The sequence below is a fragment of the Sphingobacterium sp. SYP-B4668 genome (assembly GCF_027627455.1).
GTDB lineage: Bacteria > Bacteroidota > Bacteroidia > Sphingobacteriales > Sphingobacteriaceae > Sphingobacterium.
In genome coordinates, this window is the sequence record NZ_CP115483.1 from 2,306,859 (window position 1) to 2,422,201 (window position 115,343).

At 40.8% G+C, this 115,343-nt stretch carries 97 protein-coding genes (2 of these 97 cut by a window edge); 51 read left to right on the forward strand and 46 right to left on the reverse strand.

Features of this window, described 5'->3' with window-relative positions; translation table 11 throughout:
- The 9 genes from OQ289_RS09750 to OQ289_RS09790 all read left to right on the forward strand — a co-directional run.
- Positions 1-1,487, forward strand: partial view of a GH92 family glycosyl hydrolase gene (locus OQ289_RS09750; RefSeq protein WP_270090542.1) — the 3' portion only. 865 nt of this gene lie to the left of the window's left edge; 1,487 of the gene's 2,352 nt are visible here — the last part of the coding sequence; its start codon lies off the left edge, out of view; the stop codon is at positions 1,485-1,487.
- 4 nt (positions 1,488-1,491) lie between these two features.
- Positions 1,492-4,563, forward strand: coding sequence for a galactose-binding domain-containing protein (locus tag OQ289_RS09755; RefSeq protein ID WP_270090543.1), 3,072 nt, complete (start codon positions 1,492-1,494; stop codon positions 4,561-4,563).
- An 11-nt stretch (positions 4,564-4,574) separates the two neighbouring features.
- Entirely contained in the window at positions 4,575-6,881 is a 2,307-nt protein-coding gene (locus OQ289_RS09760) for a GH92 family glycosyl hydrolase (protein ID WP_270090544.1), read from the forward strand.
- A 139-nt stretch (positions 6,882-7,020) separates the two neighbouring features.
- Positions 7,021-8,823: a RagB/SusD family nutrient uptake outer membrane protein gene (locus OQ289_RS09765; protein WP_270090545.1), complete on the forward strand. Its 1,803-nt coding sequence runs from the start codon at positions 7,021-7,023 to the stop codon at positions 8,821-8,823.
- Positions 8,824-8,834: 11 nt separating this feature from the next.
- A complete protein-coding gene (locus OQ289_RS09770) occupies positions 8,835-9,278 on the forward strand; it encodes a DUF5004 domain-containing protein (RefSeq protein ID WP_270090546.1) in 444 nt (147 codons plus the stop codon).
- A 5-nt stretch (positions 9,279-9,283) separates the two neighbouring features.
- Positions 9,284-10,276, forward strand: coding sequence for a DUF4961 domain-containing protein (locus OQ289_RS09775; protein WP_270090547.1), 993 nt, complete (start codon positions 9,284-9,286; stop codon positions 10,274-10,276).
- 45 nt (positions 10,277-10,321) lie between these two features.
- Positions 10,322-13,432 carry a SusC/RagA family TonB-linked outer membrane protein gene (locus OQ289_RS09780; protein WP_270090871.1) on the forward strand — a complete coding sequence of 1,037 codons (3,111 nt, stop codon included), beginning with the start codon at positions 10,322-10,324 and terminating at the stop codon, positions 13,430-13,432.
- A gap of 18 nt (positions 13,433-13,450) precedes the next feature.
- Entirely contained in the window at positions 13,451-15,130 is a 1,680-nt protein-coding gene (locus OQ289_RS09785; protein WP_270090548.1) for a RagB/SusD family nutrient uptake outer membrane protein, read from the forward strand.
- Positions 15,131-15,160: 30 nt separating this feature from the next.
- Positions 15,161-18,208, forward strand: a complete 3,048-nt coding sequence (locus OQ289_RS09790) for a SusC/RagA family TonB-linked outer membrane protein (RefSeq protein ID WP_270090549.1) — start codon at positions 15,161-15,163, stop codon at positions 18,206-18,208.
- A 467-nt stretch (positions 18,209-18,675) separates the two neighbouring features.
- On the opposite strand, the gene OQ289_RS09795 is transcribed toward OQ289_RS09790, so the two are convergent.
- The 4 genes from OQ289_RS09795 to OQ289_RS09810 all read right to left on the reverse strand — a co-directional run bounded on the left by OQ289_RS09795 (position 18,676) and on the right by OQ289_RS09810 (position 21,085).
- Positions 18,676-19,818: a glutathionylspermidine synthase family protein gene (locus OQ289_RS09795; RefSeq protein ID WP_270090550.1), complete on the reverse strand. Its 1,143-nt coding sequence runs from the start codon at positions 19,816-19,818 to the stop codon at positions 18,676-18,678.
- Positions 19,818-20,183, reverse strand: a complete 366-nt coding sequence (locus OQ289_RS09800; protein ID WP_033564637.1) for a hypothetical protein — start codon at positions 20,181-20,183, stop codon at positions 19,818-19,820. The genes OQ289_RS09795 and OQ289_RS09800 overlap by 1 nt, the downstream gene beginning before the upstream one ends.
- Positions 20,183-20,479 carry a hypothetical protein gene (locus OQ289_RS09805; RefSeq protein WP_270090551.1) on the reverse strand — a complete coding sequence of 99 codons (297 nt, stop codon included), beginning with the start codon at positions 20,477-20,479 and terminating at the stop codon, positions 20,183-20,185. The genes OQ289_RS09800 and OQ289_RS09805 overlap by 1 nt, the downstream gene beginning before the upstream one ends.
- A gap of 123 nt (positions 20,480-20,602) precedes the next feature.
- Positions 20,603-21,085 carry an anthrone oxygenase family protein gene (locus OQ289_RS09810; protein ID WP_270090552.1) on the reverse strand — a complete coding sequence of 161 codons (483 nt, stop codon included), beginning with the start codon at positions 21,083-21,085 and terminating at the stop codon, positions 20,603-20,605.
- Between the two features lie 172 nt (positions 21,086-21,257).
- Between OQ289_RS09810 and OQ289_RS09815 the strand changes: the two genes are divergently transcribed.
- From OQ289_RS09815 to OQ289_RS09830, 4 genes are all read left to right on the forward strand, one after another.
- Positions 21,258-24,251: a two-component regulator propeller domain-containing protein gene (locus OQ289_RS09815; RefSeq protein WP_270090553.1), complete on the forward strand. Its 2,994-nt coding sequence runs from the start codon at positions 21,258-21,260 to the stop codon at positions 24,249-24,251.
- Between the two features lie 58 nt (positions 24,252-24,309).
- Entirely contained in the window at positions 24,310-24,930 is a 621-nt protein-coding gene (locus OQ289_RS09820) for a response regulator transcription factor (protein ID WP_270090554.1), read from the forward strand.
- A gap of 61 nt (positions 24,931-24,991) precedes the next feature.
- Positions 24,992-30,622, forward strand: a complete 5,631-nt coding sequence (locus OQ289_RS09825) for a BspA family leucine-rich repeat surface protein (protein ID WP_270090555.1) — start codon at positions 24,992-24,994, stop codon at positions 30,620-30,622.
- A gap of 30 nt (positions 30,623-30,652) precedes the next feature.
- A complete protein-coding gene (locus OQ289_RS09830; RefSeq protein ID WP_270090556.1) occupies positions 30,653-31,585 on the forward strand; it encodes a PorP/SprF family type IX secretion system membrane protein in 933 nt (310 codons plus the stop codon).
- An 86-nt stretch (positions 31,586-31,671) separates the two neighbouring features.
- Here OQ289_RS09830 and OQ289_RS09835 read toward each other — a convergent pair whose 3' ends face one another.
- The 3 genes from OQ289_RS09835 to OQ289_RS09845 all read right to left on the reverse strand — a co-directional run bounded on the left by OQ289_RS09835 (position 31,672) and on the right by OQ289_RS09845 (position 33,285).
- On the reverse strand, positions 31,672-32,304 hold the full coding sequence (locus tag OQ289_RS09835; protein WP_270090557.1) for an NAD(P)H-dependent oxidoreductase: 633 nt from the start codon (positions 32,302-32,304) through the stop codon (positions 31,672-31,674).
- 55 nt (positions 32,305-32,359) lie between these two features.
- Complete coding sequence (locus OQ289_RS09840) at positions 32,360-32,779, reverse strand: organic hydroperoxide resistance protein (protein ID WP_270090558.1); 420 nt, start codon at positions 32,777-32,779, stop codon at positions 32,360-32,362.
- 77 nt (positions 32,780-32,856) lie between these two features.
- On the reverse strand, positions 32,857-33,285 hold the full coding sequence (locus tag OQ289_RS09845; protein ID WP_270090559.1) for a MarR family winged helix-turn-helix transcriptional regulator: 429 nt from the start codon (positions 33,283-33,285) through the stop codon (positions 32,857-32,859).
- A 1,081-nt stretch (positions 33,286-34,366) separates the two neighbouring features.
- Here OQ289_RS09845 and OQ289_RS09850 point away from each other — a divergent pair.
- Both OQ289_RS09850 and OQ289_RS09855 read left to right on the forward strand, forming a co-directional pair.
- A complete protein-coding gene (locus tag OQ289_RS09850) occupies positions 34,367-35,392 on the forward strand; it encodes an acyltransferase family protein (protein ID WP_443020434.1) in 1,026 nt (341 codons plus the stop codon).
- A 72-nt stretch (positions 35,393-35,464) separates the two neighbouring features.
- Entirely contained in the window at positions 35,465-36,673 is a 1,209-nt protein-coding gene (locus OQ289_RS09855) for a M20 metallopeptidase family protein (protein WP_270090562.1), read from the forward strand.
- Positions 36,674-36,785: 112 nt separating this feature from the next.
- Here the strand turns inward: OQ289_RS09855 and OQ289_RS09860 are convergent, their stop codons facing one another.
- The 5 genes from OQ289_RS09860 to OQ289_RS09880 form a co-directional block, all read right to left on the reverse strand.
- Positions 36,786-37,346, reverse strand: coding sequence for a biliverdin-producing heme oxygenase (locus OQ289_RS09860; protein WP_270090563.1), 561 nt, complete (start codon positions 37,344-37,346; stop codon positions 36,786-36,788).
- 784 nt (positions 37,347-38,130) lie between these two features.
- Positions 38,131-39,432 (reverse strand): S41 family peptidase, encoded by a 1,302-nt coding sequence (locus OQ289_RS09865; RefSeq protein WP_270090564.1) that lies wholly within the window; start codon positions 39,430-39,432, stop codon positions 38,131-38,133.
- A gap of 251 nt (positions 39,433-39,683) precedes the next feature.
- On the reverse strand, positions 39,684-40,376 hold the full coding sequence (locus tag OQ289_RS09870; RefSeq protein ID WP_270090565.1) for a hypothetical protein: 693 nt from the start codon (positions 40,374-40,376) through the stop codon (positions 39,684-39,686).
- 39 nt (positions 40,377-40,415) lie between these two features.
- On the reverse strand, positions 40,416-41,168 hold the full coding sequence (locus OQ289_RS09875; protein ID WP_270090567.1) for an HmuY family protein: 753 nt from the start codon (positions 41,166-41,168) through the stop codon (positions 40,416-40,418).
- A 91-nt stretch (positions 41,169-41,259) separates the two neighbouring features.
- Entirely contained in the window at positions 41,260-43,644 is a 2,385-nt protein-coding gene (locus tag OQ289_RS09880; RefSeq protein ID WP_270090568.1) for a TonB-dependent receptor, read from the reverse strand.
- A gap of 445 nt (positions 43,645-44,089) precedes the next feature.
- On the opposite strand from OQ289_RS09880, the gene OQ289_RS09885 reads away from it, so the two are divergent.
- From OQ289_RS09885 to OQ289_RS09925, 9 genes are all read left to right on the forward strand, one after another.
- Positions 44,090-44,947, forward strand: a complete 858-nt coding sequence (locus tag OQ289_RS09885; protein WP_270090569.1) for a heme/hemin ABC transporter substrate-binding protein — start codon at positions 44,090-44,092, stop codon at positions 44,945-44,947.
- A gap of 8 nt (positions 44,948-44,955) precedes the next feature.
- The gene (locus tag OQ289_RS09890) at positions 44,956-45,981 is read left to right on the forward strand and encodes a FecCD family ABC transporter permease (RefSeq protein ID WP_270090570.1); all 1,026 of its coding nucleotides are present in this window, start codon (positions 44,956-44,958) and stop codon (positions 45,979-45,981) included.
- An 8-nt stretch (positions 45,982-45,989) separates the two neighbouring features.
- Positions 45,990-47,732, forward strand: a complete 1,743-nt coding sequence (locus tag OQ289_RS09895) for a heme ABC transporter ATP-binding protein (protein ID WP_270090571.1) — start codon at positions 45,990-45,992, stop codon at positions 47,730-47,732.
- Positions 47,729-48,022: a transcriptional repressor gene (locus OQ289_RS09900; RefSeq protein WP_033565774.1), complete on the forward strand. Its 294-nt coding sequence runs from the start codon at positions 47,729-47,731 to the stop codon at positions 48,020-48,022. The genes OQ289_RS09895 and OQ289_RS09900 overlap by 4 nt, the downstream gene beginning before the upstream one ends.
- 91 nt (positions 48,023-48,113) lie before the next feature.
- On the forward strand, positions 48,114-49,076 hold the full coding sequence (locus tag OQ289_RS09905) for a helix-turn-helix transcriptional regulator (RefSeq protein ID WP_270090572.1): 963 nt from the start codon (positions 48,114-48,116) through the stop codon (positions 49,074-49,076).
- Positions 49,077-49,232: 156 nt separating this feature from the next.
- Positions 49,233-49,790, forward strand: coding sequence for an RNA polymerase sigma factor (locus tag OQ289_RS09910; protein ID WP_270090573.1), 558 nt, complete (start codon positions 49,233-49,235; stop codon positions 49,788-49,790).
- Between the two features lie 4 nt (positions 49,791-49,794).
- Positions 49,795-50,157: a hypothetical protein gene (locus tag OQ289_RS09915; protein ID WP_270090574.1), complete on the forward strand. Its 363-nt coding sequence runs from the start codon at positions 49,795-49,797 to the stop codon at positions 50,155-50,157.
- Between the two features lie 178 nt (positions 50,158-50,335).
- Positions 50,336-50,626, forward strand: coding sequence for a hypothetical protein (locus tag OQ289_RS09920; protein ID WP_270090575.1), 291 nt, complete (start codon positions 50,336-50,338; stop codon positions 50,624-50,626).
- A gap of 17 nt (positions 50,627-50,643) precedes the next feature.
- Positions 50,644-51,117: an Hsp20/alpha crystallin family protein gene (locus tag OQ289_RS09925; RefSeq protein WP_270090576.1), complete on the forward strand. Its 474-nt coding sequence runs from the start codon at positions 50,644-50,646 to the stop codon at positions 51,115-51,117.
- Between the two features lie 97 nt (positions 51,118-51,214).
- Here the strand turns inward: OQ289_RS09925 and OQ289_RS09930 are convergent, their stop codons facing one another.
- The 6 genes from OQ289_RS09930 to OQ289_RS09955 all read right to left on the reverse strand — a co-directional run bounded on the left by OQ289_RS09930 (position 51,215) and on the right by OQ289_RS09955 (position 58,044).
- Positions 51,215-51,850, reverse strand: a complete 636-nt coding sequence (locus OQ289_RS09930; RefSeq protein WP_270090578.1) for a hypothetical protein — start codon at positions 51,848-51,850, stop codon at positions 51,215-51,217.
- A 110-nt stretch (positions 51,851-51,960) separates the two neighbouring features.
- Entirely contained in the window at positions 51,961-53,073 is a 1,113-nt protein-coding gene (lpxB, locus tag OQ289_RS09935) for a lipid-A-disaccharide synthase (protein ID WP_270090579.1), read from the reverse strand.
- A gap of 236 nt (positions 53,074-53,309) precedes the next feature.
- Positions 53,310-54,524: a porin gene (locus OQ289_RS09940; protein WP_270090580.1), complete on the reverse strand. Its 1,215-nt coding sequence runs from the start codon at positions 54,522-54,524 to the stop codon at positions 53,310-53,312.
- Between the two features lie 7 nt (positions 54,525-54,531).
- Positions 54,532-55,590: an agmatine deiminase family protein gene (locus tag OQ289_RS09945; RefSeq protein ID WP_270090581.1), complete on the reverse strand. Its 1,059-nt coding sequence runs from the start codon at positions 55,588-55,590 to the stop codon at positions 54,532-54,534.
- Between the two features lie 74 nt (positions 55,591-55,664).
- Positions 55,665-56,540: a carbon-nitrogen hydrolase gene (locus tag OQ289_RS09950; RefSeq protein ID WP_270090582.1), complete on the reverse strand. Its 876-nt coding sequence runs from the start codon at positions 56,538-56,540 to the stop codon at positions 55,665-55,667.
- A gap of 160 nt (positions 56,541-56,700) precedes the next feature.
- Positions 56,701-58,044 (reverse strand): Gfo/Idh/MocA family protein, encoded by a 1,344-nt coding sequence (locus OQ289_RS09955; protein ID WP_270090583.1) that lies wholly within the window; start codon positions 58,042-58,044, stop codon positions 56,701-56,703.
- 261 nt (positions 58,045-58,305) lie between these two features.
- On the opposite strand from OQ289_RS09955, the gene OQ289_RS09960 reads away from it, so the two are divergent.
- Positions 58,306-59,427 carry a phosphotransferase enzyme family protein gene (locus tag OQ289_RS09960; RefSeq protein WP_270090584.1) on the forward strand — a complete coding sequence of 374 codons (1,122 nt, stop codon included), beginning with the start codon at positions 58,306-58,308 and terminating at the stop codon, positions 59,425-59,427.
- Positions 59,428-59,635: 208 nt separating this feature from the next.
- The gene (locus tag OQ289_RS09965) at positions 59,636-60,286 is read left to right on the forward strand and encodes a carbohydrate-binding family 9-like protein (protein ID WP_270090585.1); all 651 of its coding nucleotides are present in this window, start codon (positions 59,636-59,638) and stop codon (positions 60,284-60,286) included.
- 9 nt (positions 60,287-60,295) lie between these two features.
- Here OQ289_RS09965 and OQ289_RS09970 read toward each other — a convergent pair whose 3' ends face one another.
- Positions 60,296-60,634, reverse strand: coding sequence for a DUF2853 family protein (locus tag OQ289_RS09970; protein ID WP_033565787.1), 339 nt, complete (start codon positions 60,632-60,634; stop codon positions 60,296-60,298).
- 214 nt (positions 60,635-60,848) lie between these two features.
- On the opposite strand from OQ289_RS09970, the gene OQ289_RS09975 reads away from it, so the two are divergent.
- From OQ289_RS09975 to OQ289_RS10000, 6 genes are all read left to right on the forward strand, one after another.
- Positions 60,849-61,097, forward strand: a complete 249-nt coding sequence (locus OQ289_RS09975) for a type B 50S ribosomal protein L31 (protein WP_002995694.1) — start codon at positions 60,849-60,851, stop codon at positions 61,095-61,097.
- 79 nt (positions 61,098-61,176) lie between these two features.
- The gene (locus OQ289_RS09980; RefSeq protein ID WP_270090586.1) at positions 61,177-62,388 is read left to right on the forward strand and encodes a putative sugar nucleotidyl transferase; all 1,212 of its coding nucleotides are present in this window, start codon (positions 61,177-61,179) and stop codon (positions 62,386-62,388) included.
- 13 nt (positions 62,389-62,401) lie between these two features.
- Positions 62,402-63,169, forward strand: a complete 768-nt coding sequence (gene tpiA / locus OQ289_RS09985) for a triose-phosphate isomerase (protein ID WP_270090587.1) — start codon at positions 62,402-62,404, stop codon at positions 63,167-63,169.
- Between the two features lie 8 nt (positions 63,170-63,177).
- A complete protein-coding gene (gene prmA, locus OQ289_RS09990; RefSeq protein WP_270090588.1) occupies positions 63,178-64,017 on the forward strand; it encodes a 50S ribosomal protein L11 methyltransferase in 840 nt (279 codons plus the stop codon).
- Between the two features lie 6 nt (positions 64,018-64,023).
- Positions 64,024-65,394 (forward strand): UDP-N-acetylmuramate--L-alanine ligase, encoded by a 1,371-nt coding sequence (locus tag OQ289_RS09995; RefSeq protein WP_270090589.1) that lies wholly within the window; start codon positions 64,024-64,026, stop codon positions 65,392-65,394.
- Between the two features lie 71 nt (positions 65,395-65,465).
- Positions 65,466-65,795, forward strand: coding sequence for a helix-turn-helix domain-containing protein (locus OQ289_RS10000; RefSeq protein ID WP_033565791.1), 330 nt, complete (start codon positions 65,466-65,468; stop codon positions 65,793-65,795).
- 106 nt (positions 65,796-65,901) lie between these two features.
- Here the strand turns inward: OQ289_RS10000 and OQ289_RS10005 are convergent, their stop codons facing one another.
- The 4 genes from OQ289_RS10005 to OQ289_RS10020 all read right to left on the reverse strand — a co-directional run bounded on the left by OQ289_RS10005 (position 65,902) and on the right by OQ289_RS10020 (position 69,244).
- The gene (locus tag OQ289_RS10005; protein WP_270090590.1) at positions 65,902-66,063 is read right to left on the reverse strand and encodes a hypothetical protein; all 162 of its coding nucleotides are present in this window, start codon (positions 66,061-66,063) and stop codon (positions 65,902-65,904) included.
- A gap of 179 nt (positions 66,064-66,242) precedes the next feature.
- Complete coding sequence (gene scpB / locus OQ289_RS10010; protein WP_270090591.1) at positions 66,243-66,803, reverse strand: SMC-Scp complex subunit ScpB; 561 nt, start codon at positions 66,801-66,803, stop codon at positions 66,243-66,245.
- Between the two features lie 12 nt (positions 66,804-66,815).
- The gene (locus OQ289_RS10015; protein WP_270090592.1) at positions 66,816-67,940 is read right to left on the reverse strand and encodes a CofH family radical SAM protein; all 1,125 of its coding nucleotides are present in this window, start codon (positions 67,938-67,940) and stop codon (positions 66,816-66,818) included.
- 119 nt (positions 67,941-68,059) lie between these two features.
- Positions 68,060-69,244: an MFS transporter gene (locus tag OQ289_RS10020; protein WP_270090593.1), complete on the reverse strand. Its 1,185-nt coding sequence runs from the start codon at positions 69,242-69,244 to the stop codon at positions 68,060-68,062.
- An 88-nt stretch (positions 69,245-69,332) separates the two neighbouring features.
- Between OQ289_RS10020 and OQ289_RS10025 the strand changes: the two genes are divergently transcribed.
- Entirely contained in the window at positions 69,333-70,298 is a 966-nt protein-coding gene (locus tag OQ289_RS10025; RefSeq protein WP_270090594.1) for a helix-turn-helix transcriptional regulator, read from the forward strand.
- A 55-nt stretch (positions 70,299-70,353) separates the two neighbouring features.
- Here the strand turns inward: OQ289_RS10025 and OQ289_RS10030 are convergent, their stop codons facing one another.
- The gene (locus tag OQ289_RS10030; protein ID WP_270090595.1) at positions 70,354-70,593 is read right to left on the reverse strand and encodes a hypothetical protein; all 240 of its coding nucleotides are present in this window, start codon (positions 70,591-70,593) and stop codon (positions 70,354-70,356) included.
- 69 nt (positions 70,594-70,662) lie between these two features.
- Here OQ289_RS10030 and dinB point away from each other — a divergent pair, with 69 nt between their 5' ends.
- Positions 70,663-71,757, forward strand: a complete 1,095-nt coding sequence (gene dinB / locus OQ289_RS10035; protein WP_270090596.1) for a DNA polymerase IV — start codon at positions 70,663-70,665, stop codon at positions 71,755-71,757.
- Between the two features lie 20 nt (positions 71,758-71,777).
- Here the strand turns inward: dinB and OQ289_RS10040 are convergent, their stop codons facing one another.
- Positions 71,778-72,347, reverse strand: a complete 570-nt coding sequence (locus OQ289_RS10040; protein WP_270090597.1) for a YqgE/AlgH family protein — start codon at positions 72,345-72,347, stop codon at positions 71,778-71,780.
- A gap of 235 nt (positions 72,348-72,582) precedes the next feature.
- On the opposite strand from OQ289_RS10040, the gene pdxH reads away from it, so the two are divergent.
- The 3 genes from pdxH to OQ289_RS10055 are packed head-to-tail and all read left to right on the forward strand — an operon-like array spanning position 72,583 to position 74,942.
- On the forward strand, positions 72,583-73,236 hold the full coding sequence (pdxH, locus tag OQ289_RS10045) for a pyridoxamine 5'-phosphate oxidase (protein ID WP_270090599.1): 654 nt from the start codon (positions 72,583-72,585) through the stop codon (positions 73,234-73,236).
- A gap of 2 nt (positions 73,237-73,238) precedes the next feature.
- Positions 73,239-73,733, forward strand: a complete 495-nt coding sequence (locus OQ289_RS10050; RefSeq protein WP_270090600.1) for an NADH-quinone oxidoreductase subunit C — start codon at positions 73,239-73,241, stop codon at positions 73,731-73,733.
- A gap of 12 nt (positions 73,734-73,745) precedes the next feature.
- Positions 73,746-74,942, forward strand: a complete 1,197-nt coding sequence (locus tag OQ289_RS10055) for an NADH-quinone oxidoreductase subunit D (protein WP_270090601.1) — start codon at positions 73,746-73,748, stop codon at positions 74,940-74,942.
- A 204-nt stretch (positions 74,943-75,146) separates the two neighbouring features.
- Here OQ289_RS10055 and OQ289_RS10060 read toward each other — a convergent pair whose 3' ends face one another.
- Positions 75,147-75,734 (reverse strand): outer membrane beta-barrel protein, encoded by a 588-nt coding sequence (locus tag OQ289_RS10060; protein ID WP_270090602.1) that lies wholly within the window; start codon positions 75,732-75,734, stop codon positions 75,147-75,149.
- Between the two features lie 530 nt (positions 75,735-76,264).
- Here OQ289_RS10060 and OQ289_RS10065 point away from each other — a divergent pair.
- Positions 76,265-77,623, forward strand: coding sequence for an alpha-L-fucosidase (locus OQ289_RS10065; RefSeq protein ID WP_270090603.1), 1,359 nt, complete (start codon positions 76,265-76,267; stop codon positions 77,621-77,623).
- Positions 77,624-77,660: 37 nt separating this feature from the next.
- Here OQ289_RS10065 and OQ289_RS10070 read toward each other — a convergent pair whose 3' ends face one another.
- From OQ289_RS10070 to OQ289_RS10100, 7 genes are all read right to left on the reverse strand, one after another.
- Positions 77,661-78,542 carry a pirin family protein gene (locus tag OQ289_RS10070; RefSeq protein WP_270090604.1) on the reverse strand — a complete coding sequence of 294 codons (882 nt, stop codon included), beginning with the start codon at positions 78,540-78,542 and terminating at the stop codon, positions 77,661-77,663.
- Between the two features lie 10 nt (positions 78,543-78,552).
- A complete protein-coding gene (locus OQ289_RS10075; RefSeq protein WP_270090605.1) occupies positions 78,553-78,864 on the reverse strand; it encodes a GNAT family N-acetyltransferase in 312 nt (103 codons plus the stop codon).
- Positions 78,865-78,932: 68 nt separating this feature from the next.
- Positions 78,933-79,808, reverse strand: a complete 876-nt coding sequence (locus OQ289_RS10080; protein WP_270090606.1) for a pirin family protein — start codon at positions 79,806-79,808, stop codon at positions 78,933-78,935.
- A 208-nt stretch (positions 79,809-80,016) separates the two neighbouring features.
- Positions 80,017-80,577: a GNAT family N-acetyltransferase gene (locus OQ289_RS10085; protein ID WP_270090607.1), complete on the reverse strand. Its 561-nt coding sequence runs from the start codon at positions 80,575-80,577 to the stop codon at positions 80,017-80,019.
- A 279-nt stretch (positions 80,578-80,856) separates the two neighbouring features.
- A complete protein-coding gene (locus OQ289_RS10090; protein WP_270090608.1) occupies positions 80,857-85,422 on the reverse strand; it encodes an efflux RND transporter permease subunit in 4,566 nt (1,521 codons plus the stop codon).
- Positions 85,423-85,432: 10 nt separating this feature from the next.
- Positions 85,433-86,569 (reverse strand): efflux RND transporter periplasmic adaptor subunit, encoded by a 1,137-nt coding sequence (locus OQ289_RS10095; RefSeq protein WP_270090609.1) that lies wholly within the window; start codon positions 86,567-86,569, stop codon positions 85,433-85,435.
- A gap of 218 nt (positions 86,570-86,787) precedes the next feature.
- Positions 86,788-87,156: a hypothetical protein gene (locus OQ289_RS10100; protein ID WP_033565808.1), complete on the reverse strand. Its 369-nt coding sequence runs from the start codon at positions 87,154-87,156 to the stop codon at positions 86,788-86,790.
- A 418-nt stretch (positions 87,157-87,574) separates the two neighbouring features.
- Here OQ289_RS10100 and OQ289_RS10105 point away from each other — a divergent pair, with 418 nt between their 5' ends.
- A complete protein-coding gene (locus OQ289_RS10105; RefSeq protein WP_270090610.1) occupies positions 87,575-87,907 on the forward strand; it encodes a DMT family transporter in 333 nt (110 codons plus the stop codon).
- Between the two features lie 14 nt (positions 87,908-87,921).
- Positions 87,922-88,485 carry a Crp/Fnr family transcriptional regulator gene (locus OQ289_RS10110; protein WP_270090612.1) on the forward strand — a complete coding sequence of 188 codons (564 nt, stop codon included), beginning with the start codon at positions 87,922-87,924 and terminating at the stop codon, positions 88,483-88,485.
- A gap of 66 nt (positions 88,486-88,551) precedes the next feature.
- On the opposite strand, the gene OQ289_RS10115 is transcribed toward OQ289_RS10110, so the two are convergent.
- From OQ289_RS10115 to OQ289_RS10130, 4 genes are all read right to left on the reverse strand, one after another.
- Positions 88,552-89,526, reverse strand: a complete 975-nt coding sequence (locus tag OQ289_RS10115) for a deoxyhypusine synthase family protein (RefSeq protein WP_270090613.1) — start codon at positions 89,524-89,526, stop codon at positions 88,552-88,554.
- Positions 89,527-89,560: 34 nt separating this feature from the next.
- Positions 89,561-89,890, reverse strand: coding sequence for a DMT family transporter (locus OQ289_RS10120; RefSeq protein ID WP_033565812.1), 330 nt, complete (start codon positions 89,888-89,890; stop codon positions 89,561-89,563).
- A 156-nt stretch (positions 89,891-90,046) separates the two neighbouring features.
- Positions 90,047-90,376 (reverse strand): DMT family transporter, encoded by a 330-nt coding sequence (locus tag OQ289_RS10125; protein ID WP_033565813.1) that lies wholly within the window; start codon positions 90,374-90,376, stop codon positions 90,047-90,049.
- A gap of 160 nt (positions 90,377-90,536) precedes the next feature.
- Positions 90,537-91,931, reverse strand: coding sequence for an NAD(P)-binding domain-containing protein (locus OQ289_RS10130; protein ID WP_270090615.1), 1,395 nt, complete (start codon positions 91,929-91,931; stop codon positions 90,537-90,539).
- Between the two features lie 540 nt (positions 91,932-92,471).
- Here OQ289_RS10130 and OQ289_RS10135 point away from each other — a divergent pair.
- Both OQ289_RS10135 and OQ289_RS10140 read left to right on the forward strand, forming a co-directional pair.
- Positions 92,472-94,694, forward strand: coding sequence for an NADP-dependent isocitrate dehydrogenase (locus OQ289_RS10135; RefSeq protein ID WP_270090616.1), 2,223 nt, complete (start codon positions 92,472-92,474; stop codon positions 94,692-94,694).
- A gap of 101 nt (positions 94,695-94,795) precedes the next feature.
- Positions 94,796-95,212, forward strand: coding sequence for an NUDIX hydrolase (locus OQ289_RS10140; RefSeq protein WP_270090617.1), 417 nt, complete (start codon positions 94,796-94,798; stop codon positions 95,210-95,212).
- 43 nt (positions 95,213-95,255) lie between these two features.
- Here OQ289_RS10140 and OQ289_RS10145 read toward each other — a convergent pair whose 3' ends face one another.
- Positions 95,256-96,668 (reverse strand): alkaline phosphatase, encoded by a 1,413-nt coding sequence (locus tag OQ289_RS10145; protein ID WP_270090618.1) that lies wholly within the window; start codon positions 96,666-96,668, stop codon positions 95,256-95,258.
- A gap of 441 nt (positions 96,669-97,109) precedes the next feature.
- On the opposite strand from OQ289_RS10145, the gene OQ289_RS10150 reads away from it, so the two are divergent.
- The gene (locus OQ289_RS10150) at positions 97,110-98,450 is read left to right on the forward strand and encodes an OmpA family protein (protein ID WP_270090619.1); all 1,341 of its coding nucleotides are present in this window, start codon (positions 97,110-97,112) and stop codon (positions 98,448-98,450) included.
- A gap of 61 nt (positions 98,451-98,511) precedes the next feature.
- On the opposite strand, the gene OQ289_RS10155 is transcribed toward OQ289_RS10150, so the two are convergent.
- Positions 98,512-99,567 (reverse strand): outer membrane beta-barrel protein, encoded by a 1,056-nt coding sequence (locus OQ289_RS10155; protein WP_270090620.1) that lies wholly within the window; start codon positions 99,565-99,567, stop codon positions 98,512-98,514.
- Positions 99,568-99,894: 327 nt separating this feature from the next.
- Here OQ289_RS10155 and OQ289_RS10160 point away from each other — a divergent pair, with 327 nt between their 5' ends.
- Together OQ289_RS10160 and OQ289_RS10165 are read left to right on the forward strand one after the other, a co-directional pair.
- Entirely contained in the window at positions 99,895-101,199 is a 1,305-nt protein-coding gene (locus tag OQ289_RS10160; protein WP_270090621.1) for an ammonium transporter, read from the forward strand.
- 167 nt (positions 101,200-101,366) lie between these two features.
- A complete protein-coding gene (locus tag OQ289_RS10165; protein WP_270090622.1) occupies positions 101,367-101,672 on the forward strand; it encodes a hypothetical protein in 306 nt (101 codons plus the stop codon).
- Here OQ289_RS10165 and OQ289_RS10170 read toward each other — a convergent pair.
- Positions 101,669-102,202 carry a lipocalin family protein gene (locus OQ289_RS10170; RefSeq protein WP_270090623.1) on the reverse strand — a complete coding sequence of 178 codons (534 nt, stop codon included), beginning with the start codon at positions 102,200-102,202 and terminating at the stop codon, positions 101,669-101,671. The genes OQ289_RS10165 and OQ289_RS10170 overlap by 4 nt on opposite strands.
- Positions 102,203-102,288: 86 nt before the next feature.
- On the opposite strand from OQ289_RS10170, the gene OQ289_RS10175 reads away from it, so the two are divergent.
- Together OQ289_RS10175 and OQ289_RS10180 are read left to right on the forward strand one after the other, a co-directional pair.
- Positions 102,289-102,750 (forward strand): DUF4268 domain-containing protein, encoded by a 462-nt coding sequence (locus OQ289_RS10175; RefSeq protein ID WP_270090624.1) that lies wholly within the window; start codon positions 102,289-102,291, stop codon positions 102,748-102,750.
- Positions 102,751-102,793: 43 nt separating this feature from the next.
- A complete protein-coding gene (locus OQ289_RS10180) occupies positions 102,794-103,582 on the forward strand; it encodes a S1/P1 nuclease (RefSeq protein ID WP_270090625.1) in 789 nt (262 codons plus the stop codon).
- Positions 103,583-103,627: 45 nt separating this feature from the next.
- Here the strand turns inward: OQ289_RS10180 and OQ289_RS10185 are convergent, their stop codons facing one another.
- Positions 103,628-105,601, reverse strand: coding sequence for a transglutaminase domain-containing protein (locus OQ289_RS10185; RefSeq protein ID WP_270090626.1), 1,974 nt, complete (start codon positions 105,599-105,601; stop codon positions 103,628-103,630).
- Positions 105,602-106,133: 532 nt separating this feature from the next.
- Between OQ289_RS10185 and OQ289_RS10190 the strand changes: the two genes are divergently transcribed.
- Positions 106,134-106,613 (forward strand): lipocalin family protein, encoded by a 480-nt coding sequence (locus OQ289_RS10190; RefSeq protein ID WP_270090627.1) that lies wholly within the window; start codon positions 106,134-106,136, stop codon positions 106,611-106,613.
- A gap of 64 nt (positions 106,614-106,677) precedes the next feature.
- On the opposite strand, the gene OQ289_RS10195 is transcribed toward OQ289_RS10190, so the two are convergent.
- Complete coding sequence (locus OQ289_RS10195; protein WP_270090628.1) at positions 106,678-107,055, reverse strand: hypothetical protein; 378 nt, start codon at positions 107,053-107,055, stop codon at positions 106,678-106,680.
- A gap of 385 nt (positions 107,056-107,440) precedes the next feature.
- On the opposite strand from OQ289_RS10195, the gene OQ289_RS10200 reads away from it, so the two are divergent.
- On the forward strand, positions 107,441-109,225 hold the full coding sequence (locus tag OQ289_RS10200; protein WP_270090629.1) for a DUF4091 domain-containing protein: 1,785 nt from the start codon (positions 107,441-107,443) through the stop codon (positions 109,223-109,225).
- Between the two features lie 104 nt (positions 109,226-109,329).
- On the opposite strand, the gene OQ289_RS10205 is transcribed toward OQ289_RS10200, so the two are convergent.
- Positions 109,330-110,292 carry a sugar phosphate isomerase/epimerase family protein gene (locus OQ289_RS10205; protein ID WP_270090630.1) on the reverse strand — a complete coding sequence of 321 codons (963 nt, stop codon included), beginning with the start codon at positions 110,290-110,292 and terminating at the stop codon, positions 109,330-109,332.
- Between the two features lie 361 nt (positions 110,293-110,653).
- On the opposite strand from OQ289_RS10205, the gene OQ289_RS10210 reads away from it, so the two are divergent.
- Positions 110,654-111,298 (forward strand): hypothetical protein, encoded by a 645-nt coding sequence (locus tag OQ289_RS10210; RefSeq protein WP_270090631.1) that lies wholly within the window; start codon positions 110,654-110,656, stop codon positions 111,296-111,298.
- Positions 111,299-111,461: 163 nt separating this feature from the next.
- On the opposite strand, the gene OQ289_RS10215 is transcribed toward OQ289_RS10210, so the two are convergent.
- The 3 genes from OQ289_RS10215 to OQ289_RS10225 are packed head-to-tail and all read right to left on the reverse strand — an operon-like array spanning position 111,462 to position 112,681.
- On the reverse strand, positions 111,462-111,809 hold the full coding sequence (locus tag OQ289_RS10215) for a hypothetical protein (RefSeq protein ID WP_270090632.1): 348 nt from the start codon (positions 111,807-111,809) through the stop codon (positions 111,462-111,464).
- Positions 111,799-112,350, reverse strand: a complete 552-nt coding sequence (locus OQ289_RS10220) for an RNA polymerase sigma factor (RefSeq protein WP_270090633.1) — start codon at positions 112,348-112,350, stop codon at positions 111,799-111,801. Before OQ289_RS10220 ends, OQ289_RS10215 begins: the two co-directional genes overlap by 11 nt.
- Complete coding sequence (locus OQ289_RS10225; RefSeq protein ID WP_270090634.1) at positions 112,343-112,681, reverse strand: hypothetical protein; 339 nt, start codon at positions 112,679-112,681, stop codon at positions 112,343-112,345. The genes OQ289_RS10220 and OQ289_RS10225 overlap by 8 nt, the downstream gene beginning before the upstream one ends.
- Positions 112,682-113,017: 336 nt before the next feature.
- Between OQ289_RS10225 and OQ289_RS10230 the strand changes: the two genes are divergently transcribed.
- Positions 113,018-115,343, forward strand: partial view of a hypothetical protein gene (locus OQ289_RS10230; RefSeq protein WP_270090635.1) — the 5' portion only. The gene runs 170 nt beyond the window's last position; only the first 2,326 of its 2,496 coding nucleotides appear in the window; the start codon lies at positions 113,018-113,020; its stop codon lies off the right edge, out of view.

A 115,343-nucleotide genomic window follows, 5' to 3' on the forward strand; every position in this document is an offset into this window, starting at 1 on the left:
ATTTAGGGTTTTTTTCGGAGTTCGAAACCAAGCAGGACGAAGTCGTCACCTTGCAAGTCGGAATCTCGTTTGTCGACATGGAGGGAGCTGAGCGAAATTTAAAAGCAGAAATAGATGGAAAGGACTTCGAACGTGTTCGTCAGGAGGCTCGTCAATCTTGGGACAAGGAGTTGGCGCGAATCGCTATCAAAGGAGGTACGGAAGAGCAAAAGACAATTTACTATACAGCTTTGTACCATACGATGATAGACCCTCGAACCTACACTGATGTAGATGGTCGCTATCGAGGTGGTGACTTGATGGTACATGGTAATGCGGGTTTTACAAAACGTACGATTTTCAGCGGATGGGATGTTTTCCGTAGTCAGTTTCCATTGCAGACTATTATCAACCCTAGGTTAGTGAGCGATCAACTCAACTCTCTTATCAGCATGGCGGATGAATCTGGGAAAGAATACTATGAACGATGGGAGCTTTTAAATGCCTATTCAGGTTGTATGATTGGTAACCCCGCATTGTCAGTGCTTACTGACGCTTATGTGAAAGGTATTCGAGATTATGATGTCGAGAAAGCCTACCTGTACGCTAAAAATACCTCTAAGTTGTTCGGGAATGATAAGTTGGGTTATACAGGTCCTCCTTTCAGTATTTCCAATACTTTGGAGTATGGATATACAGACTGGTGTATCGCCGTATTGGCAAAGCAGCTTGGTAAGGAAGACGAAGCTAATCTCTATGAGAGAAAAGGACAAGCCTATCGCCAAATTTTCGACACAGAAAAAGGATGGTTTCGTCCCCGGAAGGAGAACGGGTCTTGGGAAGCCTGGCCGCAAGAAGGTCGCATTAAAGAGTGGTATGGAACGATGGAATCAAATCCCTATCAACAAGGTTGGTTTGTGCCGCATGACATACCTGGTATGGTTGCCCTTATGGGGGGACGTGAAAAGGTTTTGGCTGATTTGACCGATTTTTTTGCCAAAACGCCCGAAAGCTTATTGTGGAATGATTATTATAATCATGCCAATGAACCGGTGCATTTGGTTCCCTTTCTTTTTAATCATTTAGGAGCACCCTGGATGACTCAAAAATGGACACGTCATATATGTGATAAAGCCTATAAGAATACCGTAGAAGGCATAGTGGGCAATGAGGATGTTGGACAGATGTCGGCCTGGTATGTCTTAAGTGCATCCGGGATTCATCCTTCTTGTCCAGGTAGTACGCGCTATGAGATTACCAGTCCTGTATTTGATGAGATTGCCTTCTCACTAGACAGAGATTATTTTTCAGGAAAACAGTTTATTATCAAAGCCCATCATAATTCAGCCACGAATATTTATATCGAGAAGGCCATGTTAAATGGTAAGCCTTATAACAAGTGTTATTTGGACTTTAACGATATAGCCACTGGAGGGAAGTTGGAATTATTCATGACAGATCAACCCAATAAAGAATGGGGACTTGAAGAAGTAAAAGACAATTTATAAACGGATGAGAAGAGTAACCATTTTATTGCTGTATTTTGTACTGGGGAGTTTTTTTGCCATGGGTCAGCTCAGACACATGTCTTTGAACAGCAGCAACTCTAATATAGTCTGGGAGGTAAAACCCCAAGCCGAAATTGCGTCTACTGGATACGAAATATCCCTTCCAAACTTTAAGCTGGATGGTGCAGTGAAAGGCGTGGTGCCAGGTGTCGTATTTACGGCCTATGTAGACGCAAAGTTGGTTCCTGATCCCAATTTTGCAGACAATATACATCGTGTAGACGAGCGCAATTTCAATCGTCCTTTTTGGTATCGAACTACCTTTCGTATTCCTGCCGATTACAAACCTGATCAACGTCTTTGGTTGCAGTTTGATAATACTAATCGATATGCTGATTTTTATTTAAATGGCGTGAAACTGTCAGGTACAGCTGGGTCAACTAAGGATGTTAGCGGCCACATGCTTCGTACGAAATATGACATTAGTCGACTAATAGTTGCTGGACAGGAGAACGCGATAGCTGTATTGATTACAGATGCCGACCAGAAAAAAACTCGTGATGCCAAGGATCCTTTTGGTGTTGTAGCCAGCCCCACCTATTTATCGGCTGCAAGCTGGGATTGGATGCCCTATGTACCAGGTCGATTGGCAGGCATCACAGGAAATGTCTCGCTAAATACCACGGGCGACATTACCTTGGAGGATCCGTGGGTCAGGTCAGAATTGGAATCCAATGAGATTGCTTATCTCTTCGTGTCTACCGAACTCAAAAACTCTAGCAGTACTGATAGGGAGGTCGAATTGTCGGGCGTCATTCAACCTGGTAATGTTCATTTCAGCAAAAAGGTAAAAGTAGCTGCTAATAGCAAAATAAAGGTATACCTGAGTAAAGAGGAAATTAAAGAATTTGTGCTTCGTAATCCTAAATTATGGTGGCCTAATGGATATGGCGAACCTAATCTATATAATTGCACATTGAGCTGTAGTTATGATGGACAACCGTCGGATCGTCGAGAGATTAGTTTTGGAATCCGTAAATACGAGTATCAGTATGTAACCAACAAAGCAGGGTGGCCTGTGTTGACCTTCTTCATTAATGGGCAAAAAATATTCTTAAAAGGTGGTAATTGGGGTATGAGCGAGTATTTACTTCGTTGCCATGGCGAAGAATATGAGACGAAGATTAAGCTACATAAGGATATGAACTACAACATGATCCGACTTTGGACAGGTACGGTAACGGATGATGAGTTTTATACCTATTGCGATCGTTACGGTATTATGGTCTGGGACGACTTTTGGCTCTATGTGGCCTATAATGATGTTGCGGACGAAGAGGATTTCAAAGCAAATGCACTAGACAAAGTCAAGCGGTTACGCAATCATCCGAGCATTGCCATTTGGTGTGGGGCGAATGAGACGCGACCTAAACCCGAATTGGATAATTACCTACGCTCAATCATTGCTTTGGAGGACCATAATGATCGTTTATATAAATCAAGTTCTAATCAAGATGGGCTCTCAGGAAGTGGGTGGTGGGGCAATCAGCCTCCAAAGCATCATTTTGAGAGTTCAGGTAGTAATTTAGCATGGAATGACCCTGCATATCCATATGGGTCTGATAGAGGATATGGGTTGCGTACTGAGATTGGAACTGCAACTTTTCCAAACTATGAAAGTGTAAGGGCTTTTATCCCAGCGGATAAGTTATGGCCATTGCCGACAGATCATCAATTGGAGACGGATGATGACAATGTTTGGAATAAGCATTATTTTGGGAAAGAGGCGTCTAATGCCAGTCCCATTCGATATAAACATGCTGTCAATACGCAATTTGGCCAGTCCGATAATTTAGAATCTTTTTGTGAGAAAGCCCAGTATCTGAACATTGAAGTAATGAAAGGTATGTATGAGGCGTGGAATGACAAAATGTGGGACGATGCTACCGGGATGTTGATTTGGATGAGTCAGTCAGCTTATCCTTCATTTGTATGGCAGACTTATGATTATTATTATGATGCGACAGGAGCGTATTGGGGAGCAAAGCAAGCTTGCGAACCTTTGCACATTCAGTGGAATGCTTCCAACAACAGTGTCAAAGGTATTAACAGCAGTTCTAAACCGTTAATTGGAGCTTATGCAACTGCTCGAGTGTACAATCTAGCGGGACAAGAGCTTCCGCTTTATGGCGCATCTGTAAAGCTGGACATCCCGGCAAGTGAAAGGAAGGAGGCTTTTCGACTAAATTTTAATCAGGGAAACCTAGCTTTCGGAAAAGCAGCCTACTCTTCATCGGCCCAAATGAATGGCAAAGCCGAATTCGTGACCGATGGAGCTAGTGCTAGTCGATGGGAAAGTAATCCTAACGATCAGGAGTGGATTTATGTTGATCTTGAAAAAAAGCAGATTTTACACACACTCCGTGTGAGGTGGGAACAAGCGCATGCAGCGACCTATTTGGTACAAGTCTCTAATGACGCTAAAAATTGGCGTACGATTGAACACGTTAAAAAATCAAAAGGCGGGGTAGAGGATATTTCCTTAAAAGGAGTGAAGGCCAGGTTCGTAAAGATAGTAGGGACAGAACGTGCGACTGAGTTTGGATTTTCCATTTTTGAATTGGAAGTATATGGCAAGCGACAAGCAGCAACGGGGCTCTCTCTCTTGCACTTTATAAAATTGCAGTTGAAAGACAGCCTAGGGACACTCATTTCAGAAAATTTCTACTGGCGTAACGGTGAACAGGATTTGGATTATACCGCGTTGAATGCTTTACCAGCAGCGAAATTATCTTTTGAAATCATCCCTGGAACAGAGGTCGGAGTTCCACAAGTACGGATTAAAAATCAAGGGAGAACGATATCGTTTGGAAATCGGTTACGATTAGAAAATAGCGCTACCCGAGAGCGGATTTTGCCGGTACTTTTTTCCGAAAACTATTTCAGTTTGATGCCAGGAGAGGAGAAAATAATCAATATAGCCGGAGTAGCTAGAGCCCAGTTGGTACAGGCGTCACTTTTATGGAAGCAATATGGCCATTCCGAACACGATGTCCTTCACCTTAAGAATCAATAGAAATATTCATCATGACAACTCAAATTATGTATCGAATTAAAACAAGCATTTTATCCTGTATCGTAGGTATTTTGTTACCGATAGGTCTTTGTCAAGGGCAGGAGGTCAATCTCGTGAAATACGTTAATACCCTGCAAGGAACGGATTCAGAATGGTCTCTTTCTTATGGCAATACATATCCAACGGTAGGTCTCCCTTTTGGGGTGCATTTTTTCTCCGCACAGACAGGAAAGAACGGGGATGGCTGGAAGTATCAATACAAGGCGAATACGATAAGGGGGTTTCAACAGGTACACCAATGTAGTCCTTGGATGGGCGACTATGCCGTTTTTTCCTTGATGCCTGCTCTCGGCGAGCTAAAAGTACAGGAAGATGCGCGGGCATTGCCTTTTTCACATCAAAATGAGATAGCCAAACCAAACTACTATTCAGTCAAATTTGATAATGGTGTGCAAGCAGAAGTAAGTCCTGTAGAACGCGGCGGGCATATGCGATTCAGCTTCCCGAAACGCGAAAAGGCATATCTGATACTGGATGGATTTTTGAAAGACAGCGAGGTAACGATTCTCCCCGACGAGCGTAAGATAATCGGCTACGTCAATAACGGTAGATTTGTCCCGGAGAATTTTAAGAATTATTTTGTGTTGGTATTTGATCAAGATTTTAAAGCTTATGGTACTTGGGAGAATATCAATAATACACAACACGGAAATCAGGTCCATGCACGAGGGAAAGGAGTGGGTGCCTATTTGGAATTCAAGCCTGGTACGAAGGTAGAAGTGAAGATTGCATCTTCTTACATCAATCAGGAACAAGCTGAACGCAATTTCCGTCAGGAGTTGGAAGGTAACGGTAATTTTGAGACTACAAAAAAGAAAGCTTTTGATATCTGGAACGCTCTGTTAAATAGGGTACTTGTAGAGGGTGGGACAGAAGCCGAGAAAGCAACTTTCTATTCTTGCCTGTTTCGCGCAAATTTGTTCTCCCGAAAATTTTATGAAGTAGATGCACAGGGAAATCCTTACTACTTCAGTCCGTATGATGGCAAGGTCCATCAAGGGTATATGTATACTGATAATGGTTTTTGGGATACCTTTAGAGCCCAGTTTCCGTTGAGCAATATCTTGCACCGGGAGTTGCAAGGGCGTTATATGGAATCTTTGCTCGCTGCACAGAAACAAGCGGGGTTCTTCCCGACTTGGTCCAACCCAGGAATGTCTGGTGTCATGATCGGCAACCATGCTATTTCGTTATTGACAGATGCTTGGGCTAAGGGTATCCATACGTTCGATCCAGATAGCGCCTTGAATGCCTACTACCACGAGACTACCAATAAAGGTTTTTGGGGAGGGTCGAACGGACGTCAGGGCTGGAAAGATTATTTTACCAAAGGATATATCCCTTACGCAGAAGATTTACATGAGAGTACGGCTAAAACTTTGGAGTATGCATATGACGATTTTTGTGCTTACCAATTAGCCCATATGACGGGAAATACATTCTATAAGAATATATACGCTCGACAGATGTATAACTATAAAAATGTATTCGATTCGAGTGTAAACTTTGTAAGAGGTCGCCTACCTAATGGCGATTGGATGCCTGATTTTGATCCAGTGGAGTGGGGTGGAGCTTTTACAGAAGCCAATGCTTGGCAGTATACCTGGTCGGTCATGCATGATATCAATGGATTGATAAACTTGATTGGGGGTGAAGAAAGGTTCAATGCCAAACTTGATTCATTCTTCACGATGGAACAGAGCATTAAATACGGGTCTTACAAGCAGGAAATCCATGAAATGCGGGAAATGTTATTGGCCAAAATGGGGCAGTATGCGCATGGAAATCAACCGACACAACACGTCTCTTACCTATACAATTTTAGTGGTCAACCTTGGAAATCTCAAAAGCAAGTGCGGATGGTAACCTCGCAACTGTATAATGCTACTGAGAGAGGATATCCTGGTGACGAAGACCAAGGGCAAATGTCATCTTGGTATGTACTCAGTGCTTTGGGAATTTACAGTGTTTGTCCAGGTACAGATCAGTATGTGATTGGCAGTCCTGTATTTGAAAAAGCAACCGTAACACTTGAAAATGGCAAACGCTTCGTCGTCTATGCCAAAAATAATAGTCCTAAGCATGTATACATACAGACTGCTCGGCTGAATGGTGTACCATATGACAAGAATTTTATTACCTATTCTGATATCCTGAATGGAGGTGTATTAGAACTTGAAATGGGAGAAAGACCCAATTATACCAGAGGCGTGGCTCTTGAAGCGAGACCTTTTTCTTTAAGTAAAATAACAGAGTAATGACGATAAGATATAGGTGTATAGATGACGGGTTATGGAATGCGATGGGGCTGCTTGTCCATCAACAAGGTGGGCCATAGAAAACGAGAGCGCATGGCCACAGTTAGCGGCCACTCGACGATGCAATTAACAATTTTAAATGTCAACATTCCAACTGAATCAAAAACGAACCATTTATAGTAAGCCGTTGGAATATCCAATTATAAATCAAATTATGAACAAGCGATTCTTTATTTATATAGCTTTTGCTATTCTGATTATTCTGTCTTGTAGTAAGCAAGGATTTCTGGATCAAACAAAGTCATCAGATTTGAATGAACAGGTTGTCTTTTCAGACAGTGCGTATACGATTAATTTTTTGTCCAGTATTTACAACGATATTGGATTTGTGACTTGGCCGAAGCGATTTGGAGGGGGAGGACTAGATGCGAGTACTGATGAAGCGGAAGGTGCAGGCCTGGGAAGCATCAATACATTTATACAATTCGCAACTGGTACGGTCAATTCCAATATGATTACCCGAGATGCTTGGTCTACGAGTTATACCAATATTCGACGGGCAAATATCATGTTGAAAAATTTGCCAAATGCGAAATTTGGAGATGATATAAAAGTGAGGGTAAAAGCCGAAAGTCGCTTTTTAAGAGCCTATTATTATTTCGTCTTATTGGAGCACTATGCCGGTATTCCGCTATTGGGAGACAGTGTATTTAACGCTAGTAGTACGATTCCTTCTAAACGTAATACGTTTCCCGAATGCGTGGAATATATCGTGCAGGAATGTGAAGCCGCTGCAGAAGATTTGCCTTGGATCCATAGTGGTGAGAATTATGGCCGCATTAACAAGGCCGCCTGTTATGGACTTAAGTCTCGCTTGTTGTTGTACGCGGCCAGCCCATTGTTTAACGGACAGGGGATGGCTAGCGATGGCCCTCTACAAGCTGTAGTGGCGTACCCAGATATGGATAAGAGTCGTTGGGAACGAGCGGAGCATGCTGCTGTCCAAGTGATGGAATCGGGCATATATACCTTACATCAAGGAAATAGTAACGAACCCGGTTACGGCTTTTATCAAGTGTTCCAATTACGTAAAAATTCAGAATATCTATTGGCTCGGATGCAAAATACCAATCGTGATTTAGAGGGCATTTGGAATCCGCCTACCTTTGGGGTGACCAATCCCGGGGCGTATCCTTATTTGGAGACAGTTAATGCTTTCGGAATGAAAAATGGCCTACCCATTGATGATCCTAGCTCGGGCTATGATCCCAATCAACCTTATAAAGACCGCGACCCTCGTTTCGCAAACAGCATTACGAGAGACCAGTCTTTGGTATTTCATCGGGATGGGCTTGCGAGACGTCCTGTCAATATCTACATTGACAAAACTAATCCAAGTAACGTAGTGTCGAGTCAAGATGCTATTTATAAAGGGACACCAACAGGCTACTACACCTATAAGATGGTGAACAGAGACGTAGGGGCCGACTGGTTCAATACCGTGACTCCCCGTTGTATGCCTATCATACGTTATGCGGAGATATTACTAAATTATGCCGAGGCCCGTAATGAACACTTGGCTGCGCCTGATCAAAAAGTATATGAGGCGGTAGAGAGTATCCGGTCAAGAGCTGGATTGTCTCCCTATGCATTATCCCCTGGGCTTTCTCAGCAGGAAATGCGTGAGATTATTCAAAATGAACGTCAAAAAGAGTTAGCCTTCGAGGGGCATCGTTTTTTTGATGTGCGACGCTGGAAAATTGCAGAAACGATGGAAAGTCGTCAAATGCATGGTACTGAACCCGTTCGTACTGCCGCCGGAACCAGCTATAATACGATAAACGTGCGTAAACGTGTGTTTGACAAGCGGATGTACCTGTGGCCAATTCCACAATCGGAGGTGGCCAAATCTATTGATTTAATACAAAATCCTGGTTATTAATAATACACAAGATGAAGATAAAGATATTAGCACCATTGGTGTTTGGAATCATGAGTTTATTGACCTTGTCATCCTGTGAAGATGAGATGGCCAAAGTTACAAATGAAGAGTCCATAAAAGACATTACCGGCAATTGGAAAGTCGTTCAGCTAATCCGTAATGGTGAAGACTTAAGTAAGCGGATGGAAGTCAAAGATTTCCAAATCAATTTTAATACTGATGGTACATATACACTGGCGGAGCAACTTCCCTTTGTCGTAGATGCTTCTGGGCGATATATGTTTAATGATCCGCAGTTCCCCTTTAGTTTGATTTTGAGGCCCGAAGGAGAGGAGAAAGAGGTAGCAGTCAAGTTTCAGTTCCCGGTCGTTGCAGGCAAACGACAGCTTAGTTTAAGCTTCAGTCTAGGATGTAGTAGCAACAGTTATCAATTTAATTTTGAACGCCAAAACTAATACACATGAAAAGTTCATTTCAAAAAATATATTATCTGTATCTATTCACAGGCGTCCTAGCGATTTTCTTGTTGGTGCAATGTGGACTCAAATCATTAACGGTAACTGTACCTACACGTGCCAATGTTGGCGAACGTGTGACCTTTACCATGCACAGTGGTGCCGAACCGCGTATTGCCGGTGATGGGAATAGCTATACAACACAACTATTGGCTGGTATAATGGTGCCCAAAAGCTGGAATGCACGTAAGAATGCCGTACTGACCTTCACTAGCCCCAAGGGCAATGGAAGCCTACGTATGATTGCAGATTCGGAGATTGAGCCAGTCTCAGGACTCAATTGGCATCAAGCTGCCAAGAAGATGTTTGGTATAGGTCCTAATTTGATTGATGACTTCGAATGGATCGTTTACAGGAGTGTACAATCATATACGTTTGTTAATAACGAAGATATAGATTTTGACGTCAAAGTCGACTGCCCAGTCGGAGAAGAGAATATGTTGGTGAGTCTTGGCTTTTATGTAGGGTCTTCTATCGAAAATCTGCGACTTGAAGATACAGATTATAAGAAGTATACATTTTCAGAGGCATTTGAAGTTACTGGTGGAGATGGAGACGTGATAGACTTTGTCAATCCGCAATTGGGAACTGTTCAGCCCGTCAAAAGTCTCGATAATGACATCATTACTCTGACCTTTGATGCCGGTGTAACTGCTACCGTGTTGGATGGGGAAAATGATATCTACCTGGAAGTTAGTGCATTTGATTCTCAGGACAAACTGATTGGTCAAATTAAGGAAAAAACAGCTACTACAAAGTTGAAGGCCATTGGTGGTAAGCGATATTTGCTAGATCTATGGCCGCGCGGATACTTTGGTCTAAAGAAAGGAACAAGTATTTCTCGTTTGACGTATTTCTACACGGATAAAACGGGGACAAAAGTTGTTGGATATGGAAACACTAACGAGCCGTTCAAATATACATTCCGTTGTGACTAACAGGATGTAAGATAGACCGAGTAAAAAAACCTAATTAACTTGAATATGTTGAATCATGCTATAAAAAAATATGCAATAAGTATGCTCCTCATGTGTGCAGGCGGTACTATTGCCCAAGCGAATACTTTTTCATCGATAGAGAATAAATCGACGTATTATACAGTGCAGAGAACGGGACCTATTCGGGTACTGGACGAGCACGGCAAACCTTTGGAAGGCGCCAATATCTATTCACAGCAACAATTGCTACTCGGCACAACAGATGAGGAGGGAAAGAGCGAGATTGCGTTTACGGATGCCGAAATGAAGATACTGATTTCTTATCCCGGGTATTATACCAAGACGATTAAGATAAATGGGGTTACGACAGTTTCGTTGACTCCTCATTATCTGGCACAGGACTCATTGGTAAATGTCCTATACGATAAGCGTCAAAAAAATAGCTTGTTGGGGTCGGTTGCTGTGGTTTATAACAGTCAACTGAAAGGCACCCCAACACCGTTGTACTTGAATGCTTTGACTGGTAGACTACCAGGATTTTATACTCAAGAGACGAATGGTTTTCGCACGCCCCGATCTACGGCTATTACTTCTTTAGATTTGGCAGGTTCGTTACCCACTAATGCAACTAAATATAGTTCGAGCATCAGTGACAATACAGAGGTAGCCTTTCATTTACGTGGACAGAATCCTGTCACTATCATTGATGGTGTACAGCGTGAAATTTATTCCATAGATCCTGAAAGCATTGAATCGATAACAGTTGCCAAAGACGCGTTGTCATCGCTCTTGTTGGGACAACGGAGCTCGCGAGGTGTGCTACAGATAACGACAAAAAAAGGAAGACCAGGACCTCCACGGATATCATTCACCGCTCAACACGGGCTACAAAATGCATTGAAGCAGCCCAAACCCTTGGAGGCTGGTCAATATGCTTACCTCTACAATGAAGCACTTTTGAATAGCGGTCGTCAACCTATCTATACTCAAGAAGACTTTGACGCTTTCCAAAACGGAACTTCACCATTGATCTACCCCAATGTGAATTGGTACGATGCAGTACTTCGGGATAATAATCCGATTAGTAGGTATAATCTGGGCGTAAATGGAGGGATTAAAAATGCTCGTTATGCCTTTTCACTTAGCTACTTAAGGCAAGATGGAATGTTTAAATCATCTGATGAGTTTGATTACGAGACCAATTTAAATCAGGGTAGGTATTTGATCAATAGTGCAATTGATGTGGATGTGAACAGTGATTTTACCATTGGTTTACAGCTTTTTGGACGTATTCAGGATGGGCGTCAGCCAGGTGCGGGAAGCCAAAATATACTCCAATCGCTATATAGTACTCCTAATAATGCCTATCCAATCTTTAACAACGATGGTTCTTATGGGGGATCGTCAGTATATCGAACCAATCTTTATCAACAAGTGACAGGATCTGGATATTTATTAGACAATACACGTGACCTGTTGGCTAATCTGGATTTACACTATAAGTTTGATAAATGGTTGCCCGGTTTGTATGCAAAAGGAAAGGTCAACGTATCGGCGACATCGTCAAGTTTTATCGACCGTAACCGCAAGCAACCTGTCTATGACGTCCGTTACAACGATCAAGGTGAGTTGGTATATGTGCGTTACGGTACTATAGCTGATCAACCGAATTCGTTTGCGAGTACGTCAACGGCTAACTTTTTCTATTTTCAAGCGGCATTGGGCTATGATAAGCAAATCGATGGGAACCATAAGGTCGGAGCTAAATTGTTTTTTGATCGGCAAAATGCGAATTATCAATTTGATTTACCGGCCACTTATACCAATATGGCGGCTACAGCTGATTATGTTTATAAACAGAAATATTTCGCAGAGTTGGCAATCAACTATTCTGGCTTTAACCGTTTTCAACCGGGACGTCGATATGGTTTATTTTATGCTGTAGGACTTGGTTGGGATGTTGCACGAGAAGATTTTCTTCGAGATCAGTCCGACTGGTTAGACCAATTGAAATTTCGTGCTGTGTATGGTCGTACAGGTAATACCAATGAGGGGGCGCTGGGTTATTATAGCTGGCGAGCCTCATATGGACAGGATGGTAACAACGGATACAATTTTGGTTCAGAATATTCATACGTGAATAGTATTGCTGAAAAAGGATTGGCAAATATTGATGCAACTTGGGAGAAAGGTGATAAATTCAACCTTGGACTAGATGCATCTTTTTGGAAGTCTAAGGTTACGCTATCTGCTGAATACTTTCGGGATAACTATTTTGATTTGCTACAACAGCGCGGATCGACCATTGATTTGATAGGTATTGGTTATCCGAATGAGAATATCGGAAAAAATTTATATGTAGGTCAGGAGTTAAGTGTTAGCTATCAAAATCGATTGGAGAGCTTCAACTATTTCATCACTGCCAATGCCTCCCGTATGAAGACGGAGGTACGATATATGAACGAGGTTTTCCAAAAGTACGAATGGAATCGTCGTACGGGTATGCCAGTGGGGCAGACTTTTGGGTATCTAGCAAATGGTCTGATTCAAACTCAGGAAGAGGCGAATGCAGCCCCACGTTTAGATGGTGATGCGGTGCAGCCAGGTGATGTACGGTTGATTGATTTAAATGGTGATGGTCTCATCAATATTTACGATCAAACGGCTATTGGCAATATCGATCCAATCATATACTATGGGGCTACACTAGGTTTCAATTATTCAGGTTTCGATTTCAGCATACTCTTTCAAGGGGTAGCCAATCGAAGCTACCAACAGACGGACTATTCATTTGGTACTAGTGGCGACGGACAGGGGTACGATTTCCTTCTAGGACGTTGGACACCAGAGACCAGCACTACTGCGACTTATCCAAGACTTACAATAGGGCCTGACCCGACCAATACACCAAATTTCAACAATTCAAGTTATTGGACACGTTCGGGCGATTATCTACGCATTCGCAATGTAGATTTGGGTTATACCTTACCCGCCATCATTACCCGGAAGATTAATGTGTCTACTCTACGAATTTTTGCAAATGCCCAAAACCTATTTACAACTACTCCCTATAGCAGACTGGATCCAGAAATCAATGGAAACGGTGCATATCCAGCACAACGAACTATCAGCTTGGGTGTCAACATCAAATTATAGACCTTAGTCACTACAAATATGAATTATATAAATCTAACAGGGTTCGGCTTATTAATGATGATGTTTACCTTCTCTTGTAAGAGTGACCTCGAAACAGAACCTATCGAACTACAGACCTTGGATCAAGTATTTGATAAGCGTGACTCCGCAGGTGTCAATGCGAATCGCTTTCTGGCAGACTGTTATCGGTTTTTACCCAGTACAGGAAATCGAGTTGGCGGTGATTATTTGGATGCCGCTACCGACGATGCCGTATCCTCAAATCCGACCAATACCTCCGTGCAGCAACTTGCTACGGGATCCTATACTTCCGATAGTTACCAAGATAATCTATGGGCCACATGCTATCAAGGTATCCGACGTACAACCATATTTATAACCAATATTGATAATGTTCCACTTAAAGGACAATTGGACAATGGCACATCCTTTAATAAAGTATGGAAAGCTGAGGCCCGTTTCTTGAGGGCGATGTTCTATTTTGAACTGGTGAAGCGTTATGGAGGCGTTCCATTATTGGGAGATAAGGTGTATCAATTGAACGATGATATCGAGCTACCTCGTAATACTTTTGACGAATGTGTATCGTTTATCGTGCAAGAATGCGATGTTATTCGTGATAGTTTGCGCATAGATCCGATGAATCTTCAGTTTTTCGGAAGACCCACGAATGCAGCGGCTATGGCATTGAAATCGAGACTACTTTTGTATGCGGCTAGTCCATTGTTCAATGGCGGAAATATTGATGCAGGAAATGTCTTGACTGGATACACCGATTTTTCATCGAACCGTTGGCAAGCAGCTGAAAATGCTGCGAAAGCTATTATTGACTTGGGACTTTATAAATTGGAACCGAATTTTGCCGAAGTATTCACCACCCGTAATATGGAACGGATCTTCTCCAAGCAGGGAGACAATAATACGAGCGTAGAAAACAACAATGGACCAATAGGGTATTCTGCTGGTGTCAACAACGGTCGGACAAGTGCTACTCAAGAGTTGGTCGATGCTTTTGGCATGAGCAATGGACTGGATATTAGCGATCCTAGTTCCGGCTATGACGCGAATAATCCGTATACAGGTCGAGACCCGCGATTCTATGCAACGATTTTCTATAATGGTGCAATGTGGTTGAATCGTCCTGTCCAAACTTTTGAAGGTGGAGCTGATAAGCCCGGAGGTTCGGTTCAACAAACCAAAACTAGTTATTATGTCCGCAAGTTTATGGGCAATTTTGAAACTGCCACCAACTATAGCAATGTGAATCATGACTTCATCTTGTTTCGTTATGCAGAGACCCTATTGAATTATGCGGAGGCTCGTAATGAACGATTGGGCAGTCCAGATGCTAGTGTGTATCAAGCTGTAGAGGAAATACGCAAACGGGCAGGTTTGACTCCTTTCGAATTACCTACGAGTTTGAGTCAGCAGCAAATGCGTGTGGTTATCCAACAGGAACGACGAAAGGAAATGGCTTTCGAAGAACAACGTTTTTATGATGTGAGAAGGTGGAAAACTGCAGAAGTCGATTTTAACAAAGATCTGCATGCAGCAATCATTTATCAGACTGGCACTGGCACAATTCGCCAAACTGCGCCGATATTGAAAATGAAATTTGAGAAGAAAATGTATTTGGCACCGATACCATTTACCGAGGTTATTAAAAACCCTCAAATGGTACAGAATCCGGGCTGGTAATTCAATTAATTTCTATTAGTGAACATACGCATGAAAAAGGCTATATATCTACTACTATTTATATTTAGTATTCCACTCCTTAGCATGGCACAAGGCGTGGTCTCGGGATCGGTCAAGAATACTTCAGGTCCATTGGCAGGGGTGACCATTCTTGAAAAAGGAGTTAACAATCAAACCCAAACCGACCAAAATGGACGATTTACATTACAGCTCCGCGGGAGCAAAACCATTATATTCCGTAGTATAGGCTATACTACGCAAGAGCGACAGGTTATAGGTGGCGAAAACTTGGAGATTACGCTCCAATCTAATAGTCAAGATATCAATGAAGTGGTGGTTGTGGGCTTTGGTACGACTAAGAAACTGACGAGTACTGGAGCTGTAAGCTCAATAAAAGGGGCTGAAATAAGACAAGTGCCCACTTCCAGTGTTCAGAATGCACTTTCTGGAAGACTACCTGGCTTTGTAGCCGTACAACGCTCAGGCCAACCCGGACGTGATGCTTCGGATTTTTACATTCGCGGAGTAAGCTCCCTTAATCCGGATGGCAATCAGCCCCTCATTATCGTGGATGATATTGAGTACACCTACGAGCAATTATCACAGATTAATATGAATGAAATCGAAAGCATATCCATATTAAAAGATGCCTCCACTACGGCAGTGTTTGGAATCAAGGGTGCAAACGGGGTATTGGTGGTTAAAACCCGTCGTGGAGAATCGGGTAAGCCCAAGATCAATGTCCGTTTGGAGTCCGGAATGCAGAGTCCTGTCAGCAAACTTGATTTTCTCAATGCCTACGAGAGTGCATTGTTGTGGAATGAAGCCATTACCAATACAGTGGGTGATAATACCTATCAGCCGTTTAATTCTGAGTCTTTGGAGCATTTCCGGCTCAGGGATGATCCTTACGGCCATCCGGATATGAATTGGTATAAGGAGATTTTTAAACCGAGCAGCTTGCAATACAACAGTAATGTGGATATCTCCGGTGGAAGCCAAAGCATCAAGTACTTCATTTCGGGTGGGGCCTTCTCGCAAGATGGCAACCTCTACAATTTTGAAAATGAAGGTGATAATGTCAATAACAACTATTACTATCGTCGATTTAATCTGCGGTCCAATCTAGATGTGCAGGCTACCAAGAGCTTAAAATTGCGAATGGATTTTAGGGCAAACTTCAACAATATCAATAATCCACGAGCTGGAAATATTGTAGGTGAGGTGTTCAATTTCAATAAAATACGTCCTTGGTCAGCTCCATTTCTAAATCCTAACGGTTCGTATGCTTATGCAAATGATACGCAAGAGCTTTTGCCCACTATCAATGCTCGGTTGGCTACCTCTGGTTATACCCTAAATCGTCGAAATGATATCAATATACTTTTTGGAGGTACGCAGGAGTTGGACGTATTGACGAAGGGACTTTCTCTTTCGACACGTATTGCTTATGCAAGTATTGAATCCAATGGCCGTGAACAAGGTCGGGATCAAATTCCGGTCTACAGGTATTTTCCCGAAACTGGAAATTATCAATTAAAAGGTGGCGCCCCCTACGTATTGGAAAACTATACCCTACGGGCATACCAAGGAGATTATAACAGTCGGGTAAATGTGCAAGCCAATTTGAACTATACCCGTGCATTTGGCAGTCACCGAGTCAACACCTTATTCCTGTATAATCGAGAGTCCTATAAGACAAAGGGGGATAAGATGACCAATTGGATTCCACAAAACTTTCAAGGTTTTACTTTCCGTACGGGGTATGATTATCAGGAGAAGTATCTAGTAGACGTTACGTTAGCTTATAACGGGTCAGATCGCTTTCAGGCTAGTAAACGCTATGGGGTGTTTCCCGCTATATCTGCAGGTTACAACCTCGCTAAAGAGAATTTTTTCAAAGATCGGTTTGATTTCGTGGATCTATTTAAGTTACGCACTTCCTATGGAATTGTGGGGTCGGATAAAGTTGCGGGCGATCGTTATCTCTATCAACAAGTCTACAACGAAGGAGGAGGATATTCTTTTGGAGAAACGCATCAGCCTTCGGGAACCATATTTGAAGGAAACCTTGGTAATAGTAATGTGACGTGGGAAAAGCAAAAATCATTCGACGTCGGCTTGGATATTAGTTTGTTGAATAATAAATTTTCGTTGGTCTTGGATTATTTCAATAATATCCGATATGATCAATTGGTGACTTCGCAATCGTTACCCATACTCATTGGTGTAGGAGTCTCGCCTACCAATATAGCACGCGTACGAAATCGAGGTGTGGAATTTGAGCTCAGTTACAATGACAATGTTGGCGATTTTAACTACAATGTCAAAGGTGTGTTGACCTATTTCAAAAACAAAATCTTGTTTCAAGACGAACCGATGCCCGCTTTCCCGTGGTTGCAGGTGACTGGACGTCAGGTTAATCAACCATTTGGCTATGTCTATGATGGATTTTATACGGCTGATAATTTAGAGCTCAGCCCTAAACCAGCGGGTGCATATGAGGTTCAACCAGGCGATCTTCGCTACAAGGATTTGAATGGAGATGGCATTATCGACGATTATGATCGAACAGCCATTGGTAAACCGAATATTCCAAATACTAGCTTTGGCTTGACATTAGGGGGGAGTTATAAAGGATTTAGCTTTAGTGCTCTATTGCAAGGGACCACAGGCTATAGCTTCAGTGTACAGGGAGCAGGTATTGAACCCTTCCAGAGCCAGTTTCAACCCATACATCAGGAGCGTTGGACCGCTGGGACTGCTGCTACAGCGAAGTTTCCCCGACTAACGACCAATCCGACAACAATCAACAGCCCCTCTTCCTATATGTCTGATTTTTGGTTGATAGACGCGACCTATTTGCGATTAAAATCAGTTGAATTAGGATACCAATTGCCAGAGCGTTGGTTACCTTTTAAGATGAATAACGCTCGGTTATACTTGAGTGCATACAATTTGTTCACGTGGACAAATTACTCACTCTATCAGCAGGATCCAGAAGTGACCTCTAATACCGCAGGGGATGCCTACCAAAATCAACGTGTGATTAACCTCGGTGTGTCAATAGGACTTTAATCGTTAAGTTAGTTTGTAAGTTGAGCGCTTAAAAACAGGATATCGTTTTTAGGCGCTTTTTATGAATTTGACCCAGACAATCAAGCACATCTCAGTTAACGCGTTTCTGGAAATAGCTCAAATATTTCGTGTTTTCAACTCTTGTTTGATATCCTTTATTCTCTTTAGGCTTATAATAACAGTTGGGGATAATGCAAATGGTATAGCTACTAATGCGGAGAAGGCCTTTGTTACGGATATATATGTTCCCACGGCTAGTAATACTATTAACAGTATAGTTAGCATTAGACTAATGGTTACCATCTTTTTTTTGTTGTCCAGTAACTCTTCATTAGTCATTTTGTCCACTGTCTTTTTATTGTTCATTTTTATTTTTTGAGGTTGGTGTCGTTTGATGAATATATAATATACACACGACAAGCAAAAATGTTTAAAAAGATGATTGCCAAATAATCCTCTAACTATTTCTAATGTCTGATTATGTGGGGGATAAATCGACTTTTGTCTGTGGTGATGGGCATGTCGGATTCTCGAAATGATATACCGCAAGACTCTTGACCAATCACCCAGCTACCTATAATAGAAAAACCAGTTTCTTCACGATGTAAGTTGGCAAGCTCTTGATAGATATGACCTTCGTATCCATATTCACCTTCGGTCGCATAGATCATCCGTTTGTCGTAATACATCTGCACATTTGCTCCTTCACGTGAAAGAAGGGGTTTTTTGACAAAATGCTGCAAATGATTAGGTTCGGTATAATAAGCAGCAAGCAAATGGGGATGATTTGGAAATAATTGCCATAGGATGGGTAGGATTGCTTTATTGGATAATAGCATTTTCCAAGAGGGCTCGATCCATTGGGCACGATGGATGTCGTTCACAATATGGTAGGCAAAGTCTTCCCGTACCATCCATTCCCAAGGATATAATTTGAATATTGATTGGATAGGCTCGCCTTCGAGATCGACAAAATGACTTCCCGTCCAGCCCATATCATCGATATAGATTAACTTGGTCTCTATATTGGCTTGAAGGGCAGTATCCCTCAGGTACTCAACATTGGTCAAATCTTCCAATGACTCTTTAACACATGCAAAATGCAAAATATTTCCCTTCAGATAAGGTTTCAATTGGGTCCAGCTATCAATCAATTGCTCGTGAATGCTGTTGAATTGATCTGTCAACTCTGGGAAATAATGTTTTTTCCAATACCACTGTACAATGCCTGTTTCGAAAAGAGAGGTGGGGGTGTCGGCATTGAATTCCAACATTTTCAATTGTCGGTCTATGGCGCTGTAAGCAAAATCAAAACGTCCATAAATGGAGGGTTCATCCTGCTCCCAAGCACGCTCAATATGAGAAATCATAAACGCAGGGATGCGAAAATGATGATACAGTTTATTCTTTATGATATATTCTACAGCGTCCAGACACATGCTCCAAAGTTCATTGGTTGCTTTGTATATAAAATCTGCCTCTTGACTACTTATCTCGTAGTAATAATCATCAATCCAATAAGGGATGTTATCCAATGTATGATAGCCGTAACCGATATTTGCTAATCGGGATTCCCAATGGGGGTCAATACGTAATTTCTTGATTTGCATTAGGAACCTACCGATGATCGAGATGAGGAAACTGCACTCTTACCAAAACCGCCACGTTGCGCCTTGAATGCAGCAGCTTTTGCAGCATTAGTACCTGCCACAGATTGGGGATGCAAGCTATTATTGGCGTATCCCATCATGCCGCCCATATGCCTGAAGGCCATGAACCAAAGGAGGGAAGATCCCATCCCGCCGCCAGTCTGTCCTTGGGAATAGTTGTTTGTTACTTCAGTATATTGGGCTGTAGAATCAGCGCGCATATATACACGCTGTTTATCTTCTGAGTTTTGACGAGGTTGAGCACAAGACGCCAATACGGAGGTAATCAGCACCAATTGTATGTTTTTTGCAGATGATTTTCTCATTATTGTACAGTTACATAGATTGGAACTTTGCTTAGGGTTTGGGTAGAATCTACCTGATTCCACGTATTAGGTGTCCTAGCAGTCACAAGGGTATCACTTTTAAAGGCAATCTGCTCCCCATTATACCAGATGTGTTGTGTAGTAATGTGAAGGACTGAATCCCCCTCTGTAAGCGTCTTTAATGTTACTTCACGAGCTGATTTTTTATCCAATTGCTCTAAAGATTGCTCTCGATTGTTGCAAGAGAGTAGTGACAATATGGAAATTGCTCCGCATATATAGTTTATTGTGTTCATATCCAATACAAATATGCCATTATTCCTTGTATTTTGAAAATGATTAGGATATGATTCGTGGCAATTTGGAGCGAGATTGTCAATGCTATGAAACGGTAGTTAGGATTGAAACCTTTGTCTATATCATTTTTTTATAATACAAGCGAGTAGGACTAAAGTGATCGTGCCAATGGAGGCTAACGTTCGTATATTATTCCAATAATTCCATCGGGCTTCAAAGACGGCTCTCATTTCTCTTATTTGAAGAGGAGTTGAGGCTTCAATTTGGAAATTCTCTAGTTGATTGTTGAGCGGCACATTAACGGCTACAGTGACGCCGAAAACACCTATAATGTAAAGTACACTGGCAAAAAGTAAAAATAGGAATGATGGGGACTCAATATGTTGTACAGCAGCCAGTGGAAGTAGAACGATAGTTCCTAAGAAGCAAATAAAGAATAATGAATTCTGGACTTCCTTATTGATACTTTGCATTGCCTTTAGAAAAACCGAATCGGATAATTTTCCAAGGCCTATACTAACGGAAATGGAATAAGAGTAGAAGAAGCCAGCCATTAGTGCCGTTGTGATAGCGGTTAGCAATAGGGTGATATTTACGAACGTCATGACTTAGGATTTTAGATTTGTTGGACTACAAATATAGGAAGTGTGTTGGCATTTATTAAAGGGATTATTATTCATTATCTTAAAAATTATAGAGTAGTTTCTCAAAAAACTATATATTAAGGGCTGTAAGTCTGCTAATATTTCTTACTTTTAGTCCCACATCTGCCAGTTAATGAGAAGAATACTGTTTGTTATGAGCTTGCTTTGTTTGGGATGGAATGCCGCTTCGCAGGAAAGTGGGTTTGTATTTCGAGATTTCAAGTTACCTCAAAGTTTTAGGAATAAAATTGTCACCAATGTCGAGAAGGACAAGGCAGGTCTGCTTTGGTTAGCCACTAACAGCGGTCTATACCGTTACGATGGAAACGAAGCCATCTTTTTTGATGGTAAAAGTCAACCAGCACTCAACAACAGCAAAATCACATCCATCTTCTCGGATACAAAGAACAACATGTGGCTGGGGACGGAGAGTGGACTCATACGATTCGACCTCCATAAGTGGATGACCACAGAGGTAAAGACGGCTTATTCCAAAGAAGCTCCGTCTAGGCAACCTCATTTTGAAAGTATCGGAGAGGGAAGGAACGGAACTATTTATGCAGGGACATTGGATGGTAGACTTTTTCGTGTGGAGAAAGATAGTCTGCAGGTACTCTTAGATATCAATCACGAATTTCCCAATCAATACAATTTGCCTTCTGTCGCTGCAGTGTCCGAACCTTATCCCAATGAATTGTGGTTGCGGACTGAAATGGGAAAGATGATCCGTATTCGTATAAGGGGAGGGCAATATATGCCGCCTGAATATTTTGGATTGCCCGAATTCCATCGTGCTAATATTCGTGAAGTATACTTTCATCGTTCGGGGAAATGTATTTTGAATATTACAGGACATGGTATTTATATATTCGACACGCGTAAAGGTAGTTTCCATAAAATTCCGGAATTGGCTAACAATGGTGTTGGGCAACGGGGAATCGTATTCTTAGCACCCTATATGGAAAATGAAATACTAATCTTTACCAATCAGCCTGATATAGGGAAGGAGCAGTTATTTGTTTATAACTTTCAAACGAATAGTACCCGTCATCAGTTGGTGACCTATCCGGAATATTTGCGAAGCAATCACATCGAATGGTTTAAAAATCCGGGGAATACGCTTTTTATGTCGCTTAATAACAGGATACTTGAACTTGCTCCGGCTAAAAATATGTTCAAATCTATCCTGACTGATGCTGTAGCTATTAATAGTATTCGTAGTATCTACAAGCATAAAACCGGTACACTGTACGTTGGCTCGTATAAAGATCGTTTCATTAGTATCGACGAAAGTACAGGTAAGAAAGAGTCTATTTCCAATCACTTTGTTTATAAGATATTGCCTTGGGGACCTGACAGTCTCCTTCTAGGTACAGAAGGGGATGGGATGCTATGGTATGATATTAGAAGCAAGAAAATTTCACCGATTAGACTTGATTCGGATAACGTGAATAATCGTGAGCCAGGTAGTTATATTACCGCTTTGGTAAGAAAGAGTGAAACAGAGGTGTGGGTCGGGACATATAGTGGTCTATTTTTGGTTGACTTGAAAAAAAAGACGCATCAACCAATCGAACAAAATGTATTAGGACAGCTCAAGATAACGAGCTTGGCACACAATGAAGATCAACTATGGATTGGCACTCCACTTGGATTGACTGTGTGGAACAGTGGGCAGAATAAGATAGTCATAAATAAAGAGAAAAATCCGGTTTATTGCGTTATACCGGTGGGCGATACATTTTGGATAGGTACCCATGGAGCTGGGATCAGAATATTGAATAAAAACGGTCAAGTACTCCAAACCTTAGACAATGCGAATGGGCTGGCCGATGACATTGTCTATAGTATACTGACCAGTGATAAGAAGGCAGTGGCAGCTACGCACAATGGGCTTAGTGTTATTGATCGGAAGACCCTGCAAATCCATAATTATTCGCGCTTGGATCAATTGCCTGCAGACGAATTTAACCAAGCCGCTGCATTTCATGAAGGAGATAGTTTTTATTTAGGTACGATCAATGGAATTTTAAAGTTTAGGACGAATGACACCATCTTGCCCCTTTCCACTTCTGCCTCTACGAACATAGCCCTACACATCACGAGTTTAACTACAGAACACGCTAATCATGGATTGCATCGAAATTATTCATTTCCATATCAAGCGAATCGAAGCTTAACGATTGAGGGAGGGACGCGATATTTTACCATTGGATTTGGAGTTGTAAGTGGGGCTACTGGTGAACTGAAATATTTTTATAAACTGGATAGTGCATTGGAGTGGGTTCCGCTGGGGAGTAGGCAGGAGATTACATTTGTAGAAATGCCTCCGGGAGAGTATAATTTACATCTTACGGCTCAATTGCCAGATGGTACTTGGACAGATACGAAGCTAACGGTTCCTCTTTTGGTCGTCCCGTTGTTCCATCAGACTGTTTGGTTTAAAGGATTGATGGTGTTGATGTTCTTATTCCTAATTTGGTGTGTTTTTAGGTATCGAGAATATATTATTCGGAAGGAAAAGAATCTGCGGGTCAGTATTGCCAGTGATTTACACGACGAAGTAGGAAGCTCGCTTACACGTATTTATTACCAAGCGGACAGCTTAAGTGCAAAGGCTATCCCATTATCAAATGGAAGCAAACAGCTTGAACAGATTGCTGAAACGAGCAGGGATGCACTATTGACGATGAGTGACATGGTTTGGTCTATTGACGCTCGCTTTGATACCGTCAAAGATTTGATTGACAGGATGAAGGACTATGTGTATAAATTACGAGAAGAATTGAATATTGCCTATCACTTTGAAGTGAAAGGTGAGTATACTTTGCTAACTGCATCTCAGATTGTACGGCAGAATCTTTTTCTTATTTTCAAAGAGGCCCTTACCAATGCAACTAAATATGGAGATGGAAAAGCAATAAGTATAGAAATTCAATTTGATGGAAATCCTTACCTTAAAATCCGTAATAGTTATGTGAACGGTCTACAACAAGTCGCCAAAAGACAAGGTGGACGAGGTCTTCATAATATGGAAACGCGTGCGATCAAGATGGGAGGAAGGCTCTGCATTGAGGAGGGAAATGGTATATTTTTATTAACAGTGGAGATTGCTCAACTTCGTTAATTTGGCACTCCCCAAAAGAGGGATGTAAATCTTGCCGTGCTTTTTTTACTTTTACAGTATGGTACGTATAGGGATAATAGAGGATGACGATCAAATTCGGGAAATGCTCGCTAACTACTTTAGTGAACAAACTGGTTTCAATTGTCTTCTGTCGGCACATTCAGTGGCATCATTCTTTGAACAGTGGAAATCGGATATTTACCTTGATGTGATATTGTCTGATATTGGTCTGCCTGGTGAGTCGGGTATTAAAGGTTTGGCCCGTATCAAACGTCAAGCTCCAAAATGTCAAGTTATCATGTTAACGGTATATGATGATGCCCAACGTGTATTCCAAGCACTATGTAATGGTGCTTCGGGATATCTTTTGAAACAAACACCTCTTCAGAAGTTGAAGGAGGCGGTGCTCTCTGTTTACGAAGGGGGGGCTCCCATGTCGCCCAGTATAGCGCGAATGGTTGTTGAATACTTCAATCCGAAAAATGCCACCGATTTAGAAGAAAAACTAACACCTCGCGAAGCCCAAATTGTAACGGCAATCGAAGCTGGATGTACCAATAAGGAAGTGGCCATACGACTCGATATTTCGTTGGAAACGGTCAAATATCATATTAAACATATCTATCAGAAATTGGAAGTCAACAATCGACATGCGTTGATTACACGGAAATATAAATAGACACTCCTCCCCCTAAATGGGGATACCATAGTACTATAAATTATGCTCAATTTGTAGTACTATGAAAAGTTTACAACCAATTGAATGTATATCTTCGGAAATTCCTTTTGAATTTATAAAGGCTGTACTCCGCATCTTGCTGTTGATTGCAATTATATTTGCTTCGTTGGGCAACCAAAGTCTGGCACAGCCATTTACCCCGGGAGCATTCGTGACGACTTGGAAAACAACCCAAGTCAGCGAGGAAATTAAGATACCAATCAACATTGTGGTTACTGGATATAATTACAGTGTGAATTGGGGGGATGGGGTTATATCCACCAATCATTCGGGAGATGCTACTCATATTTACACCACACCGGGGATTTATACGGTATCTATAACAGGAAATTTTCCAGCTATCTCATTTGGAAGCGTTGCCAGCGATAATATAAACGATGCCAAATTGTTAACGATAGAGCAATGGGGCACACAAGAGTGGCGAGGTATGAATGGTGGATTTGAAGGATGCATCAACTTGACCAAAGAGTCGGATTTGGATGCACCAATATTCTCGGCTCAATCTACCCTAAATGCGATGTTTAAGGATTGTACATTATTTAATTCGGATTTAAACGATTGGAATCTAACAAATGTACGTGAACTATCAAGGATGTTTGAAAATGCGATAAACTTCAACGGGAACATTTCGAGTTGGAACGTTGCGAATGTCATCGGTATGGAATATCTATTTAATGGTGCAGAGGTATTTAATGGTAATATAGTCACTTGGAATGTCTCCAAGGTGGAGCGAATGACCGACATGTTTCGTAGAGCTCGTTTATTCAATCAGAATATTGGCAGTTGGGATGTGTCGAAGGTAACTCAAATGGGGGCGATGTTCGCTGGTGCTGTTACATTTAACCAAGATATTAGTCGATGGAAAGTAGGGAGCGTCACTAATATGTATGCTATGTTTATGGACGCTTCATCCTTTAACCAAAATTTAGGATTATGGGATGTTTCCAAAGTGAGGAATATGGAAGAACTCTTCGCGAGTGCATCCGTATTTAATGGCGAGATTGGGAGTTGGGATGTTTCCAATGTGACGAGTATGAGGCGAATGTTCTATGAGGCATTTTCATTCAACCAAGCAATTGGAGGGTGGAACGTGGCAAATGTTACGACGATGGAAGCAATGTTTGAACGAGCAAATTCGTTTAATAAACCTATCGGTGGGTGGAATGTATCTAAAGTCGGGAAGATGGGATGGATGTTTCAGGAGTCGGCTCGATTTAATCAGGATATCAGCAAATGGGATGTGTCGAATGTGAAAGATATGTATGCTATGTTCGCTAAGAGCAAGGCGTTCAATCAAGACATTCAAATGTGGAACGTCGGAAATGTAGCGAATTTCTCCTGGATGTTTTCCCAAGCAGAATCTTTTGATAGGGCGCTTGGTTCATGGAACATAACCGGAGCTACAAATATGACTGGGATGTTATATGATTCTCATTTGTCTAAATCCAACTACGATGCAACCTTAATCGGTTGGGTATTGACGTCTGGGATAAAAAGAAGTGTTAGTCTAGGAGCTAATGGCTTGCAATATTGTACAGGTGCGGAGGCAAGGCAGAAGCTTATTGACGAGTACGGGTGGAATATTGTGGGAGATTCACCTGCCTGTCAATCGATGGTGATTTTTGTGAAAAAGCCAGACGGCAAAACATTGGTAATCCTTTCCGAAAGTAGTGATGCAATCCAACAAGTAAAACAAAAGGTTCAAGATAAGAGCGGTATTGAGGCTAACCAGCAAAAGCTAACGTTTAATGGGACAACGCTAGACGACGGACGAACATTGGGGGATTATACTATATTGAACGGAAGTACACTCAATTTAACGTTAAGGTCCAATACCGCGCCCTTGGCAGTCGATGACGCGATAGCCGTATTAGAGGATGTTCCTGCTGCAGGTAATGTCTTGACCAACGATACTGATATCGAGGGGCATGCCTTGACGGCATCATTGGTGACGGCACCTGTTAATGGTACAGTGGTGCTGAATGCCGACGGTAGCTTTACCTATACGCCCAATGCAAACTTTGTGGGTGCGGATAGTTTACTTTATCAGGTATGTGATAATGGGACGACCATGTTGTGCGATACGGCTACTGTACGTTTTACTGTTCAGGGTGTCAATGATGCTCCGATTGCAGTCGATGATGCGATAGCCGTATTAGAGGATGTTCCTGCTACAGGTAATGTCCTGACCAACGATACTGATATCGAGGGGCATGCCTTGACGGCGTCATTGGTGACGGCACCTGTTAAGGGTACAGTAGTGCTGAATGCCGACGGTAGCTTTACCTATACGCCCAATGCAAACTTTGTGGGTGCGGATAGTTTACTTTATCAGGTATGTGATAACGGGACGCCCATATTGTGCGATACGGCTACTGTGCGTTTTACTGTTCAGGGTGTCAATGACCCACCACTGCATACCGTTCCACCAGCACAATCAGTGTTTCGTAATAGCATATTAACTTTTAGCGACGCTAATCAGAACGCGATACTCATTTCGGATGCTGATCTAGGTGAAGAAGTTCTACGGGTAACATTGAAAGCTACAAGCGGACTTCTCACGTTGGGACAAACGACGGGTATAGTTTTTAGACAAGGGGGGAATGGTGAAACATCTAGTATCGAGTTTGACGGAAAACTTTCCAATGTTAACTTGGCTCTTAATGGATTGAAATTCCGACCAATTGGTAATTTAGCTCAAGGTAGTTTAACAATAGTATCCAACGATTTGGGAGCTACAGGAATGGGGGGAGCAAAAACAGTGACTAATACCCTTGATATTGACATTAGAGATTCGAACCCTGTAATCAAAAAGGTATCTGTAGTGAATGGAAATGGCAGCTACAAACTAGGTGATGAAATCGAGATTAATGTTGAATTTGATCAAGCAATAAATGTAAGTGAAGGTGTTCCTACCTTAACTTTAGAAACTGGCACAACTGATAGAAAGGCGTCATTTGTAGGTCGTTATCAAAGTACGATGACCTTTGTTTATGAGGTAGAGGAGGGCGACGAGACTTCGGATTTGGAATATTTGGATGTAGATGCAATGAGATTGGAAGGAGCTACGATTCAGTCTCCATTTGGAGAAAATGCGATTATTGTTTTGCCGGCACTCAATAGTGCTAATTCTATCGCCGGACCATACGATATCGTTATTGATGGGATCCGCCCTCTTGTTGTATCCGTAGAAGTACCCCAAAATGGCTACTATAAGACAGGCAACACATTGGATTTAAAGGTGAACTTCAGTGAAAATGTAAATGTCATAACCACTGGTGGAACTCCATATCTTCAGATTGCAGTTGGGGCACAAGTGGTCCACGCAGCCTACCTCGGTGGTTCGGGTTCGAATGTTTTGCAATTTCGGTATACGATACAAGATGGTGATGAGGATTTGGATGGGATTGCTATTAATAGTCAGCTGGTTCTGAACGGTGGAACGATACAGGATTTCGCTGGAAATGAAACTACGTTGTTTTTAACACAGATTGGCAATACAAATGGCGTGTTGGTTTATACTAAACACCCCACAGTTGCATTGTCAACGATATCTACTATTGTCAATGGGCCTTTTACAGTAGTGGCATCCTTTAGTGAAGCAGTAACAGGATTTTCTGTGTCTGATGTAAATGTAGTTGGTGTGACTGTGAGTAACTTATCTACAACGGACAATATTACTTATACATTTTTGCTTACACCTACCATAGAGGGTGATATACAGATATCCATCCCAGAAAACATGGCTGTTAATATCGCAGATAACGGGAATAGAATGTCTAATATGTTGACGGTGCAATACAATAAAAAGATTACCGGTATCACTCTTGAAGACAAGAGTTTTGTCTACGATGGCATTGCCAAATCCCTATCAATAGGTGGTACACTACCGAACGGCACTTCTGTGAGCTATGAAAACAACACGCGTACGGATGCAGGAAGCCAAACGGTCACGGCTACCGTTAGTGGAGCCAATTACGAAGATTTGGTATTGACAGCTGAACTGACCATCACCAAGGCCGATATTACCGGTATCACTCTTGAAGACAAGAGTTTTGTCTACGATGGCACTGCCAAATCCCTATCAATAGGTGGTACACTACCGAGCGGCACTTCTGTGAGCTATGAAAACAACACGCGTACGGATGCAGGAAGCCAGACGGTCACGGCCACCGTTAGTGGAGCCAATTACGAAGATTTGGCATTGACAGCTGAACTGACCATCACCAAGTCCGATATTACCGGTATCACTCTTGAAGACAAGAGTTTTGTCTACGATGGCATTGCCAAATCCCTATCAATAGATGGTACACTACCGAGCGGTACTTCTGTGAGCTATGGAAACAACACGCGTACGGATGCAGGAAGCCAAACGGTCACGGCTACCGTTAGTGGAGCCAATTACGAAGATTTGGTATTGACAGCTGAACTGACGATCACCAAGGCCGATATTACCGGTATCACTCTTGAAGACAAGAGTTTTGTCTACGATGGCACTGCCAAATCCCTATCAATAGGTGGTACACTGCCGAGCGGTACTTCTGTGAGCTATGAAAACAATTCGCGTACGGATGCAGGAAGCCAGACGGTCACGGCCACCGTTAGTGGAGCCAATTACGAAGATTTGGTATTGACAGCTGAGCTGACCATCACCAAGGCCGATATTACCGGTATTACCTTTGATAACAAGAGTTTTGTCTACGATGGCATTGCCAAATCCCTATCAATAGGTGGTACACTACCGAGCGGTACTTCTGTGAGCTATGAAAACAATGCGCGTACGGATGCAGGAAGCCAGACGGTCACGGCCACCGTTAGTGGAGCCAATTACGAAGATTTGGCATTGACAGCTGAACTGACCATCACCAAGGCCGGTATTACCGGTATTACCTTTGAAAACAAGAATTTTGTCTACGATGGCACTGCCAAATCCCTATCAATAGGTGGTACACTACCGAGCGGCACTTCTGTGAGCTATGAAAACAACACGCGTACGGATGCAGGAAGCCAAACGGTCAGGGCTACTGTTAGTGGAGCCAATTACGAAGATTTGGTATTGACAGCTGAATTAAAGATTAATAGGGCCCAACAGATCATCAGTTTTGCGGTAATTCAAGAAGTGTATCGCGATGAAGGAACGTTGATGCTCGATATCAGCAGCAATAGCCCGCTGCCTATAAAGATATACAGTGACAATATACTAGTGGCTGAGGTTACTGGCGATCGAGAGGTGACAATAAAAGGCGTAGGGCTAACGAAAATTGTCGCTGAACAGGAAGAAACCGCAAATTATTTGGCAGCTGAACCCGTGACACGTGAATTAAGAGTTCGTAATGACGACGGTGCACGTCTTCCGGTACGTGTCCATCCGGCACTTTCTCCTAATGGAGATGGTATAAACGACTACCTACGAATTGAAGGGATTGATGAATACCCTGAAAACAAGGTAACAATATTCGACGCCAATGGTATCTTGATAAGAGAGATAATGAGATACGACAATCAAAGCAATAATTTTGATGGGTTCAAAGAAAGCCGCGGAGTTCCGCCAGGCACCTATTTCTATGTTATGGAAGTTAAAATCGGAGAAAAATGGCATCATGACAAGGGATTTTTTGTTGTCAGATACTAGTGTGTAGGATTGTTTATAAAAAAATAAAAAATGAATCTAAGAAATAGCAAATCGATTTGTATATATAGGATGGTGGGTATGGCGGTGATTGCCTTACTACCACTTGTTACCCCACTAAAAGCACAACAGTACATTGATCCTGCATTGTCGGGTTCATTTGGAAAAATGCTTAACCCCAGTTTCAACGCATTGCTGCAGGGAGGGGAGGGAGATGCTGCATTGGTCTACCGTTATCAATGGGCGGGATTGGATGGCGCTCCTAAAAGTGTTTGGTTCAATGGTAATCTTGGAGTCGGACAACGGGGTATTTCGTTGGGAGTCAATGTTAAACAGTTTCGTATTGGGGTAGAACGCAGCACTGAGGCATCTGCAAATTTTACCAAAACACTCCAGATTTCCGAATCGGAATATGTTGGATTAGGTTTGAACCTCGGGTACACCCAACAACGAGGGGACTATAGTTCGCTAGATCCTGCCGATCCTGCCTTCCAGAATGTTCAATATGGGACGTTGCTCTATGGCTTGTCAGCATCTTTGGTACATCCAGAGCGATATTATGTAGGCATCTCGATGCCGAGGGCAGTATTTGGTTCCAATGAATCAGATTACGTACGTCAATTTGGTCGGGACAATACTTTTTATATCTCGGGGGGGGCGCTATTCGAGACAAAAAATGGATTCCATATCCGCCCAAACTTATTGGTAAGCTATCGCGAAGTCACTGGCGTGCAGTTTGATGGGTCGGCCATGTTTTTCTTTAGTCAAAAGATAGGAATCGGGGTTGGCTATCGACAAAGAGGGGATTTGATGGGGATGGCCGAATTCAACCTTGGAAAGCTCAGATTTGCTTATAGTTATCAGCAAAACCTTAAGAACAAAGACTTGAATAGGTACATTACCAATAGTACACATGAACTGGGGGTATCCGTCAAGTTTGGAAAGCGAACGTTCTCGATGCTGTAGTGCATTTATTGGCGTATCAACAGCACGACAAAAAATCTTCGAGTATCTAACTCGAAGATCTTTTGTCTGCTCAACAAGTGACAATCTTAGATATAAATGGCGAAATCTTCAATGGGATTTCTGACTTTTTTCATTGGGGCCAACCAATCTCTCTCCGCATCGCGGTAACCTACATACATTAGGGAAACACTCTTCAGACCTAATTTAGCTAAATTTAATATTTCATCCACTATTTGATTGTTAAAGCCCTCGGCAGGTGTACTGTCAATACGTAGTTCTGCAGCCTGCGCTAATGCTAAGCCCAGTCCTATATAAGATTGTTTTGCTGTATGTGTAAAGTGTTGGTCTTCGGTCTGTGAAGCGTAAAGCTGTTTGATCATGTCCGTGTAGCTATTGAAACGTCCCTCTGGGAGGCCACGCTCTTCAGTTGTACGCCCATAGATGGTATCGATGCGTTCGGGTGTATATTTGTCCCAAGCAGCGAATACTAAGAGATGTGAACAGTCACGCATGCATTCAGGATTTAATGCTCCAGGGATGAGTTTTTCACGGACTTCTTGACTTTCGACCACAATGACCCTAAAGGGTTGTAGTCCCGAAGAGGTAGGCGCTAAGCGCGCTGCCTCAACAATTTTGCCAATATTTTCTTGACTTACTTTTTTAGTGGGGTCGTATGCTTTAGTAGCGTGACGCCACTGCAAATTTTCGATTAATGCCATATTATGGATTTTTGAATAATGTGATTAAAAATATTTTATTGTTGTATACAATTGCTTAAGCATTGGCTACGGATAATTTGACATCCATATTGCCTCGTGTTGCATTGGAATATGGACAGATCTGATGAGCCCGTTCTACCAATTGTTGTGCTTCTAAAGAAATTCCTGGAATGATTACCGTCAATTCGGCGCTAAGTCCAAAGCTTCCATTCTCCAATTGGCCGATATTTACGTGAGCGGTCACACTGGTCACTCCTGTCTTTACCTTTGAAATGCTGATAGTTCTGTTTAACGCACTGTCAAAGCAAGCAGCATAACCGGCCGCAAATAATATTTCGGGATTGGGATAGTCATCATTGACACCTCCAAGAGCCTTCGGCATGCGCACCTGTAAGTCTAGGATACCATTATCGGATTTGACCTGTCCATTTCGACCCCCAGTAGCAGTTGCTACAGCTGTATATAAAGTTTTCATATTGAAATTGTTTAAATGATTGCCTATCTAAACCAGGCGAATATTTGTGAAATGCTATACCAAAGTACAGGTCATGTCTATTGTTTTTTTATGTTTAAGATTTTGTATGCAATGCTGCGCATTATCTCTACCTCTTCGAGTGTTATACCTAATTCATCAATTAATTTTTTAGGAACACATTGTGCTTTTTTTTTCAAATCATGCCCACCATTTGTTAATGAAACTTCCACTACTCGTTCATCTGCCAAGCTTCGTTGACGGGATAGAAGTTCTTTCTGCTCTAATCGCTTTAATAACGGTGTCAATGTCCCGCTGTCCAACAATAACTTTTGACCAATCTGGTTGACAGACTGTTTGTCCTTTTCCCAAAGTACCATCAATACTAAATATTGTGGGTAGGTCAATCCAAGTTCATCCAGATGCGGGCGGTAGCGTTGTATAACTTCTCTACTAAGTGCATATAGCGGAAAGCAAAGCTGTTTGTCCAGTGTCAATAGATCTTCCATTTTGATGTGTTTTACCATACAAAGGTATTGGTTTTTATCAATTAAATTGCACACAACTTAATTGATGTCTATTTATTTACAATTATATGGCATAGAAGGGGGAATCAACATTTCTCTTAGTGAACGTTTATTTTACTGCGGTTGTGCTTGCTGTATATTAAAAGGGGCAGATAGATTTAATGTAAAAGTATATCTCGGAAATTGAGTTTTTTCGTGCCGAAAACCAATTCTGAAAAAATCATGATTACGATTAGGATAGCGGTAACGTTCAGATGAAGGTTGATAAATAGTATTGGTCGCCTTACTTCGTATTAGAAATACATTGCCTTAATCTCCATGTTGGGTCTTCTCAAAAGGGAATAGGTTGCAAATAAAAGGACTTTTTGGAGATAATGATTGCTGTAAAGTGGTATTTTATCGATGAAAAGTGCTTTTTGGAGGTGCCAATCTGGTATAAGGATAATCGGTTGACTCGATTTTTCGACAGGTAGATCCAAACTGGAAAATGAAAATAGTCTACTCTATTGGGCAAAAAGAAAAGGTTTCCAAACGGGGAGGATGGAAACCTTTATAACCAATTATAAACCTAAATTATGATAGTACAAATATAGTGTATTTAAAACACTAAGTGCAAATTTATTTTCATTTTCTACTGTGGAATATCAGATTGTTTTTTAAAACCGTTGTTGTGCGAGAAGGCCGGCTGTAGGATGCCTTTATCTCAGAATTAAACCTAGTTGCCTACGATTGATATGGCATACGAAGTTTATAGGGCTTTCCTAATCAACGACAATTTCCACTTTATTGCGAGCGCCAAATCTGATACGTAGGTAACTTTAGATAACCGATTGCTTTTTTGAACCTTTAGAGTTTCTATAATTTTGTATATTAGCTTGCCTACAAGGTTTTTAGTTGGGATACTATTAACAGTAGGCATAGTTATCTATGTTGCTACCTAAATACGACCTATACTAATGCATATCACTGAATGAATAGCAAAACACTACCTGGAAGACTACTGTCTTTAGATATCCTTAGAGGCTTTGACCTTTTTTTATTGGTTTTTTTTCAACCAATATTTATGGCATTTTTTAGAAATGTCGATCATCCGGTGATAGATGCCATTCGTCATCAACTGAGTCACGAACAATGGGAGGGATTTCGTATTTGGGATTTGATTATGCCACTTTTCTTATTCATGACCGGCGTATCTATGCCTTTTGCCTTGAGTAAATATGTAGGTGAAAAGGAAAAAGGCAAGTGTTATTGGCGCATATTAAAGCGAGTGTTGATACTGTTTATCTTAGGAATGATTGTGCAGGGCAATCTTTTGGATTTAGATGTACGCTCTCTAAGGTTGTATAGCAACACTTTGCAGGCTATTGCCATTGGATATCTAATTAGTGCTGTTGTAATCATGAATTTGAGATGGAGATGGCAGATTTCGGCTGCAGTGATACTACTTGCCATATATGCTATTCCGATGTATATGTGGGGAGACTTTTCTCCCGAAGGCAATTTCGCAATGAAAGTGGACCGAACTATCTTGGGACGCTTTATGGATGGTGTTTCGTGGAATGATAGCGGTCAATGGACCTTTTCCCCTCACTATCACTACACGTGGATTTGGAGTAGCTTAACATTTGGTGTGACGGTATTAATGGGGGCCTTTGCAGGGGCAATAATGAGATTGCCCATCGCTAGATTACAACATGTACGATATATGTTGTTGGTTGGGGCGACTTGTGTTATAGTTGGGATATTATGGAGTTCGAGCATGCCTATCATTAAGCCGATATGGAGTGCCAGCATGACGCTTTTTTCAGGAGGTATATGCATGTTGTTGATGGGTATATCCTATTGGGTGATAGATTGTCGACAATTTACTTATGGCTTGAGTTGGTTACAGATTTATGGAATGAACTCCATAACAGCTTATGTCCTAGCTGAAGTGGTCAATTTTAGGAGTATACCTCAATCCTTATTTTTCGGATTGCAGCCCATGCTGGGTGATTATTACGACCCATGGATTACAACATGCAATTTTTTACTTGTTTTTTTAATACTTTGGTGGATGTTTAAGAATCGCATCTTTGTAAAGATTTAGTAGCTGGAAATCCAGCGTTTATCTTCTATACATACGTTAGCGCATGTCATTATCTTTTATTTGGTGTTTAAAATGGATAAATTAGAATTAAAGCAACACGTTTCCAGGTTGATTCCACAGGTAGTTCGGTATCGTAGACATTTACATCAGTATCCTGAATTGTCTTTTCAAGAATTCAATACCTCGTTGTATATAAAGCAACAGTTGACGGAAATGGGGCTTGCGTATGACGATGTTGCAAATACTGGAGTATTGGTTAGAATCGAGGGACAATTAGCCACTTCGGATCAGGTTGTAATTTTTAGGGCTGATATGGATGCATTGCCCATCCACGAAGAGAATGCAGTAGCCTATCACTCCCAAGAAGAAGGGATTATGCACGCTTGTGGGCATGATTTTCATACAGCGAATCTGTTGGGAGTGGCACAGATACTGAAATCCATACAGCATATGTTCGCTGGCACGTTTGTATTGGTCTTTCAGCCTGCAGAGGAAAAGATACCAGGCGGTGCTGTAGAGGTGCTCCGTTCGACCAAATTGGAGTTTTCAGGTAAGCAGGTGCTAGGAATGATTGGACTGCATGTATCCCCGCGATTGAAAGCTGGGGTAATCGGACTTTGCAAAGGCCGATTTATGGCATCAAGTGATGAATTTTATGTGCGTATCAAGGGGCGGGGCGGACATGGGGCAGAACCACATCTGACTATCGATCCGGTAATCATTGCGGCACAATTACTGACATCCTTACAGCATATTGTCAGCCGTGTAGCAAATCCCGCAGTCCCTTCTGTACTTTCCTTTGGGAAGATTATGGCAAATGGGGCTGCCAATGTCATACCGGCAGAAGTATATATGGAAGGCACATTCAGGACATTCGATGAGGAATGGCGTGAACGGGCTCTTCTACAAATTGAAAAAATGATACGAGAGATGCCCGTAACATTAGGTGCTCAGGTAGAGCTAGAAGTTAGAAAGGGCTATCCATTTCTCTTCAATAATGTCAAACTCGCGAACCAATTGGAGGCCTATTTTTTGGATTATGTTGGCGAGGAGTATTTTCAAACAGTTGAAAGTTGGATGGCGTCGGAAGATTTTGCTTATTATACACACAGATTTCCAGCTGTTTTCTATTTGATCGGTGTGGCCAATGCCGAGAAGCATAAATGTTCAGCATTACATACATCAACATTTGACGTAGATGAGGAAGCTTTTCATCACGCGATGGGAAGTATGCTTTATACTGGATTAAGTTTATTAAGTGACGCTGTAACGCCAAAATGAAAAACTATCGTTTGGATAGATGGGTGTAAAAGAAGGAGATTTTCCAGATTAATTATAAGTGAAAATCTCCTATGTGATATAGCGCGTTGGTGCTAGATGGCTACGGCATGAATTAGGACACCTGTTCAGTGCTAAATACATCTCCAAATCTAGAGAACGTTTCATTTGCAACATCGATGGCTCTGGCGTGAGTAGAAGAATCTTCGCCATGTTGGTTTAATACTGTGGTAAATGCATGCCACATTTCTCTAGTATTTGCTCCGTATCCAGAGAAAAAAGATGTACCCTCAGTAATACCATATTTATTAAGCATTTGTACGATATATGGCCCCCCCATTATCGAACCTTCCAATACGTAAAGTGCAGATAACGCTTCTAGTGTATTGTTGACAGTGGGAGCTACGGCTTCTGGCAAATTGTCAATTGATCCCCCCAGTGATAGGATATCTTGTTTGATATGACTAGAATTTCTACGTTCGGTATAATCAGGGAGTACTTCTGCTGTCATAAATGGCGCGATAGCTTGTTCTACAGTATGGAAGTAGATATAGAAATTTTTCAATACTTCAGCATAATCAGCATTGGAACGAATAGCTTTTAGTTGACGTACAACAGTACCTTCTAATTTTTGATGAGCGCTAGTGGTGTTCTCTTTGATATTTTGGCTTAACATGTCTTTATCTTTTTATTTATAACGATTCTATACAAAGGTTCGTATTTATTTGACAATTTGTATGCTTCTTTTCGCTTATTCATGTATGAATTTCGCTTTTTCGAAACTACTGAACTTATTTGGATATAGGAAAAAAACACTTAGCAGATATCTTTTTTTGTTTAAAATTTAAGTTGCTGATATGTCGAGTTTCGTTGATTAGCTCAAGTCTCTATAAATATTAAGGTGATCAATTTAAGTTCTTGATTTTGTTAAATCAATATTGTTTTAGAGATATGATTGACAATTACAAAAGACAAAACGGGTAGGTCAAGGTGTGTCAAAGAAGTCCTATACTTTATTTGTTTTATGTATCTGTGAATCAGTTTTGTTTTTTTTGACGAATCTTTGTTTTTTATCAGTCGTATTGAACTAATCAAGCCCCTTGTCCGTCTTCCAATTAGTGGGCGCTTTGTGAAGGTATACATTGTGCCGTGCCGATGTCCCTGTGGCAAGAGATATTTTTTTTTACCATGGGTCGAATAGATGTATAGTTAAAAGAGGATAATAGGTGTTTACCAGTTTTCTTCATCGTGAGGAAACTGATGTGAGTTGGATGACCTAGCTATCGGCAAGATTTTGCAAAAAAAAGAAATATGACTATCCATACCAATCCTTTGGCTAAGAAAAATAGAAAAGCACCCAGTCCAATTCTTTTGAACCATACTGTCATTTTGCTACTCGAGGGTCTATTCGGCTCAGTATTGTCTTTTGATTCCATCTTTTCCAATAGTTTGTACCTCTTTTACTCTTTTAATTTAAAATGTTGTTTAACGATAGGTACAAAATCGACATCCGTTTGGCGGGTATTAGCAAAGGACTCTGACTCTGCATGGACCTTGGCGGTAGTCTTTAGCGATAAGCCATTCGTTTGAGATGATTTACCCGAGATGTCATTCAGTGCTGTCGCAAGGTATAGCTCTCGGGGATCTCCCAATGGGTAGGATGACGTGCCGGTAACGTGGATATCAGGAGGGATACCGTCGAAATAGTCAGACCAACCATCAGCATTGCGAATTAGAAAACTGGCAAGATATACACTGTATTGATCGATATTGACAGCAAAGAAGCCAACCGGCTTGCCGTAAGTACGTTGGCCGATTAATGTTACGGGAAGATAAGGTTTGAAGCAACTTATTAATAATTCACTTGCAGAAGCTGTTCTACCTGTGACAATGAAGTAAACATTTTTAAGGGTTTCCAATTTTCCTTTTTTACTGAAATGGGTAATGTTGCCTTTTTCGCTAAAATCAGCATTTGCCATGGTGGCGAGTTGACCATTGTTTAGTGTTACCGTATTCCCCTCTGCGTCTAAAAAGAGCTGGTTCTTCAGGATATTGGCCTTGCCCGACCGTAATATAGGATTAAATTGTTCCGAAAACATGACTTTGCCATTAAGGGATGAAGGGGTAATTTGGTTGGCAATATATTCTGCTGTTTCGACATACCCGCCGCCATTGCTACGAAGGTCGATAATCAAGGTTTCGGTGCCAGCTTCGGCCAGCGCATCAAATGCTTCGTCGATATCAGTTTTCATACTATTCAACTCCTTGAAAGCGGCTATAGTCAGGTAGCCAACTTTCGTTTCATTAATTTCTGCTTTTGTTGACAGGTCGATAACTGAACCGCCAATATTGACAGCAGTAATAGAGGCTAGGGTGGAAGTTGTTCTGTCAGTAGTGCTGTTTTTCTTTTCTAGATAAGAGTATCGAGGTTGTTCGCCTGATATGGGTTTTTCGTAAGGAACTCCATTGGTATTGAGCTTATATTGTGTAATGTCAAAAAGCTCTTTTTTGAAAGCGGCTATATCAGAGGATATTGCTCCATATCGATTTCTTGGATTAAAAGTGCTGTAAGTTGGAAGTGCCTCCTGCCAATAATAGACTTCCTTTGCATACAAAAATATGGAGTCCAGTGTAAACTGTATTCGGGTGCCTGTCGTGGGGACTCCATCATCTAACCGTGGTTTCTCATCATCATCTTTTTTGCAGGCTGACATGCTGATGATAATCATAGCTACGAAGAGGCTACTATACAACTTATGCACCCGTGAAGATCTGAGTATAGAATATAACATGGTAAATCAATAAAGTATAGGGTATTATATAAATACGAAGTTAGTAAATTGTAATGTTTTCACCACTTCTAACCTTTTTTAATTTTTGTAAATCTTAGTTCCTTCTAGATGATGTAGATATAAAGTGAAGTGTATATGGTAGTTGCATAAGAATCGGTATTTAGCAGATGGATTCTGGATCTAAAGAGAGAGCCACAGAATTGCGGCTCTAAGGTGACATTTTATTTGAATTCTTGATAATCAATCGAGTAGAAGACGTAGTTGGTAGATTCCCGCTCTGCATTGGGCTTGCCGCCTGAATACGCACTGTTGACGCGAAATTTGAATAACACCTTTTCGTCTTTACTGAGGATAAATGTTCTATTTTCGGCTGCAACTACATGATGGATAGTGAAATCATAATTTGCCCAGCCAATACCCGAACCAAAAGAAACTCCAGCTTTTTCTATTGGAATTAGTTGGTCTGTTGGCTTGACCTCGCTAAAGGCTCTATCTATATATGACAGCTTATAACCATTTTTGATGTTCGGGATGAGGTCCATATTTCTCTGAGTGGCATTTAATACCAACTGGGCATCTGATTCAGCCATCCCGTCATTTTCCTTAAAATTGAAATAGAATAAGGCATTGGCCATTTCAATTGCTGTTCCAGTAGTATTGAGTTTGCCTTGTCTAAAATCTCTTATAGCATATACGTCGCCTTGACGACTTATAAGACCTTCTGTTCCTTTTGTACTGGAGGTTGAAATGAAGCGTTTAGTTTCGCCATCCTTCAGCATGACTTTTGCTTGGTACTCTTCTTCTTTTGGAGCGGAATCATCGTCTTTGCTACACGAAAATGCTGTTAACGAAAGGGTACAGAGCAAGAAGTAGGTTAAGGTCTTGTGTTTTTTAGTAAAAAAGTTTGTCTTCATGTGTTTTTGTTTAATTTATGGAGTTTTGAAGTTGAAAAACTATTGTGTAGACAGATTTTTGCCACCATCTTGTTGGACAAAATATCGAAAGGTATAATAAGGAGCAGGCCAATTAAGATTGGTCACGGCGGGTGGATTGCCTTTGTAGGCATTGATCAGTTGAAGTTTAGCATATTTGCCATCAGGTAGTCGAATGGCATAAGTCCTATCGGGCAATGCCTGCATAATATGTGTATTGAGACTATAGCGAAACCACCCGTTAGAGTTCTCTGATGATGCCCATCCTATTTTGCTGACCTCGCTGTTGTCGAAATCTGTATCTGAAGGAGCAATATTTATCCGTTCATAAGATTGCTTTAAAAGGACGACCGCAACATTGGTAGCGGCTCCGTCATAGCCAGGATTGAATCTGTCGCTAGCATTATTAACATAGACTTCCGAATTGTAAGGACCTGTAAAGGCAAGGTCCCAATCTTTGGATTTAAGCCACTGTAGTGAGTCTGCTTTTGTCTTGATCCATATCTGGCGCTTGTCTTTGAAACGATATAAAAAAGTATAGAAGTCTCTTTTATTCTTTCCATCCACACCTTCTCCCATAGAAGCTTCGATGTCGCCAGGAAGATCATATATAACCGTACTTTGGCCGTCTTCAAGTGAGGGGCGTGGGTCATCACTATTTTTGCTGCAAGACAGCATACTGAAGAGTATGATGACGCCCAAGATACCACAATTATTTCTTCGTAACCAGATGAGTAGGTTTAGTTCTTGTAAGATTATTTGTCTTGTTTTCATTTGCTTGAGTTTATTTTATAAATCCGTGATTGTTGCCGCATTAGAAGTAACTAAGTTCACGGATGCTCACGTATTAGTTGTGCTACTATTTTTAATCTTTCGTCCAGCGATAGCTGATGCCACCTAGAATAATTCGACCTGGCTGACCAAGCATATATCGGTTGCTGAAATTGAGTAAGTTGTCAGCCACTAAGCGAAGGGTTAGTTTTCTGTTCCATAGATTTTTTTCTATCGTGAGGTTCAGCAATATATGTTCAGGTACAAATGCATCATATTCGTCGATAAACTGGTTTGTCGAGGTCTCTTGAAATGGATATTTTCCCCGGATATTGGCCCGAAGATTAAAATTAAGTTGCCAAGGGCGGTATTCATAGAGAGCCTTTAGATTGAGCATATGACGCGATCGGTCTTCTATTCCCCAGTAATCTTTGGTCGTTGGGCGACGAGTTTCCCCAGTGATGGGATTTGTAATAGGGATATTATAGGGCCATTTGTCAGCGCGTATGCTATCCAGTACGCTTAAATCTTTTGCGATAAGGTATTGATATCCGACTGAGAGTTGGAGGTCTGTAGTCGCCTGATAAGTGGCCGATACCTCAAAACCTTTATTGACAGCTTTGGGTAGATTGCGGTAGCTGTATATCTGTTCAATGGTTGTCCCCTTCGCTACACTAATAGTACTGATTTGGTTATTAATCCGATGATAGAAAGCTGAAAGCTCGGTTTGCCATTTGGGGCTTGGCTTCCAAACCAAGCCGATATTATTTGATAGGCTTTTCTCGGCCTTCAAATTACCGGAAACCAAATTAACCATATAGGTGTTCTTGGAGCTGATTTCGCCACTAGCTTCCATCGCCTGGATGACATCGGCTATGCGGTCGCTTCCGACAACTAAGTAATTAGCTGTGGGGTTATAAAAAACTTGATAACGCATTTTGTAGTCGGGAGCCTTAAACCCAGCTCCAATGCCCCCCTTGGCCAGCAGTGTTGGACTGATTTGATACTGTAATCCAAAGCTTGGACTTAGTCGACTATCGTATACATTGGTATAGTCATAGCGTAGGCCGAATGTGGTCAGTACACGGTCCATAGGTTTCCATTCTGTCTGTAGATAAGCAAAAGCTGTATGTAGAGATCTCTTTTCGTCAAGTGATTGATCGTCCATTCTTTCTATGCTTCCACCTATACCTCCAGTGAACTTAAGTGCCTGTTGTGGACTATAAGCAAATTGCTGTTCTAGGCGGTGTACTTGCTGCCCAAACTCTTCCGCACCAGCCAATAAACCTTGTCGAAGCCACTGGGCTTGCATGACGGTATGAAACCTTGTCAAATAATAGCGCGTCATGCTCCTAAATCCCGATCCGAAGGTATGATCATAACTGCCCGATATATTGATGTCTTGATCTTTTTGACGGTCTTCAATGGTCATGTCATCCGACCATGCATTGATCATCTTAGAGTTACGAGCAGCATACCGTGCAGTAAAGCCTAAAGTGCCATTTTTGCTTGTCCGATACCGGGTACGACCTTGGAAGCTATAATTTTCATAGGGAGGGAAGGTTGTACTGTTTTCAGTCAAGAATTTGCTGTCCGTATTGAAACCGTCTGTTCGATAGTAATTTCCGGATAGTACTACTGAGCCTCGTTGGTTAGCAAAGGGCGTCTCTCCCTCTAGAGTCGCATCTAGGGTGTTCAACGTTCCATAAAGTAGAGAAGCATGCGCTTGAGGAGCAATGGCACCATGTCTGGTAATGATATTGATGGCACCACCCAAAGCGTCGCTACCATAAAGACATGAGGAAGCTCCTTTGATAATCTCTATACGTTCAATATTAGTGACGGAGATGCGCGAGAGATCAAAATTTCCACTGTTACGCCCCAACATGGGTTGACCATCAACCAGTACCATGACATAATTACTACTGAAACCCTGGATTTGGACACCTACAGCCCGAGAACCTCCCGCGATATCATTTACAACAGCCACCCCCGTCTGTTCTTTCATGACTTCATCTAGTCTTCTACTTCCCATCAATTCAATTTGGCGACGTGTGATAATTGTAACAGGCATTGCAGCTTGTTCGGCCTGCAAAAGATTATCCACGCTCGATTTGCGCTCATTGACCGCGACCTCTGATATAGCTGTCTCATTCGGTATTAGTACTTGTTTATAATAGAAGATATCTGCTTGTTCAATCTCCATACTGCTTTCTGTCGGATGGTAACCTATACAGCTGATTTGTACCTGATAGGTACCTTCATATAATCTCGAAAAGGTAAATCGACCTTTAGCATCTGTAACGGTGGTCTGCCGATCAGGTAGGAGTACCACCGTAGCTTGACTAATAGATTCTCCTACCTGATTGGTCACTATTCCACTAAAGCGATAGCGTTGCTGCCCTATAGCGTAATCCTGAAAGCAGAATAGCAATAATACATCAATCAGGAATGAGATGAACACTTGGGTATACTTCACTAAATTTATTTTTAATCATTCTAAATAATATGCAAATCAAGTAATTGTTGATGACATTATCTGTATGAAATCCGTCAATTCTTGTCTTTAAAGTGATATTTATGACTTGATAGTGATAATGGATTTAGCCATTAAGTTGTTGTGATATAGCTTCTTGTGTGATTTTGTTTTGCTTTTCTCTTTGTTTATTTTTTATGCAAATATTTTTATTTAGACTTATTATTGATTGTTTTGTATCAGATTGCCCTGATATATGAGGTGCGGGAGTTGGATAATTTATTTAAAAGCTGTCAGGATAATATATGGGTAGTATACAAAAATGCTAACCAAGAAAATGTTTTTTGTCAGCTTGAATAGCTTACATCTACACGATATAGTTGTAAGTAATAAAAAATGATTTGCCAGCTGGTGAGTCGTGTAACTATTATATTGAAATTGAATGGACATGGTGAATACTAAAAAATGGATATTGATTGTATTGGTATATACAATCTTGTGGATACCGGCAGGGGCGGTTGTTCCAAAGCGAGTGATTACATTGGGCAGCGCTTTGACTGAGACGGTGTATGCAATGGGTTACGGAGCTTTTATCGTTGCTACTGATGTGACCAGTGTGTCACCAGCAGAGGCTGCCAAATTGCCAAGGGTTAGTAAAAATAGATCTGTCTCCACCGAGGGGCTTCTTGCCTATCGTCCAGATTTAATATTGGCGCCGGCAGGCGACATATCGGCTGCTGTTGTCAGTCAGTTAAAATCAGCTGGAGTTCGCGTAGTTGAGGTGAGACAAGAATACTCTGAAAAAGGAGCAGTACAATATATCCAAACCGTAGCGCAGGCAATGAATGCGACGGAAAAAGGCAAATCATTGGTCGCAAAAGTCCAACAAGAGCTAAGTGCTGCAAAAACGGCTATCCAGAAAAGCTCGATCGGAAAAAAACCAAAGGTATTGTTTATTTATGCTAGGGGAACGGGGACGATGAGCGTTGCTGGTAAAGGAAGCAGTCTAGATGCTATTATTGAGCTTTCGGGGGCTCGTAATGCTGTACAAGAGTTTGCTGATTTCAAACCTTACACAACAGAGTCGCTGGTCAAAGCCAACCCCGATATTATCCTCATGTTTGATTTTGGGATAAGCAGTCTTGGAGGCAAGGATGCTATCTTGAAGATGCCTGGCGTACGAGCTACCTCCGCAGGTAAAAATAAGCGGATTATCCAGATGAATGGTCCACTTCTCATCAATTTTAGTACACGTCTTCCTGAGGCAATACTTCAATTGAACAAATCCATAAATGCTGTTTTATAAGAGACTATATGGATAAAAGAATGATTATCACTATGCTTGCTCTTGGACTATTGATTACCGTAGTCATCGCGTTGGGAGTTGGAGCATTCTCTATACCTGTACGGGATGTCTTGATCTTACTAGTTCAAAAAATAGGGCTTATGTCACATGCATCTATTGATGAGACATATAGTGAGGTCCTGTTTATCGTACGATTTCCCAGAGTATTGTTAGGGGTGTTGGTTGGAGCGGCATTAGGGATATCGGGCGCTGCTATTCAGGGCATATTCCGCAATCCCTTAGCAGAACCGGGACTGATTGGTATATCCGCGGGTGCCTCTTTATTTGCTGTATTAATTATTGCCTTTGAGGCGGTCGTATTTGTAGGTCTAAGCCAGTTGCTAGGATACTACCTACTGGCATTTGGTGCATTTGTAGGAGCGGGCCTTACCTCCTTATTGGTCTATCAACTGTCTAAGAAGAAAGGAAGACCTCGTGTGACGACGATGTTATTGGCAGGGATTGCCATTAATGCTTTCGCAGGAGCACTTACTGGATTGGTGACATATGTTGCTGATGAGCAGCAGTTGCGGACCATTACCTTTTGGATGTTGGGTAGCTTGGGTGGTGCAACTTGGGATAATGTTATAGCAGTTCTACCGTTCATCCTTATTCCTCTAGTGGCACTGCCTTGGTTTAGCAAACCGCTGAATGCATTTGCTTTAGGTGAGGCTCAAGCAGACTTATTGGGTATGCGTACAGACTTAGTTAAGAGGTGGGTTGTTATTTTATCTACTATGGCCGTTGGCGCATCAGTCGCGGTGTCAGGAATCATCGGATTTGTAGGTTTGTTGGTGCCACATACAGTAAGATTACTTGGAGGTGTAGAGCATCGCTATGTGCTGGTATCATCAGCGATTTTAGGTGCTTTGATGCTGACTTTGGCAGATATCATATCTCGGGTATTGGTAGCGCCTATTGAACTGCCGATAGGTGTGATTACTGCTTTATTGGGGACACCTGTGTTCCTTTATATTTTAATGACTGAAGAATAAGAACAGAAATGCTACGTGTCGAAAAACTAACCTATGAAGTAAAGGGTAGAACGTTACTCAAAGATATTTCCTTTCAATTGCGCAAAGGCGAAGTATTAGCACTTTTGGGGGCCAATGGTGCTGGAAAGTCGTCGTTGATGCGTCTATTATGTGGAGACAAGATTCCCTCCGAAGGTCAAATCAGTTTGATGGGTAAATCCCTCAAGCAATATGCGTCCATACAGCTAGCCAAAATGCGGGCTATGCTGGCACAGCATAATAATATGACAATGGCATTCAATGTAAGAGAAATTGTATTGATGGGACGTTATCCTCACTATAAATCAATCCCATCTGTCCATGATTTGGAGATTGTTGATGAGGTGATGGAGGTTTGCGGATTAGATGCTTTTGCGGAACGCTCTTACCTTAGTTTATCTGGAGGAGAACAGCAACGGGTGCAATTAGCACGGGTACTTGCGCAAATCTGGGACAATCCAGACAGTTTACTCTTATTGGATGAACCTGTATCGGCCCTCGATTTGAAATTTCAACAACAGGTATTGGCACTGGCCAAAGCACTCTCTCGCAAAGGATACATGGTGGTGGTGGTATTACACGATGTCAATCTTGCAGCAGTTTATGCCGATCGCATCCTCATGCTCAAAAACGGGCGTAAATGGTGTGAAGGTACACCTATTGAGGTGTTGGAAAGGAAGAACATCTATGCTGTATTTTCAGTGCAAGCCGATGTTGCTATTGATACGAAAACACTCCAACCTATTGTTCGCCTTGAGGAGTTGCATTTGAATGCCAGTGAGTTTAATACCAAGCTTCCTGTGATACCCATATCTCAAAATGCTATTCTGGAGAAATGGGTAAGTAGTTATAAGACAAATCCATATATTGATGTTGATAAAGTGATTGAGGAGGTTGGTTGCTCTGAATTGGAGTTGTTAAAACTTGCCTATCCTTTACAAGTGAGTCCATTGAAAGAAGACTTTGTTGGATTAATACGTGACGTGGTTGGTTTGGGAGCTGTACAGACTTTTTCGATTAGCCGAGTGGGCCAGATTGAATTTAGAGGCAGCTACACACCGCCTATATCCACGTCCAACGGGCTTGTTATAGACAATGGAGTATATCGTATGGAACTTAGAACCTCGCTCTGGAAAGTAGGCGTAGCTGTTAATAACGAATGGGGCAGTGGCTTCTATTTCTTCGATCGACAAGGAAGGTTGCTTCATAAGATTGTGCTTATAGAAGGGCAGAGTGATTCTACAATCTATCACAAGCTCCTTCAACAATATAAAGCCGTTGATGTGGGAATAGATTCTCTAAAAATCGAAGCAGCTGCTCCGATCTTGGATTTCGATCCACAAGTAAACTCTAATGTGGCAATCAACACTTGGAAGGGGGTGTTAGCACAATCGGTATCTATCAAAGCCCATACTCACTTTTTGATGAACACAGAGGAGGGATGCTACAGTTGCAGGGGATATATAACAGGTCTGGTGGATCAAGGAGGACGCTACCAAATTATGTATCCTGCTGCAACGGTCACGTTGGATAAAATCAATGGATTGACCTCAAGTGATACATGTACAGTTGCGCAAAATAACACCTTTAGTACCGAGTTGTTGAATAGTCGATATGCTGTGTCACTTGGCTTTAGTGTGGATAATAACTTATCTAATATTACTTTATATGATGGGGAAATGAATGATTGTAATGCAAGAAATATGAATAATCCAATTAAATCCAATATATGATGCGTACTTCTATTCCTGTTGTACATCAAGATGTACACGATTTGTTACAAGCTTATTGTATCGAACAACAATTACAGTATTCCAAGAAAAGACATGTGATTCTCGCTCGGATGTTACAACAACATGATTGGATTGACGCAATCGAATTATGGATTAGTCTGGAACGGGTGGCCAGTGTAAGTTGCATATACCAAACACTTCGGATTTTAGTTCAAGCTGGGATTGTTGACAAAAAAACTGACCGAGACCGTACTATGCGCTTCCGCTGTTCGACCAATCGAGACAATTAATAGATTGTTATTTAGAAAGAGTTTAAATAAGTGGCGGTTCTGTAAGGAAAATATGTATCTTTAGCTTAAATTATCATGATTATCCTGCTATATGTTGATCAAGAGTAAAATTGAAGAATTGGATGAATGGCTTTTCATAGAAGAGATTCCAGACCTTTATATTCCCGATAAGCCATTGATTGAGAAACGGATCGAGATTAGGCGAGATCCAATAACGATGACTAATTATCAGCTATCTACGAGTGGTTTATTCATTTTACATACGCAAATGCGGTTTCATCAACCGGTTCATATATACACAGAGGTTGAAGGTGAGGTAATCACAAGTCAGTTTATCTTTTACAAAGCCGCCGACAGTAAGATGCCTTTTGGCATGAGCCGTCATAATATCCGATATATTCCGACGGTCAAATCCAGTCACGAAGTTAAAACGGACGTGGAGTATAGCTACTTTATTGCAGTCATTTCCAAGGCTTATTATCTCAATCTAATCAAAAGAGATTCCCATCTACATCGTGATTTTGTCAAAAATATTGAGAAAGGAGTATATACGTCCTACGCCGAGCAGGACTTGGTAGCTACATATGAGATGCAGCATACTATACAAGAGCTCATCGAGTCGAAGAAATCTGGCGAAATACGTCGTTTACATACCGAGTCTAGAATTGTGGAATTATTGATGTACCAGTTTGAGCAATATAGCGAATTGGGTACACCGGCCACTGATGTCTTTAACGAGGAAGATATACAGCGATTGGAATTGGCAAGACAGATTTTGGAGCAACGTATTGCTAATCCACCTACACAAAAGGAATTGGCCTCGGAAGTCCTCATGAGTGAAAGTAAACTCCGTAAGGATTTCAAAGAATATTTCTCTGTGACTATCCATGACTATTTAACCCGGATACGTATGGAAAAAGCACGTATACTTCTACTGGCTAAGCAAATGACGGTTTACGAAGTTGCGCTACTTACTGGATTCGGTCATCAGAATAATTTCAGCAGTGCGTTTAAGAAATATTATGGAATATCCCCTGGAGAATTGAAATCATAGACACCCTCGTGGGCCTTTGTTGCCCGGTTAAACTCAAGCTTGATGTCGTGCGTTTGCAATATCATTTTTCATTTTACTACATTTATTCAAGAATGGTTAAAGTAAAAGTTGATTGTCTTCGTCTATTGTTGTATGGACTCTATTCATATCTTAAACATGTCTGATAAAACCCCGTCTTCTCTATCCGAAGTTGTTAAGGACTACGGCTCTCAATTGCTTCGTTTTATTAAGGGGAAGGTGAAAAAGGTGGAAGACGCCGAAGATATTTTGCAGGAGGTGTGGTACCAAACCAGTCGACTTTCCAATATTGATCAATTAGAGAATATCAGCGGATGGCTTTATGCCATTACGCGAAATAAAATAACCGATCTGTACCGAAAAAAAAAGACAGAAGCCATCGAAGATCAAACATATGAAGATGAGGATGGGCGCATACAGATTAAGGAAATCCTGCTATCTGATGACACAAACGATGCTGAGCTGAAAATGTTTAAGGAAGTGTTTTGGGAAGAGTTGATGCGTGCATTGGGCGAATTGCCAGAGAAACAAAGAAATACTTTTATATGGCACGAAATTGAGGAAATGACCTTGCAAGAGATTGCGAATCAGGAAGGGGAAAATATTAAAACTATTATTAGCCGCAAAGGCTATGCAGTAAAGCATCTTAGACAACGACTTCGGGTGTTGTATCAAGAAATAGAATATAAGAGATAGGATTATGAATAAGAGATTGAGTAGAAATAAGAAGAGAAAGATTCTCTTTATGGTACCTTGCGTGGTTGGACTTACTTTACTATTTGTTTGGGGGGTGCAGCTCTTATGGAATGGCTTGATCCCCGAAATAATAGGGTGGAAAGCGATTACATATTGGCAAGCATTCGGAATTTTGCTTTTGTCGAAAATCCTTTTTGGAGGATTTAGATTCAAGGGCAGGGGAGGTGGAAGGTGTGACAAGCAACAGTTCAGATCGAAATGGGAACACTTGACGGATGATGATAGATTAAAGTTCAGAGAAGAATGGAAGCGCAGGTTTTCATCGATGTGTAAAGACCGTGGAAAGAATGAAGAATCCCAAACATAAAGTTTGGGATTTTTTTATAAAAATAAATATTGATTAAAGTATTGGTCGGTGTAGGACGTCTTCTATCAAAAGGCCTTTGATATTCATACGAATAAACACGGAACCATTTACGCGAAATGGTTTCATCAACAAAAAAGCAAATCGATCTACTTATTGGTAGATCTTAAATAAAGACAAAATGATGAAAAATAAAATCAGATTTATAGTACCTAAGTTGATTGGAGCTACACTTATCGTTGGCCTACTATCCTTAGTGATTGGGCTTTTATTCAAGCTATTGGTTGTTGGCACGTTCCTCGCAAGCGCGGGATTCTTTATCGCTTCTAGAATGCGGAAAAAAAGACGTCCAAAGATGCTAAAGGAGTACAACAGTTCTATTGCACCTCAAGTAAGAGATTCTTCTTTTGGAATCAAACCCCAGAATATTGGCGTTCAATACTCTACTCTAGCCATTATCCCTATCCATTAATTTTCATACTAATAACTATGTTTAATACTAATAGCAATACCGCAGACTGTTACGAACAATACGGGAAATTGAAAAGTAAGTTTGCGCAAAAAATTGGAAGAATCAGAGACGAGTTCTGCAAAGATGAAGACGTATTAGAAGCGTATTCCTATCGTCATGACAATAGTCTACCACCCGTTAATATTTCAGAAAGCGAGTCGTTTTTTACATTGCAGTTGTTTGCTGCTGGGCTAAAGAAGGATCGTTTTAAGATTGAAGTGAAAGGTAAAATGTTGGTCATCAGATATCTTTTTGTCGAAAGTGAGCATGATCCTGAAATTTTGCATATATACCGTGAGTTCGTTCCAAAGGCCTTTCAGCGATCTTTCCAATTGGATGAACAGGTTTCTACAATAAACGTCGCCGCGAGTTATGAAGAAGGTGTGTTGACCGTGATTTTACCAAAAGATCCATTAATCAATGTGGCCGCTCAAGAGGTGCAGGTTGGTTAACTAGGGCAGCGTTGCCAATAAAATAAAGAAGCGGGAAATCATCCCGCTTCTTTTGTTTTTGACTGCTATCAATCAAATGTAATGCTTAACCGAAAAATTACTCTGTCGTAATAATTTCGAATGACCCTTCGTTTCCGGGGCTACCGGAGTAAATTTGTCCTTGAGGAAGCCCCCTTAGTCCTCCAGGGGAAATCTTGATGCGATCGTAGATGTTACGTAGGTCTGATGTCGCATTTACGGCTTTACCTCCTGCTTTCACATCCGCATACAAATATTGCTTCGCCTTTTTGTCTGTTTGTTGAGGCTTTATGCTATTCGGAGCTAGAGTTATCTTTACATGACCACCATTTCCATTCGGATTAGTTTTGGTGCCATTAAATGCATCATCACCCTTTGCAATAACATACAGAGAACCTAATTTTTGAAAATTGACCTGTATGTCAAAATTACTTCCATTGTTTTTACCATCTGTGCCCGAAATCGATGCTCGATTTCCAATCTCGGCATGACCGACTACCAATTTTACGTCTTTCTTTCCGTAAAACATTAGGGAAGCACGATCACCCATAATCAATGTGTCGATGTGCAGCACGATACTAGAATCTCTATTGTTGAAATTCTTCTTCGCCTTCTTGCCAATTTCCAATTTAGAAATGTGTTCTGTCTGCACTTGAGCCTGTACAGCAAAAACTACTGCTAAACTTGCCATTAAAGTTATGATATACTTTTTCATCGTTTATTGATTTAAATAACCTATCTTTTAATACTGATACTAAGACAATTCACAAAAGAAAAGGTTTAATAAATCATGCAGTTTTGAATATTATTTTTTACAGGAGTTTTTTAATCCGCTAAATAGCTGACAATTAGTTTGGCGGTTTTTTCGGAAGCACCTGGGGTGCCGAGCTTTTGAGACAGGACCTCATAATTCTCCAGAACACTGTTGCGATGCTCCTGATTATTGATCAGTAAGTCAAGTTCTTTTGCGATGGTATAATCATTGCAGTCGTCTTGTATGAGCTCAATGACGGATAGATAATTATTGATAAGGTTGACGAGCGAAATAAAACGTACCTTAATAACCCACCGTGCTATCATGATTGATAGCGCATTTGCCTTGTAGACCACCACTTGTGGCACCCGGAGTATTCCGGTCTCTAGAGTCGCTGTACCGCTCGTGACCACGGCAGCTTCGGCATTGTTAAGAAGGTCATAGGTCTGATTGAAAACAACCTTTATAGGAAGATCCTGAATATATTGTCGATAGTACGACTCATCAAAGTTTGGTGCTCCTGCAACTACAAATTGATGTGCAGGAAATAGGTAGTACAAAGCAATCATGTCAGGAAGTATACGTTCAATTTCCATCTGTCTGCTTCCTGGTAATAAGGCGATTATAGGTCGTTCATTGAGGAGGTTGTCTTTCTGGAAAGTTGGGTTGAATTGATATTGGGCAATAGCATCCAACAAAGGGTTACCCACATAATCAACTTTCATACGAAACTTTTTATAAAAGTCTACTTCAAATGGAAGGATGCAGAACATGTGGTCAACTACTTTTTTTATCTTATAGACCCGTCGTTGATTCCAAGCCCATACTTTCGGGGATATATAGTAGCATACTTTAATACCTTGTTTTTTTGCAAATTTCGCGATTTTGAGATTAAAGCCAGGAAAATCTATTAAGATGACCGCATCGGGCCTATATTGTTGAAGATCTTGTTTGACGGTTTTGAGGTTTTTTGCAATAGCTCCCAAGTTTTTTAATACCTCTACGAATCCCATAAAAGCCATCTGAGATGTATGGATCAATGGTTGCTGCGCAGAAGCTATTTGCATCTGATTACCACCAACGATTCTAAATTCGGCTTTTGTATCTTCCTTTTTTAAGGCATTGATCAGGTTCGCACCATGAAGGTCTCCTGAAGTTTCTCCAGCTATTATATAGTATTTCATTTAAAATCCACTTTCCAATATGTGTTTAAAGATACTCATTATTACAATTAAGATGCAAAAAGAAGGTGTTTTGCATACTTTTTTCACCATAATCGTATTCGTTAGGCAGCGGACGAGGCAGGTAAATTGCACAGCGTATAATAGATACTTGTGAAAATATTGACGGATGAACGGTTAGCACAAGAAAGGGCCACCCAAAGGTAGCCCTTATCAAATAAATATTTAAGAAATCTGAGTTAGATTCCGAGTTCCACTTGGAATGTAAATCCCCATTTGTTGTTGTCCATTGAATTATCATAGTGACCATCTTTAACTAGATAGTTCCCATTTAGTTGGAATTTTAGACGGTGTGCCTTCATGTATTTAGTAAGACCTGCTTCTAAAATTTCAGTTTTTTTCTCAAACTGACGAATATCTTTATGTGGCTCAACATAGGTGTAGCGTCCTGCAATTTCATATCCCTTGTTGAATAAATAGCTGATTTGTTGATTGATACCAAATCCTTTGTAAACATATACTTGCTCATCTTCCATGTTCTTGTTGAACGGGTCATTGACATTCCGCTGCATGTACTCCGCTTGGTAGGCAAATCCATTGTACTTGAATATTGCATCGGCAAATACAGTGCTTAGATCTTTTGCATTTTTAACAAACGCTCCAGTCTGACCACTTAATCTTGTCGTTTTACTATTATAACTGTAACCACCTCCTATAGATAGTTTAGGTGTTTCTTCTCTTTCCAAGTCCCCTTCAGAGTAATCACCTGCATTCGTAAATTCGCCTAAGGGCAGGAATTCTACACGGCCAGTATAAGCCAGGCCATTGTCTGTTGTATTGACAGCTCTTCCTTCTCCCGTTGAGATAGCTCCCTTTAGGTTGATTGGCATATCTCCAATCTTCTTAGATAGATTGGCTGAAAGTCCAAAATCTCGATCTACTGAAAAGTTAGCGTTGACAATAGAACGTTCTGCAAATTGGAGTTGGCCGGAAGAATTTACTCGCTGTCTGTTGCCTGGAAGTTTGTTCTGCCCGATACCGATATAAAAATCGTCACTGAAATTATAGAAGATAATCGCATCTCGGACAATATTAGGAATTCCTGAATCGTCAAAATCCTGATCGCCACGTGTAAAGGCCAGTTGAACTGAATAGCTGATCTTTGGTGTATAAATATACCCATCTATACGCATACGAAGACGTCTTACGCGCGCCTCCCATTCATCGTTTTGCTCACCATCTAAGGTGTTGGTATATTTTATCCTATTCTGCATCCTAAATCTAAAATTGGTATAGAATAGAGAGTCTTTACTCGTGAACTGTATACCTTTAAAATTGAGGATGGTTGCCCTATCATCACGCTCTTGTGCCTCTGTAAGTCCACACATTGCGAGCATGGAACATAAGATTCCTGTTTTTAATAGTGGGTTCTTGGTAATCTTTAAAAGTTGCATATGTGCCTTATATTGCGGGTTCCTGTTGACTTAAACAATGAAAGCTTCCTAGTCCCCAAATGATATCTACCGAGTCAATACCTACGACATTGCGTGTAGGAAAACATGTTTTCAATATATCCAATGCTATTTGGTCATTCACGTCTTTGAATGTAGGCATGACGACCACATCATTGCCAATATAGAAGTTGGCATATGACGCTGGCAGTCTAGTATCGTCATAGATGACAGGAGAGGGCATAGGTAGTTTGACTATATTCAGTGGTCTGCCATCTAATAATCTAAATGACTTTAGCGTTTCTAGATTCTCTTGAAGCAAATGATAGTTTTCATCCAATGGATTGGACTCAACCACAGTAACGACCGTATCTTCATTGACAAATCTGGTGATGTCATCAATATGACCATCCGTGTCGTCCCCCACAATACCATCACCCAACCAAAGCACCTGTTGCTGACCATAATATTCCAATAAGTACTGTTCGATCTGATCCTTTGTTAGATGCGGGTTACGATTTTTATTCAGAAGGCATGAGGTGGTGGTCAATATAGTGCCTGCGCCATTGAACTCTACCGAACCACCTTCCATAACAATAGGGGGAGTGAAGAGTTTAAGACCAAAGTTTTTGGCGATTCTCGTTGGAATTACATCATCAAGATCATATGGAGGATATTTGTCGCCCCAAGCATTGTAGCCCCAGTCAACGATTGCCTTTTCTCCTGATAGTGGATTCAACAAAAATGCGGGGCCATGGTCACGGCACCAGGCGTCATTCGTTGGATTTAAGAAAAACTCTACATTAGGTAGATTCGCGCTGACAGCATGTAGATACTGTATAGCGTTTGACTTCATCACTTCATCCGCCACATTGATTCGCACCTTTTGCGTTTCGGCGACTACTTTGACAAATTGGGCGTAGGGCATATATATTGTTTCCAATTTACCTGGCCACGATTCTTCTTTATGCGGCCAACTAAGCCACATTGCCTCTTGTTGTGCCCATTCTGCAGGAAAAGAAAATCCTAATGCTTTAGGCGTTGTTGATACGTCTATATCGGTATTCACTTGAATTGTTTTGTTTTTTAAGTAGATTAAGAAAATTCCATCCTCACTTAATGATGCATTTGTAGCTATATTAATTAATCCTCGTCTATAAACCTTTTTGTAATCGGTTGGTAAGAGTCGATTCTTCTGTCTCTTAAGAATGGCCAGTGTTTACGGAAGAAATCGGATTGCGTAAGATCGAGCTCTATGACCTCCACTTCTTCCTGGTCGTGCGAAGCTAGATATAGGAGCTTGCCTTGAGCATTCGTTGCAAAGCTGCCGCCCCAAAATTTCATAGCACCATCTTGTTCATATCCCACTCTATTTACGCTTACTACGGGCACCCCATTGGCGACAGCGTGGGAGCGTTGGATAGTCTGCCAAGCATTATACTGATCTGCATTGGTCTCGTCATCCTGGTCTGTAGCCCAACCAATAGCTGTCGGGTAGAACAAAATCTCAGCACCCATCAAGGCTGTAATGCGAGAGGCCTCAGGATACCATTGGTCCCAACAGATTAGGATGCCGATCTTTCCGAATTTGGTGTCAAAAGTCTTGTATCCTAGATCTCCCGGTGTAAAGTAAAACTTTTCATAAAATGCAGGGTCGTCTGGAATATGCATTTTACGGTATTTGCCCAAATAACTACCATCAGCATCCAGTACTGCGGTGGTATTATGGTACAATCCCTGCGCTCGTTTTTCAAATAGGGAGGCAATGATCACTACGCCCAATTCTTTCGCCAATGCAGATAGTGCGTCTGTAGAAGGACCTGGAACAGCCTCCGCTAAATCAAAATTGTCATAGTCTTCTACATCACAAAAGTACAATGATGTAAAAAGTTCTTGTAAACATACTATCTGTGCACCTTTAGCAGCGGCTTCTCTGACCTTAAAAATAGCCTTGTCCAAATTTGCTTGCTTGTCTTTTTCACAAGACATCTGCACAATCCCTACCTTAACTTTACTCATTTCTGTTCTAAAAATTGTTTAACATGCAAAGATAACAATATCGGGCGAGATATACGTATCCGAAATGATGAATGCTGGTCTTTTAAATCAGTCGTATACCAAAAAGATGGGGCCCTGAAAATCAAGGCCCCATCTTTTTGGTCATTGGATAATTAGCGGATTAAAACCCACTATCATCCAACATGAATGTATTCTTTTTAGTTTTCCATTTTCCACCTGTGAAATCAGGGAATGCCAATGTTTTATTACCTTTTTTGATAGACTCTGTCGATAGCGGGAATACAGCGCTCATCGTTACTGAATCGTACACGTCGATAGGTGTTTGACGATTTTGCTTTACGGCTTGGATAAATCCGTTAAATACAAACCAATCCATGCCGCCATGTCCTGAACCATTCGCTACTTCTTCGTATTTTTTCCAAACGGGATGGTCATATTTTTTGACCCACTCAGCTGCAGGGTCCCAAGCGTGAGGCTTAGATTGGCCTTCGATATGGATACCGTTTGCTACATCCATCCAGATACCTTTGGTTCCTTGTACACGGAATCCGATAGAGTATGGTCTAGGTAAGTGTGTGTCATGTGTTAAAAGCATCGTCTCGCCATTTGCACATTGCAACATGGTCTGCGTGATATCCCCGTTTTTGTAATTAAGTTTGGCATTGGGATGGCCTGGTGATTTACTTTCAACATAAGCGGCTAATCCTCTAGCTTTACTTGAATATGACGTAATGTGAGTGAATCTATTTCCAGCATTGACATCTGCAAAGTGCATGATTGGACCTAAGCCATGAGTAGGGTACAGATCTCCGTCTTGATCCACATTATATTTTGTTCTCCATTGCGCTTCCGAAATAGTTTGAGGACCAAATTCAACACCTTTACCATAATAGCTTTTACCATCATTGAAAAGAACCTCTCTTAAATCATGCTGGTATCCACCTTCCAAATGAAGGATTTCTCCAAACAATCCTTGGCGGTGCATGTTTAATACCGCCAATACGTCACGGCGGTATGCTACGTTTTCTAGGGTCATGTAAGGCTTCCCAGTTTGCTCTGATGCCTTCACCACGTCCCAATGGTCTTTTACAGTAAGTCCTGCAATAACTTCACATCCTACATAGAGTCCAGCTTTCATGGAATCGATTGCTTGGTCTTTATGAAATTCCCACGGGGTAGCAATGATGATAGCATCTAGTTTTTCACTGTCCAGCATTTTTTTGTAAGCATCGACACCACCTGTATATTCTTTCGGTAATTTTGCGCCCTTTTTATCGAACTGCTTGCGACATTGTGTCAGGGATTCTTCTTGCGTGTCGCAGATAGCCACTATTTCGACATCATCTCTATTCAAAGCAATCGCAACGTGGTTACGACCTCTTAGACCAACGCCTATAAAGGCAAGTCTCACTTTTCCAGTTTGGGCAAATAAATCTGTACTCGACAAGATTCCTAATCCAGCTGTAGCCACAGCCGTATTCTTAATAAAGTTTCTTCTATCCATAGCAGTTTGTTACTATTTAAATCAACTAAAAAGTGTGTTTTTTAGTTTTATTGTGTTAAGTGCATACATTTAAAAGGTTAATAATCACTTAACACAAACAAATATATACATAGATTTCTAAAAACTTTTGTGCAATCGTTTGTTCAAAATATCAAAATTTATGCAAACGATTGATTTTAATTTTTTTTATTATTTAAATAAGTTATGTTGATATTAGCAAAACTAATCAAGTATAAAAACTAATAATATTTTAAAAAAGTTATGTCAGATTTGAATTCTGTTAATATAGATAGAAACTTACTTATTGCCAATCAGTTCGCTATCGACGGTGAAGTTATAGATGTTGTTCCCTTCGGATCGGGCCATATAAATGATACTTTTAAGGTTACTACCAGCGGGACGACAAAATATTTGTTGCAGCGCATTAATCATCATATTTTTCAGAATGTGGATGGTCTAATGGAGAATATTAGGATAGTCATAGAACAATTGAAAGATGACTTCAGAAATAAGGGATTGCGTGAAGAGGTTATCAATCAGAAAGTACTCACATTAATCAGAACAAAGAGCGGATTGGCTTATTATCGGGACGAGGATGGAGGGTATTGGCGTACCTTCATCTTGCTAGATAATACGAAAAGCTATGATGTAGTAGAGACCACTACCCAAGCATTCGAAGGGGGTATGGCTTTTGGTCATTTTCAGAAACAGCTGTCTAACTTGGACGCCCAAAAATTGGTGGAAATTTTACCTAATTTTCATAATGTAGATTTTCGACTTTCTAACCTGCGTAAGGCAATATTGGAAGATAATACGAATCGGGTAGGAGAGGTACAGGATTTGCTCGACTATATATTTGCTCTAGAAGGGCGCATGCGTACAATATTAGAATGGGGTAAAGAAGGGAAGTTGCCTCTTCGGATTACACACAATGATACCAAGTTCAACAATGTTCTCCTTGATCAAGATGACAAGGCACAGTGTGTTATAGACTTGGATACAGTAATGCCCGGATATATTGCTTATGATTTTGGTGATGCAATCCGTACAATTATCAATTCAGGGGCCGAAGATGAGGCCGATTTGGATTTGGTCGTATTGAACATTCCTCTTTTCGAGGCCTATGCTAAAGGGTATCTTAGTGAAGCAAGGGAGTTTTTGAATGAATATGAAAAAGAATCTTTGTTGCCAGGTGTTTTCCTATTGCCCTATATGCAAGGGGTTCGCTTCTTGACCGATTACCTAGAAAGTGACCATTATTATAAAATTCACTATCCTACACATAATCTGGTCCGGACAAAAGCACAACTTAAGCTGGTGAAAGAATTGGAAAAACATGAAGATCAACTTAAAGATATATTAGCACGTGCAATAGGTCAATAATGTGTTCTTTCTTTTCGAAAAATAATAGTAAATTAGAACTCGAAGCATGACATTATTTGTTGTGCTTTTTTTATGATAAGCGGTTAAGTCCGCCTTATGTATCTGAACAAGATGCTTGGATGGTCTAATTATCACCGGTTTATAACGAAATTGATGTTAAAATATTTACTAAAGCCATCAACTGGAGAATGGCAAACTAATCATTCCAATGAAAAATCTATCTATCAGTTATCAAGACCTTCCAATTGGAAGTAAGAATTATTACACCTTACTTCAAGCTTTTGACGATTTGCCTATCCATTATCTAAGTGAGGCAACATGGGAAGCTGAATATCCCAACAGACCACAAGTGGGTTTTCAGATAATGTATACTACTGAAGCCCTGTATATCCATTATATGGTAAAAGAGGATTTTGTCAAGGCGCGGTATGTACGTCCCAATGAAGCCGTTTGGGAGGACAGTTGTGTCGAGTTCTTTGTTTCATTTGACAATCGTAACACCTATTATAATATCGAGATGAATCCCTTCGGAACAGGTCTCATTGGGTATGGTACGGCCAATAAGGATGTCCGTAATCGGTTGAGCAATGATACCGTGAAAAAGATCAATGCCTACACAGAGGTGAAAAGTATAAATGGAAAAAAGGAGTGGAACACCGTTCTAGAGATTCCTTACCTTGTTTTCGAACAAGAATCGGCATTGTCTGCTACATCACTAAAGGGAAAGACGCTACAGGCTAATTTTTATAAATGTGGGGATGAATTACCAGCCCCACATTTCTTATCTTGGAATCGTGTTGATTTCCCAACTCCTAATTTTCATTTACCTGAATTTTTTGGAAATATCACTTTCGATTAATCGGGTTGGCTACTTGTAGACAGATTCCTTTTTGAATTTCTTTACAAGTAGCGCATATACGATTGCTCGATATTTATTTTTGTTGGATTTGCCTACCTGGTCGATGACTTCAGTGATTGCATTATCAAGTTCGGGGCTATCTTTTAGTCCGAGTTTTTTGACCAGGAAATTTTGCTTTAGCCTATTGAGTTCTTCTTTGTCAGAAGCAGCGATTGTCTCTGCGTCAGCCTTATAAATGGATGGGCCTAGGCCTTTGGCAACAGCACGGATTAAAGATTCGTCTAATGACAGGTTCAGTTTTTTTGCCTCGGCCACATATGCGGCTACTTTTTCATCTAATTTGCTCATAATTCTTCGTTTTTTTAAAGATGTGAATAGATGGATGAATTTATGAAAAGTAGTTGATAATCAGGTTGTGAAAATTAAAAAAATATTTAATCTTTATTTTTTTGCTACATTTGGGGTGAAAAAGATAAAAATGATGCGATAAGTGTTGCATTTGAAAGATAGTATAATTATCTTTGCACCTCAATTGTTGAATATAAGTAATCATAGATAAAAAATGAAAAAAGATTTGCATCCATCAAACTACAGATTAGTTGTTTTCAAAGATATGTCGAATGACTATGCTTTCATTACAAAATCATGTGTTGATACAAAAGAGACGATTCAGTGGGAAGACGGTAATGAGTATCCTTTAATCAAATTAGAGATTTCTCACACTTCACATCCATTTTATACAGGTAAAATGAAATTAGTCGATACCGCAGGTCGTATCGACAAATTCCGCAGTCGTTACAACAAAAAGTAATTTCTGCTTTAACCTTAAAACGTATTTTATAATCCCGATAATCTTTATCGGGATTTTTTTGTGTACTTTTGTGGCTTCTATGGCTTTTGATATCATCTTATTCGATAAAGCTCCTTGTAGGGACTCTCTTTTGCCTTTGACCTATACACGCCCCGTCGCTAATTTACGCGTGGGTATATTGACATTGGCTGAGAAGTGGCAGAGGATTTTTCAGGTGCAAGTCAGCCATTATACTGTCGATTACCTTTCAGCACGCTATCCCTTAGCGCCGTCGACGGGAGTGATTTTATTGATAAAAGGGAATGTATGCCCTTCTACTTCATTGATTGAAGCCATTGAACGTTTGCATATCGGTGAGGCTCTATGGTACAATCACGAGTGGATAGCAGCCAAGCTTGCCCCTTCTGCTAAAACGAGCATCGATGAGCAAAAAATTGAAGATCTAACTTCTATCGAATTCATGGAAGAACCTTGTATGATTCGTTATCCTGAAGATATTTTTATTGTGAATCGTGAACAGTTGCTGTTTGACTATCATCTGCTGACAAATGGTCGGATATCATGTGAGTTGCCGGCAACGAATACGCGTTTAGGAGAGCAGCTCTTTATTGAGGAGGGGGTATACGTTCATTGTTGCACATTTAATTGCTCTGAAGGACCTATTTATATCGGTGAAGGGGCACAGATTGAAGAAGGGTGCCATTTACGTGGACCATTATCTTTGGGCTCGCACACACGAGTAAAGATGGGAACACGGATATACGGAAACGTTTCAATTGGTCCGCACTGTACAGTTGGCGGAGAGCTTTCATCCGTTGTCATGTGGGGATACTCCTCTAAAGGCCATGACGGTTATCTTGGCTGCTCTGTAATCGGAGAGGGGTGTAACCTAGGTGCAGGTACGAGTAACTCCAACCTCAAGAATAACTGGAGCACGGTGAGCCTGTACGATTATACGCTATCTAAGATGCGAAATACAGCCCTGTATAAGTGTGGATTGATTATGGGTGATTATGCCATGAGTGCCATCAATAGTTCTTTTACGACAGGAACATGTGTGGGTGTGGGCGTGCAGTATGCAAAGAGTGGATACTCGGCTAAATTTATTCCCAACTTCAGTTGGTGCGTAGACGTTGGGGTAGAGCTTTATGAATGGGATAGATTTGAGCAAATGTTCAAGAATATGAAAAACTTAAAAGGAGAACAGTATCTGAGCGGGGATGTTGATATCTTGAAATATCTTCATCAACAGATGGATGCAGTTAAATTAATAAACATCAATTCTAAATAAAAACTAAAGTAACATGCGTAAAAAAATTGTAGCAGGAAACTGGAAAATGAATTTGGACTATCAGACTGGCGTTAGTCTTTTCTCTGAAATCGTGAACATGGTAAAAGATGAGGTCATTGGACAACAAGAAGTTGTTGTATGTAGCCCTGCCGTTCATCTTTACAGTTTGGGTCAATTAGCTCATTCAGCTACTAATGTATCCATTGGAGCTCAAAATATTTATCAAGCAGAGTCAGGGGCTTTTACTGGTGAAATTTCTGCAAGTCAGGTCAAATCTGTTGGTGCAGACTACGTGATTCTAGGACATTCGGAGCGAAGAGCTTATTTTGGTGAGACTGACGAAGTTTTGGCTGAAAAAACAAACGTTGCATTAAAGCACCAATTGACTCCAATATTTTGTATCGGAGAGACCAAAGAAGAACGAGAGTCTGGTCAGTTTTTTGACGTTATAAAAAGTCAATTGGAAAAAGGATTGTTCCATTTGTCCGAATCAGATTTCACTAAAATTGTATTGGCGTATGAGCCTGTTTGGGCAATCGGTACTGGTTTGACTGCATCTCCCGAACAAGCGCAAGAGGTCCATGCTTTCATCAGGGAGACTTTGGCCAACCAATATAATCAAGCGCTAGCAGATAGCACGAGTATTCTTTATGGTGGTAGTTGCAACCCTACAAATGCGCCAGATTTATTTTCCCAACCAGACATTGACGGTGGTTTGATAGGTGGTGCATCTTTGAAATCACGTGATTTTACAGACATTGTAAAAGTATTCAATTCTTAATTTAAGATATGAAATACAGCCAAGTTATCTTTACCTGCCACTCTTTTGCAGAGTGGCAGAAAGACTTGTTTATTGCTGAACTTGCTGATATTGGTTTTGATACCTTCGAAGATCAAGAAAAAGGGTTTTCGGCCTACATTCCTACTGCAAATCTAGATTTGCAAAAGCTGGAGACCACAATATTGCATGCTCCGGAGGGATTTAATGTCGATTATCAGATTACTACGCTGGAAGATCAGAATTGGAATAAACTTTGGGAAAGCAATTTCAATCCGATCATAGTGGACGATCAGTGTTATGTACGTGCTACGTTTCATGAGCATAAGCCAGAATATGCGTATGAGATTGTTATTGATCCCAAAATGTCCTTCGGAACTGGACACCACCAAACTACTTCCATGATGTTATCTTATATATTGGAGAGCGATATGAAGGATAAATATGTGTTAGATATGGGTTGTGGCACAGGTATTTTAGCTATTTTAGCTTCTTTTAAGGGGGCCTCTAATGTTTTGGCAATAGATTACGACCCTATATGTGTAGAAAGCATGACAGAAAACAAGATTCTGAACCAAATTGAAAATATAAGTGCCGAGTGCGGTTCCTACGATTTGTTAGCGGGCAGGGTCTTTGATATTATTCTGGCCAACATTAATAGGAATATCCTATTGGAGCAAATGGAGCAGTATAGCAAATCTATTGCGGACAATGGACAACTCTATCTGAGTGGATTTTATGATGGAGAGGATCTAGCTATATTGACCCGTCATGCTAAACAACTAGGCTTTTCATTTGTTAGTAAGAAAGTACTGGATACGTGGTGCTCGGCAAAATTTACTAAATCATAAGCTATAATGCGCATTCATTTTATTGCAATAGGCGGGAGTGTCATGCACAACCTTGCTATATCTTTGGCAGAGCAAGGTCATCAGATTACTGGGTCTGACGACCAGATTGTCGAGCCCTCCAGGAGCAGGCTGATGGAAGCACATCTATTGCCGGCTGAAATTGGTTGGTTCCCTCAAAAAATAACGACAGATATTGATGCCGTTATTTTGGGAATGCATGCCGATGCGGACAATCCTGAATTGCTTCGGGCGCAGGAACTCGAACTTAAAATTTATTCCTTCCCTGAATTTATATATGAACAAAGTAGGGATAAGACTCGGGTTGTCGTTGCCGGTACCTATGGCAAGACCACCATTACCAGTATGGTGATGCATGTGCTCAAAACATTAAACCGCTCTTTTGATTATGTAGTAGGGGCACAGTTGGAAGGATTTCAAAGGCTGGTTCACCTAACATCCGACAATCCTATAATTATTATTGAAGGAGACGAATATTTTGCCTCCAGTATAGACCACCGCTCCAAATTCCATCTTTATCATCCCAACATCGCCTTGATTAGTAATGTCGAATGGGATAATTTTAAATCTGTTATTTCCAGAGACGATTACTATAATCAGTTCCGGATTTTTATTGACACAATCGTGTCGAAAGGGACACTTGTTTATAATAAAGAAGATAAAGTCCTGCAGTCCTTGGTAGGGGAGACCATGGCGTGTAAAATCAATCGACATGGCTATAAATCTCCCGAATATACCATCAACAAAGGGATTACGTACCTTCATAATGGAGATGAGGAGATTGCTCTGCATGTGTTCGGTAAGTTTAATTTGTCAAATATCGCAGGAGCGTATACGGTATGTGAGTGGCTAGGAGTCAAGAAGCAGGAGTTTTTTGATGCAATCCGAAGCTTCAAAAGCTCTATTCGGTACCTTGAGTTTGTTGCTAGTCAAGATGGAAGTGTGGTGTATCAGGATTTTGCACATACTCCTCCCAAGCTCAGGTCCAGCATACATGCTGTAAAGGAACAATTTCCGAAGAAAGAATTGGTCGCTGTAATTGAATTAAATGCATATGACAGCTTGAATAAGGATTTATTGGAAAAATATGTCGGAACAATGGATGAAGCTGATATCCCAATAGTTTTTGTAAATAAAGAATCTTTTAAGGAAAAAGGTAAAAATATTGATAATATTGAAGAAGATATTCGTATATCTTTTGCTAATCCAACTATTCGTGTAATTTTGGAAATAAGTGATTTAAACGAGTTTTTAGAAGGTTTTAGGTCCAAGGATTACAACCTTTTGTTTATGAGTTCGAGTAATTACAGTGGGGTTAACATGGTTAGTTTTGCTGATAAGTTTTTTAAAAATGATTAATTTTATTGGTTTATCGAATTGTTAAATTTTTTACTTAACTTTGGTTATATTTATAAACATCACATACACCCATGAATGCATTAGGAAAAAAAATCAGACTACTAAGACACCAGAAAGGCTGGAGTCAGGAGGATGTTGCAAAGAGATTGGATATCTCTATACCTGCATTTTCCAAAATTGAAACTGGAATTACAGATGTAAATCTATCCAGGTTAAATCAGATTTCCAAATTATTTGGTCTAAGTGTCGTCCAGCTTTTATCTACTTCTGATTCTGAGGAAGACAAACAGTATCAAAACGAATTGTCAGACATGACTAAGAAACTTCAAGTCCGAGAGACAGAAGTGATTGAATTACAGAAAAAAGTAATTGATTTATACGAACAATTACATAAAAAATAGTCTGTTTCCGTGTCTAACCAGAAAAGGTCGATTGTTAAAATCGACCTTTTCTTTTAGGAGGCAGACAGTTCTCCACCAAATGTTTTTTCTTTAGGTACAGATTTATTTAGAAATCTTCATCCTCATCAAAATCTTCAAAATCACCAATTGAGTCGATTTCATCCAATTCAAAATCTTCTTCAAAATCGTCATCCGAATCATCTTCAGGACCATTAAACGAAAGGATCATCTCGTCTTCCAAAACGTCCATTGCTGTCTCTTGCATCATAGTCATATCCCTTTTTTGCTTTCTTGATAGTTGTTTTTACACAGTAAAATTAGCTAACAAAATCAGAACTTAAAACTTTTTTTAAAAATAATTTTAAAAAATAATCATCTGTAATTCAGTGTTTTAGATGTTTTGTGGCAGTGGAGTTCTGATCTTATACTATTATACTAAGGAAATAGTTAGTCCGCCGTTTCTCCAATGGAGTTTTCTTCGTTAATAATGTCCTTCAGTTGAGGAAGGTCTTTCGTACTATTGATTCCAAAATGATTCATAAACTGCTCACTTGTCCCATATAACAATGGTTTGCCAATAGTTTCGGATTTACCGGCAATTCGGATTAAGTTTTTTTCCAGTAATCTTTGGACCGAATAATCACAATTGACTCCGCGAATTTGCTCAATTTCCAGTTTGGTAATGGGCTGTCTATAAGCAATTATGGCTAGGGTTTCCAAAGCTGATTGACTTAGTTTTTTCTTCTCTTTATGAGAGATCAGTTGGTTGACCGATACATGATAGATAGACTTTGTTAGAAATTGAAAAGAGTTGTTGATTAATTTTAACTCCAGTATCGAATCTTCGTGTTGATATTTGATGGCTATACGATCAACTAATTCTTGGAGCTCCTCTTTAGAGATCGTAATTGCCAAGGAGTCTTGGACTATTTGTTTAAGGTCACTTATTGCTATTCCTTCTTCTGAAGCAAATATAACAGCTTCAATATGCAGTAATACGTCTTTCAAAATAATCGTTTTTTAGTAATTGATAACCTGTTCTTCCATATTGATTGGCAATTCTCTGAATCGATATGTCTGGGTACGTAGTTGAGGTTCAAATCCAGCTTCTCTAATTGCATCTTGTATGGATTTAGAGGTGAAGCGATGGGGGGCCCCCGCTGCGGAGACAACATTCTCTTCGATCATGATAGAGCCAAAGTCATTGGCTCCAGCATGCAGGCATAGCTCTGCTGTGCGCTTGCCCACAGTTAGCCATGAAGCTTGGATATTTTTGATGTTAGGGAGCATGATTCTACTTAGCGCAATCATGCGTATATAGTCTTCTCCGGTTACATCATTGGTGATTCCGCGAAGTCTCTTTAACAATGTCCCATCATCTTGGAATGGCCAGGGGATAAAAGCGATAAAACCATATGCATCTGCCGGCTTTTCGGCTTGAACTTCTCTGATCCAGACTAAATGTTCGAATCGCTCTTCCAATGTCTCAATATGACCAAACATCATCGTGGCTGATGTTGGAAGATTAAGCTGGTGTGCAGCACGCATGACATCCAGCCATTCCTTACCACCACATTTACCTTTTGAAATCAATCTCCTTACACGGTCGTTCAATATTTCAGCCCCAGCGCCAGGTAAAGAATCTAGCCCTGCTTCTTTCAGTGCACGTAACACCTCTAGATGGGTCATGTTTTCCAATTTGGCGACATGAGCAATCTCCGGCGGCCCTAATGAATGCAGTTTAAGAGTAGGATAGAGGTCTTTTAACTGTTTGAATAGCGTGGCGTAAAAGGACAATCCTAAATCCGGATGATGTCCACCTTGAAGTAGCAGCTGATCGCCTCCATATTTGAAGGTTTCTTCGATTTTTTGCTTATAGGTTTCGATATCGGTAATGTAACTGTCTTCATGTCCAGGGCGTCTGAAAAAATTACAAAATTTGCAGTTAGCGATGCAGACATTCGTTGTATTTACATTACGATCAATCTGCCAGGTAACTTTTCCGTGGGGCACCTGTATCTTGCGGCACTCATTAGCGACATATGCCAAATCCGCTGTTGCAGCATGTTGGTATAAATAGATTCCTTCTTCTTTTGAAAGAAATTCAAAATTCAAGGCGCGTTCTAGTAAACTGTTGACATTCATGTTAAGCAAAGATACGTAGGTTTTCGTTAAAGTGAGATATTCCAAAGCAGATATTAACGTTCATAGTGACGATAATTCAGCAAGGCGGTTTCGCTGTTGGCGTCTGTTGACAGCTCCGCTTATCGAGCTGTCGTACTTACTTCTTCGCTAATCCTTTTTTTGAGCACATAGGTCTTTAGAAATATAAAAGCTAAGATGGTCCCTATCGAAGCCATACCTGCCCCAACAAGTGACGGGTAGTTGTAAGCGTAGCCTAGGGTTATGGGAATCGCACCAAAAAAGGCACCTAATGTATTCCCGATGTTGAATGCTGCTTGGCCCGCTGCAGCTGCAAAGGTCTCTGCTCCCTTAGCATTATTGATTAGCATCATCTGCAGGCATGGACCTATAGTGAATGATATCATGCCCGTCACAAAAGCCATGACATAGGCCAGCTCTCCAATATGGGCCACAAAGAATACTACAACTAGACAGAGGGCCATAGCGCCAAAGCTTGCCATGGAGGCTTTTGTCGGGAGAATGCTATCAGCGAGCTTACCGCCTAGAAGATTTCCGAAAAACATTCCTAAGCCGACCAATACCATGATAAATGGGACGCGGTCAGGGTCTAAGCCTGATACTTTCGTGACCAACGGGGCAATGTAGCTGATCCACGCAAAGAGTCCTCCTGTTCCAATGGAAATAATTGCAATGATCAACCATGAATGCCACTTTTTAAAATATGAAATCTGGCTGATGATGTTGTTATCCTTGTTGGCTTTTAACTTAGGCAGCCAAACCGAGAGTGCAAGGAACGTTAATAGTCCAAGGCAGCTAATGATTCCATAAGTAATGCGCCATGAAAAATGATGACCGATATAAGTTCCAATAGGCACTCCTGCGAGATTCGCGATTGTCATCCCAGTAAACATGACCGAAATCGCTTGGGCCTCTTTTCCTTTTTTTGCCAAATTTGCAGCAACTACCGATCCCACGCCAAAGAAAGCCCCATGAGGTAGTCCTGATACAAATCGAGTGAGTAGCAAAGTGTTGTAGTCTGGCGATATAGCGAAGAGACCATTGAATATAAAGAACAACAGCATTAAGAATAATAAAATGCTTTTGGGTGAGTACTTGGAAGTAAATGCTACAAGTGTTGGTGCGCCCACTACCACCCCTAGGGCGTAAAAAGCAATTAGATTGGCAGCAGTAGGGATTTCAATTTGAAGGTCTTTTGCAATATCAGGTAGAATACCCATCATGGTGAATTCGGTCATGCCGATTGCCAGTCCTCCAAATGCCAAGGCGATAAGTCCTTTGTTCATTTGTTGTAAATTAAAGAGAGCGGCAAAGGTACAATCAATAGTCTTTACTTTTGTCATAATTCTATAGAAAAGATTAACTTTAAGCCCTATGATGAATGATGATACTCCCAAAAAATTCGATCGCACTGTTGCCATATTTATTCAGCTACAATCCAAACGCGTTGTAAGGGCGCAAGAATTGGCTGAACGGTTTAATGTGAGCCTCAGGACAATATATCGAGACATTCGTACACTGGAGGCATCTGGGGTGCCAATCTATGGCGAGGCCGGGACAGGGTATTCCTTGATGGAAGGTTATCGATTGCCACCCGTTATGTTCACTCAGGAGGAAGCGACAAGTTTTGTGGCAGCAGAAAAACTCATGCAGCATTATGTCGATAAGGGAGTCTTAGACCATTTTTCATCGGCCATTTATAAAATAAAGGCAGTACTCAAATCTGTAGAAAAGGATTGGGTCTCTGAATTGGAACCACAGATACTTATCCCTTCAAGCAATCGTAATTTGAACAATGCGGTCCCCAATGCCCTCTCATCGCTATTTATCAGTATATCTAAAAGAAGAATAATTAACCTCCTTTATCAGACAATAGAGGGTAATCGTCCCGAGATGCGGGCTATTGAGCCAGTAGGTGTCTTTCACGAAAATAGGTTTTGGTATATTATCGCCTATTGTCATCTCCGAAAAGACTATCGTCAATTTCGTACCGATCGAATCAAGGGATTAGATATTTTGGACTCGCCGTTCACGTTGTCCCACCCACCCATTGCTGAATTTTTGGAAAAGAGGGAAAACGTCGATCGTACAAAAGTCGTCTTAAGGATGAATCAGCGGATAGCAAGGTATCTCGTTTGGCAGCGAGATAATTATGGATTCGTTTCGGAGGAAAAAATAGAGCCCGATGAAATTCGGTTGACATTCATGTGCAAGCATGTGAATGACGAATTTGCGAGATGGTTTATGATGTTTGCAGATTTGGCTGAGATTGAAGAGCCTGATTTTTTACGCGAGCGCATCCTAGAGTTGGCTCAAAAGTCAATGGAGAAACATAAGTGACCCTACACCGAACGACGATGACCAAAAGTGTGCAAAAATAGAGGCTATAACGAACCTATCCCAATAACATAACGTCTTTGATCCGTATGATTTCTTGTATCGTAGGTGTTCGGTCATTTTCAATCAATGCTTCATGGGCTGGACTTGCGACCACCAGCTTAAAGCTCTTCGCATCTATCCTTATATTGAAGATACACCCATGTACATGCTGTTTGTCGTCTACAATCAAAGAAAAATCAGTAGCGAGTTGGCTCAACATTCCTTTTTGATTAACTAGCTTTATAAAACGTTCCATATCGATTTTTATACAAAAATAGTTTTTTTGGTTTAGTTTTGTCCCTGCATCCGACTATTTTGGTGAACATTGAAGAAAATTGAATTAGATACAAATCGTAAAATCATCCATTTAGACATGGATGCCTTCTATGCTTCAGTAGAGCAACGAGACTTTCCTGAATTGCGAGGCAAACCTTTAGCTGTTGGCGGTTCTCCAGATGGACGTGGAGTGGTCGCTACCGCCAGCTATGAAGCTCGCAAATTTGGCGTAAAATCTGCGATGTCTTCCAGACAAGCATTGCAGCTATGTCCTGAACTTATCTTTACTTATCCTAGGTTTGATGTGTATAAGGAAGTGTCACGGCAGATTCGTCAAATATTTCACCGTTATACAGATTTGATAGAGCCATTATCGCTGGATGAAGCTTATCTAGATGTTACAGATGACAAACAGGGAATCCATTCTGTAGTAGAGATAGCAAAGCGTATTAAGGTTGATATTAAAAATGAGCTCAATCTCACTGTTTCGGCGGGAATATCGAGCAATAAATTCGTGGCTAAGATAGCTTCTGACTACAACAAACCTGATGGGTTGACATTTGTCAGCGCGTCTAAAATACTTCCTTTCATGGAAAGCCTACCCATTGAAAAATTCTTTGGTGTTGGTAAGGTGACGGCCGCTAAGATGAAGAAATTGGGCATATTCAATGGACGCGATTTAAAGCAGTTTTCAGAGGAGTCCTTGGTGCGACATTTTGGTAAGTCTGGCCGATTTTTCTTTGCAATTGTCAGAGGGTTTGATAATCGAAGCGTACAAACAAATAGACCCATTAAATCAATCAGTGTCGAGGATACCTTTGATCAAGATATCAGTGACCGCGAAATTCTACTTGAGATTGTAAAAGAGCTGGCTGTCAAACTCAATAAGCGATTAAGTGCACGAGAGTTACAAGGACGCACGGTCGTCCTGAAAGTGAAATTCTCCGATTTTTCTCTGCTCACCCGTAGTTTGACTACGACAGAACCGATTATCCATGCCGAAGGACTTTATCAAATAGGTGCTGAACTTTTCAACAAAATCGAACTCGAAGACTCCAAAGTCAGGTTGCTAGGGATAGGGGTCTCTAATTTTGTCCACGATGATTCTATTGACGAATCCAATTTGCAAATTAGTTTATTTTAGCTTCATATCCTTGCATGGTACTAATTCCACTCCGGTGACTTTGGAAAGTTCGCCACATGTGCATATTTGGGTCCCATACTGATTAAGGCTTGTTTCCAGAGATCCTCTCCATCCGTAATAAAAGTCAAATCCATGTTGAATTTATTATCTACAGCCCAACTGTTCTCAAGGATTTCTTTGTCTAGTTGTCCAGGACTCCAGCCCGAGTAGCCAATGAAGAATTTGACTTCGTCTGCCGTAATCTTTTGATCTTTTGCCAAGTTTAGTAACATTTCCAAGTTTCCGCCCCAGTACACATCATTTATGATATGTTGGCCACTCAGCAAGCGGTCATATGCCCGATGGATGAAGAATAATGACTCACACTCTACAGGTCCCCCTAAATATAAGGGGAAATTATTTGTAGGTAATATGTTCTCGAATAAGTCGGAGAGCTGCAAGTGTGTACGTTGATTGAGAATGAAACCTACCGACCCGTCGACTTCTTGGTGTTCGGCCAATAAAATGACCGATCTTTTAAAATTTTGATCCAACATAAAAGGTTCTGATAGGAGCAGACTGCCTTTTTGGGGATTAAACTCATTGAACATAGCTATATCTCCTTTCTTTGATAAACTTAGTTAATTTTACGTTTATATCCAATATATTTAATAGCGCATCATTAGGACTAAACCAGTCAAAGTTCCTTTTGCCATTAAAAAGTCATTTTCATGTCCCATAGGGGATAAGTGCTACGCCTTATTTTCTTTCTGATTTTAATTAGTGGATATTCGAGGCGAAAAACAGCGCTTTTTAGTAAGTTTGCAAGTAGACAATTATTTCATTATGCCCATCGAGCACAAAGACATTGCAGCCATTAGAGCTGACTATACTTTAGGGAATCTATCAGAAGACAACGTCTGTCCCGATCCTATGCTTCAATTTGCAAAATGGTTTGAAGAAGCCTTACATGCCGAGGTTGTAGAACCTAATGCGATGACCTTATCGACCGTTTCTGCAGTAGGGTTCCCATCTTCGAGAATTGTATTGCTGAAGGATCTGAAAGACGATGGATTTAGCTTTTTTACGAATTATGAAAGTAGAAAAGCTGATGAGATTTCCCGGAATCCACGGGTGGCCCTTTTGTTTTTCTGGCCAGAACTTCAAAGGCAGGTACGAATCGAAGGATTGATTGAGAGACTCCCCGCCGAAGATTCCGATGAATACTTTCAATCTAGACCGTTGGGAAGCCAGCTTGGTGCAATCGCTTCGCCGCAAAGCACACCTATTCCCGATAGACTTTATTTAGAAGCTAGGGTGGCAGAAGTCGAAAAGAAGTATCTTGATAAACAACCTGTTAGTCGTCCAGCACATTGGGGGGGATATCTCGTTCGTCCGGTGGCGATGGAATTTTGGCAAGGAAGGAGTAGTAGATTGCATGATAGACTGTTGTACACCAGCGTTTCGGATTTCTGGAAAATAACTCGATTAGCCCCTTAAATATGGATTTTGAAAAGATAAAACAATTATTGGTCGAAGCGTTTGGTCCAGATATAATTATCAGGGAGCAAGCGGCAGGACTTCAACCCGCAATTTATTTACCAGCGGATAGAATAATGGAAGTATGCTTGTGGTTGCGTGAATCGCCTCATACTTACTTTGACTTTTTATCCAACCTAACAGCAGTTGATAATTATCCCGAAAATAGCTTTACCGTCGTGTATCACCTTTCCTCCATCCCTTATCAATTGCAGTTGACCCTGAAGGTTGAATTGGCCGTTGATCGATCGACAGAGACTTTACCTACCTTGCCCTCGGTGTCGTCGGTATGGCGGACGGCCGATTGGCATGAACGTGAGGCATATGACTTGATGGGTGTTTTCTTTACCGAACATCCTGATCTTAGGAGGATACTATTGCCAGATGATTGGGAAGGTTTCCCGTTAAGGAAAGATTATCAGGATCCCGAGCAATATCACGGGATTAACATCAATTAATTTTTTGATAACATGGCACAAGAACGCTACGGTCAGGCATTAGCAGCCTACCATAAAAAGATAGCAGATATAGGCTCTCAAGAAATGGTCATTAACATGGGACCTCAACACCCTTCCACGCACGGAGTACTACGATTGGAGTTAATTACCGATGGAGAGATTGTCAAAGAAATTATTCCTCACTTGGGATATCTGCATCGATGTTTTGATAAACATGCAGAGGCTGTCAATTATACTAAGACCATCCCATTTACCGATCGTTTGGATTATTTAGCTTCCATGAACAATAGCCATGCCTATGTGATGGGGGTTGAGAGGATGTTGGGTATTGATACCAAAATTCCCAAGCGTATTGAGTATATCCGGGTGTTGGTATGTGAACTCAATCGCATTGCTTCACACCTTATAGCAATTGGTACATACGGGATCGATATTGGTGCGTTTACACCATTTATGTGGTGTTTTAGAGATCGAGAACATATCATGAATATGTTGGAGTGGGCCTCAGGTTCTCGTATGTTGTATAATTATATTTGGATAGGCGGTCTATTTTATGATATACCAGTAGGTTTTGAAGAAAGGTGTCTTGAGTTTATTAACTATTTTAAACCGAAGCTTGTCGAACTTGATGAATTACTGACCCAAAATCAAATATTTATCTCTCGTACGGCAAATATTGGGATTTTGCCGGCGGACGTAGCTATAAATTATGGATGCTCTGGCCCCATGCTCCGAGCATCAGGAATAAAATGGGATTTACGAAGAGTAGATGCATATTCGATATATCCAGAGCTCGAATTTGAAATTCCGTTAGGAAGAGGAGAGATGGGGGGATTAGGTGATTGTTGGGATCGGTATAAAGTCCGTGTCGACGAAATTAAAGAATCCGTCAAGATAATAGAGCAATGTATCGAACGCCTGCAGAAGCATTTTTCAAGAACACCAGATTTTGATCCAAGGGCTCTAGTTCCAAAAAAAGTGAATGTGAAGGCGCAGGATTATTATGTGAGAGCAGAAAATCCAAAAGGAGAGTTGGGGTTTTATTTTGCTGCACAAGACAAAACAGATATTGCAAAAAGGGTTAAAGCTCGGGGGCCAAGCTTCAACAATCTGTCGGTATTGCCTGCGTTGGGCAAAGGCGTGTTGATTGCAGATTTAATTGCAATATTGGGATCTTTGGATATTGTGCTTGGAGAAGTAGATAGATAGCATAAACATGCAAAAAAATGCAAGAATATTTTGATATTTATGTGACAACACGTATCTTAGCTGTCTCATAATTTAAGTTTATAATTGGTTAATAAAAGTTCGTAGTCGCTCGATTACGGACTTTTTTTGATTAATACAAATATTATAGAATGCGAAAAGGGAACCTCGTCATGAGGTTCCCTTTTCAACTATATGAACTATTTGTTAAAAGTGAAACTGTACACCAATGGTAGGAGCCAAAGAGTTGGCATCTAAACCAAAGCTATTTGTTTTGACTTTTGTATCTGTCAATTCATTGGTTGTTTGGTTATGATTGTAGTACAAACCTCTTACTTTGAATTCAATACCAATCTTGGAAGTAGGGAAATACGCAAATCCTGGAGCCAATTCCACACCGTAATTGTTAACTTTATGAGTCTTTACATCGTCTACTTCTACTTTTCCCCAAGACATTGGAGCAGATAATTGTCCGAAGAACTTAACTGGCCCCTCGCCCATGTAATAACGACCAAATGGTGCTACTTTGAAAGCATCGTTTACAGTTTCAACCCCGACGGCTTCTTTTTTAGACCACTCATATCCTACACCTGTACCAATAGCGAAGTTGTCCGTTATGAAATATCCAACTTGTGGCATAAGGGAGAAGCTATTCTCTTTCAGATCTGTATCTTGAATTTTTTCCGTAGAAAATCCTACTTGTCCACCCACAATAAATTTCCCTTTTTCTGTTTGTGCGTTTGCGGCAAAAGTTAATGCTGTAATAGCTGTTAAAGTAAGGAATAATTTTTTCATGTCTTTAATTTTTAAATATGTTATGATAATAATTTTTATAAGGTCTTTACTTTTTGACCGTTTAACCTTATTGGTCAATGTTTGTGCCAGTACCTGTTTTATTTTGATTTTTTTTAATACAAAATAAGCTTTTGGTGTAGTTGATTGATTATCAATAGCCTTTTAAATGCCTTTAAATCCATTATTATTTTGAAATGACAAAGTATGTATTAGACTTTATCTGACATGTTGACTTTTTTGTAGTTGTTGTCAGTTTTTTAATTAGACAATCTGTCAGGGTGTACCCGGTGTAATTGGAAGTAACCTGCTTTTTGCATAGTGCTTTCGGTGGATGTGACTTGTGCAAACGGTTGTGTTACTTATCTCTTTGTAGTTTCTTGCTTTTATTTATATTATTGTACTCATGTTGATAAGCCGGTTGATGTTTTATCGGCTATATGACCAAATAAGTATTTCCGTCACCCTAAAAACTTTCAAAAGTGAAGACCAATTATCTCACAAAAATCATTTTAATACTGGGCTTGTCTATTATGAATCAAGTCCAAGTAGATGCCCAAACATCATCTCCAAGTATACCCAAATGGGCTGAACGTGCTAATCAAGACCAACAGGAACGTATGAAATGGTGGGCACACGATCGCTTCGGAATGTTCATCCATTGGGGGCTGTATGCCGTACCAGCCCGTCATGAATGGGTACAGCAGCGTGAGCAAATGAGCACAGAGAAATACAAGGAAACTTATTTTGACTTGTTTGATCCTGATCTTTACAATCCAGTTGAATGGGCCGCTTATGCTAAGGAAGCCGGAATGAAGTATGTCGTCATTACTACCCGCCATCATGATGGCTTCAGTTTGTGGGATACACAAGTAAGTGATTTTAAAGCGACCAATACGCCCGCCAAGCGTGATCTGTTAAAACCTTTTGTCGAGGCTTGTCGTGACGCTGGGTTAAAAATTGGGTTCTATTATTCGTTGATTGACTGGCATCATCCAGATTTTACAATAGATGGTACCCACGCTCTTCGCAATAGTAAGGAAGCTAGAGAAACAAATGCAAAGCGCGATATGACCAAATACCGTAAGTTTATGAAAGATCAAGTTCGTGAATTGTTGACCAATTACGGGAAGATTGATTTGTTGTTTTGGGATTTTTCGTATCCTGGTAAAGATGGTAAAGGACACCAAGATTGGGATAGTGAGGGTTTAGTTAAGTTAGCGAGGGAGCTGCAGCCTGAGATTATCATGAACGATCGATTAGATCTAATGGAAACAGATTGGGGTTGGGACTATAAGACGCCAGAACAATTCATGCCTAATAAATGGCCCGAGCATAATGGTAAGCGTGTGGCTTGGGAGACCTGTCAAACATTCTCTGGCTCTTGGGGATACCATCGAGATGAGAATACTTGGAAAAGCAATAACCAATTGATAGCGATGCTCATTGAAGTGGTGAGTAAAGGGGGGAATCTGCTGTTGAATGTTGGACCAACTGCTAGAGGGTATTTTGATGATCGTGCAACCGAACGCTTGGATGCAATAGGGCAGTGGATGAAGTATAATAGCAAGTCAATTTATGGATGTACCGCAGCGCCCGACGATGTTCAGAAGCCTGATAATACCTATCTGACCTATAATCCGGAATCTAAAAGAATGTACATCCACCTGCTTCAATGGCCATTTAAGACTTTATATCTTCCTGGCTTTAAGGGAAAGGTGAAGTATGCTCAGTTTTTGCATGATAATTCGGAAATTAAATTTACGTCGCGAAGTGCCGCCTCTGCTGGAGAGCACATGGCGATAACGGCAGGTGAGGGGGATTTGATTATGGATTTGCCAGTTGTCAAGCCAAATATAGAGATACCGGTAATTGAACTTATCCTAAATTAAAAGGAGGGGTACACATGTACCCCTCCTTTTTTAAGTTTTATTTGAGAGAAGAAGCCGGTAGTGGGACAAAGTCAGTCTCACCAGGTACCTTTGGGAATTTTTGATCTTTCCAGTCATGTTTGGCTTGTTCTATGGTCGCCCTATCAGAACTGACGAAATTCCAATGGATGAATCGTTGTTCTGGAAACGCATCTCCTCCAAAAATATATACTGTTGTATTCTCACCTATTTCAAATTCGCAGAGTTTGGAGTCCTTAGCAATCAGGATGTGTTTCGGTTGATAGGTATTACCTTCACTTCGAATTTCCCCCGATAAGATATACAAACCACTTTCTCCAAAAAGGTATTCGCCTATGTTGACCTTTGCTGCTTTGGAGCTTTTTATTTCCAGAAAATATAGCGGACTGTGGATCGGTACAGGTGAAATTTTGTCAAATGCTTTGCCTGCAATAAGTTTGAATTGTACGCCATCTTGCTCCCATGTAGGTATGTCAGAGGCTTCGATGTGAGTAAATGTGGGCTCACTCTGTTCCAAGTCCTTCGGAAGGGCTACCCATATTTGTAATCCATGTAGTTTCTTTTCAGAATTACGCAAGTATTCTGGCGTCCGTTCAGAATGAACGACACCTTTACCCGCTGTCATCCAATTAACTGCGCCTGGTTGGATTTCGACAGCTGACCCAATACTATCCCGATGAAATATTGCACCTTCAAATAAATAAGTCAGCGTAGACAACCCAATATGTGGATGAGGGGGCACGTCCAAGTTTTCGTAATCTTTAAGTGCAGCTGGTCCCATATGGTCGATGAAAACAAACGGACCGACTGCCCGTTTCTGAATAAAGGGCAAAAGTCTGCCTACCATAAAGTTTCCAATATCAGCAGCACGCTCTTCAATTATCAATCCTATATTTGACATAATGTATGCTTTAATCTAATGAAGTTCTATTTTCAGATATAATTCTTTTCCATTCTGGATGTCTTTTGATGTACGCGACCACCAATGGACAAAGTGGATTTAGCTTTTTTCCACTTTTTTCAATGGACTCCAATGTCTTTTCGATGACAGCAGTAGAAGCTCCTTGACCTTGCAGGGAATCCTCTACTTCGGTATGAAGTAAGGTAATTTGGGATGCACTTTCTCGATACGTGATGAATGCTTTGCTACCTTCAATATTTATCTCATATTGGTGGTCCTTTTCGTTCTTAACCAAAGGGATACTTAAAAATTCTTCTTTCATGGATATCTATGTTTAGTGAAAAAATCCTTAACCTTCTTCTTCTGCTGTTTACCTTTAGTAATTTCGGGTTAATCTTCCAAATAGCCAAATTTTCCCTTATTAAATTCGTCAAATGCCTCGACAATCTCGGTCTTTGTATTCATGACAAAGGGGCCGTGCGCTACAATGGGCTCGTGAATCGGCGCTCCACTTAATATAAGTACAATTGCGTTGTCTGTAGCTTCAACATCAAAATCCTCACCGTTGTTTTCAAAAAGAACAAAATTATCCGTAGGGACCGATTGCCCATTGACTTTAATATTTCCTTCGATTACGACCAATGCTGTATTGTAGGACGATGGAAAAGAAAAGTCTGCATGCCGTCCAGTGTTTAATTTCAAGGTCATGAGGTTCACAGGAGTGAATGTTGAGGCAGGACCTTTGTTCCCTTTGTACTCACCAGCAATTAACTCTATTACACCGGCTTGGTCGTGTAGCTTGACAACAGTCATATCCGCATGCGCTATTGCTTGGTATTTTGGAGAACTTTTTTTGTTCACTGCTGGCAAATTAATCCATAGCTGCACCATTTGAAATTCACCACCGGTTTTATTGAAGCTTTCTTCGTGGTACTCTTTGTGAAGTATACCGGATCCTGCTGTCATCCATTGCACATCTCCTTCGTTTATCACACCTCCACCGCCACTGCTATCGTGGTGTGCGACTTTACCCTTATAGGCAATAGTGACTGTTTCAAAACCTTTGTGGGGGTGCACACCGACCCCTTTCAAATGTTCTGACGGAGGGAATGTGAATTTTGCGTTATAATCCAGTAAGATAAATGGACTCATTCTCTCCATCGTAACACCAGGTGCACTCGGGATAAAGTTGTGGACCCTGAATCCGTCGCCAACGAAATGTGCATGTCTAGGCGCTATTATTTTTTCAATTTTTTTTGTGTTCATCTCGATTCTCCTTTTTATGAATGCTAATTCGTACGTTACAAAAGGGTACTTTGACCCTTAGCATATGATCTAGTCGTTAGATTGCTTTTGTGACAAGACAAAGGTATGCACGAATAGTTGTGTGAGCATTGATGTAAGATAAGAAAGACAAATTTTTCAAGTCCCCTTTAGCGAAGCGTTGAGCGTAATATTCTCTAAAGGCAAGGTGCTATTTACAAGGATAAATCATGTGGTAGTACTGTCCGCCAGCAAAGTCCTTTTTGGAGTCGATTTGAAAGCCGACACGTGCATAGAGGCGTTGTGCATTTGGATTGGTGAAGTCCACCAATAGGCCCACCTTTGAAAAATTGTGATCTTGGGCGTAGTTCAAGATGTGACGGAGCAATAGACCTCCGATACCCTTTCCCTGCTGATTGGGAGCTACAGCGATAGTATCGAGATAAAGCTCATCCCCATCAGTTTCATTATCGAGTTGCAAGTGCTGATTGTATTTGTCCTGCATGAGCCGCAACACCGGGGCTCTTAGGGAGGCCAGTTGGTCGCCATCATAGGCAGTAATACTACCTACAATTTGATCATTTTCATCAATAGCGACAAATGTGTTCTCATAACTGTATTGATTGCTCTTTTGTTTAAAAAGCTCAGTTAGAAAATAAGTAGCTTCCTTTTTGTCTTTTTTTCCAATGAAACGATACACAATATCTTCCATAGCTTGCAGCATTAGGGCAGCGGCGGCTTCATCTGTTGGTTGTGCTTTTCTGATATACATGCGTGAGCAATTTGATTGAATGATTTCAAAAATAATGTATTTCACGAATATCCTAAGACATAAATATTATAATGTTTTTATGAAGCAATCAAAATATGCTGAATTCAGAATATTTAAATCTTATAAGGTGGGGCCTGTGTCTGACTCTTCAAAGAAATGTCAAAATACAGGAAGAACGGTTTAATTTTATGTAGGATGATATTTAATAAAACAGTCCGACTAAAAAAGACTTTAGCCGGACTGTTTATTATGTTAGTTCTTTAAAAAAAATGATGTAAGTTACCAGCCACCTCCTAATGCTTTGTAGATGTTCAATTGAATCAGGATGTTCTCTTTACGGCTTTGTATTTCTTCCATACTTACTTCCAACGCTGATCGCTGTGCACTCAATATATCAAGGTATGTAGCACGTCCAGCTACAAACAGATCGTTGGATACAGTCGCAGCCTCATTCAGTACATCTACTTCCTGTGCCAATATCTCTTGCCGTTCTTTTGCATCATTTTGAATTTCTAGTTGACTGAATAGCTCTTGCCAAGCTTTTAGTACAGTTCGTTCATATTGATAGAATTGGATACCGTAGTTGGCTTTGTACTGTGCATAAGTTGCGTTTAGTGCACGTCTATTGAGCAGAGGCGCAGAGACACCTCCAAGTAAGCTATAGGCGAGTGACGAAGTAGACATGAGCTTCTCTATTCGAAAGGAATTCAATCCAATCTGAGGAGACAAGACCAGAGATGGGTATAGATTTGCTTTAGCTGCATCGGTTTCCATACCTGCTGCCATGAGATTCAAAGTAGCCTGGCGAATATCAGGGCGTGAAGCCAGCATAATGTCCGTATGAGTAGACGGGATGGCTTCGAATATGGTCGTGATATTCTCAGGAAGAATCGTGCGTTCTATCTTTCCATCAAATCTGCCCATTAAAAAGTTTATTTCGTTTTCAATTTCCCTTATTTGTTGCAGTCCTTTCTTCTCTTGGGCTTTAGCATTCAATAGGGCTGCTCTAAATTGGTTGACGCTTAATGAGTTGGCAGTTCCTGCTTTTTTCATAACCTCCATGATATCTAAGCTTTTGGACTGAATAGCGATGTTCTCTCGAATAGCTTGTTGTTCAGCATCCAAGGCAACTAGGTCGTAATATCTGTTCGCAATTTCAGTAACCAATTCGGATTGCACCAATTTTTTTGCTTCATAGCTCCCTAAATATTCATGATATGCTGCATTTTTTAGGCTTTTCAGTTTGCCCCATATATCCAATTGCCAAACAGAGCGAAGCCCTATGAAATAATCCGGTACAGGATTCGGTATAATTTTGGAACCAGAGATGTTGTCCGAAAGATTTTGATCAAAGATTCCAGTACCATCTATCGTATAATCTCCAAATCTATTGAGGCTTCCCTCAATTGCTAAGTCCACTTGGGGGAGTTGCTCACCTTTACGCATGGTGAGCTTGGCCCTGCTGAATTCTATACGTTGAAGGGCTTCTCCAATATCAGGGCTGTTGACCAATGCCGTGTCCACTAGTTTGCGTAAGTGTTCATCCTTGAAAAAGGTGCTCCACTTGAGGTCAGTTATTAATTTCCCCTCATTTGAAGTAGAATCTGTTATGGGAAGTCTGGATGGTACAAAAGTATCGCGCACGTCTGACTGTATTTTACAACTTCCAAATAGTACAAGAATGAATACAATCCCAATGGTTGCCTCAACGATTTTAGGCTTACCTTTTTTTGCAATGGTCTTTTTGGTTGCATTGAACAATACATATAACCCGGGTATAATCAAGACCCCAAAGATGGTGCCTATAAGCATGCCCCCTAAAGCCGCAAGTCCGATAGATTTGTTGCCAAGTGCTCCAGCTCCCGAGGCCATTGCCAATGGAACTAGACCCGCCGCAAAGGCAAAAGAGGTCATGAGGATAGGGCGTAGGCGCATTACTGCTGCTTCAATGGATGCCTCAACTACGGATAATCCTTGTTTGTGCTTAATTACTGCATATTCAATGATTAGAATAGCATTTTTGCCCAATAGTCCAATCAACATGACCAAGGCTACTTGTGCATAAATGTTGTTTTCCATCCCAAATACCTTTAGGAAAAAGAAGGCCCCGAAAATTCCCGCTGGTAAAGAGAAAAGTACAGGCATTGGAAGTAAGAAACTTTCGTATTGGGCGCATAATAGGAGGTATACAAAAAGCAAACATATTCCGAATATATAGACGGCCTGATTACCAGAAGCCTTCTGTTCCTTCGTCATTCCTGACCATTCAAATGCATAGCCGGCAGGTAATTTTTCTTTAGCAATACGTTCTACTGCCTCGATTACCTGCCCCGAGCTGTAGCCTGGTGCCGGATCTCCATTTAACATTGCAGAGGCATACATATTGTAACGAGTAATTTGTTCGGGTCCATAAACTCGTTCCATCCGCATGAAAGCTGAGTAAGCGACCATTTCATCTTTATCGTTTTTCACAAAAAGCTGCAGTACATCTTCTGGTTTTTGGCGATACATCGCATCTGCTTGCACCATGACTTTGTACATCTGTCCATAACGAATAAAGTTGGTCGCGTAAAAACTACCCATCAATGTCTGCAAGGTATTCATTGCATTTTCGACAGATATCCCCTTTTTAGCGGCTAGGTCGTAATCTATATGGAGCATGTATTGCGGAAAGTTAGTCTCAAAAGACGTGAAGACATTTCCAATTTCGTCACTGCTCTTAAGATCGTCCATAAAAGTATTGACTACCTCAGAGAATGCTGTGAGATCATCTTTGCCCGAACGATCCAATAGACGAAGTTCAAATCCAGAAGAGTTTCCAAACCCAGGTACTGTAGGTGGTGGGAAAAACTCGATTTCGGCGTCTTTGATATGTTTTGTCTTTTCTTTTAATTCATCGATAATTTCCCAGACAGACTGCTCCCTGTCTGACCAGCTTGCGAGGTTGATCATTCCCATTCCATACGACGAGCCCGAAACTTCATTCACAAGACTATAGCCAGATAGTGTGGATACAGTCTCTACGGCTTTTAGGTCGCGGCTGATTTTGTCTACTTCATTCATGACTACTTCTGTACGGTCTACCGTCGCTCCAGGCGGAGTAGTGACATTCACATAGATCATCCCTTGGTCTTCGGTCGGGATAAAGCCGCCCGGTAATATGCTACTCATTCCCCACGTGGCAGCAAATGAGCCAACGAGTAGTCCGATGGTTAATGTACGCCTGTTGGCAATAGTACGGACCACAACGGCATATTTACCAGAGGTATTGTTGTACCATCTATTAAACCCATTGAAAAAGCGAGTAAGTAGATTGTTGTTTTTCTTTTTACCATGTGGTGATTTTAGCATGATGGCGCAGAGTGCCGGGGTAAGCGTCAATGCGTTGATTCCTGAGATGACGATTGCTGAGGCCAGTGTGAGCGAGAATTGTCTATAGAATATCCCAACCGGTCCATCCAAGAAAGCCACAGGGATGAAAACTGCTGACATGACCAATGTAATGGCAATAATTGCTGATCCCACTTCCTTCATCGCGGCAAATGTTGCTTCACGAGGCGTGAGTGTTTCATCGTCTTCCATTTTGGCAAAAACCGCTTCTACCACGACAATGGCATTGTCTACCACGATACCGATAGCTAATACGAGCGCAAAGAGTGTCAACAGATTGATGGAGAATCCCAACATCTGCATAAAGAAAAGTGCTCCTATCAAACACACTGGTACAGCCAAAGCCGGAATTAATGTGGACCTAAAGTCTTGCAGGAAAATAAATACCACCAGAAAAACGAGTAAAAAGGCTTCAATTAATGTAGTAATGACACTGCTGATAGACGCATCCAAAAAGCGCGAAACATCATAGCCCAATGTGTAGGTCATTCCTGGCGGGAAGCTTGTTTCCTTTAGGTCGGACATGCGCTGCTTTACATTGTTGATGACATCTTGAGCATTCGATCCAGGCAATTGCTTCATCATGATTGAAGCAGAAGGTCTTCCGTCGGTTTTCGAGACCATTTCATAATCCAACGAACCAAATTCCAAAGTTGCAATGTCTTTGATTCGCAATACGGATCCATCGGCATTGGCTCTTATCGGAATATTTTCATACTCCTCTGCTTCTGTAAACTTTCCGGTATAGCGCAGGACATATTGTTGCATATTGACGACTTTGTCTGATCCTATTCCAGTTTGACCGGGAGCAGCCTCAATGTTTTGAGCTCTAAGAGAAGCAATTACTTCATCTGCGCTGATATTATAGGAGGCTAGGCGGTCAGGTTTTAACCATACGCGCATAGCATAATCCCGCATTCCCATAATTTGGGCAAAACCTACTCCTTCGATACGTTTCAATTCCTTGAGGATATTGATGTCGGTAAAGTTGTAGATGAAGCGTTCATCTGCACGCTCGTCCTCACTATAAATATTGAGGTACATAAGCATACTGTTCACTTCTTTTTCAGTCGTTACACCAGCTTTAATGACCTCCTCTGGAAGTTCGTCTAATACCGTGGTTACGCGGTTTTGTACGTTTACTGCTGCGATATCCGGATCCGTGCCTACTTTGAAGAATATTTGTATCAAGGTATTTCCGTTGTTGGTACTTACCGTGGACATGGATGTCATCCCCGCAACGCCGTTAATGGCTTTTTCCAAAGGTATTGCTACTGCATTTGTACTCACTTCTGCATTAGCACCGGTGTAATTTGCTGTCACCACTACAGAAGGGGGGACGATATCAGGAAACTGTGTCACCGGAAGTGTAAATAGGGAAAGTAATCCCAATAGGGTAATGAAGACCGATATCACCAGGGATAAAATCGGCCGTTTTATAAAAATGTCAAACATTTGATTTTACTTATTTCTGAGCCAATTTATTTTCTGCTTGTTCTTTCAATTGTGGTTTGATTTTGTTACCATCCTTCAGTCCTTGGGTACCTTCAAAAACGACTTGTTCATCTTCGACCAATCCTTCTTTTACCAAATAGTAGTGCCCAATACGAGGTCCTGGGATGAAAGAGGTCATTTTTACGGTGTTATCATCTGCGACGGTATAGACAAATGTGCGATCTTGAATTTCGAAAACCGCCTTTTGGTGTACGGCAATCATATTGTCTACGTGTATAGGGAAATTGATTTTGCCTGAGGCGCCATGACGTAGCGCCAACTTTGGATTGGCAAAGCGAGCCCGTAAGGATATGGTTCCAGTCTGGCTATTGAATTCAGATTCGGCCAGTTCGGCTACGCCAGGACTCTCGTAGTTCTCTCCATTCGCTAGCGTGAGAGTAACAGGTGTCCTGAAGGTTCTGTTGTCTACTGCAGAGTCCGCTTGCATAGACAGAAATTGTTGTTCGGTAATGTCAAAATAAGCGTAAACATTACTGTTGTCTGAAATATTGGTGATTAATGAACCTTCGGTCAGTAATGAACCTTCACGTAAGAGAATCCGATCGATACTACCATCAAACGGCGCCTTTATATAACATTGTTGCAACCGTGTATGTGCAAATTGGACCAAGGATCGGGCTTCATCTACTTTCGATTCCGCCGCTTGAAGTTTGGCTTCCGCTAAATCCATTTCTGTGCGGGAGATGATGTTCTTTTGGAGTAGAATCTGGGTCTGATCGGCTTCTAGGCTGGCACGCTTCGCTTCGGCAATGGCATTGTTAAGCTGAGCATTGGCCTTGGCAAGTTCCGTTTTGAATTCATCAGCATTGATGGTGAATAGAATTTGCCCTTTACGAACGAAATCTCCTTCATCAACGGCAATCTTTTCTAAAAATCCATTCAGGCGGGAGCGGAGTTCGACATTTTTGACTGCTTGGATATCCGTAATGAAATCATGCGTAATGGTCGTGTCCAACAGCGTTACTTTCGTAGTTGGGATCACAGCGATATCATCTTTTGGTGATTCAGATGATTTTGTTTCTTGGCAGGAATAAAGGGTAACTGCTAGTGAAGAGAATGTGATGTAGCGGATGAAATTTGCTTTCATATCTTAAAAAAGTGTTTAAGTGAAGACTCATATCCAAGATTATAAGGCATATACTATTCGTATATTGGCTCATTGTGGGATACTCTACCTTCTGTAAGTATGTTTGGATAAAAAATGATACTGATCGAGAATCAAACAAATACAATCGACGTCAAGTAATAACTTGATCCAGGACAAAGTTTGCTTGTAAATTAGGAAAGAAGTGGGAACGAAATTCCTTAGAAGGGTTTTAACCTAGATAGATATTGATAGTATCCCAATTGGAGCGGGATAGCTTTATTCAGTCTTTTTGGTACTAGTGTACGGAGTTTGTCCGATTTTAAAATTCTGGGTAGATAAAATACGAGAAGAAGAATAGGGAGTATGGCGTTTACCTGATTGGCTACACGATATTCATCGTATTGAAAGTCGGAAACTTCTTGTTCGGCTTTTAAAGGGATGTCAAATACGTCGTCGAGTAAGACATTGACCAGTGTAATCCCTGAGTTTAAGTTGTTGTCAAATTTATCGAAAATGATGGTTTCATGATACGCAATTGCATTCACATATAACAAGAGCATCAAGAAGCCAAAAATTCGTTTAGACATGATTACAAATATATTAAAAGCTGTGTCTATTAAATGAAGTGCTTTGTTTTTGTTACAATATTTAACCAAAACCGTTACTTTTTTCTGTAGCTACTTTCTTTTTGGCATATGTTCTATAGATACCTACAATTGGTTCGTATTATTAAAGTATCGAACTATTAGGAGGTGGACGTTATACCGGTCACAGGTCGCAACTACGGTCGGATACGGCAGTAGTCAATCATATAGTACAAGCTTTTACTCCGTCATTCAGGAGCGCCTGCATCTATTTTTAACCTAGTGCTGTCGGTAGCTTAATGATTTTTGTACCTTTAGGCCGTTGCATGTGCTAAATAGGGATATAAAATACCTATCCGGCATAGGCTATTGTTTAAAACCGCTAGTTGGCGGATGCTCCTTAGAAGACAAATTAGAGTATATGAAAAGCTACCTGTTTTTATTGTTGGCTATATTTTTTGAAATCGTAGCAACCACATTTTTAAAGAAATCCGAACAGTTCACACAGCTCAAACCGTCAGTTATCACTATAGTGGGATATGTACTGGCGTTTTATTTCCTGAGTCTTACACTTCGTACCATTCCTGTAGGTGTGGCTTATGCGATTTGGTCAGGAGTAGGCATTGTATTGATTACATTTGTCGGTATTATTATGTTTAGGCAGACACCTGATCTTCCAGCAATCATTGGACTGATACTGATCACCTCAGGTGTCATTGTTATTAATCTTTTTTCAAAAATGGCAGCTCATTAAACGACCTTAAATTTATGCTCTTAAATAATATTATTAATGAGATACATCCACTTCCTGCCGAATCGCTCCTTCAGCTAAAAAACATCGTCACGGAAGTTAATCATCCTAAAGGATATCTTTTGTTGGAGGCGGATAAAATCGAACGCTCGTTATACTTTATCAATAAGGGAATCGCGCGAGCTTATTCCAATCTAAAAGATACGGAGATTACATTTTGGTTTGGTACTGAAGGCGAAACGATTATATCCATGCGAAGCTACATTGAAGATAAGCAGGGCTATGAGAATATAGAGCTTTTGGAGGACTGCGTACTCTATGAAATAAACAGCAACGATTTGAAGGAGCTTTTCAAAAGTGATATCCATATTGCCAATTGGGGGCGTAAGCTTGCCGAAAAAGAACTGCTCAAAACGGAGGAGCGGATGATTAATAGGGAGTTCAAGACTGCGTCCGATCGCTATCATGAGCTGTTAGCTAATCAATCACAGTTGCTGCAACGGGTACAATTAGGATATATTGCTTCTTATTTGGGAATTACCCAAGTCAGTTTGAGTCGAATACGCGCTGAACGGAGGTAAATTATATGCCAATTAGGGCCGACCCAATAGATGAAGCCGACCCTGTTTTTAAGGATAAAATTTGCGCTATTGATTGAGTACCCACGCGAAGATTAATGGCGCTACTATCGTTGCGTCGGATTCTATTACATAGCTAGGGGTATCTACATCAAGTTTGCCCCAGGTGATTTTTTCATTCGGAATACATCCCGAATAAGACCCAAAGGAGGTCGTTGAGTCTGTGATTTGACAATAGTACCGCCATTTCAATACGTTGTCCTTTTCCAAGTCTTGCTCCAACATGGGAGCTACGCACATGGCAAAGTCACCTGCTATACCACCACCTATCTGAAAAAATCCTACGCCATGGCCGACGGCGTTCCGTTCGTACCAGCCGGCTAACCAAATCATGTATTCTATTCCGCTTTTTACGGTAGAAGCCTGTAATTCATTTTTGATGACATAAGAAGCGAAAATATTGCCCATTGTGGAATCCTCCCATCCAGGGACCACGATAGGGAGGTTGCGTTCAGCTGCTGCTAGCATCCAAGAATTGGCCGGGTCAATTTCATAATCATTGACCAATACCCCACTTAAGAGCAATTTGTACATGTATTCATGAGGGAAATAGCGCTCTCCCGAAGCTTCGGCATCTTTCCATATTTTTTCGATATGTCCCTGTATTTTGCGAAAAGCCTCTTCTTCAGGAATACAAGTGTCTGTTACGCGGTTATATTTAGAGTGGAGTAAATCCAACTCATCTTGCGGATTCAGGTCGCGGTAGTTAGGAATTCTTTTGTAGTGAGAGTGAGCGACTAGATTCATGATGTCCTCTTCTAGGTTAGCGCCTGTACAGCTAATGATGTCAACCTTACCCTGACGGATCATCTCCGCAAGGGATATACCCAGCTCGGCAGTACTCATTGCACCTGCTAGCGATATCAGCATCTTCCCTCCAGCTGTGAGATGCGCTTCGTAACCTTTGGCTGCGTCCACCAATGTGGCAGCGTTGAAATGTAAGTAGTTCTTTTCTACAAATGTAGATATAGGTCCTTTGTTCATGCTTAAATGCGTTTGTATAGAGTGAAAAAATAACTTAATGAGAAGAGACTGCTTTAAGGCCGATAATCGAACCGACCAACGTCGTGATGAAAAGTAAGCGTAAGAATGTTGCGGGTTCTTTGAAAACCAATATCCCAATCAACACTGTGCCTACCGCACCAATTCCCGTCCATACAGCATATGCCGTACCTAAGGGTAATGATTGTGTTGCTTTAATCAATAAGTACATGCTGATCAATAGTGAGGCGATGAATCCCCCATACCACATATACATTTCATTTCCATTTGCTTCTTTCGCTTTGCCTAAACAAAAAGTAAAACCAACTTCAAATAGTCCGCCAATGATTAGAATAATCCAGTTCATGTTCTATGTATTTAAAAATAATGGCGCAAATTTCTACTGAATAAACGAGATAAAATTTTACAAATGTTAAAAAATGCAAGTCCTGTAAAAATAAAATTGGTCGGATACAATAGTGTATCCGACCAATAATTATGTTTTTAGAATGTAGCTGTCGCTTTAATGGCTAGAAACGGCTTTAAGGCCAATGATGGAGCCTACTAGCGTCGTGATGAAGAGTAGCCTCATAAAGGTAGCGGGTTCTTTAAAGACCAATATGCCTATAAGTACCGTGCCTACCGCACCAATTCCCGTCCATACGGCATAAGCCGTACCCAATGGCAACCCTTGTGTTGCTTTTATTAATAGGTACATACTGATAGCCAGAGAAACTACAAAACCGCCATACCACATTAGTACTTCGTTTCCACTTGTTTCTTTTGCTTTTCCCAAACAAAAAGTAAACCCGACTTCAAAAAGTCCACCTAAAATTAGAATAATCCAATTCATAATAGTTGATTAAATATTACGGTTCAAAGGTCATTAATTATATGCGGTAAATATTTTACAAATGATAAAATCGTTCTTTATTTCGTTTACCTACAGCAGGTGCATATAATACAAAAAAGCCTTTTGTTTGTTTTTACAAAAGGCCTTTAGTAGCGTGCTATTAGTAGTAGTTTGTCTTGCTCAACTCGTTCTCATCAGCGGGGACTTCGTCGAGATAGCGTTCCAAGCTATCATCGAGCTCTTTCATCCATGGCGTGTGATGTTGTTCGGCCGACGTTTTGTCCATGACCGAGGTATACACTTTATCTCGGTAAGTTAGGATGTTCTCCTCTTTGTCTTTTAGCCAGCTTTTGAACATATCGGCCACTTTATCCAGGTTGAACATGGGATAGTCCGTATAGGAAATCAAATCTTTTATATAGTCAGTCTGAAAGTCAACGTGTTCTTCTCCAGAATGTGTCGCTCCTTCTTTTGCAATCCAAGCTTTAATATCAGCCAAACGGGTTGCGTAATCAGGTAGTGTCACCCTTCCTAATATATAGTCTCTCGCAAACCATGCCTGGGTATCGAACATATTAAAGGTGTAGTATTGATCTTGCATACCCAGGTAAATCAATCGTTCGTTGTCATTGAACACCACCCCTTTATAGATGCCGTCTGGGTACAGGCAGTTTTTTGTTTTTAATCTCAAATTGTCTGGCAAGAATGGGAATTTGTGTTGATACCCTGTGCAGAATATAACAGCATCATAGTCCTTAACCTCGCCATTTTTGAAATAGGCGGTTCGTCCCTCAAAATGGGTTACGAGTGGCATTTCTTGTATACCTATCGGCCACTTACAGTCTATCGGATTAGTGCGGTAAGAGATTGTGACATTTTTCGCCCCATGCTTGTAACATTGGACACCGATGTCCTCAGCTGAATAACTACTTCCAATCAAGAGGATATCTTGATTGATGAACTGATCTGCCCCTCTAAAATCATGCGCATGCATGACGGTGCCTGGAAAATTTTCAATCCCCTTAAAATAAGGGAGGTTTGGTGTGGAGAAGTGACCAGTCCCGACGATTAGATAGTCAAATGTCTCTTCAAAAGTAATGTTGTTGACTAAATCATCGAAGATTACTCTAAATTGCTTTTGATTTTCTATGTAATCCACCCACCTTGCTACGGTATTGAATTGAATAAACTCGCGCGCATTACTTTGTTTAATACGACCTTGTATATAGTCAAATAATACTTCTCTTGGTGGGTACGAAGAGATGGGTTGGCCAAAGTGTTCGGAAAAGGTGTAGTCCGAAAATTCGAGACACTCTTTTGGACCATTCGACCATAGATATTTGTACATGCTTCCGTGGAGCGGTTCGCCATATTTACCTACCCCTGTACGCCAAGTATAATTCCACATACCACCCCAGTTATCTTGTTTTTCGTAACATTTTATTTCTGGAATGGGATTTCCTTTCTTGCGTTCCGATTCGAACGCGCGTAACATTGCGAGGCCACTGGGACCCGCACCTATAATTCCTACTTTAAGGTTTGTCATAGTCATCATGTTTAATTTTTTTTTAAATGAATGATAGTCCTGGATTGCTCCAGTCATGCGACAGCAAGTTCACATTTGACAGACAAATGCAAAGAACCTCTGTCATTTTAGAGATTGCTGAAATTTGGAGCAAGTGCCCCACATTAAAAAAAGATGGTCTGCTAGCGCTAAGGTTCGAAAAAGGGGTAGCTTCTTCCTTTGGTATAGTTTAAGCTACTTAATCGTTGTCTACTTGTATAATCTTTTAAAAATCTACTCATATTATCGCAAATATAATAAAAAATAGCGTAATAGTCAAATTTTAGCTACAGCGCCAGTTGGCTGGGCAGCAGGAGCCTTCCTAAGAGTTAGGCAGTATAATGCTGCTGAGGAGAATTATCTGTTCTAGCCAAAAAATATTTTTTTACACGATTCTCTTGTCATATATGAAGGTTTGGTGCCAGTTTTATTCTTAATTTCTTATCTTTAGGCAAAATTTTTAGGAAAGTCATGTTGAAGACGTTCCGATATCAACAAAATCAAAAGATTAATAAATTTCTATAGATAACCATGTCAAATACATCAAAAATTATCTACACCAAGACAGACGAAGCTCCTTTGTTAGCGACGTATTCATTTTTACCGATCGTTCAAGCTTTTGCAGCTTCTGCTAATATTGATGTAGAATTGAGAGACATCTCACTTGCGGGTCGTATCCTCGCGAACTTTCCAGAGTATTTAAAGGACGATCAAAAAATCGAAGATGCATTAACTGAGTTGGGTCAATTGGCGACTACTCCTGAGGCTAACATCATCAAGTTACCTAACATCTCGGCCTCCATACCACAGTTGAAGGGTGCAATAGCTGAGTTACAGCAGGCGGGTTATGCTATTCCGAACTATCCAGATGAGGCGACGACAGAAGAGCAAAAGGAAATTAAGATTAAGTATGCTAAAGTATTGGGATCTGCGGTAAATCCAGTGTTGCGTGAGGGAAATTCGGATCGTCGTGCACCTAAAGCTGTAAAGAACTATGCTAAGGCAAATCCTCATTCTATGGGCGTATGGTCTAAGGACTCCAAAACGAAAGTGGCTTCTATGACCACGGGAGATTTCTATGGATCCGAGCAGTCTATGACTATTGATCAAGATTCTAAATTTAAAATCGAATTCGTAGATACTAGCGGTGCCACTACAGAATTAAAAGGGTTATCTCCTTTGAAAGCAGGCGAGGTAATTGACTCCTCTGTCATGAATATCGCTTCATTAAAATCTTTTGTTGCATCCGCAATCGAAGAGGCAAAAGCTGCCGGTGTGTTGCTGTCTGCTCACTTGAAGGCAACGATGATGAAAGTATCGGATCCTATTATATTTGGTGCTATCGTAGAAGTATATTTTAAAGATGTATTTGCCAAATACGGCGAACTATTTAGCGGCTTAGGCGTCAATATTAACAATGGTCTCGGAGAGGTATACTCTAGGATTGCGGGGCATGCGCAAGAGACGGAGGTGAAAGCTGCTATTGATGCTGCTATTGCCAATGGTCCGGCCTTAGCTATGGTCAATTCGGATAAAGGAATCACCAATCTACATGTTCCTTCCGACGTTATAGTTGATGCTTCTATGCCGGCAATGATTCGTACTTCAGGTCAAATGTGGAATGCTGCTGGTCAACAACAAGATACAATTGCAATCATTCCTGATCGCAGCTATGCTGGTGTATACGAGGCAACTATAGAAGACTGTAAAACGAATGGCGCCCTAGATCCTAGAACAATGGGATCTGTTCCCAATGTAGGTTTGATGGCGCAAAAAGCCGAAGAATATGGTTCTCATGATAAAACTTTTCAAGCAGCTGCCGATGGGGTAATCCGTGTGGTGGATGCCAATGGTGCGGTATTGATGACGCAAAAAGTTGAAAAAGGAGATATCTTCCGTATGTGTCAGACCAAGGATGCTCCGATTCAAGATTGGGTTAAATTGGCAGTAAATAGAGCCCGGTTATCAGACACACCCGCGATTTTTTGGCTAGACAAGGATAGAGCACACGATAGGGAGATTATCAAAAAAGTAGAGGGATATCTTCCTTCGTTTGATTTAACAGGTTTGGATATCCAAATCTTAAACCCAATTGAAGCGACTAAATTATCATTATCACGTATCCGCCAGGGATTGGATACAATTTCTGTTACAGGTAATGTCCTTCGCGATTACTTAACGGACTTGTTCCCAATCTTGGAGGTTGGTACTTCAGCAAAAATGTTGTCCATCGTTCCCTTGATGAATGGTGGTGGTTTGTTTGAGACAGGTGCCGGCGGATCGGCTCCTAAACATGTAGAGCAGTTCCTAGAAGAAGGATACTTGCGGTGGGATTCACTTGGTGAATTCTTGGCTCTTGGAGCCTCTTTGGAGCATTTGTCCCAAACCCAGGGCAATACCAAATCCATGGTATTAGCTGAAGCTTTGGATGAAGCTACCGAAAAGTTCCTGGCAAATGATAAATCGCCTGCAAGAAGAGTTGGGCAGTTGGACAATCGGGGATCGCATTTTTATTTGACCTTGTATTGGGCGCAAGCGTTGGCAAGTCAAAGTAAAGATGTTGAGTTAGCGGCTAAATTTGCTCCGTTGGCGCAGGTGCTTGCTGACAATGAAGTAAAAATCAATGAAGAACTGATTGCGGCACAAGGAAAGGCTCAACAGATTGGCGGATATTATTTCCCGAACGATGAATTGGCTGCAAAAGCAATGCGCCCTTCGTCGACGTTAAATGCCGCTATTGCAACTATTGCATAAGTTATTCATGACATATATACTTTAAGGCTATCTTATTTAATAAGGTAGCCTTATTTTTGTATATGAAATCCGACTTTTAACAGGAGTAAAATATAAGAAAAATGCATACAATTGAAATTTGCGGATGCATGGTTGTCAATGTGGCCAATGAGCTATTGATGGTTCGGAAAAGAAATTCTGTTTACTATCAACTTCCGGGAGGTAAGATTGAAGTTGGCGAGAGTCATTTGGAAGCGCTACAGCGGGAACTTTTTGAGGAAATCGGGTTAGTTGTGATGCCTGACGGGTTGGAGTACCTAGGAGTGCATGAGACAACTGCCGTTAACGAGGGGGACACGCGTGTAAGAGGATACATATTTAAAGCATTATTGGGGGCCGGAGATCTACATGGATTGGCGCCTATGGCTGAATTGGAAGAGATGGTATGGGTGAATGTCTTGAATTATCAGCAGTACCGTTTTGCGCATTTGGCTCGTGAATTTGTTGTGCCGATATGGCTTTCAGGCTTTCAAGAATAAGCTACACTTCAATGGAAGTGTAGCTTATCGTATTTTTAGGGTGTTAGTCCAGTTGCCCACCTAATAACTCGGCAACTTTTTTAGGTATATCTATGTTTTCCATTTTGTGCGTGAATTTCTCACTTCCTGCGCCAATTGCAAATATAGGGATATAGCTCGCCGAGTGATTTCCAGAGCCCCAGCCTAATGTAGAGGCCTTGTTGAGTGCTTTAACGGCTAGTGTGGCTAGCTTGTCGTCTGTCGCATATAAGCTTTTGGATTGCTCTGATTCGTGGTTTACAAAGCTTTTTAGATAGGTTTCGTGAAGTGATTTTTCGTCATCCTTACTGACTTGAGCTGTGCTCCATAGTCCCAGTTGGTCAGAAAGGAGTTGTTTCACTTGTTCCCAAGATGCATTGGGAGTAGAAGTTCTCAATGCTGAAATTTTGGTTGAAAGCTCGGACTGAGATGTTTTTTGCAAGGCAAGATTTTTAAAAGAAAGTTTGGAGCTGCCTATTCCAAGTACCATTCCGCCGGTTTCGTGGTCGGCGGTTACGATGATCAACGTTTCATTTGGGTGTTGTTCATAGAACGCCAGAGCTTCTTTTACAGATTGGTTGAAGTCGAGGACTTCTTGTACTGCAGTGGCACCATCGTTGGCGTGACAAGCCCAGTCGATTTTGCCACCTTCTACCATTAAAAAGAAGCCGTTGTTGTTGTCTTTTTTTAGGGATTCAATGGCAGCTTTGGTAATTTGCTGCAGAGTAAGGTCTCCTTCTTTACGATCTAATGCATATTTTAGAGACCCTGCATCTCCTTGTTCGTTGTTGGTGAGGATGATTTTACTGCTTTTTCCCTTCACTTGGTTGTAGCTGTCAAAGCCTTTGGCTACCGTATATCCACTTTTTTGTAAAACGGGTATAATAGAAGCTACTTTTTCTTTTTTGTGGTTTTCTTCAGGTTTGAGGAAGCCAGCACCACCGAAGAAATCAAAATTGGATTTGACAATGTCATTGGCGATTTCGTAGTACATGTTTCGGTCGGGTTGATTGGCGTAAAAAGCGGCGGGCGTTGCGTGGTCGATACTGACGCTGGTCGTGATTCCTACCTTCATTCCTTTTTCTTTAGCAATGTAGGCAATACTTTTTAGCGGTTTTGTCCTTGTGCTGTCCATGCCGATAACGCCATTTTTGGTTTTGTGTCCTACCGCAAGTGCAGTGCCTCCCGCTCCAGAGTCTGTCACGCCATTGGAGGATGAGTAGGAAGTAGCAAATGATGCAACTGGAAACTGTGAAAAGACGAGTGGCGAAATACCTATGCGTCCTTCTGTTTCGGCAAGGTACATCTCTGTTAGGTTGACTTGGTTGAGTCCCATGCCATCGCCAATCATATAGAAGATATACTTTGGTTTTTGCTGTGCACTGACAAGGTGCATCGAAAGTAGTGCAAGTCCGAGCACTAAAGAGATTTTTTTCATTGGAATTTGATTGTTTAAGAGTTTTCGAGTTCAATTATATAGCTGCGTCTATTGACTCAGTTGTTTATAGGTTCGAACGCTTTCGCTTGGTTTTGTTTTTATAGATTAATCTGTTTGTTTTTTAAGGAATCGAAGTGTCTGTCAACTTGCATCATCTTTTGAGAAATGCGCTCTAGAGCAATATCTACCTCGTGATTATGATGTTTGACAGTGCATCCCCTCTGAAGTATTGTGTCCGGGTGAGGCAGGATTTGTCAAAGTTGGTTGGTTGTATGTTCTTTGGTTGTTTCATAGTAGATTTTATAAGTAAAAGCAATAATCTGTTAAAATACAAAAATAACTTATACATATTAAGACAATGTTAAGTAAAGAGAATTTGATGAAGTAAAACAAAAGGCGTTACCCGTTGTTAATCTTATTGTTACACAATTAAGTAATATTATGGAAAATAATCTTTTGGATTCAGCAAAGTCATTCTTCAATGAAGAAGTGGTTTCGCGACTGGCCTCAACCTTGGGAGAGGACAAGGAGAATATCAAGAAAGGGGCTGATGTTTCAGTGCCAGCTCTTTTTTTAGGTTTGCAAAGTGAAGGTGGTTCGGGTTTAGGCACTATACTTGACAAAGCAAAGCGCTATTTCGGTGATCTTGATTTGTCTAAATGGACAAACGGCGATGCGGATGATACTGGAGAAGGTGCAAGTTCGGCCGATGGCCAGCATGGTGATATGTTACAGACCGTTTTGGGAAGTAAGTCTACAACTGTAGTAGATACTATTTCCGGTTTTTTAGGACTTAACTCTGCTACTGTTCAGAAAGTGATGGGTGTAGCTTTGCCTGCTGTGTTTTCGAGCTTGACCAATAAAGGGACTAATTGGGATTTGTCATCGATAACAAATCTCTTGAACGAAAATAAGAGTAATTTTGCCGCGGCGCTCCCCGCAGGAATGGGGTTAGGTGCTTTTGGGACTGCTTTTTCTAATGCAGATGTAAAAGTGCCGCATGTAGAGACACCTATACCACCCTCGGAAATTCCGTTGATGGAGCCACCAGCCGCAACGTTGCCGCCAGTGACGCCTCCTGTTGTAAAGGAGGAGCCTGTGGTGCATACACGGGAAGCGATAAAGGAAGTCAGGCGATCCAATGGAATATGGTGGCTTTTGATACCGCTGGTTTTAATTGCATTGTGGTTCTTGTTTGGTAAGAGCTGTGGAGGCAATAATATGGGAGGTGCTGATTCGACAGACAATATGATAGATACGCAATCCATGACTTCAGCTGTAGATACACAAGGCGTGAACTTGGGAAATGCTGTACGAAATGAAGTGGTCTTGAAATTGTCTAACGGAGAAGATATCAATGCCTATGCAAACGGTATAGAAGATAATTTAATAAAATTTTTGCAATCTGACTATAAATCCTTGCCAGAATCAGAGTTGAAGAACAAGTGGTTTGACTTCGATAATTTGAATTTTGAGACTGGGACAGCAAAGGTTTTGCCGGAAAGCAAGGGTCAGTTGGATAATTTAGCAGCTATATTGAAAGTGTTTCCAGAAGCTAAAGTGAAGATTGGTGGATATACGGATAAGACGGGGGATGAGTCATTCAATAAAAAGCTGTCATTAGAGCGAGCTAATACTGTCAAGGCGTTCTTAGAAGAGCAGGGCTTGGGGAGTCAGGTAGCTGGAGCCGAAGGATATGGTTCTGAATTTGCAGCATACGCCGCTAATGCGCCAGAGTCCGATCGTATCAAAGATAGACGGGTTTCGGTAAGTGTGCGGTAGGAAAATAATAATAGAAATATAAGATAAAGGCGACCCGGTAAGGTCGCCTTTGTTGTTGGGATTAAAATGCGTATACCAAGGCTAGGGAAAACTGGCCTGCATTCTTGGTAGGGGTGAGATCTTGTTTGACAAAGGTTTCCATGTTGCTATTGTCGAATCGTATTTCAGGAATGAAAGTGAAACCGTGATGTTTGAAATTGGCGGTTAGTGTGGCCGACATGACTTCATTTGCGGTGACCTCATGCATGGGCGCTTCCTTGATTTTGAAGTATTCCCCACGGACGCCGATACCTATATTTTCATTGATGTTGACTCTAGGGTAGAGTGCTGCTCCAGTGTAGCCGCCATCGCCTTTTCTTTTGTATTCGGTAGCGTTTAATCCTAGGGTGAATAGCGGTGTGAAGTTATAGTTGCCCACGAAGTCGATTAAGGTACCTGAGCTATAATTGCTGACACCACCCTGTGATGAACCGGTGAGAAAGTTTAGATAAAAGCTGGATTTTTCATTGGGAGTCACCGACAGTTGAGACCCAAGGTGCGATACGCCATTAAGGTCTTGGTATACATTCCAATCATTAAATATTCCTACCATTAGTCCTACTTTGTCCGAAAATTTATATTGCGCTTTTAGCCCTGCATCTTGAAATGGACCTGCACCAAAGAGATATGAGGTGGAATAGTGAAAATTAAAAGAAGGGCATATGACCTCGTAGCCCACGAATGTACCCATGAAGCCGGCCGTGACACTTAATCTGTCGGTAAGGGCATATGTAATGTAAAGATTCTGGATGTGGAAACTGTTTTTGTCATCACCTGCTTGTCCATCTCCATTCAAGATCGAGCGATATTGGCCCCTGGGACCGAAAGATAGTTCTCCAACAAATGATGCTTTGCCCGCTGTTTTTTTGAGTGCTAAATCTACCATCCCAATAGACACTGAGTTGTTGTCTTCGGTGAAGTATGTGTTGATGTTGGGTTGTTTTTGGAAATCGTACTTCCAGTAAGTGTCAACAGATCCAGAGATTTCGAGGCCGAGTAGCTCACTTTTTTCAGTTTGAGCATACGTTGTTCCGATAAATGCAAGTGAAATTAGTGTGGTAAAGATTGATTTTTTCATTTTTATATGTTTTTAAATGGATAAATGATTTTTAATGCATTTAAAAACACTAAAACACTTCTAGTTTTTGTTGTATCGGCTATTTTGTATCTTTTTTATGTGTGTTTTTTCATTTATTTTGTATTAATAATCTAGTTTTTAGTGTTTTTGTGTGTTTTTTTAGGTGATTTTGATTCAAATATATGATTTTATTTTAAAATTTCTTGATTTTCAAAAAAATGACATTATATTTGTTTCAAATTCAATAATTGCTTGCGATTCTTGATTTATTTATGTGTTAAATCGGAGTTGTTTGTGAAAATGTTAATCAAAAAATGTAAAAACTCTATGAAAAAATTCGTCCCACTTGTAGTTTTGGTCCTTTTGGCTATTGTTGGTTTACTTACACCATCTTTGGATGTAGTTAATCAAGAAGGAGTACAGATTGACTCTGGAGACACAGCATGGTTGCTTGCGTCTTCTGCTTTAGTTTTGATCATGACCCCAGGGTTGGCCTTCTTCTATGGAGGGATGGTAAGCAAGAAGAATGTGATTTCTACGATGATGCAGAGCTTCATCTGTATGTGTTTGATTTCGGTACTTTGGGTCATCTTTGGTTTTAGTCTGGCTTTTGGGGATGATATTGGCGGTATCATTGGAGATCCCAGGACATTCTATATGATGAAGGGCATGCTGGGGAGTGTTACGTGGTCGGCGTTACCAACGATTCCGTTGGTTCTTTTTGCTATGTTTCAATTGAAATTTGCCATCATCACGCCCGCGCTCATAACAGGCGCTTTTGCGGAGCGCGTTAGGTTCAACTCCTTTATGGTCTTCATTATTCTGTTTAGCGTTTTTATTTACATGCCTTTGGCTCATGCTACGTGGCATCCAGAAGGTATTTTGGCAAAATTTGGAGTTTTGGACTTCGCAGGTGGTACAGTAGTACATATGTCCGCAGGTTGGGCGGCACTAGCTTCGGCGATTTATCTTAAAGGACGCAAAACTCCTACCCATTCTCCGGCAAGGATCAGTTATGTTATATTGGGTACTGCACTGCTGTGGTTTGGTTGGTTTGGATTCAATGCTGGTTCAGCCGGTGGTGCCAATAGTTTAGCCGCCTATGCATTTGCAACCACGACTACGGCATCTGCTGTTGCGGCTATTGCTTGGATTTTTGTAGATATTATCCGAGGTAAAAAACCATCAGCTATGGGAGCTTGTATTGGTGCGGTGGTAGGGCTTGTTGCGATTACCCCAGCAGCGGGCTTCGTGAGTATTCCGCACTCTATTGTCATTGGTCTGGTTGCGGCTTTAGTGAGCAATCTTGTCGTATTTTTACGTAGTAAAACACGCATTGATGATACGCTAGATGTATTCCCTTGTCATGGTGTGGGCGGTATGGTCGGTATGGTTTTGACAGGCGTCTTTGCAAATAGCAATGTCAATAGTGTGGTGACAACCAACGGACTTTATTTTGGTGAAACGGCGTTGTTTGTTTCCCATATGGTTGCCTTAGTTGCAGTATCTATTTTTGCATTTTTTGGGTCTTTGCTACTTATTAAAGTGACAGATTGGATTACGCCTTTGCGTGTTCATGAGAAAGACGAAGAGCTTGGTCTCGATCGTACTCAGCATGACGAAGAGTTGTAAATCTTGCAGATATTTTATACCAATTTTTAACCCTAACCGAGGTACAGCATCTGCTGTACCTTATTTGTTTTGGATAAAAAATTGTTGCACTTTTGTGTCATTATTAAATAGGAGAGGATGAGGGCTAAAGGGGATGAGAATACATTCATTATTAATTGACAAGCTAAATGAACGATAGCATAAAAGATACTTTAAAAACGGACTTTCAAAAATTCATGACTTATTGCTTGGGGACGAATGGAGGTTTTGGATTTGAAGAGTTTGGAGATTATACAACATCTGTCCTTAATTTTTATGTAGGAAGTTCTGTTTTGAAAATATCCGAGAAGGAAGCCGCGGCCTATTATCTCTGTCAGTTATATAACCAGGGAATACAGAACGTAATGAGCCGTTCGGATATGGAGGAATTAGCGCATGAGTTGGCGGGCGACCCTACTTTGGAGTATGCTGTGCTGCGTCCTATCTTTGATTAATCCTGTATGGTCCATACTAGTTTGTGGATTTCAAATCCACTTCTCAAAGCAAAGTCAAGATATTCAGCCCTGATATCTCCAGGTATGGACTTTTCGCGCGACAAAATCCACATATAATCAAGGTTGTCGCCAAAAACCAAAGCATAACGATAGTCTTCGTCTATTTTCATGACGTAGTATCCGGATGAAAAGGGTCTGAAGAAAGTTACTTTTAACGCCCCTTCCGTATGTTCTCGCATAAAGATAGCATTGCCGATAGTTGTTTTTTCTTTCTCTTGTTTGACGTCATATCCACTATTTGTCACTTCTATACTCCCGTCGTCACGAAGAGAATAATGTGCGGTGACATTTTTAAGGTTTTTTTCCCAACGAAAATCCATTCGAGCAATTTCATACCAAGTTCCCAAATAAGAATTGATTTTAAAGTTGGGTATGCCTTTAATGTTGGATTTGACCGGTTTCAGCGCCTTGTACAAAAATGTACCTACGGCTGCTGCAGAGAGTAGGATTAATGATTTTTTCTTATTCATAGTTGCCGTACTTATATATTAAGAACGTACTGTCCGTCGATATGTTTGATTTTTTTTGATAGTTTTGAAAAAAATAACGCGATATCTTGTACGCTAGAGATGAAATAAAACAGATAAAAGAGAAGTTTTGGACCAAATTCGGACAGTTCATGACTTTGACGCTAAATAGTGAAGGCGAAAAAATCAATTGGGTCAATTATAAAACAGGGATAAAGCATTTGTACTTCAGGATGGACGCCACGAACAAGTCTGCAAGTATCTTGATCCAGATGGATCATCCAGATTCGGGTATTAGGAGCTTGATGATGGAGCAGTTTGGGCAGTATAAAATTCTGCTAAACAGAATGTTGGGAGAAGAGTGGGAGTGGCAGCTCGAACATATTGACGAACATGGAAAAGAGTGGGCGTTCATAGGTACAACACTATTAGGGGTGAGTATTTTTCGGGAGGAGGATTGGCCTGTGCTAATGATGTTCTTTAAGTCGCGACTGCTTATCTTGGACGAATTCTGGAATAACGCCCAGCATGGGTTTGATTTATTCAGGTAGTTTCTTTTTTTTATCGATACTTTTGCTGCATAATTGCAGTACTATGAAACAAATAATGAAATTGATCTTAACGATCATCTTTTTAGGAATCGCTAGCCATGCGTGGGCGTGGGGGCTGACTGGGCATCGTGTAGTGTCGGAGATAGCAGAGCGACATTTGACAAAAAAAGCAAAGCGAAATATACAGAAGCTTATCGGGAGACAGCACTTGGCTTATTGGGCGAATTGGCCGGACTTTGTCAAGTCGGATCATGCATTTGATGAAACCTCACCCTATCACTACATTAATACCGCAGGAAACTTGTCGCCAGAGGAATTCAGGACAGCCTTACAGAGCTCTCCAGAAAATAATATCTATAAGCAATTGGTGCGATTGACGGCTGAGTTGAAACAGCGCAACTTATCTCTAACGGTACAACAGCAAAACCTGTACTTTCTGATTCATTTGGTCGGGGATGCGCATCAACCGATGCATGTTGGGCGCCCCGAAGATTTAGGGGGTAATAAGATAAATGTGACCTGGTTCGGAAAACCAGATAATTTACATCGCGTATGGGATTCCAGTTTGGTTGATTATGAGAAGTACAGTTACACGGAGTATGCCAGCGTATTGGATATTCACAATAAACGTCATAATCAGGAGCTGACGGTAGGGGATTATGCCTCTTGGTTATATGATACGCATATTTTGGCCAATAAAATCTATGCGGACGCGACTATTGACAATAATCTTTCTTATCGCTATATCTATGACAATAAGTACATTGTTGAAGAAGCTTTATTGAAGGGGGGACTTCGTCTAGCAAAAATGCTAAACGAGATTTTTGGATAAAATCAGACATTAGAAGAAGGGGCCAGAGGGGCCCTTCTTTTAATGTTAAATCTTCGTTACGGCCATTTCCACTTTCTGGGATTGGATGATTCTGCTGAAAAACTCCTTTAGATCAAAGTACTCTTCCGGCATGAACATGGGCTTATTGATTTGCGTTGCCACGTTGATGGATACCTTATTGTCGGCCACCGCGGTCGTGTAGATATATCGAGCATCCTTATTTGGTAACACCATGTTTAGCCTTTTTGGCATTTCCTTTATTTGAAACCCTTCCGGGAGCGCTATTTGCATGTAAATAGTTTCCTCAACTACACTTCCTATATCTACTGGATAAGATCGATTTTCAAGGTTAAACGGATTCTTATTCGTTTTACCAATAAATAGCGGGTTGAAAGCAATAGTCGTTGACTGTGTCGTGCCAAAGTCTTTAATATGTATGTCAAAGCGTTCTACCAAAAGATTTTCAGTACTGTCTAAATATTCAACATTAGAAGATAGATAGGATATCTTACCGTTGTCCTCTTCCACTTTTTCAAAATATTCCTCCAATGAATTGTATGATTTGATCTCCTTTCGTTTATTGTACGCATCAAATCCAAATCGTTGGATGAGTAGCATGCCCTTTAATGCACCGTTCTCATCAAGTGTGCCATCAAAATCGTAAGATACCGAAGATTTCTCTTGGGACACCAGGTCGACCCATTGTGAATCTGTGTTTTTCGGAAGTAGTCTACCTTGATAATTAATGCATCGAAGAGGGAGGCTCCCAAATGGAATTTCGGCTTCTGTTGCATCTAGCCAGTAAGTCGTGGAATCGATATTGATACTGGCTACTACATAATTGAAATCGCTGATAACAGGGTGTACAAAGTTGGGATAGCCATTGGCCCGAGTTGACAATATAAGTGGAGATGCCGTAATTCCTGCGGCGTTCAATGCAGCAATAAGAGCCAGATTGACATCTGCAGCATTTCCTGTTTTCATTTCTAGTGCCGATTTTATGCCCTTAGATGCATATAGCCCATTGGTATTATCCCAGCGGATCTGTTTGTTGATGTATTGGCGTATTGTTTTAGCCTTATCTAAGTCACTTTGCGCAGTTTGCGCCAAAGATGTGGCAAGGGATTTAAATAAGTTTGTCTTTTTTAATTGTCCGCCAAAATCTTCATCTTCGTAAAGTTGCTTTTCTACGTCTGCCCATGTTCGTGTGAAGTTATAGCTCTCCCCCATAGGGATTCGGTAACTGGCCAGTTCAAATGTGATTGCTGATTGAAAGTTACTGGGAGCAGTCATATAGTCCTCGGTAACAAAAGCAGGGATGTTGGAAAGACCATACGTTGTTTTCGTGCCATTTACATCTCCAATTTCTGATCGCATTTGGGTATTATAGCTCTCTTTACTATGTTTTGTAACCGGCAATGCGCCTCTCATGCTGACATTGTAAATACATATTTCGGGAATCTTTGATACAAATTCGCTATAGACTTTTGGGATTGAGCTTTGAAATTTCCACGTTCGCAAATTGTATAGAAATGGCGATCGAATCATATATTTTAATTCAATGATGCTGCCCTCTTGTATATTGGGAAGCGTCAATTTGGTGATGGTCAATGATTTTGTTGACTTTTCATGAAACGTTCCATTTTTATCCAGTTCATTTTCTATAACCTTTCCATTTACGAGATTGTAAGTGGTACCTTTAATGGATGAGATTGTTTCTCTTGAATTGCCTGATATATGAGTGGGGATTTCAAAATTTGCATGATCGAATCCGTCCTTATGCACAATTTTGGTTTTGACGTGGTAGTAGAATTCCAATACAAATCCACCCTTTATATCGTCGATTACAATGTTTGCACTTCCGTACTCTCGGAGGATAACTGCTTTTGCTGTGCTATCAAGAGACTGGTGGTCAAGGGAAAAATCCTCTTGGGTGATTTTACCAAAAGTAAAATCCTGAGACAGTGCATTGAGCCCACATGCAAGCAGGAATAAAGTCAGTGAAAGAAACTTTTTCATATACGTCTCTACGCAGTAATTAATTAGGTTCTAATAATTGGTAAAGATGTGCTTTATAATTTATACCTCCAAATAAATTAATAGATTCCTGAATAGCACAATTGATTATAAACAAAAAAACTTTAACAATCTCTTGTTAAAGCAGCAATTAGAGGGAAGGGCTTGTTTTTAGTCTTCTCCGCAGAGAAAATCATCGCCGTCTAATGTGAACTCACATCCATCTGTGACCACATCTAATACAAACAGTTCATCTTTAATCATGTTCTTTTAATATTTATTTACAATTCAAATGTACCACAACACTGTTAAGTAGCTGTCAAGACAGTATGATTTAATTGTTAAAGCGTTACCAAATGTGGACAATATGGGCTAGAGAAGTAGTCTATGTGGATGGTTGGGCATATTCTCATGTGTTTAATAAAAAGGAAATTTTATATTTGCACGATAATCAGTTGAAGGATATGTGGATCTCGCAACAGCTTATAAAGCATGATTTGGATGAAAAGGTAAGTGAATGAAAAAACGTGATATAATGACCCTATTTTTTCTTCTTGTCTGGATTCCTTTGTTTGGGCAGACTCAGGAGAAAGTCGACTTGGTTGGGATATGGAAGCTTGAGGAAGCAGGTTTTTACGAATCTGGGAACCGCGAGATAAAGCCATTTGACGCCTGTCGATTAAGTCGAAACTTTACTTTTACACACAATGGAAAAGCAATCTATCGGTATTACGAAGGGAGTGTAGCAGATTGCAGTCATGGGGAGCCAGAGCGCTACGATTGGAGCATGCAAGATAGCGTGTTGACATTAAAATCTGAAACAACTACAGACTATAAAATCGTCCGTAAGCTCGATGGAGATGCGATTTTATTGGAGACCTATCTGTTGGAAAAAATTGACATACCTGATGACGAGCTAACCACTAGAATTTTAAATACGATACATTATGAACGCTATAGGAGAGTGTCTAGTCCTGTTCTATTTAAAGGAAGCAAGGCGATTAATAAGTTATAAGGATTTTAGTTGTTTAGGAGAGTTGAAAATGGTTTCGCGACTGGTATGATGTAAAAGTCCCTCTTTATTCCCTTCCTTCGTAATATATTTTTCGCATTGCAGCCAAGAACTTACTCTTTGCCAGATATTCCATTTTTTTTCCACGGAATACTTTGGCTGCAGCGATTTTCTCACTAGAATGTACGAATTGCATGAATTCTTTATAATGTTCCTGACGTTGTTCCTTATCAGCATGGCTATGGTCTGAAATAAATTGGACCTGTGTTTCTTTGATAGATACCCGGATAATATTGTCTTCAAAATTTTCGAACATGATCATTGGGTTTTTGAATTCTCCCAAAAAAATACCATAACCAATACTTTCGTTTTTATGCTCGAAAATGTAAGTGCTGAAAGAGAAAATCCCCACATTAAAGCGGTCTACTAGAATGAGAAGTTTCATAGTTAATAATTTCTATGCTGAATATATGGATAATTTGTTGATTTAATGATATTTTTATTTTGTTATCCATCTATTTTTTTTCTTGTCGCATTATCATTTCGATAAACTTTAGCTGTATTGTTTTTTATGAGTTTGGTGGCAGAGAGGGGGGGCGGGCACTATGCTTGTCCTGTAATATTTAGATTACAACTCGCTGATTTTTAGTTAGAATGATTGGTTAATTTGTAGGATGGAATCGAGGATGCTTGTATTTGATTTTAATTCCATCGAATGAGTACTTGAATTTTGGACAATCGATTGCTTTTGTTTGACGTTTGTATGCTCTTGCGTAATTGGGTATTTTAGATACATAATTGATACATTTTTATAGACCAATCTTCAAATCATGAGATTTAATAATCTGACATTAAATTCTATCCTGTTTTTCGGAACCCTATTCGGTGTTCAGACGCTTCAAGCACAGCGGCCTGCGTTTGAACTCGTTAATTTTAGAGAAATGGCCGATCCTACAAAAGATACACTCTCCGATTGGAGTGCCGTGAAAAAGGGACTACATAGTTCATTTGTCACGATTGATAAGCGATATGCCAAATCGCAAGTGCCAAATGTGAAAGTGGAACGGAAACAGTCGGTTACGGGATGGAAAGGGGAGCGTATTTCAGCTCAGATATTACTATGGACTACCGAAGCCAGACCTGAGGTCACGGTGACGGTTTCTGAATTGAAAAATCGAAAAGGGGGGAAGATTACGTCAGGTGCTGCCTCGGCACATTTTGTGCGATATGTCATGACCGATGAGTTTGCCGGAGGTTGCGGACATCGTAAACCTGAAAACTTTGCATCGTCATTGTCTCCCGATATGCTTGATAATTTACAATCTTTTAATCTAGAAGCTAAGAAAGTAAGACCCGTATGGATAAGTATTAATATCCCTCGAGATGCTGAAGCTGGAGCATATGCAGGTAAAATTCGTATTACCGGCAAGGGTATTTCTAGTCAAGAGCTGGATTTGGATTTGACAGTAATCAACACCGTATTGCCAAAGCCAAGTGAGTGGACCTATCATTTAGATCAATGGCAACATCCATCGGCAGTGGCGCGAGTCCATGGTCTTGAAATGTGGAGTGATGCACATTTCGAAGCTATGCGTCCTGTTATGCAAATGTTGGTGGACGCTGGACAGAAGGTCATTACAGCTACCGTGAATAAAGACCCGTGGAATGTACAAACCTATGATCCCTATGCTGATATGATAAAATGGACAAAAGGTGCTGATGGTACATGGAAGTACGATTATGCTGTTTTCGATAGATGGGTACAGTTTATGATGGACTTGGGCGTGACCAAGATGCTCAACTGCTATTCTATTATTCCTTGGAATAATGAGATTCATTATTTTGACGCAAGTAAAAATCAGGTTGTCAATACGGTGGCAAAACCAGGAACTGTGGATTTTGCGGAGGTATGGACACCTTTTCTGAAGGATTTTGTACGCCATCTACAGTCAAAAGGATGGTTGGAAATTACCAATATTGCTATTGATGAACGCAGTAAGGAGGAGGTCGATGGTGCTTTGACACTGCTGAAAGAGGTCGCACCTGAGCTTGGGGTTTCCTACGCTGACAACCAGAAAACCTATCAGAGATACCCAGATAGTGAAGATATCAGTATAGCGGTGTCTCATCCTTTTTCTCCAGAAGACTTAAGAGATCGTCAATCTAGAGGCTTGATTACGAGTTTTTACATCTGTTGTAGTGATGGATTTCCGAATCAATTTACGTTTTCGGATCCCGCAGAATCTACTTTTTTAGCCTGGTATGCAGAAGCTGCTAATTTTGATGGTATGTTGCGTTGGGCATTCAACTCTTGGGTTGAAAACCCATTGCTTGATTCGAGATTCAGAACATGGCCAGCTGGAGACACTTACATTGTGTATCCCAATGCACGAAGCTCCATTCGTTACGAACGTATGTTGGAGGGACTCCAGGATTATGCTAAAATTCAAGTCGTGAAAAAGGCACTTAAAGACAAGGGGGATGAGGTGAATTTGAAACGTTTAGAGCAGGCTATCCAGAAGTTGAAAGTTGTAGAACGTACAGCTACCTGGAATCAACATTTAAATGAGGCAAAAGGTCTTTTGAATGAGTTGTCTCAAATGATAGCAGGTTAGCGATTGCATTGGTCATGAGTTAAAAAAGCTTAGCACAGGAGCTGACTAGCAGCATCCAATGCTAAGCTTTTTTATATAAGATAACCACAAGAAGTTTAGACCAGTTAGCCATTGAATGCCTTTCGTAGTACTTCCAAACTCTTCGGTACAGCTGTATCGGCATTTTCTTTCCCTTCCATTTCAAGCGACACATAGCCCTTAAACCCTTTTTCTCTAGCAATCTTGCCTATACGTGGATAGTCTAGTTCCAGGTCATAGTAGACGCCCCCGCCATAGTAAGTTTTGGCTTGGATGATATTTGCATATTGCACCAGTCTATCAAATTGTGGGTAGGGATCTCCTACATAGTTACCGGTGTCTAGATTGAGTCCCATAGCTGGCGAATTTTTAAGCGCGAGGTAAATTCGTTCGAGATAGTCAATGTTTGACGACAGCCCCCAGTGGTTTTCAATGGCCAATATTACCCCCTCTTTTTCGGCATCTATCAAACATTCTCCTAGTCCATCAATACACCATCTGATAGCATCTTCATCCGTATATCCTTGCAAAGGGGTTTCCTTACCAGTTTGATAATAGTCAGGAGCCGATCGTCCTGTACCCCAACTGCCTGTATTCATACGTATACATGGTATCCCCAATTGCACAGCCAACTTGATGCAGCGGCGGGTGTGTTCAATATCTTTTTTGCGGGCCTCTAAGTCTGGCTTCACAAAACTTTGATGGATAGATAGCATAGGTAGCGCCAAGCCAGCGTCAAAAGCTAGACGTTTTAATTTGTTCATGTAGGGGATTTCTTCACTTTCCATTTGACGATGGAGGATTTCAACACCATCAAAACCAATTCGAGAGGCATTGTCAATTACTTTTTCAATAGGGTACTTAATCTTGTCAAAGTGCCAGTACGAGTATGTTGATACTGCAAATCGGATGGGAGGTGAGGACTTTTGTGGGAGGATAGCGGGCCTAGATGTCTCAGCCAAGATAGTGGAAGGTGACATGGCAGTGGCGGCGGCGAGTAGCGATGCGTTTTTCAACCATGCTCTCCTAGATAGGGATGATTCGTTCATTTCGGTTTGCAAATTAAGTTTACAAATGGATAAGTTTATATTTGCTCATCAGTAGCATTCCCAAGTTAATCAACATTTTCGGCTTTTCGGTCCGCAGGTGCAATCTTTTTGGAGATCGTGAAGGTTCGATTCGAAGTGTTTTACTTTGGCTGGGCGAATGAGAAAAATCTATGGGATATGGTCCCGGTATTTACTGGTAGGTAAGACTTGAGAACTTGATTATAAAAACAAAAAACTATTTTTGAAAAGTTTTGTGCCGATTTGAAAGCAAAGTCTACAAATTGTAATAGCTCTACAGGTAGATTCGTGGATTTATGATATCTTGTCGTATGAATAGAAGGATAGGTGCCTATTAAATAGGATGGAAGAACCGAAAAGTAAACTTCAAGTGATTAAGTTGTTAGCGATTACACTGCCGACTGTATTCGTCATGATTTTGATTTGGCTTACTGCCGTATATATTGGGGGAACTTATTTTGAATCAGAAGCGAGTGCAGAGCAATTTTTATTGTGGATATTAAGTGGGGCCGTCATTTGTATAGGTTATCCGATTGCCTCGAGACAAATTTCTCGCCTAGGAGATTTCCATTTAAATAGAAAAATAACACACGAAGTTCAAGAAGTACCAAAATTCGACAAATCAGACTGGCTTTTCTTTCTGTTGCTCCACGCGATTACTATACCATTACTACTTTGGGTGTTTTCAGATCTTCAACATCATGTTAGGATTTACGATTTCTTTGTTGATAAGTTTGGTCGCAATTACAAAGGTGCACCTAATTTCCCGATAGTATTGGCCTTTGTTTTTGGAACATTCTTACTGCTTTCACTGTTTTACGTCCTGTTTCTGAAGATAAAGTATGGAACTTTTAACGAACCCAAAGACTTGTCACGAGAGGCAGAAAAAAAATTCAGACAAAAGCAAGGTATTTATTTTTCATTTGTGGCTTCAACATCGCTGACAGTCATGTTGTTATATTATTTAAAGATAGTGCTGCTTGTATAGATGGATGAATCAGAGTTCAATCCACAGCTTAAATCCTTTTGGAAGCACCTCCTTTGATGTATTAAAGATACAGGTATGTCGATTTGAAAATATCATCCAGGATCTTGGGTAGTAGAGGAGCTGTGTGCAATTATCGTGCGAATATGGAATGATTCTTCCGTGACTAAATGCTCGGTTTTCTTCGCATTTTGAATAGCTTTAATGCTTTATCGCAAAAGAGGACGATGAGCAACACATAAATAATCTGTGAAATTAGCAGAAGTGTGTTTTTCATTGCCGTATTCAAAGAGATAGAATATAGTAAATCTGTCAGTAGATAATTAAGCCCTAGACCAAATAGAGTTCCTGAAGCAAAAAAGATTAACGCATATCTTTTTGTTTTAGCAACCGCAGATTTCTCTTGTTCCAATTTTTCGATTCGCATCATTACTGCATTTTCAAAATCGTCAAATGGCAGCTCTATTTTGGCCATTTGCATCATGTCTCTCAGCTTATCGTCTTTATGTTCCATAGTAAGTTCCTTTTATTAGATTATTTAGGGTCATGTACATACTTTTACGCGCTCTAAATAATAGTACCTTCGTATTGGCTGTTGTCCAACCGGTGATTTCGCATAGTTCTTGTATGGTGAGCTCTTCGAGATAAAACAGTCGGAGGGCTAGACTCTCATTTGGCGGTATGCGAATGAGTGCTTCATTTATGATTTGTCGTTGTTCCACTTGTAGCAGGTTGTTTATGGCATCTTCTTCGAATAGTATATCGTGATTCTCCATTTCGAAAGAAACCATTTCAATAGATTTTTTTTGCATGGTCTTGTACGCACAATGTACAACTATACGGTATAGCCAGGTGCTGAATTTGGATTGCTTTTTAAAGTTTGGCAAGGATAGGTAGGCTTGCAAAAAAGCTTCTTGAGTTACTTCTTCTGCTAGATGTTCGGTTTTTACAAGTGACAAGGCAACAGAGAAAGCCATGTCTTTATAGGTAGTAATAAAATACCTGAAAGCATGGCGGTCTCCCAATAGAACTTTGTCGATGTAAAGACTATCCATCTATTGTTTTGTCTTTGTCATCACATCTATCCGCTACTACCAAAGAAATACCCACAAAGAAAGAGACGATACCCACTACAAATAAGCCATCCCAGTCAGTCCGCTGGATTATGTTCCAAACAAAGGTGAGACCAGTGACTACTAATCCTAAGGCGAATCCTATAACCACAATACCTACTTTTTTCCAAGATTGCTTTACTGCCGGTGTGCGAGGAATGGGGCCACCTAGCTTGGTAATAGCCTCAAATTTATAACGGTTAATAAAATACACGCATAAAGTCACGCAAATGAAAAATGCGATGGGAATGAAGACGGCGATTGTTCTGTCCATAATTTCTAAATCTTTTAGATTAGTGCTGCAATTTCCGATAAAGGTTACAGTTTTTGTGAAAAAAAAATCGTTTATTTTTTACTAATATCAATGAAACCGTTTCATTGTCGTGAAAATGAAAGGTATAGCTAATCTCTAACACCAATGTCATATGATACCTTGTGATTCCCTTGGTTAATCACTATTTTTGGAATATGATTGGAGTTTGAGGTCTCTACGTAAGCAATCTCATATACCTTATATTATTGTCGCCTATTTTCAACCGGGAGATATTCTTGTAGATTACAGATTAGTATGAAGAGATTATTGTTTTTATTTTTCGTTTGCCTTCTTGTCATGTCACACTCCCTCAGTCATGGGCAAGGATTGTATTTCGTGAGCCACGAAGAAGTACAAAACAAAAGAACAGGTATCGAACTATTTCCTATGCGGCCATTGAGCCTGAATACGATTTTGAAAATGGATTTCGACCTGCGGTATAGAGCCGGTCAAGACGCTTACTATGGATATATCTTTCGGGTGGTACTAAATGAAAAGCTCAATGTAGACCTTGTCAGTCGAGACTACGGTGTACAGCACAAGAAGTTGAGTTTGGTCGTTGGTGATCGAGAATATCCAATAAATCTCCCCAACAATGAAAAGACCAATTATACATGGTTGAGGGCAAGTCTATCAATAGATTTAACACGTCGGCACATTACGTTTCAACTGGGAGGCGAGCTTGTAAATGTCCCCCTAACTATTCCTAGTCATACACAGGCGAACATCGCATTTGGCGCGACCACTATCGCTGGATATTCGACTACAGACGTCCCCCCGATATACATCCGCGATATTAAAATCACAGTTGACGACGATGAATACAATTGGCTTTTGGATAATGAAGATACAACTGAACCAATAGATATCATACAAAAGAAGAAGGCCTTAGTAATGAATCCTGTATGGGTAGAGGCTCTGCATCGCAAGTGGGTTCCATTAGTAAGCCTGCATAGCAGTTCTGCCGCTAGTATTTGTTTCGATGAGGTAGAGGAAGTCTTGTACGTTATAGGAGACGAATATCTTATTAAATATCACATTGCTTCCGGAAAAGTATCAAAGATTGACTATAGCGATGGCAGGTTGGGAATGCTTCAAGGTAATCAGTCTATTTATGTGAGTCGGGATCGCAAGCTCTACAATTATTTTCCCGATCAGCAATTGCTCACATCTTTTGATTGGAAGACGAAAAAGTGGTCCGCTAAATATAAGCCTGGGGCAACAACAGCCTATTGGCATGCAAACAAATTTTATTGGCCTCAAGACTCAGCGCTTTATACCTTAGGGGGATATGGATATTTTACATATAAAAATCAGATTGCCAAAACCAACCTGTCAAGTGGTGCATCGCGTACAATTGACTTGCAGGCTAATACCAGCTATACTCCACGATATCTTGCTGCCGTGGGACAGACTACCGACAAGGTCTATATTTTGGGTGGTTATGGTAACGAATCGGGCAAGCAGGAACTAAATCCACATTTCTACTACGACTTACTTGCATATACACCGCAGAACAATAGTATTCGGAAGATTGCAGATCTGCCGCTTGCAGGACGCGAAATGGTATTCGGAAACTCTCTTGTTGTGGACAGTGCCAAGGAATCATTTTATGCGCTAATGCATCAAAAGAATGTGTTCGAGACCCACATCAAATTGATCCGTGGACGCTTAGATGGAAGTGAAGTTGATATTTTGAATGATAGCATACCTTATCGATTTAGTGACATCAAATCCTATTCTGATCTGTATCTGGCCAAAGAAAATCAAAAATTAGTAGCAGTCACGCTATTTGACTCTGGCGCGCAGACCGAAATTAAAGTATATGGCATTAGTTTTCGACCACATTTTATTGTCACAAACCCTCCAGTCGAGATCCAAAGCCGACCAACCAAGCTTATGCTAGTTGTTGTAGCTGTAATCTTTTTGGCAGGACTTGTCTGGTGGCTTTGCACTAGAAAGAAAGGGAGCTCCAAGAAGGGTGAGGTAGCTGTTGTACCGATGACCATCACGGCCAACCACAATTTATTTCCTCCAGATCGACCCATTACCAATGCTATTTTTCTTTTTGGTTCCTTTAGGGTATTCAACCGTCATGGTGTAGACATCACCAAGCAGTTTACGCCGGTACTCCGACAGCTGTTTATCAGCATATGCCTATCCACGTTTTCCTCTAGAAAAGGCATTGGTTCCGAGCGCTTGTATGAATGGCTATGGTCGGACAAGTCAACGAAGAGCGCTCGAAATAATCTACTGGTTAATATGGGGAAATTAAAATCAATCTTGTCAGATTTGGATGGCTTAGAATTATCCAAAGAGACAGGTTATTGGTCGCTAATATATGATTGTCAATTCTGCAGCATCGATTATAGTAATCTAATGAGCATACAACAGCACACATCAAAGGACACATATAGCTATATTTCCCATATTGCTGACATAGTCCAACATGGTGGTTTTTTGGAAGGTATGAATTTAGAATGGATGGACGAGTATAAAAGTGCTGTGTCATCACTTGTCTCTGAAGCGTATGTTCACTATTTAAATGCGATTGATTTGGAGACCGCGAAAGAAGATATTGAATTGACCTTGGCCAGTAAGATTGCTAAATTCAGTTCGATGA

Excerpts from the sequence above, each read along its gene's own strand:
- OQ289_RS10140 (WP_270090617.1), top strand. The coding sequence starts at position 94,796 with ATGCATACAATTGAAATTTGCGGATGCATGGTTGTCAATGTGGCCAAT.
- OQ289_RS10100 (WP_033565808.1), bottom strand. The coding sequence starts at position 87,156 with ATGTCTAAACGAATTTTTGGCTTCTTGATGCTCTTGTTATATGTGAAT.
- OQ289_RS10090 (WP_270090608.1), bottom strand. The coding sequence starts at position 85,422 with ATGTTTGACATTTTTATAAAACGGCCGATTTTATCCCTGGTGATATCG.
- OQ289_RS09800 (WP_033564637.1), bottom strand. The coding sequence starts at position 20,183 with ATGAGAAAATCATCTGCAAAAAACATACAATTGGTGCTGATTACCTCC.
- OQ289_RS09805 (WP_270090551.1), bottom strand. The coding sequence starts at position 20,479 with ATGAACACAATAAACTATATATGCGGAGCAATTTCCATATTGTCACTA.
- OQ289_RS10005 (WP_270090590.1), bottom strand. The coding sequence starts at position 66,063 with ATGATGCAAGAGACAGCAATGGACGTTTTGGAAGACGAGATGATCCTT.
- OQ289_RS10125 (WP_033565813.1), bottom strand. The coding sequence starts at position 90,376 with ATGAATTGGATTATTCTAATTTTAGGTGGACTTTTTGAAGTCGGGTTT.
- OQ289_RS10225 (WP_270090634.1), bottom strand. The coding sequence starts at position 112,681 with ATGGACAGAACAATCGCCGTCTTCATTCCCATCGCATTTTTCATTTGC.
- OQ289_RS10200 (WP_270090629.1), top strand. The coding sequence starts at position 107,441 with ATGAGATTTAATAATCTGACATTAAATTCTATCCTGTTTTTCGGAACC.
- OQ289_RS10040 (WP_270090597.1), bottom strand. The coding sequence starts at position 72,347 with ATGTTCAATGAGTTTAATCCCCAAAAAGGCAGTCTGCTCCTATCAGAA.
- OQ289_RS09760 (WP_270090544.1), top strand. The coding sequence starts at position 4,575 with ATGACAACTCAAATTATGTATCGAATTAAAACAAGCATTTTATCCTGT.
- OQ289_RS09960 (WP_270090584.1), top strand. The coding sequence starts at position 58,306 with ATGTCAGATTTGAATTCTGTTAATATAGATAGAAACTTACTTATTGCC.
- OQ289_RS10020 (WP_270090593.1), bottom strand. The coding sequence starts at position 69,244 with ATGAACAAAGGACTTATCGCCTTGGCATTTGGAGGACTGGCAATCGGC.
- OQ289_RS10065 (WP_270090603.1), top strand. The coding sequence starts at position 76,265 with ATGAATCAAGTCCAAGTAGATGCCCAAACATCATCTCCAAGTATACCC.
- OQ289_RS10070 (WP_270090604.1), bottom strand. The coding sequence starts at position 78,542 with ATGTCAAATATAGGATTGATAATTGAAGAGCGTGCTGCTGATATTGGA.
- lpxB (WP_270090579.1), bottom strand. The coding sequence starts at position 53,073 with ATGAAATACTATATAATAGCTGGAGAAACTTCAGGAGACCTTCATGGT.
- OQ289_RS09915 (WP_270090574.1), top strand. The coding sequence starts at position 49,795 with ATGAATAAGAGATTGAGTAGAAATAAGAAGAGAAAGATTCTCTTTATG.
- OQ289_RS10110 (WP_270090612.1), top strand. The coding sequence starts at position 87,922 with ATGCTCTTAAATAATATTATTAATGAGATACATCCACTTCCTGCCGAA.
- OQ289_RS10150 (WP_270090619.1), top strand. The coding sequence starts at position 97,110 with ATGGAAAATAATCTTTTGGATTCAGCAAAGTCATTCTTCAATGAAGAA.
- OQ289_RS09940 (WP_270090580.1), bottom strand. The coding sequence starts at position 54,524 with ATGCAACTTTTAAAGATTACCAAGAACCCACTATTAAAAACAGGAATC.
- OQ289_RS10145 (WP_270090618.1), bottom strand. The coding sequence starts at position 96,668 with ATGAAAAAAATCTCTTTAGTGCTCGGACTTGCACTACTTTCGATGCAC.
- OQ289_RS09825 (WP_270090555.1), top strand. The coding sequence starts at position 24,992 with ATGAAAAGTTTACAACCAATTGAATGTATATCTTCGGAAATTCCTTTT.
- OQ289_RS09870 (WP_270090565.1), bottom strand. The coding sequence starts at position 40,376 with ATGAAGACAAACTTTTTTACTAAAAAACACAAGACCTTAACCTACTTC.
- OQ289_RS09830 (WP_270090556.1), top strand. The coding sequence starts at position 30,653 with ATGAATCTAAGAAATAGCAAATCGATTTGTATATATAGGATGGTGGGT.
- OQ289_RS09770 (WP_270090546.1), top strand. The coding sequence starts at position 8,835 with ATGAAGATAAAGATATTAGCACCATTGGTGTTTGGAATCATGAGTTTA.
- OQ289_RS09955 (WP_270090583.1), bottom strand. The coding sequence starts at position 58,044 with ATGGATAGAAGAAACTTTATTAAGAATACGGCTGTGGCTACAGCTGGA.
- OQ289_RS10170 (WP_270090623.1), bottom strand. The coding sequence starts at position 102,202 with ATGAATAAGAAAAAATCATTAATCCTACTCTCTGCAGCAGCCGTAGGT.
- OQ289_RS10165 (WP_270090622.1), top strand. The coding sequence starts at position 101,367 with ATGAACGATAGCATAAAAGATACTTTAAAAACGGACTTTCAAAAATTC.
- OQ289_RS10050 (WP_270090600.1), top strand. The coding sequence starts at position 73,239 with ATGGATTTTGAAAAGATAAAACAATTATTGGTCGAAGCGTTTGGTCCA.
- OQ289_RS10085 (WP_270090607.1), bottom strand. The coding sequence starts at position 80,577 with ATGTATATCAGAAAAGCACAACCAACAGATGAAGCCGCCGCTGCCCTA.
- OQ289_RS09780 (WP_270090871.1), top strand. The coding sequence starts at position 10,322 with ATGTTGAATCATGCTATAAAAAAATATGCAATAAGTATGCTCCTCATG.
- OQ289_RS09895 (WP_270090571.1), top strand. The coding sequence starts at position 45,990 with ATGCTACGTGTCGAAAAACTAACCTATGAAGTAAAGGGTAGAACGTTA.
- OQ289_RS10105 (WP_270090610.1), top strand. The coding sequence starts at position 87,575 with ATGAAAAGCTACCTGTTTTTATTGTTGGCTATATTTTTTGAAATCGTA.
- OQ289_RS10095 (WP_270090609.1), bottom strand. The coding sequence starts at position 86,569 with ATGAAAGCAAATTTCATCCGCTACATCACATTCTCTTCACTAGCAGTT.
- OQ289_RS10130 (WP_270090615.1), bottom strand. The coding sequence starts at position 91,931 with ATGATGACTATGACAAACCTTAAAGTAGGAATTATAGGTGCGGGTCCC.
- OQ289_RS10055 (WP_270090601.1), top strand. The coding sequence starts at position 73,746 with ATGGCACAAGAACGCTACGGTCAGGCATTAGCAGCCTACCATAAAAAG.
- OQ289_RS09795 (WP_270090550.1), bottom strand. The coding sequence starts at position 19,818 with ATGCAAATCAAGAAATTACGTATTGACCCCCATTGGGAATCCCGATTA.
- OQ289_RS09820 (WP_270090554.1), top strand. The coding sequence starts at position 24,310 with ATGGTACGTATAGGGATAATAGAGGATGACGATCAAATTCGGGAAATG.
- OQ289_RS09785 (WP_270090548.1), top strand. The coding sequence starts at position 13,451 with ATGAATTATATAAATCTAACAGGGTTCGGCTTATTAATGATGATGTTT.
- OQ289_RS09860 (WP_270090563.1), bottom strand. The coding sequence starts at position 37,346 with ATGTTAAGCCAAAATATCAAAGAGAACACCACTAGCGCTCATCAAAAA.
- OQ289_RS09900 (WP_033565774.1), top strand. The coding sequence starts at position 47,729 with ATGATGCGTACTTCTATTCCTGTTGTACATCAAGATGTACACGATTTG.
- OQ289_RS10180 (WP_270090625.1), top strand. The coding sequence starts at position 102,794 with ATGAAACAAATAATGAAATTGATCTTAACGATCATCTTTTTAGGAATC.
- OQ289_RS09875 (WP_270090567.1), bottom strand. The coding sequence starts at position 41,168 with ATGAAAACAAGACAAATAATCTTACAAGAACTAAACCTACTCATCTGG.
- OQ289_RS09845 (WP_270090559.1), bottom strand. The coding sequence starts at position 33,285 with ATGGAAGATCTATTGACACTGGACAAACAGCTTTGCTTTCCGCTATAT.
- OQ289_RS09965 (WP_270090585.1), top strand. The coding sequence starts at position 59,636 with ATGAAAAATCTATCTATCAGTTATCAAGACCTTCCAATTGGAAGTAAG.
- OQ289_RS10205 (WP_270090630.1), bottom strand. The coding sequence starts at position 110,292 with ATGAACGAATCATCCCTATCTAGGAGAGCATGGTTGAAAAACGCATCG.
- OQ289_RS09975 (WP_002995694.1), top strand. The coding sequence starts at position 60,849 with ATGAAAAAAGATTTGCATCCATCAAACTACAGATTAGTTGTTTTCAAA.
- OQ289_RS10080 (WP_270090606.1), bottom strand. The coding sequence starts at position 79,808 with ATGAACACAAAAAAAATTGAAAAAATAATAGCGCCTAGACATGCACAT.
- OQ289_RS10075 (WP_270090605.1), bottom strand. The coding sequence starts at position 78,864 with ATGAAAGAAGAATTTTTAAGTATCCCTTTGGTTAAGAACGAAAAGGAC.
- OQ289_RS10060 (WP_270090602.1), bottom strand. The coding sequence starts at position 75,734 with ATGAAAAAATTATTCCTTACTTTAACAGCTATTACAGCATTAACTTTT.
- OQ289_RS09920 (WP_270090575.1), top strand. The coding sequence starts at position 50,336 with ATGATGAAAAATAAAATCAGATTTATAGTACCTAAGTTGATTGGAGCT.
- OQ289_RS09755 (WP_270090543.1), top strand. The coding sequence starts at position 1,492 with ATGAGAAGAGTAACCATTTTATTGCTGTATTTTGTACTGGGGAGTTTT.
- OQ289_RS09905 (WP_270090572.1), top strand. The coding sequence starts at position 48,114 with ATGTTGATCAAGAGTAAAATTGAAGAATTGGATGAATGGCTTTTCATA.
- OQ289_RS09840 (WP_270090558.1), bottom strand. The coding sequence starts at position 32,779 with ATGAAAACTTTATATACAGCTGTAGCAACTGCTACTGGGGGTCGAAAT.
- OQ289_RS10135 (WP_270090616.1), top strand. The coding sequence starts at position 92,472 with ATGTCAAATACATCAAAAATTATCTACACCAAGACAGACGAAGCTCCT.
- pdxH (WP_270090599.1), top strand. The coding sequence starts at position 72,583 with ATGCCCATCGAGCACAAAGACATTGCAGCCATTAGAGCTGACTATACT.
- OQ289_RS10000 (WP_033565791.1), top strand. The coding sequence starts at position 65,466 with ATGAATGCATTAGGAAAAAAAATCAGACTACTAAGACACCAGAAAGGC.
- OQ289_RS10210 (WP_270090631.1), top strand. The coding sequence starts at position 110,654 with ATGGAAGAACCGAAAAGTAAACTTCAAGTGATTAAGTTGTTAGCGATT.
- OQ289_RS10185 (WP_270090626.1), bottom strand. The coding sequence starts at position 105,601 with ATGAAAAAGTTTCTTTCACTGACTTTATTCCTGCTTGCATGTGGGCTC.
- OQ289_RS10195 (WP_270090628.1), bottom strand. The coding sequence starts at position 107,055 with ATGAAACTTCTCATTCTAGTAGACCGCTTTAATGTGGGGATTTTCTCT.
- OQ289_RS10115 (WP_270090613.1), bottom strand. The coding sequence starts at position 89,526 with ATGAACAAAGGACCTATATCTACATTTGTAGAAAAGAACTACTTACAT.
- OQ289_RS09775 (WP_270090547.1), top strand. The coding sequence starts at position 9,284 with ATGAAAAGTTCATTTCAAAAAATATATTATCTGTATCTATTCACAGGC.
- OQ289_RS09970 (WP_033565787.1), bottom strand. The coding sequence starts at position 60,634 with ATGAGCAAATTAGATGAAAAAGTAGCCGCATATGTGGCCGAGGCAAAA.
- OQ289_RS09930 (WP_270090578.1), bottom strand. The coding sequence starts at position 51,850 with ATGAAAAAGTATATCATAACTTTAATGGCAAGTTTAGCAGTAGTTTTT.
- OQ289_RS09765 (WP_270090545.1), top strand. The coding sequence starts at position 7,021 with ATGTCAACATTCCAACTGAATCAAAAACGAACCATTTATAGTAAGCCG.
- OQ289_RS09980 (WP_270090586.1), top strand. The coding sequence starts at position 61,177 with ATGGCTTTTGATATCATCTTATTCGATAAAGCTCCTTGTAGGGACTCT.
- OQ289_RS09810 (WP_270090552.1), bottom strand. The coding sequence starts at position 21,085 with ATGACGTTCGTAAATATCACCCTATTGCTAACCGCTATCACAACGGCA.
- OQ289_RS09950 (WP_270090582.1), bottom strand. The coding sequence starts at position 56,540 with ATGAGTAAAGTTAAGGTAGGGATTGTGCAGATGTCTTGTGAAAAAGAC.
- OQ289_RS10220 (WP_270090633.1), bottom strand. The coding sequence starts at position 112,350 with ATGGATAGTCTTTACATCGACAAAGTTCTATTGGGAGACCGCCATGCT.
- OQ289_RS09925 (WP_270090576.1), top strand. The coding sequence starts at position 50,644 with ATGTTTAATACTAATAGCAATACCGCAGACTGTTACGAACAATACGGG.
- OQ289_RS09995 (WP_270090589.1), top strand. The coding sequence starts at position 64,024 with ATGCGCATTCATTTTATTGCAATAGGCGGGAGTGTCATGCACAACCTT.
- OQ289_RS10155 (WP_270090620.1), bottom strand. The coding sequence starts at position 99,567 with ATGAAAAAATCAATCTTTACCACACTAATTTCACTTGCATTTATCGGA.
- OQ289_RS09890 (WP_270090570.1), top strand. The coding sequence starts at position 44,956 with ATGGATAAAAGAATGATTATCACTATGCTTGCTCTTGGACTATTGATT.
- OQ289_RS10030 (WP_270090595.1), bottom strand. The coding sequence starts at position 70,593 with ATGGAACGTTTTATAAAGCTAGTTAATCAAAAAGGAATGTTGAGCCAA.
- OQ289_RS10160 (WP_270090621.1), top strand. The coding sequence starts at position 99,895 with ATGAAAAAATTCGTCCCACTTGTAGTTTTGGTCCTTTTGGCTATTGTT.
- OQ289_RS10215 (WP_270090632.1), bottom strand. The coding sequence starts at position 111,809 with ATGGAACATAAAGACGATAAGCTGAGAGACATGATGCAAATGGCCAAA.
- OQ289_RS09910 (WP_270090573.1), top strand. The coding sequence starts at position 49,233 with ATGTCTGATAAAACCCCGTCTTCTCTATCCGAAGTTGTTAAGGACTAC.
- OQ289_RS10120 (WP_033565812.1), bottom strand. The coding sequence starts at position 89,890 with ATGAACTGGATTATTCTAATCATTGGCGGACTATTTGAAGTTGGTTTT.
- OQ289_RS09835 (WP_270090557.1), bottom strand. The coding sequence starts at position 32,304 with ATGGCATTAATCGAAAATTTGCAGTGGCGTCACGCTACTAAAGCATAC.
- OQ289_RS09815 (WP_270090553.1), top strand. The coding sequence starts at position 21,258 with ATGAGAAGAATACTGTTTGTTATGAGCTTGCTTTGTTTGGGATGGAAT.
- OQ289_RS09885 (WP_270090569.1), top strand. The coding sequence starts at position 44,090 with ATGGTGAATACTAAAAAATGGATATTGATTGTATTGGTATATACAATC.
- OQ289_RS10190 (WP_270090627.1), top strand. The coding sequence starts at position 106,134 with ATGACCCTATTTTTTCTTCTTGTCTGGATTCCTTTGTTTGGGCAGACT.
- OQ289_RS09855 (WP_270090562.1), top strand. The coding sequence starts at position 35,465 with ATGGATAAATTAGAATTAAAGCAACACGTTTCCAGGTTGATTCCACAG.
- OQ289_RS10025 (WP_270090594.1), top strand. The coding sequence starts at position 69,333 with ATGATGAATGATGATACTCCCAAAAAATTCGATCGCACTGTTGCCATA.
- OQ289_RS09790 (WP_270090549.1), top strand. The coding sequence starts at position 15,161 with ATGAAAAAGGCTATATATCTACTACTATTTATATTTAGTATTCCACTC.
- prmA (WP_270090588.1), top strand. The coding sequence starts at position 63,178 with ATGAAATACAGCCAAGTTATCTTTACCTGCCACTCTTTTGCAGAGTGG.
- tpiA (WP_270090587.1), top strand. The coding sequence starts at position 62,402 with ATGCGTAAAAAAATTGTAGCAGGAAACTGGAAAATGAATTTGGACTAT.
- OQ289_RS09850 (WP_443020434.1), top strand. The coding sequence starts at position 34,367 with ATGGCATTTTTTAGAAATGTCGATCATCCGGTGATAGATGCCATTCGT.
- OQ289_RS10015 (WP_270090592.1), bottom strand. The coding sequence starts at position 67,940 with ATGAATGTCAACAGTTTACTAGAACGCGCCTTGAATTTTGAATTTCTT.